Source organism: Kribbella sp. NPDC051620, from assembly GCF_044453825.1.
Taxonomy (GTDB): Bacteria; Actinomycetota; Actinomycetes; order Propionibacteriales; family Kribbellaceae; genus Kribbella.
The window spans coordinates 114,243-229,585 of record NZ_JBITDB010000003.1 but is presented as its reverse complement, the minus strand read 5'-3'; the positions used below and the strand labels follow the sequence as shown (position 1 = coordinate 229,585).

Annotated in this window: 98 protein-coding genes (2 of these 98 cut by a window edge); 64 read left to right on the top strand and 34 right to left on the bottom strand. The window is 67.3% G+C overall.

From position 1 onward, the window contains the following. The 5 genes from ACIA12_RS14075 to ACIA12_RS14055 form a co-directional block, all read left to right on the top strand. Positions 1 to 876, top strand: partial view of a hypothetical protein gene (locus ACIA12_RS14075; protein ID WP_396367364.1) — the end only. 1,461 nt of this gene lie to the left of the window's left edge; only the last 876 of its 2,337 coding nucleotides appear in the window; the start codon falls outside the window, past its left edge; its stop codon occupies positions 874 to 876. Between the two features lie 138 nt (positions 877 to 1,014). Next, on the top strand, positions 1,015 to 1,152 hold the full coding sequence (locus tag ACIA12_RS14070) for a hypothetical protein (RefSeq protein WP_396367363.1): 138 nt from the start codon (positions 1,015 to 1,017) through the stop codon (positions 1,150 to 1,152). Beyond that, positions 1,149 to 1,499, top strand: a complete 351-nt coding sequence (locus ACIA12_RS14065) for a DUF2200 domain-containing protein (RefSeq protein ID WP_396367361.1) — start codon at positions 1,149 to 1,151, stop codon at positions 1,497 to 1,499. The genes ACIA12_RS14070 and ACIA12_RS14065 overlap by 4 nt, the downstream gene beginning before the upstream one ends. A 103-nt stretch (positions 1,500 to 1,602) precedes the next feature. Further along, positions 1,603 to 3,114, top strand: coding sequence for an FAD-dependent oxidoreductase (locus tag ACIA12_RS14060; RefSeq protein WP_396367359.1), 1,512 nt, complete (start codon positions 1,603 to 1,605; stop codon positions 3,112 to 3,114). Next, on the top strand, positions 3,111 to 3,773 hold the full coding sequence (locus tag ACIA12_RS14055) for an SGNH/GDSL hydrolase family protein (RefSeq protein WP_396367358.1): 663 nt from the start codon (positions 3,111 to 3,113) through the stop codon (positions 3,771 to 3,773). The genes ACIA12_RS14060 and ACIA12_RS14055 overlap by 4 nt, the downstream gene beginning before the upstream one ends. Before the next feature lie 11 nt (positions 3,774 to 3,784). Here the strand turns inward: ACIA12_RS14055 and ACIA12_RS14050 are convergent, their stop codons facing one another. Then, entirely contained in the window at positions 3,785 to 6,913 is a 3,129-nt protein-coding gene (locus ACIA12_RS14050; RefSeq protein ID WP_396367357.1) for a BTAD domain-containing putative transcriptional regulator, read from the bottom strand. Between the two features lie 48 nt (positions 6,914 to 6,961). Then, on the bottom strand, positions 6,962 to 9,637 hold the full coding sequence (locus ACIA12_RS14045) for an ATP-binding protein (RefSeq protein ID WP_396367356.1): 2,676 nt from the start codon (positions 9,635 to 9,637) through the stop codon (positions 6,962 to 6,964). Positions 9,638 to 9,807: 170 nt separating this feature from the next. Here ACIA12_RS14045 and ACIA12_RS14040 point away from each other — a divergent pair, with 170 nt between their 5' ends. Then, on the top strand, positions 9,808 to 10,878 hold the full coding sequence (locus ACIA12_RS14040) for a medium chain dehydrogenase/reductase family protein (protein WP_396367355.1): 1,071 nt from the start codon (positions 9,808 to 9,810) through the stop codon (positions 10,876 to 10,878). Positions 10,879 to 10,967: 89 nt separating this feature from the next. After that, positions 10,968 to 11,759 (top strand): class I SAM-dependent methyltransferase, encoded by a 792-nt coding sequence (locus ACIA12_RS14035; protein WP_396367354.1) that lies wholly within the window; start codon positions 10,968 to 10,970, stop codon positions 11,757 to 11,759. Positions 11,760 to 11,768: 9 nt separating this feature from the next. Here the strand turns inward: ACIA12_RS14035 and ACIA12_RS14030 are convergent, their stop codons facing one another. Beyond that, positions 11,769 to 12,230 carry an iron chaperone gene (locus ACIA12_RS14030; protein WP_396367353.1) on the bottom strand — a complete coding sequence of 154 codons (462 nt, stop codon included), beginning with the start codon at positions 12,228 to 12,230 and terminating at the stop codon, positions 11,769 to 11,771. 144 nt (positions 12,231 to 12,374) lie between these two features. On the opposite strand from ACIA12_RS14030, the gene ACIA12_RS14025 reads away from it, so the two are divergent. The 6 genes from ACIA12_RS14025 (at position 12,375) to ACIA12_RS14000 (ending at position 18,656) form a co-directional block, all read left to right on the top strand. Further along, positions 12,375 to 12,818, top strand: coding sequence for an SRPBCC domain-containing protein (locus tag ACIA12_RS14025; protein WP_396367352.1), 444 nt, complete (start codon positions 12,375 to 12,377; stop codon positions 12,816 to 12,818). 68 nt (positions 12,819 to 12,886) lie between these two features. Continuing rightward, the gene (locus tag ACIA12_RS14020; protein WP_396367351.1) at positions 12,887 to 13,393 is read left to right on the top strand and encodes an HAD domain-containing protein; all 507 of its coding nucleotides are present in this window, start codon (positions 12,887 to 12,889) and stop codon (positions 13,391 to 13,393) included. A 28-nt stretch (positions 13,394 to 13,421) separates the two neighbouring features. After that, positions 13,422 to 13,781: a VOC family protein gene (locus tag ACIA12_RS14015; RefSeq protein WP_396367350.1), complete on the top strand. Its 360-nt coding sequence runs from the start codon at positions 13,422 to 13,424 to the stop codon at positions 13,779 to 13,781. A gap of 88 nt (positions 13,782 to 13,869) precedes the next feature. Then, positions 13,870 to 16,359: a LuxR C-terminal-related transcriptional regulator gene (locus tag ACIA12_RS14010; protein ID WP_396367349.1), complete on the top strand. Its 2,490-nt coding sequence runs from the start codon at positions 13,870 to 13,872 to the stop codon at positions 16,357 to 16,359. A gap of 65 nt (positions 16,360 to 16,424) precedes the next feature. Continuing rightward, a complete protein-coding gene (locus ACIA12_RS14005) occupies positions 16,425 to 17,156 on the top strand; it encodes a DUF4386 domain-containing protein (RefSeq protein WP_396367348.1) in 732 nt (243 codons plus the stop codon). A gap of 63 nt (positions 17,157 to 17,219) precedes the next feature. Beyond that, positions 17,220 to 18,656: a GuaB1 family IMP dehydrogenase-related protein gene (locus ACIA12_RS14000; RefSeq protein WP_396367347.1), complete on the top strand. Its 1,437-nt coding sequence runs from the start codon at positions 17,220 to 17,222 to the stop codon at positions 18,654 to 18,656. On the opposite strand, the gene ACIA12_RS13995 is transcribed toward ACIA12_RS14000, so the two are convergent. The 4 genes from ACIA12_RS13995 to ACIA12_RS13980 form a co-directional block, all read right to left on the bottom strand. Next, on the bottom strand, positions 18,620 to 19,276 hold the full coding sequence (locus tag ACIA12_RS13995; protein WP_396367346.1) for a formylglycine-generating enzyme family protein: 657 nt from the start codon (positions 19,274 to 19,276) through the stop codon (positions 18,620 to 18,622). The two genes, ACIA12_RS14000 and ACIA12_RS13995, sit on opposite strands and share 37 nt — an antisense overlap. A 148-nt stretch (positions 19,277 to 19,424) precedes the next feature. After that, positions 19,425 to 21,494 carry a PQQ-dependent sugar dehydrogenase gene (locus ACIA12_RS13990; RefSeq protein ID WP_396367345.1) on the bottom strand — a complete coding sequence of 690 codons (2,070 nt, stop codon included), beginning with the start codon at positions 21,492 to 21,494 and terminating at the stop codon, positions 19,425 to 19,427. A gap of 139 nt (positions 21,495 to 21,633) precedes the next feature. Further along, positions 21,634 to 22,665, bottom strand: coding sequence for an NADPH:quinone reductase (locus ACIA12_RS13985; protein WP_396367344.1), 1,032 nt, complete (start codon positions 22,663 to 22,665; stop codon positions 21,634 to 21,636). Between the two features lie 56 nt (positions 22,666 to 22,721). Further along, positions 22,722 to 22,955 carry a DUF6458 family protein gene (locus tag ACIA12_RS13980; RefSeq protein ID WP_363824466.1) on the bottom strand — a complete coding sequence of 78 codons (234 nt, stop codon included), beginning with the start codon at positions 22,953 to 22,955 and terminating at the stop codon, positions 22,722 to 22,724. A gap of 348 nt (positions 22,956 to 23,303) precedes the next feature. Here ACIA12_RS13980 and ACIA12_RS13975 point away from each other — a divergent pair, with 348 nt between their 5' ends. The 8 genes from ACIA12_RS13975 to ACIA12_RS13940 all read left to right on the top strand — a co-directional run bounded on the left by ACIA12_RS13975 (position 23,304) and on the right by ACIA12_RS13940 (position 33,419). Further along, on the top strand, positions 23,304 to 24,287 hold the full coding sequence (locus tag ACIA12_RS13975; protein ID WP_396367343.1) for a TerC/Alx family metal homeostasis membrane protein: 984 nt from the start codon (positions 23,304 to 23,306) through the stop codon (positions 24,285 to 24,287). 270 nt (positions 24,288 to 24,557) lie between these two features. Further along, the gene (locus tag ACIA12_RS13970; RefSeq protein ID WP_396367342.1) at positions 24,558 to 25,241 is read left to right on the top strand and encodes a phosphotransferase; all 684 of its coding nucleotides are present in this window, start codon (positions 24,558 to 24,560) and stop codon (positions 25,239 to 25,241) included. Positions 25,242 to 25,250: 9 nt separating this feature from the next. Further along, positions 25,251 to 25,829: a GNAT family N-acetyltransferase gene (locus tag ACIA12_RS13965; RefSeq protein ID WP_396367341.1), complete on the top strand. Its 579-nt coding sequence runs from the start codon at positions 25,251 to 25,253 to the stop codon at positions 25,827 to 25,829. A gap of 466 nt (positions 25,830 to 26,295) precedes the next feature. Then, on the top strand, positions 26,296 to 27,297 hold the full coding sequence (locus ACIA12_RS13960) for an ABC transporter permease (RefSeq protein ID WP_396367340.1): 1,002 nt from the start codon (positions 26,296 to 26,298) through the stop codon (positions 27,295 to 27,297). Further along, positions 27,294 to 28,250: a carbohydrate ABC transporter permease gene (locus ACIA12_RS13955; protein WP_396367339.1), complete on the top strand. Its 957-nt coding sequence runs from the start codon at positions 27,294 to 27,296 to the stop codon at positions 28,248 to 28,250. Before ACIA12_RS13960 ends, ACIA12_RS13955 begins: the two co-directional genes overlap by 4 nt. Positions 28,251 to 28,278: 28 nt before the next feature. After that, positions 28,279 to 29,940 carry an ABC transporter substrate-binding protein gene (locus ACIA12_RS13950; protein ID WP_396367338.1) on the top strand — a complete coding sequence of 554 codons (1,662 nt, stop codon included), beginning with the start codon at positions 28,279 to 28,281 and terminating at the stop codon, positions 29,938 to 29,940. 81 nt (positions 29,941 to 30,021) lie between these two features. After that, the gene (locus ACIA12_RS13945) at positions 30,022 to 32,325 is read left to right on the top strand and encodes a glycosyl hydrolase family 95 catalytic domain-containing protein (protein WP_396367337.1); all 2,304 of its coding nucleotides are present in this window, start codon (positions 30,022 to 30,024) and stop codon (positions 32,323 to 32,325) included. A 71-nt stretch (positions 32,326 to 32,396) separates the two neighbouring features. Continuing rightward, the gene (locus ACIA12_RS13940) at positions 32,397 to 33,419 is read left to right on the top strand and encodes an ABC transporter substrate-binding protein (protein WP_396367336.1); all 1,023 of its coding nucleotides are present in this window, start codon (positions 32,397 to 32,399) and stop codon (positions 33,417 to 33,419) included. Here ACIA12_RS13940 and ACIA12_RS13935 read toward each other — a convergent pair. Then, the gene (locus tag ACIA12_RS13935) at positions 33,416 to 34,489 is read right to left on the bottom strand and encodes a carboxymuconolactone decarboxylase family protein (RefSeq protein ID WP_396367335.1); all 1,074 of its coding nucleotides are present in this window, start codon (positions 34,487 to 34,489) and stop codon (positions 33,416 to 33,418) included. The two genes, ACIA12_RS13940 and ACIA12_RS13935, sit on opposite strands and share 4 nt — an antisense overlap. Before the next feature lie 120 nt (positions 34,490 to 34,609). Between ACIA12_RS13935 and ACIA12_RS13930 the strand changes: the two genes are divergently transcribed. Next, the gene (locus ACIA12_RS13930) at positions 34,610 to 34,789 is read left to right on the top strand and encodes a YegP family protein (RefSeq protein WP_363824452.1); all 180 of its coding nucleotides are present in this window, start codon (positions 34,610 to 34,612) and stop codon (positions 34,787 to 34,789) included. Positions 34,790 to 34,946: 157 nt separating this feature from the next. After that, positions 34,947 to 35,972: an endonuclease/exonuclease/phosphatase family protein gene (locus tag ACIA12_RS13925; protein ID WP_396367333.1), complete on the top strand. Its 1,026-nt coding sequence runs from the start codon at positions 34,947 to 34,949 to the stop codon at positions 35,970 to 35,972. Between the two features lie 202 nt (positions 35,973 to 36,174). Here ACIA12_RS13925 and ACIA12_RS13920 read toward each other — a convergent pair whose 3' ends face one another. Both ACIA12_RS13920 and ACIA12_RS13915 read right to left on the bottom strand, forming a co-directional pair. Beyond that, positions 36,175 to 36,819, bottom strand: a complete 645-nt coding sequence (locus ACIA12_RS13920) for a response regulator (protein ID WP_396367332.1) — start codon at positions 36,817 to 36,819, stop codon at positions 36,175 to 36,177. Further along, positions 36,812 to 37,942: a sensor histidine kinase gene (locus ACIA12_RS13915; protein WP_396367331.1), complete on the bottom strand. Its 1,131-nt coding sequence runs from the start codon at positions 37,940 to 37,942 to the stop codon at positions 36,812 to 36,814. The genes ACIA12_RS13920 and ACIA12_RS13915 overlap by 8 nt, the downstream gene beginning before the upstream one ends. 149 nt (positions 37,943 to 38,091) lie before the next feature. Between ACIA12_RS13915 and ACIA12_RS13910 the strand changes: the two genes are divergently transcribed. From ACIA12_RS13910 to ACIA12_RS13855, 12 genes are all read left to right on the top strand, one after another. Then, positions 38,092 to 39,801: a sodium:solute symporter family protein gene (locus ACIA12_RS13910; protein WP_396367330.1), complete on the top strand. Its 1,710-nt coding sequence runs from the start codon at positions 38,092 to 38,094 to the stop codon at positions 39,799 to 39,801. 13 nt (positions 39,802 to 39,814) lie between these two features. Continuing rightward, positions 39,815 to 40,066 (top strand): hypothetical protein, encoded by a 252-nt coding sequence (locus tag ACIA12_RS13905; RefSeq protein WP_396367329.1) that lies wholly within the window; start codon positions 39,815 to 39,817, stop codon positions 40,064 to 40,066. A gap of 102 nt (positions 40,067 to 40,168) precedes the next feature. Then, positions 40,169 to 41,062 carry a hypothetical protein gene (locus ACIA12_RS13900; protein WP_396367328.1) on the top strand — a complete coding sequence of 298 codons (894 nt, stop codon included), beginning with the start codon at positions 40,169 to 40,171 and terminating at the stop codon, positions 41,060 to 41,062. Further along, positions 41,062 to 42,837, top strand: coding sequence for a GMC family oxidoreductase N-terminal domain-containing protein (locus tag ACIA12_RS13895; RefSeq protein ID WP_396367327.1), 1,776 nt, complete (start codon positions 41,062 to 41,064; stop codon positions 42,835 to 42,837). Before ACIA12_RS13900 ends, ACIA12_RS13895 begins: the two co-directional genes overlap by 1 nt. Positions 42,838 to 42,935: 98 nt before the next feature. Then, complete coding sequence (locus ACIA12_RS13890) at positions 42,936 to 43,703, top strand: phytanoyl-CoA dioxygenase family protein (RefSeq protein ID WP_396367326.1); 768 nt, start codon at positions 42,936 to 42,938, stop codon at positions 43,701 to 43,703. A gap of 37 nt (positions 43,704 to 43,740) precedes the next feature. Further along, positions 43,741 to 44,175: a DUF3592 domain-containing protein gene (locus ACIA12_RS13885; protein ID WP_396367325.1), complete on the top strand. Its 435-nt coding sequence runs from the start codon at positions 43,741 to 43,743 to the stop codon at positions 44,173 to 44,175. Continuing rightward, the gene (locus tag ACIA12_RS13880) at positions 44,172 to 45,080 is read left to right on the top strand and encodes a helix-turn-helix domain-containing protein (RefSeq protein ID WP_396367324.1); all 909 of its coding nucleotides are present in this window, start codon (positions 44,172 to 44,174) and stop codon (positions 45,078 to 45,080) included. The genes ACIA12_RS13885 and ACIA12_RS13880 overlap by 4 nt, the downstream gene beginning before the upstream one ends. A gap of 92 nt (positions 45,081 to 45,172) precedes the next feature. After that, entirely contained in the window at positions 45,173 to 46,030 is an 858-nt protein-coding gene (locus ACIA12_RS13875) for a trypsin-like serine protease (protein ID WP_396367323.1), read from the top strand. 183 nt (positions 46,031 to 46,213) lie between these two features. Further along, positions 46,214 to 48,733: a leucine--tRNA ligase gene (gene leuS / locus ACIA12_RS13870; RefSeq protein WP_396367322.1), complete on the top strand. Its 2,520-nt coding sequence runs from the start codon at positions 46,214 to 46,216 to the stop codon at positions 48,731 to 48,733. A 12-nt stretch (positions 48,734 to 48,745) separates the two neighbouring features. Next, complete coding sequence (locus ACIA12_RS13865; RefSeq protein WP_396367321.1) at positions 48,746 to 49,165, top strand: YjbQ family protein; 420 nt, start codon at positions 48,746 to 48,748, stop codon at positions 49,163 to 49,165. A 96-nt stretch (positions 49,166 to 49,261) separates the two neighbouring features. Beyond that, positions 49,262 to 49,468 (top strand): hypothetical protein, encoded by a 207-nt coding sequence (locus ACIA12_RS13860; RefSeq protein ID WP_396367320.1) that lies wholly within the window; start codon positions 49,262 to 49,264, stop codon positions 49,466 to 49,468. Between the two features lie 175 nt (positions 49,469 to 49,643). Then, positions 49,644 to 52,154 (top strand): ATP-binding protein, encoded by a 2,511-nt coding sequence (locus ACIA12_RS13855; protein WP_396367319.1) that lies wholly within the window; start codon positions 49,644 to 49,646, stop codon positions 52,152 to 52,154. A gap of 701 nt (positions 52,155 to 52,855) precedes the next feature. Here ACIA12_RS13855 and ACIA12_RS13850 read toward each other — a convergent pair. After that, positions 52,856 to 53,365: a pyridoxamine 5'-phosphate oxidase family protein gene (locus ACIA12_RS13850; RefSeq protein WP_396367318.1), complete on the bottom strand. Its 510-nt coding sequence runs from the start codon at positions 53,363 to 53,365 to the stop codon at positions 52,856 to 52,858. 52 nt (positions 53,366 to 53,417) lie between these two features. Between ACIA12_RS13850 and ACIA12_RS13845 the strand changes: the two genes are divergently transcribed. The 5 genes from ACIA12_RS13845 (at position 53,418) to holA (ending at position 61,326) form a co-directional block, all read left to right on the top strand. Continuing rightward, a complete protein-coding gene (locus ACIA12_RS13845; RefSeq protein ID WP_396367317.1) occupies positions 53,418 to 54,260 on the top strand; it encodes a DegV family protein in 843 nt (280 codons plus the stop codon). Between the two features lie 650 nt (positions 54,261 to 54,910). Next, positions 54,911 to 56,137 (top strand): VOC family protein, encoded by a 1,227-nt coding sequence (locus ACIA12_RS13840; RefSeq protein ID WP_396367316.1) that lies wholly within the window; start codon positions 54,911 to 54,913, stop codon positions 56,135 to 56,137. 345 nt (positions 56,138 to 56,482) lie between these two features. After that, a complete protein-coding gene (locus ACIA12_RS13835; protein ID WP_396367315.1) occupies positions 56,483 to 57,145 on the top strand; it encodes a helix-hairpin-helix domain-containing protein in 663 nt (220 codons plus the stop codon). 640 nt (positions 57,146 to 57,785) lie between these two features. Continuing rightward, entirely contained in the window at positions 57,786 to 60,257 is a 2,472-nt protein-coding gene (locus tag ACIA12_RS13830) for a ComEC/Rec2 family competence protein (RefSeq protein ID WP_396367314.1), read from the top strand. Between the two features lie 76 nt (positions 60,258 to 60,333). Next, positions 60,334 to 61,326 carry a DNA polymerase III subunit delta gene (gene holA, locus ACIA12_RS13825; protein ID WP_396367313.1) on the top strand — a complete coding sequence of 331 codons (993 nt, stop codon included), beginning with the start codon at positions 60,334 to 60,336 and terminating at the stop codon, positions 61,324 to 61,326. A gap of 86 nt (positions 61,327 to 61,412) precedes the next feature. Here holA and rpsT read toward each other — a convergent pair whose 3' ends face one another. From rpsT to ACIA12_RS13810, 3 genes are all read right to left on the bottom strand, one after another. Then, complete coding sequence (gene rpsT, locus ACIA12_RS13820) at positions 61,413 to 61,673, bottom strand: 30S ribosomal protein S20 (RefSeq protein ID WP_328321396.1); 261 nt, start codon at positions 61,671 to 61,673, stop codon at positions 61,413 to 61,415. Between the two features lie 161 nt (positions 61,674 to 61,834). Beyond that, positions 61,835 to 63,079 carry a hypothetical protein gene (locus ACIA12_RS13815; protein WP_396367312.1) on the bottom strand — a complete coding sequence of 415 codons (1,245 nt, stop codon included), beginning with the start codon at positions 63,077 to 63,079 and terminating at the stop codon, positions 61,835 to 61,837. Then, on the bottom strand, positions 63,076 to 63,615 hold the full coding sequence (locus ACIA12_RS13810; RefSeq protein WP_396367311.1) for a SigE family RNA polymerase sigma factor: 540 nt from the start codon (positions 63,613 to 63,615) through the stop codon (positions 63,076 to 63,078). The genes ACIA12_RS13815 and ACIA12_RS13810 overlap by 4 nt, the downstream gene beginning before the upstream one ends. Before the next feature lie 142 nt (positions 63,616 to 63,757). On the opposite strand from ACIA12_RS13810, the gene lepA reads away from it, so the two are divergent. The 4 genes from lepA to ACIA12_RS13790 are packed head-to-tail and all read left to right on the top strand — an operon-like array spanning position 63,758 to position 68,474. Continuing rightward, complete coding sequence (gene lepA, locus ACIA12_RS13805; protein WP_328321404.1) at positions 63,758 to 65,644, top strand: translation elongation factor 4; 1,887 nt, start codon at positions 63,758 to 63,760, stop codon at positions 65,642 to 65,644. Next, positions 65,644 to 66,555: an aminoglycoside phosphotransferase family protein gene (locus ACIA12_RS13800; protein WP_396367310.1), complete on the top strand. Its 912-nt coding sequence runs from the start codon at positions 65,644 to 65,646 to the stop codon at positions 66,553 to 66,555. The genes lepA and ACIA12_RS13800 overlap by 1 nt, the downstream gene beginning before the upstream one ends. Positions 66,556 to 66,597: 42 nt before the next feature. Then, a complete protein-coding gene (locus tag ACIA12_RS13795) occupies positions 66,598 to 67,257 on the top strand; it encodes an MOSC domain-containing protein (RefSeq protein WP_396367309.1) in 660 nt (219 codons plus the stop codon). Further along, complete coding sequence (locus ACIA12_RS13790; protein ID WP_396367307.1) at positions 67,254 to 68,474, top strand: MFS transporter; 1,221 nt, start codon at positions 67,254 to 67,256, stop codon at positions 68,472 to 68,474. Before ACIA12_RS13795 ends, ACIA12_RS13790 begins: the two co-directional genes overlap by 4 nt. On the opposite strand, the gene ACIA12_RS13785 is transcribed toward ACIA12_RS13790, so the two are convergent. The 4 genes from ACIA12_RS13785 to kduI all read right to left on the bottom strand — a co-directional run bounded on the left by ACIA12_RS13785 (position 68,471) and on the right by kduI (position 74,033). Beyond that, on the bottom strand, positions 68,471 to 71,524 hold the full coding sequence (locus ACIA12_RS13785; protein WP_396367306.1) for a glycosyl hydrolase 2 galactose-binding domain-containing protein: 3,054 nt from the start codon (positions 71,522 to 71,524) through the stop codon (positions 68,471 to 68,473). The two genes, ACIA12_RS13790 and ACIA12_RS13785, sit on opposite strands and share 4 nt — an antisense overlap. A gap of 132 nt (positions 71,525 to 71,656) precedes the next feature. Then, positions 71,657 to 72,412 carry an IclR family transcriptional regulator gene (locus tag ACIA12_RS13780; protein ID WP_396367305.1) on the bottom strand — a complete coding sequence of 252 codons (756 nt, stop codon included), beginning with the start codon at positions 72,410 to 72,412 and terminating at the stop codon, positions 71,657 to 71,659. Positions 72,413 to 72,432: 20 nt separating this feature from the next. Continuing rightward, positions 72,433 to 73,206 carry an SDR family oxidoreductase gene (locus tag ACIA12_RS13775; protein ID WP_396367304.1) on the bottom strand — a complete coding sequence of 258 codons (774 nt, stop codon included), beginning with the start codon at positions 73,204 to 73,206 and terminating at the stop codon, positions 72,433 to 72,435. Then, complete coding sequence (gene kduI, locus ACIA12_RS13770) at positions 73,203 to 74,033, bottom strand: 5-dehydro-4-deoxy-D-glucuronate isomerase (protein ID WP_396367303.1); 831 nt, start codon at positions 74,031 to 74,033, stop codon at positions 73,203 to 73,205. The genes ACIA12_RS13775 and kduI overlap by 4 nt, the downstream gene beginning before the upstream one ends. Before the next feature lie 103 nt (positions 74,034 to 74,136). Here kduI and ACIA12_RS13765 point away from each other — a divergent pair, with 103 nt between their 5' ends. Together ACIA12_RS13765 and ACIA12_RS13760 are read left to right on the top strand one after the other, a co-directional pair. After that, positions 74,137 to 75,651: a sodium:solute symporter family protein gene (locus ACIA12_RS13765; RefSeq protein WP_396367302.1), complete on the top strand. Its 1,515-nt coding sequence runs from the start codon at positions 74,137 to 74,139 to the stop codon at positions 75,649 to 75,651. A 39-nt stretch (positions 75,652 to 75,690) separates the two neighbouring features. Next, a complete protein-coding gene (locus tag ACIA12_RS13760; RefSeq protein WP_396367301.1) occupies positions 75,691 to 75,876 on the top strand; it encodes a tautomerase family protein in 186 nt (61 codons plus the stop codon). A gap of 116 nt (positions 75,877 to 75,992) precedes the next feature. Here ACIA12_RS13760 and add read toward each other — a convergent pair whose 3' ends face one another. Further along, positions 75,993 to 76,961, bottom strand: coding sequence for an adenosine deaminase (gene add / locus ACIA12_RS13755; protein WP_396367300.1), 969 nt, complete (start codon positions 76,959 to 76,961; stop codon positions 75,993 to 75,995). A 65-nt stretch (positions 76,962 to 77,026) separates the two neighbouring features. Between add and ACIA12_RS13750 the strand changes: the two genes are divergently transcribed. Next, positions 77,027 to 78,055, top strand: coding sequence for an aspartate-semialdehyde dehydrogenase (locus ACIA12_RS13750; protein WP_396367299.1), 1,029 nt, complete (start codon positions 77,027 to 77,029; stop codon positions 78,053 to 78,055). A 50-nt stretch (positions 78,056 to 78,105) separates the two neighbouring features. Here the strand turns inward: ACIA12_RS13750 and ACIA12_RS13745 are convergent, their stop codons facing one another. Together ACIA12_RS13745 and ACIA12_RS13740 are read right to left on the bottom strand one after the other, a co-directional pair. Next, positions 78,106 to 78,600 (bottom strand): T6SS immunity protein Tdi1 domain-containing protein, encoded by a 495-nt coding sequence (locus tag ACIA12_RS13745; protein ID WP_396367298.1) that lies wholly within the window; start codon positions 78,598 to 78,600, stop codon positions 78,106 to 78,108. 91 nt (positions 78,601 to 78,691) lie between these two features. Beyond that, positions 78,692 to 80,317 carry a peptide-N4-asparagine amidase gene (locus tag ACIA12_RS13740; RefSeq protein WP_396367297.1) on the bottom strand — a complete coding sequence of 542 codons (1,626 nt, stop codon included), beginning with the start codon at positions 80,315 to 80,317 and terminating at the stop codon, positions 78,692 to 78,694. Between the two features lie 107 nt (positions 80,318 to 80,424). Here ACIA12_RS13740 and ACIA12_RS13735 point away from each other — a divergent pair, with 107 nt between their 5' ends. The 3 genes from ACIA12_RS13735 to ACIA12_RS13725 all read left to right on the top strand — a co-directional run bounded on the left by ACIA12_RS13735 (position 80,425) and on the right by ACIA12_RS13725 (position 83,963). Continuing rightward, positions 80,425 to 82,263, top strand: a complete 1,839-nt coding sequence (locus ACIA12_RS13735; protein WP_396367296.1) for an AMP-dependent synthetase/ligase — start codon at positions 80,425 to 80,427, stop codon at positions 82,261 to 82,263. Between the two features lie 836 nt (positions 82,264 to 83,099). Next, the gene (locus ACIA12_RS13730; RefSeq protein ID WP_396367295.1) at positions 83,100 to 83,453 is read left to right on the top strand and encodes a cupin domain-containing protein; all 354 of its coding nucleotides are present in this window, start codon (positions 83,100 to 83,102) and stop codon (positions 83,451 to 83,453) included. 87 nt (positions 83,454 to 83,540) lie between these two features. Then, positions 83,541 to 83,963, top strand: a complete 423-nt coding sequence (locus tag ACIA12_RS13725; protein WP_396367294.1) for a hypothetical protein — start codon at positions 83,541 to 83,543, stop codon at positions 83,961 to 83,963. A 17-nt stretch (positions 83,964 to 83,980) separates the two neighbouring features. On the opposite strand, the gene ACIA12_RS13720 is transcribed toward ACIA12_RS13725, so the two are convergent. The 5 genes from ACIA12_RS13720 to ACIA12_RS13700 all read right to left on the bottom strand — a co-directional run bounded on the left by ACIA12_RS13720 (position 83,981) and on the right by ACIA12_RS13700 (position 89,470). Further along, positions 83,981 to 84,664 carry a class F sortase gene (locus tag ACIA12_RS13720; RefSeq protein ID WP_396367293.1) on the bottom strand — a complete coding sequence of 228 codons (684 nt, stop codon included), beginning with the start codon at positions 84,662 to 84,664 and terminating at the stop codon, positions 83,981 to 83,983. A gap of 1 nt (position 84,665) precedes the next feature. Then, positions 84,666 to 85,607, bottom strand: a complete 942-nt coding sequence (locus ACIA12_RS13715) for a hypothetical protein (protein WP_396367292.1) — start codon at positions 85,605 to 85,607, stop codon at positions 84,666 to 84,668. A gap of 176 nt (positions 85,608 to 85,783) precedes the next feature. Continuing rightward, positions 85,784 to 86,722, bottom strand: a complete 939-nt coding sequence (locus ACIA12_RS13710) for a zinc metalloprotease (protein ID WP_396367291.1) — start codon at positions 86,720 to 86,722, stop codon at positions 85,784 to 85,786. Positions 86,723 to 86,828: 106 nt separating this feature from the next. Next, on the bottom strand, positions 86,829 to 88,988 hold the full coding sequence (locus ACIA12_RS13705) for a bifunctional polysaccharide deacetylase/glycosyltransferase family 2 protein (RefSeq protein ID WP_396367290.1): 2,160 nt from the start codon (positions 88,986 to 88,988) through the stop codon (positions 86,829 to 86,831). Next, a complete protein-coding gene (locus ACIA12_RS13700) occupies positions 88,985 to 89,470 on the bottom strand; it encodes a hypothetical protein (RefSeq protein WP_396367289.1) in 486 nt (161 codons plus the stop codon). Before ACIA12_RS13700 ends, ACIA12_RS13705 begins: the two co-directional genes overlap by 4 nt. 288 nt (positions 89,471 to 89,758) lie before the next feature. On the opposite strand from ACIA12_RS13700, the gene ACIA12_RS13695 reads away from it, so the two are divergent. The 9 genes from ACIA12_RS13695 (at position 89,759) to ACIA12_RS13655 (ending at position 101,365) form a co-directional block, all read left to right on the top strand. Next, positions 89,759 to 98,362: a DNRLRE domain-containing protein gene (locus ACIA12_RS13695; protein ID WP_396367288.1), complete on the top strand. Its 8,604-nt coding sequence runs from the start codon at positions 89,759 to 89,761 to the stop codon at positions 98,360 to 98,362. Then, positions 98,363 to 98,800: a hypothetical protein gene (locus ACIA12_RS13690; protein WP_396367287.1), complete on the top strand. Its 438-nt coding sequence runs from the start codon at positions 98,363 to 98,365 to the stop codon at positions 98,798 to 98,800. Further along, positions 98,801 to 99,124: a DUF4241 domain-containing protein gene (locus ACIA12_RS13685; RefSeq protein ID WP_396367286.1), complete on the top strand. Its 324-nt coding sequence runs from the start codon at positions 98,801 to 98,803 to the stop codon at positions 99,122 to 99,124. Beyond that, positions 99,094 to 99,282 (top strand): DUF4241 domain-containing protein, encoded by a 189-nt coding sequence (locus tag ACIA12_RS13680; protein ID WP_396367285.1) that lies wholly within the window; start codon positions 99,094 to 99,096, stop codon positions 99,280 to 99,282. Before ACIA12_RS13685 ends, ACIA12_RS13680 begins: the two co-directional genes overlap by 31 nt. Positions 99,283 to 99,330: 48 nt before the next feature. Then, a complete protein-coding gene (locus ACIA12_RS13675) occupies positions 99,331 to 99,681 on the top strand; it encodes a hypothetical protein (RefSeq protein ID WP_396367284.1) in 351 nt (116 codons plus the stop codon). Between the two features lie 552 nt (positions 99,682 to 100,233). Then, a complete protein-coding gene (locus ACIA12_RS13670; protein ID WP_396367283.1) occupies positions 100,234 to 100,584 on the top strand; it encodes a hypothetical protein in 351 nt (116 codons plus the stop codon). Next, positions 100,581 to 100,727, top strand: a complete 147-nt coding sequence (locus ACIA12_RS13665) for a hypothetical protein (RefSeq protein ID WP_396367282.1) — start codon at positions 100,581 to 100,583, stop codon at positions 100,725 to 100,727. The genes ACIA12_RS13670 and ACIA12_RS13665 overlap by 4 nt, the downstream gene beginning before the upstream one ends. Further along, positions 100,711 to 101,028 (top strand): hypothetical protein, encoded by a 318-nt coding sequence (locus tag ACIA12_RS13660; RefSeq protein WP_396367281.1) that lies wholly within the window; start codon positions 100,711 to 100,713, stop codon positions 101,026 to 101,028. Before ACIA12_RS13665 ends, ACIA12_RS13660 begins: the two co-directional genes overlap by 17 nt. Before the next feature lie 10 nt (positions 101,029 to 101,038). Then, the gene (locus ACIA12_RS13655) at positions 101,039 to 101,365 is read left to right on the top strand and encodes a hypothetical protein (protein WP_396367280.1); all 327 of its coding nucleotides are present in this window, start codon (positions 101,039 to 101,041) and stop codon (positions 101,363 to 101,365) included. Positions 101,366 to 101,395: 30 nt separating this feature from the next. Here the strand turns inward: ACIA12_RS13655 and ACIA12_RS13650 are convergent, their stop codons facing one another. Then, positions 101,396 to 101,818, bottom strand: coding sequence for a PPOX class F420-dependent oxidoreductase (locus ACIA12_RS13650; protein ID WP_396367279.1), 423 nt, complete (start codon positions 101,816 to 101,818; stop codon positions 101,396 to 101,398). A 105-nt stretch (positions 101,819 to 101,923) separates the two neighbouring features. Here ACIA12_RS13650 and ACIA12_RS13645 point away from each other — a divergent pair, with 105 nt between their 5' ends. Then, the gene (locus ACIA12_RS13645; RefSeq protein WP_396367278.1) at positions 101,924 to 102,823 is read left to right on the top strand and encodes a LysR family transcriptional regulator; all 900 of its coding nucleotides are present in this window, start codon (positions 101,924 to 101,926) and stop codon (positions 102,821 to 102,823) included. 64 nt (positions 102,824 to 102,887) lie between these two features. Here the strand turns inward: ACIA12_RS13645 and ACIA12_RS13640 are convergent, their stop codons facing one another. Continuing rightward, a complete protein-coding gene (locus tag ACIA12_RS13640) occupies positions 102,888 to 103,319 on the bottom strand; it encodes a MarR family winged helix-turn-helix transcriptional regulator (protein ID WP_396367277.1) in 432 nt (143 codons plus the stop codon). A gap of 92 nt (positions 103,320 to 103,411) precedes the next feature. Between ACIA12_RS13640 and ACIA12_RS13635 the strand changes: the two genes are divergently transcribed. Beyond that, complete coding sequence (locus tag ACIA12_RS13635) at positions 103,412 to 104,296, top strand: LLM class flavin-dependent oxidoreductase (protein WP_396367276.1); 885 nt, start codon at positions 103,412 to 103,414, stop codon at positions 104,294 to 104,296. Between the two features lie 47 nt (positions 104,297 to 104,343). Here ACIA12_RS13635 and ACIA12_RS13630 read toward each other — a convergent pair whose 3' ends face one another. After that, positions 104,344 to 105,693: an NAD-dependent succinate-semialdehyde dehydrogenase gene (locus ACIA12_RS13630; protein WP_396367275.1), complete on the bottom strand. Its 1,350-nt coding sequence runs from the start codon at positions 105,691 to 105,693 to the stop codon at positions 104,344 to 104,346. After that, the gene (gene gabT / locus ACIA12_RS13625) at positions 105,690 to 107,048 is read right to left on the bottom strand and encodes a 4-aminobutyrate--2-oxoglutarate transaminase (RefSeq protein ID WP_396367274.1); all 1,359 of its coding nucleotides are present in this window, start codon (positions 107,046 to 107,048) and stop codon (positions 105,690 to 105,692) included. The genes ACIA12_RS13630 and gabT overlap by 4 nt, the downstream gene beginning before the upstream one ends. An 85-nt stretch (positions 107,049 to 107,133) precedes the next feature. Between gabT and ACIA12_RS13620 the strand changes: the two genes are divergently transcribed. Next, complete coding sequence (locus tag ACIA12_RS13620) at positions 107,134 to 108,591, top strand: PucR family transcriptional regulator (protein ID WP_396367273.1); 1,458 nt, start codon at positions 107,134 to 107,136, stop codon at positions 108,589 to 108,591. On the opposite strand, the gene ACIA12_RS13615 is transcribed toward ACIA12_RS13620, so the two are convergent. Next, a complete protein-coding gene (locus ACIA12_RS13615; RefSeq protein WP_396367272.1) occupies positions 108,573 to 109,592 on the bottom strand; it encodes a hypothetical protein in 1,020 nt (339 codons plus the stop codon). The genes ACIA12_RS13620 and ACIA12_RS13615 overlap by 19 nt on opposite strands. A gap of 136 nt (positions 109,593 to 109,728) precedes the next feature. On the opposite strand from ACIA12_RS13615, the gene ACIA12_RS13610 reads away from it, so the two are divergent. Next, on the top strand, positions 109,729 to 111,444 hold the full coding sequence (locus ACIA12_RS13610; protein ID WP_396367271.1) for a cation:proton antiporter: 1,716 nt from the start codon (positions 109,729 to 109,731) through the stop codon (positions 111,442 to 111,444). 32 nt (positions 111,445 to 111,476) lie between these two features. Here the strand turns inward: ACIA12_RS13610 and ACIA12_RS13605 are convergent, their stop codons facing one another. Continuing rightward, positions 111,477 to 112,340, bottom strand: a complete 864-nt coding sequence (locus ACIA12_RS13605; protein WP_396367270.1) for an ABC transporter substrate-binding protein — start codon at positions 112,338 to 112,340, stop codon at positions 111,477 to 111,479. 32 nt (positions 112,341 to 112,372) lie between these two features. Beyond that, the gene (locus tag ACIA12_RS13600; protein WP_396367269.1) at positions 112,373 to 113,272 is read right to left on the bottom strand and encodes a helix-turn-helix domain-containing protein; all 900 of its coding nucleotides are present in this window, start codon (positions 113,270 to 113,272) and stop codon (positions 112,373 to 112,375) included. Positions 113,273 to 113,388: 116 nt separating this feature from the next. Here ACIA12_RS13600 and ACIA12_RS13595 point away from each other — a divergent pair, with 116 nt between their 5' ends. Continuing rightward, complete coding sequence (locus ACIA12_RS13595) at positions 113,389 to 114,582, top strand: MFS transporter (protein ID WP_396367268.1); 1,194 nt, start codon at positions 113,389 to 113,391, stop codon at positions 114,580 to 114,582. 157 nt (positions 114,583 to 114,739) lie between these two features. Here ACIA12_RS13595 and ACIA12_RS13590 read toward each other — a convergent pair whose 3' ends face one another. Beyond that, on the bottom strand, positions 114,740 to 115,343 hold the end of the coding sequence (locus ACIA12_RS13590; protein ID WP_396367267.1) for a hypothetical protein. The gene runs 737 nt beyond the window's last position; 604 of the gene's 1,341 nt are visible here — the last part of the coding sequence; the start codon falls outside the window, past its right edge — the gene reads right to left on this strand; it ends in the stop codon at positions 114,740 to 114,742.

Below are 115,343 nucleotides of genomic sequence, written 5' to 3'. Positions count from 1 at the left end.
CTCACCGACAGCTTCAAGCGCATTACCCGCGCCAGCCATGTCACGGCGATCCGGGTGTTGGTGGCGAAATCTGGCCCGGTCAGCCTTGACGTCGTGGTCGAGTTCGACAACGGCAAGTCGGCGCTGCCGCAGCAGGCATTCAGTGAGGGGTACAAGGACCTGATCGCGCTGCTCTTCTTCCTGACCGTCACCAAGAAGGCTGCCGAGTTCGGGCAAGCGAAGATTCTGGTGCTGGACGACGCCCTCCAGAGCGTGGACGCCACCATCCGGGTCGGCGTCATGGACTTCATCCTCAACGAGTTCAAGGACTGGCAGCTCATCGTGACCGGCCATGACCGCGCCTGGCTGGCGCAGTTGCGTAGCTTGTTCCAGCGCCGTGGTCGAAGCTTCGCCGAACGCAACATCACCGGCTGGTCCTTCGCGGGCGGCATCGAGGTGGGGGGAGTCAGCCAGACTCGAGCCGCGTCACTGCGTGAAGCCGTTCATCGCGTGGACGAACGGATGGCTGCAGCGGGTACCGGGCTTCTGCTCGAGGAGATCTCCGCGGAACTCAGTTGGCGTCTGATGGCCGGCGTCACGCGTCGCGAAGGCGACCGCTACACACTTGGCGACCTCTGGCCTGGCGTAGCCAAGGCGCTGAAGTCCACAACCCTGAAGGCCACAGTCGACGAGATCAGTCTTCGAGTCGAGATTCGTAATCTGCTCGGCGCCCACTACAACGAGTGGGCGGACGGAATAGCGTGGAGCGACGTTCGTCAGCTTGCCGAGGATGTGCTCGCGGTCTATGACGCGACGTACTGCGCGGTGTGCGCCAACTGGGTGAGAAAGCAAGGTTCACGGATCGCCTGCACGTGCGGAACACTGGATCTCAGCTGACGGCACGTACTGGACTCTTCCTTTCCTGGTGGTACGGGGTTCGGGCGCGGCCATACTGGGTCGGTGAATCTTGAGGGTGTGCAGGTGCTTCATCGGACCGGGCAGTGGTGTGCTGGGGTCCGGACTGGTGACAATGTCGTGGCTTATGACGTGCCGATTCTGCCGGAGTGGCAGGCGGTGGGGCGGCCGGTGGTGGATCGGGTGTTCGTCATTCCACCGGCGACAGTACAGAAACTGGCGGAGCTGCCGCCCTTTGAGAAGGGGGAGCAGTGGTGAAGCCTCGGATCTTCGGTACCAGTTTCGCGGATGTCTATCCGTTGTACGTCGCCAAGGCGGAGCGGAAACAGCGGACGAAGGCGGAGGTCGACGAGATCATCCGCTGGCTGACCGGGTACAACCAGAAGCAGTTCAATGCGCAGTTGGACAAGCAGGTGGACATGGAGACGTTCTTCGCGGAGGCGCCGGAGCCGAACCCGTCGCGCGTACTGGTCAAGGGTGTCGTCTGCGGGGTTCGGGTGGAGGAGATCGAGGATCCGGTGATGCGGGAGATTCGCTACCTGGACAAGCTCGTCGACGAATTGGCGCGTGGCAAGGCTATGGAGAAGATTCTCCGCGGAGGCTGAAGGGTGCTGGCTTCGCTGTGACAGTGGGGTGACAGCGGGGGGAGCGGGTGGTGTCAGGGGGTGTTGTCAGGGTCGTGGTGTGACTCGACGACAGGAGCTTCCGATGTATGACGTGGTGATCGTGGGTGCGGGGCCGGTTGGGCTGTTTCTTGCTTGTGAGGTGGGGCTGGCGGGGTGTTCCGTGCTGGTGCTCGAGCGGGAGGCGGAAGAGGTGTCGCCTTGGCGGGCGATGCCGTTGGGGATGCGGGGGTTGTCGGCGGCCTCCGTTGAGGCGTTCTACCGGCGGGGGATGTTGCAGGAGTTGCTGGCGGCGTCCGGGCGTTCGAAGGATCTCGAGGTAGACGAGCCGCTGGCGCCTCAGCGGGTTGGGCATTTCGCCGGGATGATGCTCGATGAGAGCAAGGTCAACCTCGAAGCGCTGCCTTACCGGTTGCCGACGCCGGCGCCGGGTGGCGCGATGACCAGCCTCGAGGCGGTCGAAGGGGTGCTGGCCGAGCGGGCGGCCAAGCTGGGGGTTGAGATCAGGTATGGCGTGACGGTGGATGAGCTCACGCAGTACGAGGACAAAGTGGTCGTCGGACAGGAGTACGAGGCGCGGTGGGTGGTCGGGTGTGATGGCGGGCGGAGTGCGGTGCGGGGTTTGGCGGGCTTCGAGTTCGCTGGTACGGAGCCGCAGTTCACTGGCTATGTCATGGATGCCACGGTCGCCGATCCTGACAAGCTCAAGCCTTGGTTCAATCCGACGCCGACAGGGATGTACGTCCGGATGCCGATCGAGGGGCATCTCGGGATGATGGACTTCGACGGTGGTGCGTTCGATCGCTCGCAACGCCTCACCCGCGAACACCTCCAGGAAGTACTGCGGCGTGTCTCGGGTACCGACGTGACGTTGAGCGAGGTCCGCCGCGCGTCGAGTTTCACCGATCGGGCGATGCAGGCGACGACGTACCGGCAAGGGCGCGTGCTGCTGGCCGGCGACGCCGCGCACATCCACTCGCCGCTGGGCGGCCAGGGGCTCAATCTCGGCATCGGCGACGCGATGAACCTGGGCTGGAAGCTCGCGGCGACGGTCAAGAACCAAGCACGGGACGCCGGGCGGCGGGAGCAGCCGGGGGACCCCGGTCTGCTCGACAGCTATGCGGCTGAGCGCCAGCCGATCGCGGCGCGGGTGCTCGACTGGTCCCGCGCGCAGGTGGCGACGATGGCGCCGGGATCGGAGGCGCTGCAGGGGTTGATACGCGATCTGCTCGAGACCCGCGACGGTACGACGTACGCGTTCGAAAGGTTGTCGGGGGCATCGATCCGGTACGACCTCGGCAGCGAGCATCCGCTGGTCGGCCGGGTCGCGCCGGAGTTCCGGCTCGAGGACGGCCGCCGGCTCGCCGACCTGATGCGCGACGGCGAAGGCGTTCTCCTCGACTTCAGTCGGCGCCTGCGCAACAAGGCGACGGCGTGGGAGGGAAGGATCCGGTACTCCGCGCAGCCCGCCCGCAACGACCTCGGACTGGCCGCCGCGCTCGTCCGGCCGGACGGCGTCGTCGCCTGGGCGGCAACCACCAACGACAGCGAAGGCTTCGAGCAGGCCGCGACGCGTTGGTTCGGTGACCGCGCATGACGATCACCCTGCGGCCGGGCAGCACCGTGATGTTCACCGGCGACTCGATCACCGACAGCTTCCGGTTCGAAAGCGAGGAGGCACTCGGGTACGGCTACCCGCTACGCGTCGCCGGCGAGTGGGGCTACCGCCATCCCGACCGGCCGATCACCTGGCTCAACACCGGCTATCGCGGCGACAAGGTGATGGACCTCGAAGCCCGCTGGCAAACCGACGTATTGGACGCGCGGCCGGACGTCGTCTCGATCCTTGTCGGCGGCAACGACATGGGCTGGCACACTCTCGATCCGGACGGCCGCGTGATCCCCGCCAGTGAGTACAAAGCCGGGTATGACCGCCTGCTCGCTCCACTGGCCGAGGCCGGCGTCGACCTGATCCTGATCGAGCCGTTCCTGCTCCCGATCAGCACGGCCATCGAACACGACGGCCTGCTCCTCGACGACGCGGTCCGCAAGGAGTGGCGAGCCGACCTCGACCCGAAGATCCACGCCGTCCACGAGCTGGCCCACAAGTACGGCACCCACCTACTCACCGCCGACAAAATGTTCGCCGACCTCACCCAGACGACCGCCCCCGAACACTGGTCCGAAGACGGCGTCCACCCGACCCCAGCCGGCCACGCAGCCCTGGCCGGAGCCTGGCTGAACCTCGTCACCTGACCGACGCCGGCTCAATCAGCTGATATCAGAGGCGAGATCAGGTTGCGCCAGTCTGTTTCTGCGCCTTCGCTTGTCACCTCGGCGAATCGTTGTTCGCCGAGGTGACGTCGGGCGTCGTGCTCGATCCTGGCCGCGTCCAGCTGCGAGAGGCTCGCCAGTCCGCGGACTTCGGTACTTGCCGCCAGCAACCGGGCCGCCTGGTCGTACTCGCCGAGTCGGGCGAACAGGTCCGCGAAGCCGACGAGCAGCGGGCCGACCAGGAAGGCGAATCCCAGTTCGGACGCCGCCTGCCAGGCAGCGATCCGGTGACGGCGGGACTCCTGGAGATCGTCGGCCAGGTAGCCGCGCAGGTCGTGGATCTGGGCCCGAACGCTAGCCTGCTTCGCGGCGTCGCCCAGGAGGGTGGCCGCGAGGTCCAGCTGACGGCGGGCCTCCACCATGTCGCCGGCCAGGCGTGCGAGCCCTGCCTTGGCGAGCGCCAGGGCGACCAGGGCGTACGGCCAGGTGACGCCCTCGGCAAGCCGCTCGGCCTCGGCGATGGCGGCAGCACTGGCGTCGCGATCGCCGATGACCCAGTACAGCATGGCCTGCTGGGTCCGCGTCTCGACGACGTCCTCGACGGCGCCGAGTTCGGTGAGGACGGTGATGGCTTCCTCGTAGTACTCGCAGGCGCCGTCGAACTCGCCGCGGGTGGCGAGCTGGACCGCCAGTTCGCCCAGCGCCAGATAGATCCCGAACCGGTCGCCAAGCGTCCGGAACTCCGCGAGCGCCCGCACCACCTGAGCCTCCGCCTCCGGGCCGCCCTGGCCGAGAAGGGTTCGCATCTTGCCGACCTGCCAGCGGGCCAAAGCGCCCACCCACGGGTCGTCGCTGTCCAGCTGATCCTCGAAGGCGGACAAGGCTTCCTCAGGTGCCTCGAGCAGACGTTCCATCGGGATCACCAGGCCGAGCATCGGGTGGTTGCTGCCGCTGAGCTGGCTGAACCGGTACGCCTTGCGGATCCATTCCTCGCCCAGGTGCTCATCGCCCTGCCCAGACGTCACGTACAACACCACCAGTCCGTAGACCAGGGCGCGGACGTCATCCGGCACCTCGCCGGGGAGCTCGACGGCCGCGAGTGCCAGTTCAAGCCCTTCGGTACGACGTCCGCCCAGCCACCAGTACCAGCCGGTGGCCGCCGCGAGCTGCATCGCCGTCCGCGCGTCACCGGCCGCGATCGCTCCCCGCAGCGCGGCGCTGAGGTTGTCGTGGTCCGCCCTGAGCAGCGCGAGCCATTCCAGTTGCTCAGCCCGACGCAGATGCGGCTCCGCGATCTCGGCGAACTCCGTGAAGTACGCGAGGTGCGCCTGCCGGGTCTGGTCGGCTTCACCGGCCTCCGCAAGCCGATCCGCGGCGTACTCCTTGATCGTGGTGAGCATCCGGTAGCGCGGAGTACCGTCGCCCGCGGTGACCAGCAGCGACTTCTCAGCCAGCGAGGTGAGCAACTCCAGCACCTGATCCGGCTCGACGGCGTCACCGAGGCAGATGCGCTCGGCCGCCTCCAGGCTCGCTCCACCAGAGAACACCGAGAGCTTGCGCAGTACCGTCCGCTCGGCGTCGGTGAGCAGCTCCCAGCTCCAGTCGACCACCGCCCGCAACGTCTTGTGGCGTGGCAACGCGGTACGGCTCCCGCTGGTCAGCAGCCGGAACCGGTCGTCGAGCCGGTTGGCGAGCTGCTCGATGCTCATGGTGCGCAACCGGGCGGCGGCCAGCTCGATCGCCAGCGGCATCCCGTCCAGTGCCAGGCAGATCCGCACCATCAGCGCCCGGGTGTGGTCGTCGGTACCAAGAGCCTTCCGTACTGCGCCCGCCCGGTCCCGCAGCAACCGCAGCGCCGGCGAGCCGTCGTCGACGAGACTGCCGGTCGGGAGGGCCAGCGGCTCGACCTGCCACAGCGCCTCGCCGGTGATCCCGAGCGGCTCCCGGCTGGTCGCCAGGATCCGCAGTCGCCGGCATTCGCCGAGCACTCGTTCGGCCAGCTTCGCCACCGACTCGATCACGTGCTCGCAGTTGTCCAGGATCAGCAGCATCTCCCGGTCGTTGATCGCGGCGATCAACCCCTCGGTGGGGTCCGACGGCGAGGGACCGAGCAGCGCGTCGCGGAGACCGAGGCCAGCCAGCGCCGTCTGCGCCACGTCGCTTCCAGCGCCGATCGGGGCGAACTCGATCAGCCAGATCCCGTCCGCCATCCCGCCGAGCACCGTCCGCGCGGTCTCCGTCGCCAGCCTGGTCTTGCCCGAACCACCTGGCCCGATCAGTGTGGTCAGCCGATGCTCAGCGATCAGCTCGCGGACCGCGGCGACATCGGCGTCCCGGCCGACGAAACTCGTCAGCTCGGCCCGCACGTTGGTCTTGCGGGTCTCCTCCCGCTGGCCCAGCTCACCGCGCAACAGCGCGACATGCAGGGCCGCCAACTCCGGCGAGGGGTCGACGCCCAGGGCACCGGCCAAGGCTTGGCGCGTTCGCTCGTACAAGACCAGCGCCTCGCTGTCGCGACCGGTTGCCACCAGGGCACGCATCAGCGCCGCGACCAGCCGTTCCCGCAGCGGATGCGCAGCCACCGCGTCGGTCAGCTCCGGGAGCACCTCCGCGCCCTGGCCGAGGCTGACCTCTCCCTCGAACCGGTCCTCCATCGCGGTCAGCCGCAGCGCCTCGAGGCGGGTCGCCGCCGCATTGAATGCCGCACTCTCGGGCAGACCGACATCCTGCAACGCCGCCCCACGCCACAAGGCAAGGGCCTCGCGCAACAGTCGTACCTGGCGTGGACCCTTCTCGGTGCGGGCCTGCCCGACGAGGCGTTCGAACCGCAGCGCATCGACAACCTCGGGCTCCACCGTCAACCGGTAGCCGCCCGGCTGCCCCTCGACCGACCCCTCCGGCAACGCCTTCCGCAACCGCGAAACCAAACGCTGCAAGGCATTCGCTGCCTCGGCCGGCGGCTGCTCACCCCAGATCCAGTCGACCAGCGTCGCCTTCGGCACGGTACGACCCGCCTCCAGCGCCAGCGCGATCAGCAACCCCCGCAGGCGGGCACCCGGTACGTCGGCCAGGCGCCCATCGCCCGCCCGAACCTCGAATGACCCCAGTATCCCGATCTGCACCCGACAGATCTTGCCATCCAACCGCCGCACCGCACGCACACGGCGGCTTCAGAGGTCACGTAGTTGGCGGCGGGAGGTGATTTCCAGTTTTCGGTAGATGTTGCGGAGGTGGGCGTCGATCGTGCGGGGACTGAGGAACAGGGTCGCGGCGACTTCCTTGGAGGTCGCGCCCGCGGCGACCTTGGTGGCGATGAGACGTTCCTGTGAGGTGAGCTGGTCGAGCGGGTTGGTGCCGTCGCGGCGCGGGCGCTGGCCGGTGGCGGCGAGTTCGCGAGCGGCTCGTTCGGCGAAGCCGCCGGCGCCCATAGCGGCCAGCACCTCATGCGCGGCCTGGAGTTCGACCCGGGCCTCGGAGCGACGGGATTCGCGACGCAGCCACTCGCCGTACAGAAGCCGCGCCCGGGCGTAGTGAGCCCGTACTCCGGTCTGCGCGAACAGGTCGATCGCTTCCCGGAACCGGCTGTCCGTGCTCGCCGACGCCGGATCGAGCAACGCCTGGGCAAGAAGGTGCGCGGCGACTGCCCACGGAGTCGGGTTGGTCCGGGCCAGAGCGCCGATCCGGTCCAGCGCAAGGGCCGCGTCCTCGGGGCGGCCGGCTCGGGCGGCGGCCTCGACGAGTTCCGCGTCGAGGATCCACACGACGTACGAACCGCGTTGCTGTTGTTGCTGGGCGAGGAGTCCGGTCTTGAGCGCGGCCGGGTAGTCGCCGAGGCCGTTGCGCAGTACGGCCGTCGCGTAGACCTCGGCGACGATCTCGTCCCGGCCGACGCGCTCGCGCAGGCCGGCCAACAGCTCCTGGAACGAGTCCGTCTCGCCGCGCCAGGCCGCGAGGATGAGTTCGGCGAAGGCCAGGTCGACGGTGCCGGCCGCCTCGTCGACCGCGCGCGCCTCCTCCAGCGCAGCAGCCGCCTCGTCGAACCGGCCGAGCATCACCCGCCCGAGGGCGTGGAACTTCAACGCCTGCGGCAGTACTGCGAAAGCCGACTGACGGCGAGCCAGTTCCACCTGCCGGGTGGAGATCTCGTCCATCGCCTCGGCGTCGTACAGGTCGATCGCCATCAGGCAGGCAAGCTCCATCCACCAGGGGCTGGTGAGCTCTGAGGTTCTGAACGCATCCACCGCGACACGCATGCTCGGCACCGCCTTCTCGATCGGCAGCATCGCCTGGTCGAGCAGCGCATCCAGCAGCAGGTCGGCTGGTCGCGGGTTGTCCGGTGGAGGTACCTGCCCACGGATGCGGGTGCCGAGTTGACGCAGGCGTCCCGGCAGCCGGTCGAGGAACATCGCGGAACTGAACGCCTCGATGTAGGTCTCCCGGGCCTCGTCGGGCGGGAGGTCGGGTGCGACGCTGACCAGGGCCGCGGTCGCCTCGGGGCTGCGCTCGAGGTGGAGGTCGATCAGGGCGCGTAGGAGGCGGGCTTCGGCGCGCTGTTCTGGTTCGAGCTGGCGGCGTTCGGCCTGGGTGACCAGCTCGCGGGCCTCGGGGAATGCACCCAACCGCATCCGCAGGCGGGCTGCGGCGAGCAGCCGGCCGGCTTGGCCGGCGGGGTTGGGGGCCAGATGCGCGGCGCGTTCGAGGAACGCTGATGCTGCCGCGAGGTCGCCGCGTTGCTCGGTTCGTTCGGCTGACTCGGTCAGCTCGGTTGCGACGTCCTCGTCGGTGTCAATGACGGCGTGCGCACGGTGCCAGGCCCGACGGTCGGGATCGATGGCGCGGTCCGTCGCCTCGGCAAGCGCGCCGTGCAGGCTGCGGCGCGTCGCGGGGGTGGCCGCCTGGTACGCCGCCGAGCGGACGAGCGGGTGGCGGAAACGCAGCCGTGGACCGAGTACCACCAGCCCGTCGTCCTCGGCGTCGGCGATGGCGGCCGGGTTGAGGTCGAGAAGTTTCGCTGCCCTTCTGAGCAGGCCTACGTCTCCGACCGGCTCGGCGGCCGCGAGGGCGACGAGTGATTGAGTTGCCGGTGGCAACCGTAGTACGCGCCGGGTGAACTGGTCCTGCAGAGCCTCGACGACGCTGCCGCGCTGTGGGCTCGGCAACGCCATCGGGTCGCCGGCGTGCCCGAACTCCAGCAGGGCAAGGGGATTGCCGCGTGCCTCAGCCAGGATCCGGTCGAGTACTTCGCTGTCGACGCCCGCTCGCGTCGAGGACTGCAGGAGAGTCAGCGCGTCGCCTTCGCCGAGGCCGGAGAGTTGCAGCCGGGGGAAGTCGAGGCCGGTGAGGGGACCGTCGTCGCGGGTGGTGAGGATCATCGCGATCTGCTCGGAGGCGATGCGCCGGGCGACGAAGGTGAGCACTTGGCGGGTACCGGCGTCGATCCACTGGACGTCGTCGATCACGCAGCAGACGGGGTGGCGGCGGGTGAGTTCGCAGAGCAGGCCGAGGACGGCGACTCCGACCATGAGCGGGCTCGGTGTCGTGGCGTCGCCGAGGCCGAATACCGATTCGAGGGCTCGCTGCTGCACGGCTGGGAGCTCGGTGCGGTGCTCGATCACGGGCGCGCAGAGCTGGTGCAGTGCGGCGTACGGGAGGTCGCGCTCGAACTCGCTGCCGTCGGCGCGTAGTACCAGCCAGCCGTCGAGTTGCCCGGCCGCCGTGTCGATGAGGGCGGACTTGCCGATCCCGGCCTCGCCGGCGACCACGATCGCGCCGCCTCGGCCGTCCGCGGCACCGCGGGTGACCTCGCCGATGGCCTGCAGCTCAGCCTGCCGGGCCACGAACTGCATCGGCTCTCCTCGGCAATCGATGGAACTCCGCTTCGCCGCCATCGTAGGTGAGGGCCGGGCGACTACGTAGGCAGCGCGATCTACGTAGTTTTCGCCGACGCGCCGCTCGCCTCCGCCACGGCATCGTCGAGCTTGTCAGCACGACACACCGAGAACGAGGCGAGGACGAGATGATCACCGAGGTAGAGCTGCCAGGCATCGTCGAACCGGAGGGACTGCGGCTGCGCCGGCGGGAGATCCCCAAGCTCGAAGCCGGGCAGGCGCTGGTGCGGATGGAGGCGACCGGGGTCTCGTTCGCCGAACAGCAGATGCGCCGCGGCAAGTACTACGACCAGCCGCCCTTCCCGTTCGTACCGGGCTACGACGTCGTCGGCGTGATCGAGTCAATCGGCCCCGACTCCGGCTCGGACTCTGGGGCGGGCACCGACTCCGGGTCGGGCTCCCGACCCCGCTCCGGCACTGGGGTCGTGGTCGGGCAGCGGGTTGCTGCGTTGACCAAGGTCGGTGGCTGGGCGGACCGTTTGGTGCTGAACACCGCGGACCTCGTCCCGGTGCCGAAGGGTGTCGGCGCCGAGGAGGCCGAAGCGTTGATCGTCAACGGCGTGACCGCCTGGCGAATGCTGCGCATCGCAGGAGTCAAGCGCGGCGACACCATCGTCGTACTGGGTGCCAACGGCGGCGTCGGGTCGCTCCTCGTGCAGTTCGCCCGGTACCTCGGCGCGCAGGTCATCGGGACCGCTTCCAAGCGTCATCTCCCGTACCTGCGTGAGCTCGGCGCGATCCCGGTCGATCGGGGCCAGGACACCGTCGCCGCGGTCAAGGCGATCGCCCCGGACGGAGTCGCCGCGGTGTTCGATCACGTCGGTGGTACCGGCATCCGCAACTCGTGGTCGATGCTCGGCCGCGGTGGATACCTCGTGTCGTACGGAACCGCCGCCACCCGCGACCAGCAAGGCAACGCCAAACTCCCGGTACTCGCCCTGATCGGCCGCCTGGTCCTGTGGAACGTCCTCCCCAACGGCAAGTCCGCCACCTTCTTCAACCTCTGGGCCGGCAAGGCCCGTCGCCCCGAGCGCCACCAGGCCGAGCTGCGCGCCGACCTCGAAGCCGTCTTCGCCCTGCTCGCTGCCGGCAAGATCACCGCCCGCATCGCCCGCGCCTTCCCCCTCGCCGACGTCGCCGACGCCGTCCGCTACGCCGAATCCGGCGCTGCCGCCGGAAAAGTCATCCTCGTCCCCTGACCGGCCAGCTTCTGATGGTCTCGATCACAACGGCGGCGTTGTGATCGAGACCATGTCTGCATCGGGCCGGCCGGTCGTAGGTTGAACAGGTGACCGATGACAGCTGGGCCGGGCTGGTGGATTCGTTTGCCGAGGGCGCGTATGCCTCGCCGAAGGGTCTGGTACGGACGTACGTGATGCACCATCAGCTGCTCGAGCACCTGGCCGGGCCGCCGGGTGCGGTGCTCGATGTCGGCGGGGGAGCGGGGCATCAGTCGTTTCCGTTGGCGCAGGCGGGCTACGAGGTGACGCTGCTCGATCCGTCGGCGGCGATGCTGGACAAGGCGCGTGAGCGGCTCGGGCGGTTGCCTGCTGAGGTACAGGCGCGGGTGACGCTGTTGCAAGCGGACGGCTTGGAGGCTGTCGAGGCGGTTGATGGGCGGCTCTTCGATGCGGTGTTGTGCCATGGCGTGCTCGGGTACCTGCCGCAGCCGGACGGTCTGGTCGATCAGCTGTGTCAGTGCGTCGGTGCGGGTGGCCTGGTGTCGATCATGAGCGGGAACGCCAACACGGCGGCGGTGCGGCCGGCGCTGGAGCAGCGCTGGGCGGATGCATTGGCGGGGTTCGACTCCGTTGAAGAGATCGGGGTGCTGGGGGTGCCGACCAGGGGAGACACGGTGGAGCACCTCAGCGGGTTGCTGTCGACGCATGGTGTCGAGCCCTTGCGGTGGTACGGGGTGTGGCTTTTCACCGACTGGCTCGAATTCGCCGGGGTCGAGGTCGACCTCAGCGACCCGGAGCAGGTCGCCGCGATGGCTGCTGTCGAGTTGGAGGCGAGCAAGCGGGATCCCTATCGCCAGCTCAGTCGGCCTTTCCATCTGGTGGGGCGTCGGCTTGCGTAGTACCAGGCCTTAGCTGGCGGCCTTCTTGATCAACGCGGTGACCTTCTTCTCGACGGCCGGGCTCAACTTGGTGAGGGCGAAGGAGGTCGGCCACATGTCGCCGTCGTCGAGGTTGGCCGGGTCGTTGAAGCCGAGCGTGCTGTAGCGGGCCTTGAACTTGTCGGCCGGCTGGAAGAAGCAGACGATCTTCCCGTCCTTTGCGTAGGCAGGCATGCCGTACCAGGTCTTCGGCTCGAGTTCCGGGGCGCTGGTCTTGACGATCGCGTGGATCCGCTCGGCGATCGCCCGCTCGTCCGGGTTGGCGATCTCAGCGATCTTCTCCAGTACGACGGCCTCCGCCTCAGCCTTGCCTGAGGCCGCCTTGAGCTCACGGGCGCGCTCCTTCATCGCCGCCCGCTCGTCCTTCGTGAAGCCGTCGTAGGACTTCGCCGTGGTGGTGGTCTTCTTCGCGGTGCTCTTCGTAGTGGTCATGGCCTCAGCCTACGAAGCCGCCGCGGTGTGCTGCTTCTTGAAAACTGATCAATGTCTCCTATGCAACCAAAGGTTGCGCTTCGAGCGAGGCTGGGCTAGCTTTATGTGCAACAAGACGTTGCATATCAAGGGAGATGGATCGAAATGGCAGACATCCTGCACAGGGTCGGAGTGAAGTCGTCGGTGGCCGAGGTCTATGCGGCCCTGACCACGATCGAGGGCCTGGCCGGCTGGTGGACCACGAACACCACAGGCGAGGCCGGCGAGATCGGCGGCGTCACCAAGTTCACCTTCGGCCCCGGCGGTTTCGATATGAAGGTCCTCGAACTGGACCCCGGCAAACGCGTCCTCTGGGAGGTCGTCGAAGGCCCTGACGAATGGATCGGCACCCACGTCATCTGGGACCTGGACCAGGTCGACGACTGGGCCATCATCCACTTCAAGCACGAAGGCTGGAAGGAGCCCGTCGAGTTCATGTCCCACTGCAGCACCAAGTGGGCCGTCTTCCTCCTGAGCCTAAAATCCCTGATCGAATCCGGCCAAGGCGCCCCCGACCCCAACGACACCCCCATCAGCAACTGGCACTGACCCCTCAGCGCTCCAACCGGTCCGTCCGCCCCGGACTCGCACCACCGACCGTCGCTATCGTGCACTCCGTGGCAGATCCCGTACTACGCCCGCTGCTCTTCCTGGATGTCGACGGACCCCTCATCCCGTTCGGCGAATCGCTCCAGCCCCACCCGACGTTTGAGCCGACCGTCGACGACGCCAACCCGCTTCTGGGCCGTATCGATCCGGCCCAGGGACCCCGGCTGGCGGCGCTGGGCTGCGAGTTGGTGTGGGCGACCACCTGGATGACCGACGCGAACGACAGCATCTCTCCGCGTCTTGGCCTGCCGGAGCTGCCGGTGGTGATCTGGCCGGATCCGACCGAGATCGACGAGCAGTACGAGCGCTCCGGCCTGCACTGGAAGACCCGCCCGCTGGTCGCCTGGGCGGCCGGTCGCCCGTTCGTCTGGGTCGACGACGAACTCACCGATCTCGACCGCGCCTGGGTGGAATCCAGCCATCAAGGTCGAGCCCTCCTGCATGCGGTCGATCCCGGGATCGGGCTCACCGAATCCGACTACCTGGCAATCCGCGGCTGGCTGGAGCTCGGATGACCGCTGAGGCCGGGTTGTAATGGTGGGTATGACTGTTGACTTGTTTGCTGGGGTTGCGGTTCGGGAGATTGGGGCGGCTTCGGGGTGGTACGCGAGGTTCTTCGGTGGGGAGCCGGCGTTTCGGCCCAATGAGGTCGAGGCGGTTTGGGAGGTTGGGGAGCATCAGTACGTGTACATCGAGGAGTCGGTGGAGCGGGCCGGCCATGCGCTGGTGACGTTGTTCGTGGCGGATCTGGACGCGGTGGTGGAGGGGATCAGCGCCTGCGGCATCGAGCCGGTGAAGCGCGAAACCTACGACAACGGCGTCCGCAAGGTCACCTACAACGACCCCGACGGCAACGAACTCGGCTACGGCGGCGGACCTGTCGATGACGCCGGGAACGCGTGAGTGGTTACTGGCCGCGGTCGGATGACGTGACAGTTGGCTCTGGCGTTGCGGCCACCTGATCCTCAGTATGTGTTCAGGGGAGGTGGGGGTGTTGTTGGAGGGGAAGTTTCGGCTGCCTCGGCGGCGGGTGGGGGTGTCGCGGGGGCGGTTGGGGGAGCGGCTGGAGGGGGCGACGAGGCTGGCGGTGGTGTCGGCGCCGGCTGGGTTTGGGAAGACGGCGTTGGTGAGTGAGTGGCTGGGGGCGGCCGGGCGGAGGGGTGCGTGGCTTTCGCTTGATGAGCGGGACAACGACTCGGCGTCGTACTGGTCTTATCTGGTTGCCGCGCTGCGGACCGCAGCTCCCGACGTGGGAGCCGCGGCGCTTTCGTTGTTGCAGGCTTCGGAGCCGCCGGTTGAGGCGGTGCTTTCGACGTTGCTCAACGATCTGGAGGCGGTCGAGTACGACGTCGTGCTGGTGCTGGACGACTATCACGTGATCGAGCGGCCCGAGATCCATGACGGGATGGCGTTCCTGGTGGAGCAGCTGCCGCCGCGGATCCGGCTGGTGATCGCGAGCCGGGTCGACCCGCCGTTTCCGTTGGCGCGGATGCGAGCGCGTGGCGAGCTCGTCGAGATCAGGTCGGCGGAGCTGCGGTTCACGGCCGGCGAAGTCGCGGCGTACCTCAACGGCGTGATGGGGCTGGCGTTGACGGCCCACGACGTCGCAAAACTGGAAGCGCGTACGGAGGGATGGATCGCCGCGCTGCAACTGGCCGCGCTCTCGATGCAGGGGCGCGACGACGTCAGCGGGTTCATCGCCGGCTTCGCGGGGAACGACCGGCACATCGTCGACTACCTGGCTGAGGAGGTCCTACAGCGTCAGCCCGAGGAGGTACAGCACTTTCTGCTCCAGACCTCCATCCTCGATCGGTTGTCCGGCCCCCTCTGCGACGCGGTCACCGGTCAGGGCGGCGGGAAGGACCGGCTCGCCGCGATCGAGCGAGGCAATCTCTTCCTCTTCCCGCTCGACGATCAGCGTCGGTGGTACCGCTATCACCAACTCTTCGCCGACGTGCTCCAAGCGCACCTCCTCGACCAGCAGCCGGACGCAGTCCGAAGCCTGCACCAACGAGCCAGCGCATGGTACGAGGCGAACGGCGAGCGCGCCGAGGCGATCCGACATTCCCTTGCAGCAAAGGATTTCGAGCAAGCGGCGACCCTGATCGAGCTGGCGATCCCGGCTTTGCGCAGGACCAGGCAGGAGGCGGTCGCGCTGACCTGGCTGCAGGCATTGCCCGACGAGGTGCTCAGCGTCCGCCCGGTCCTCAGTGTCTCGTACGCCGGTACGCTCCTGATCACCCATGATCCGGCCGGCGTCGACCGCAGACTCGAAGACGCCCAGCGCCACCTCCAGCCCACCGCCGAAACGATCGTCGTCGACCACAACGAGTACGCCCACCTCCCAGAGGCGATCGAGACCTACCGAGCCGCCCAATCCATTGCCCAGGGCAACCTCTCCGCCACCGTCACCCACGCCCGCCAGGCCCTCGCCATCGCGGCCGACGACAGCCACCTCTGGCGCGCCGCCTCCGCCGGCCTGCTCGGCCTCGCCTACTGGGCCACCGGCGATCTCGAAGCTGCCCACGAAGCCTGGACCGCCTGTACCACCGGACTGCAAGCCTCCGGCTACACCGCGGACGCCCTGGGCTGTGCGATCGCCTTGGCGGACATCCGCAGCGCGCAGGGCCGCCCCACCGACGCGATGCGCACGTTCGAGCAAGCCCTCAATCTCAACCCCACCCCAGGCGATCCCGTACTCCGCGGCTCCGCCGACATGTACGTCGGACTGAGCGAACTCCACCTCGACCGCAACGACCCGCAGACCGCGACCCAGTACCTGGCAAAGGCCCACGACCTGGGCGACCACCTAGGCCTGCCGCAGTACTCCTATCGCCGCCGCGTCGCGATGGCCCGCATCCGTGAAGCAGAAGGCGACTACCAGGCCGCGCTCGAACTGCTCGACGAGGCGGAGACCGTCTACGTCAGCGACTACTTCCCTAACGTGCGCCCGATCCCGGCGGTGCGCGCGAGGGTGTGGCTCGCCGCGGGGAAGCTCGACAAGGCGATTGCCTGGGCGGGCGACCAGGGCCTGACCGTCGACGACGACCTCAGCTATCTCCGCGAGTACGAACACCTCACCCTGGCCCGCGTGCTCACAGCCCAAGGCATCCCGATCGATGCATTCCTCGACCGACTCCAGCAAGCCGCCGAAGACGGCAATCGCGCCAGAAGCGTCAACGAGATTCGCGCCCTGCGAGCCCAGTCGGCGAGGACCGCTCGTGCAACGCCGGGCACAACGGCTCGTGCAACGCCGGGTTCGACGCTCAAGCAGGGCCTTGTCGAACCGCTCAGCGCGCGCGAGTTCGACGTACTGCGTCTGCTCGGCACCGACCTCGACGGCCCCGGCATCGCCCGCGAACTCATCGTCTCGCTGAACACCGTCCGCACCCACACCAAGCACATCTACGCCAAACTCGGCGTCACCAACCGCCGCGCCGCCGTCCGCCGCGCCACCGAGTTGGAGCTCTTCTCGCGCTGAATCACCACCCGAATCACCACATGTGGTGATGCCCGCTCACCAGCTCGCCGCCTAGCTTGCCGAGCATGACCACCATCACCCGCACCACGGCACCACCGCAGACTTCCAGGGATTCGCTGCGCAGGACCGCGCTCGTGGCAGGTATCTGCTACCTGATCACCTTCGTCGCGTCGATCCCGGCGCTCCCGCTCTACTCGAACCTGGTCGGCGACCCGAAGTACATCCTCGGCTCCGGCTCCAGCGCGGGAGTCCTCCTCGGCGGCCTGCTCGAAGTCATCACCGCACTCGCCGGGATCGGTACTGCGGTCGTCCTGTTCCCGGTCGTCAAGCGCCAGAGCGAATGGCTGGCCCTCGGCTTCGTCACCTCACGCGTCATCGAAGGGGCGTACCTCGTCGTCGGCGTGATCGCCATCCTCTCGGTGGTGACACTGCGTGAGAACCCCGTCGCCGGTACGGACCCGGCCGCGCTCATCACCGCCCAGCAGTCCCTGGTCGCGATCCACGACTGGTCCTTCCTCCTCGGCCCCGGCGTCATGCCCGGCGTGAACGCTCTGCTGCTGGGCACTCTCCTCTACCGCTCCGGCCTGGTACCGCGCCTCATCCCCTTGATCGGCCTGGTCGGCGCCCCGTTCTTCCTCGTCTCCGCCGTCGCCCTGATCTTCGGCGCCTACGCCCAACTCTCCCTCCCGTCCGGCATCGCCACCGTCCCCATCTTCATCTGGGAACTCTCCCTGGGCCTCTGGCTCACCTTCAAGGGCTTCAAGCCGTCGCCGATCACCCAGGTACCGAATGAATAGGCTGCGAACGGGACGTGACGTAGTCTCCGAAGGGTCTGACGTCTGGGTAGTGAGGTGAGTGGTTTGCGGTTCATTCGGGGGCAGCAGCCGGAGCAGGATCTGACCTTCAACGACGTGTTCCTGGTACCGAACCGGTCGGCCGTGCAGTCGCGGCTGGACGTGGATCTCGGCACCCGGGACGGGAGTGGGGCGTCGATCCCGATCGTCGCGGCCAACATGACGGCGGTGTCGGGGCGGCGGATGGCCGAGACGATCGCGCGCTGTGGCGGGCTGGCGGTGATCCCGCAGGACATCCCGGTCGAGGTGGTGGCCGACGTCGTCTCCTGGATCAAGCAACGGCACCCGATCTACGACACCCCGTTGGTGATGGCGCCGAGCGGTACCGTCGGCGAGGCGCTCAACCTGCTGCCGAAGCGCGGCCACGGCGCGGTGATCGTGGTCGAGAACGGCCGCGCAGTCGGCGTGGTCACCGAAGCCGACTGCGAAGGCGTCGACCGGTACGCCCAGCTCGCGGGCATCATGTCGCGCGAGCCGCTCAGGCTGCCGGCCGGCATCGCCGCGGAGGAAGCGTTCAACCAGCTGTACGACGGGCACCATCGGCTCGCGCCCGTCACGGACGAGGACGGTCACATCGTCGGCATCCTCACCCGCCAGCGCGCTCTCCGCGCCACCCTGTACGACCCCGCGGTCGATGCCCAGGGCAAGCTTCGGGTGGCGGCCGCGATCGGTATCAACGGCGACGCCGAACAGAAGGCCAAGTCCCTGCTCGACGCCGGTATCGACCTGCTCGTGATCGACACCGCCCACGGTCATCAGGAGCGGATGCTCGACGTACTCCGGACAGTCCGCGCCCTCGACCCCGGGGTGCCGGTCGTCGCGGGCAACGTCGTCACCGCCGAGGGCGTCGAGGACCTGGTCGAGGCGGGTGCCGACATCGTCAAGGTCGGAGTCGGCCCGGGTGCGATGTGCACGACTCGGATGCAGACGGCTGTCGGCCGGCCGCAGTTCTCCGCCGTACTGGAGTGTGCGACCCGAGCCCGTGAGCTGGGCAAACACGTCTGGGCGGACGGCGGCGTACGGCATCCGCGGGATGTCGCGCTCGCCCTCGCCGCCGGCGCGTCGAGCGTGATGATCGGCTCGTGGTTCGCCGGCACGTACGAGTCGCCCGGCGATCCGCATCGCGACAGCGACGGGCGGATCTACAAGGAGAGCTTCGGGATGGCGTCGGCGCGCGCGGTGCGACTCCGTACCGCCGACGACACTCCCTTCGAGCGCGCCCGCAAGAGCTTCTTCGGCGAGGGCATCTCGACCGCCCGGATGTACCTCGATCCCGAGCGCCCGAGCGTCGAGGACCTGCTCGACTCGATCGTCTCGGGCGTTCGCAGCTCGTGCACGTACGTCGGCGCCACCGACCTGGAGGAGTTCCACCAGCGCGCCGTCATCGGCATCCAGAGCACCGCCGGCTACAGCGAGGGCAAACCACTCGACACCAGTTGGTGACCGCTGCGGGCGAGGCGGAAGCCGAGGTCGTCGATGTGGAAGGTCGGGTGGCTCTTCCGGCGGTTGGAGGCGCGGCAGGCACTTGGCGGATCGTAAGCACCGCCGCCACGGAACACCCGGTACGGTCCGTACGCCGCCGAGTGGAGGTCCCAGGTCCACTCCCACACGTTGCCGAGCAGATCGTGGAACCCCCACCGATTGGCCGCCTTGCCACCGACCTCATGAACGCGACCACCCGAGTTACCGCGGTACCAGGCGATCTCGTCCAGCTCGCCATATCGTTGCTCAGGGCCCCCAGTGCGGCAGGCATACTCCCACTCCGCCTCTGACGGCAGCCGATACCCGTCGGCCGCCCAGTCGCAGACGACCTGCTCCCCGTCCCGATCCCCGTCAACGATCGCGTACGCCGGTACCAGGCCCTCGTTCACCGACAACTCATTGCAGAACCGAACCGCATCCAGCCATGACACGTCGGTAGCCGGCAACCTCCCAGATCCGCCCGAGTACTCGGCCTGCGTCACCGCAAAAGCACTCAACCGGAACGGCGCGACCTCCACCACCCAGGAAGCGCCCAGCCCCTCGTCCCGCAACGCGACCTTGCCACCCGGAAGCCCAATCATCAGACCCCGGACGCTACCAGCGCAGCCCATCCACCAACGTCCGAAGAAGTCGAGAGACGTGTACTCAGTTCTTCGGACGCAAGGCTCAGCCGAGGGGGAGTTCCGCGGCGTGGCGGTGCTGCCGGCGACGGCAGCACCGCCAACGGGGCTAGGGAGTGGGGAACTTCAGGCGGACTATGACGTTGTCGATGCCGGTTGGGGTGCCGCCGTTCATGTCGTCGTTGGTGGAGGTGAGCCAGAGGGCGCCGTCGGGGGTTTTGGTGACGCTGCGGAGGCGGCCCCAGCGGCCGGAGAAGACTGCTTGGGGAGTGCCTACGCCGGTGCCGGCGGAGTTGATCTGGGTGACCCAGAGCTGGCGGCCGGTGACGCCGGCGATGTAGATCCAGTCGTTGACGATCTCCACGCCGCTCGGGCCGGCCTGCGAGGTGGACCAGGTGCGCTTCGGGGCGATGTAGCCGCCGCAGTCGCCGATGGTGCCTTCACAGGCGGGCCAGCCGTAGTTGCCGCCCTTCTGGATCAGGTTGAGCTCGTCCTGGCTGTTCTCGCCGAACTCCGCGGCCCACAGCTGCCCGCGCGAGTCCCATGCGAGACCTTGCGGGTTGCGGTGGCCGAGGCTGTACACGTACCGCGCGTTGCCGCCTTCGCTGAAGAACGGGTTGTCGCTCGGCGCCGTGCCGTCCGGGTTGATCCGCAGAATCTTGCCGTTCAGCGAGCCACGGTTCTGCGAGTTGCCACTGTTCTTCGCGTCGCCGACGGTCGCGTACAGCTTGCCGTCCGGCCCGAACCGCAGCCGGCCGCCGTTGTGGTACCGGTTCTTCGCCAGCCCGGTCAGTACCGGCTCCGACGTCGTGGCCAGCACACCGTTCTCGTACTTCATCCGCACGATCCGGTTGTCATTCGCGGCCGTGTGGTAGAAGTACACCCAGTGGTCGGTGCCGAAGTTCGGCGACAACGCCAGCCCCAGCAGGCCGCCCTCACCCGTCGTGGTGACAGCGCCAGGAACCTTGCCCAGCGTCGTTTTCTGCCCGGTCGACGTCACCAGCAGTACTTCGAAACGGTCCCGCTCGGTCACGAGCGCCGAGCCCGATCCGTCCGGCAGGAACGCGACGCTCCACCCCAGGTCGACCTTCGCGATGTCCCGGTCGTACGCCGGAATGCCACCCGTCCCAGTACTGGCCGTCCGCACGCTCACTGCGTTGCTGGCAGCCGAGGCATTGCCGTCAGGGTCACGGGCCTTGACCGTGAACGAGTACTGCGTATTGGGCGTCAGGTTCGTGACGGTGGCGGTCAGTGAGCTCGTCGACGACACCTTCGTCGTGCCCTGGTACACGTCGTACCCGGCGATGCTCCCGCTGTTGTCGGTCGACGCGTTCCACGCCAGGCCGACGCTGTTCGACGTGATCGACGTCGTGCGCAGGTTGCCCGGCGCTGTCGGCGGCTGGGTGTCGCCGCTCGGCGGAGTCGTGAACGCGACCACGTTGCTCTGCTGCGAAGCGTTGCCCGCGGCATCGAACGCGCCCACCGACACGTCGTACGCGGTGTTGGAGGTCAGCGTGTCGACCGTCGCCGACAACGTGTTCGCGTCGACCACCTTGAGCACGTTGCCGCCGCGGTTGATCTCGTACCGGACGACGCCGACGTTGTCGGTGGCGGCCGTCCAGGTGAAGGTGGCCGCGTTCGACTTGATGTTGCTGACGGCAAGGTTCCCGGGCGCCGACGGCGGTGTGACGTCGTCGCTGGTCGGCGTGACGGTCAGCTTGTCCGCGTTCGGACCGCCGTCGGCCGTGGTCGCCCGGGCACGGATCTTGTTCGTCCCCGCGGCCAGCGTCAGCCGGACCGTCTTGGTCTGCCAGTTGGTCCAGTCGCCGGTACCGGGGAAGCTGATGCCGACCGCGCCGGCCACCCCGTTGACGGTGAAGTCCATCGGCCGCTGGGCGGTCGTCCCGTTGGCGTAGCGAAGCGTCACGTCGGCCGGTCCGGCGGGCGCCGTCACCGTCCACTCGACGTAGCTGCCGACGAGGTTGTCGTAGTTGACGAAGCCGGTACCGGTGTAGCCGGCGTGGTTCGACTCGACCACGCCTTGGGAGATGGTGGCGTTCTCGGCCTGGTAGTCGGTCGGGGCCGCGGTCGCGGACTGGGTGAGGGGTGCGAGGGCGAGCGTGACGGCCACGGCCGACAGGCCGCTGAGCAGCGCACGCCGAAAGGATCGACGGGTCATCGAGGTCTCCTGATGTTCCGGGGCGGGAAGGAGCTGCAGGAACCACTATTAATAGTTAGGAAAGTTTCCTTTCCTAACTCGTGGTTTGCATCACACCACTGTCCGTCAAGACCTGTCAATCCTCCGGGAACGCGCTTGCTCAGCGAACCGGTTCAGCTCTCCGCGACCGTGATGAGCACCTCCCGGTCGCCCCCGCCTCGACCGCCTGGTGGGCGGCGGCGGTCTCGGCCAGCGGAAAACGATGGAGCGGCAGGCCCGCTTCGTCGCCGATCGCCAGTACGCCGGCCGCGATCGCCGCGCTGACGTCGTCGCCGGCCGCCCGCAGGATCTCGGTCGGGAGCGGGTACAGGAGAACGAACTGGTACCGGGCGTTCAGCCCCATGTTCGCCCGGATGTCGAGCTCGAACGGCTGGTTCCCGTCGTTGGCGTAGATCGCGATCGTGCCGCGCAGGCGCAGTACCGCGAGGTCGAGAGCGTTGTTGGCGCCGGCCGCGACCTCGACGATCAGGTCGACGCCGTCCGGCGCGAAGGAACGGATCTGCTCGGCGGCGTCGTCCTCGCGATAGTTGACGATGTGATGCGCGCCGGCCGCCTCGGCGAGACCGATCTTGCCCGGACTCACCGTCGTGATGACCGTGGCGCCGGCCCAGCGAGCCAGCTGGATCGCCGCATGTCCGACAGCGCCGGCACCGCCGGCGACCAGGACGATCTTGCCGTCAAGGGCGCCAGGCGACAGCCGCCTCGGCCCGTCCTCGGCAACCGTCAGCGCGCGATGGGCCGTGATCGCCGGGATGCCGACGCTTGCTCCCACCTCGAAGGACGCGTCACCCAGCGGAAAGACGCGCTCAGCAGGCACTGTCGTGTATTCCTGCGCGGTACCACTCGACGGCCGCTGGTACGCGGCGAGCGAGGTCCAGACCCGATCACCGACTGCCAATCCGTCCACGCCTTCGCCGACCGCGTCGACAACTCCCGACCCATCCTGGTTCGGAACCGACTCGACGACCTCACCGCCGTACAGGCCGGTGCGTGCCTTCCAGTCAGTCGGGTTCATCCCCGACACCACGACCCGGATCCGCACTTCCCCCGCTGCTGGCTCAGGAACCTCGCGCTCGACAAGACGAAGAACAGAGTCGGCCGCACCAAGCTGGTCAAAGACAATTGATCTCATACCGGCTACAGCCCCGCAGCCCGCACGCCTATTCCGCGCTCGGCTTGATCGCGGGATCAGATTCGGGGGTCCCGGGGGTCGCGGAGATCGCGGCGTTCTTCTACGACGGTGGTTTGGGAGGCTCGGGTGCGTTGGCCGTTGAGGAGCAGGACCAGGGCGATGCCGAGGGCGCCGGCTCCCATCAGGATGTAGCCGACCATGGTCAGGTCGACGCCGCTGATCCGGTCCGAGACGGCGAACGCGAGCACGCCGCCGACGGCCAGCAAGAAGATTCCTGCGCCGATACCCATCAGATACCTCCAGTTTTCGCGCGCCGTACTGCCCGCGGGCGGCGGGCGGCGCCTTAACCGCGTACCCGGTCCCCAGGATGGGCAAACGGTGGCGGGGGACTGGTACTGGAGTCTGTATGCGGTATACGATGTTGCTCAGGACAGGCCGATTGTGACGTGGTGCACGGCGGGCAGCCGGAGTGCCGGGTAGGATCGGTCTGTTTGTGGAGGGGAGTATTCCTTCGCGGCAGCGTCGTCATCACGGTGAGCCCTTGAGCCCACCCGGTGCTGTCGGTCCGTGACCAGCGGGCGGAAGAGACCTCCGGACCCGCCCTTGTCGACGTCCGGAGGAATGTCATGGTCTCTGCCGTGCCTGCTCACGTGTGGATCCTCACGATCATCGGTCTGCTGGCGATCGTCGCCTTCGACCTGATCGTGATCGCCCGGCGCAACCACACCGTCACCATCAAGGACGCGACCCGCTGGGTGCTCTTCTACGTCGGGCTGGCCGGCCTGTTCGCCGTCTTGCTGTTCGTCTTCAAACCCGGTGACGCCTCCGGCTCGGAGTTCGTCGCGGGCTACATCACGGAGTACAGCCTCAGCGTCGACAACCTGTTCGTCTTCGTCATCATCATGGCCAGGTTCGCGGTGCCGTCGCTGGCCCAGGACAAGGTGCTCTACATCGGCATCGTGGTCTCGATGCTGCTCCGGGCGGTCTTCATCCTGGCCGGCGCCGCCGCGATCGCCGCGGCCAGCTGGGTGTTCTACATCTTCGGCGCGTTCCTGGTCTATACCGCGGTCCGGCTCGCGCTGGAAGGCGAGAACGACGAGACCGACTTCCAGGAGAACGTGGTCATCCGCGGCATGCGCCGGATCCTCCCGCTGCAGCACGACTACGACGACGCCAAGCTGGTCACGAAGAACGCGGCCGGCAAGCGGATGCTCACGCCGCTGGTGATCGTGATCTCCGCGATCGGGATGGCGAACGTGATCTTCGCGCTCGACTCGATCCCGGCGATCTTCGGCCTCACCCAGGACGCGTATGTGGTCCTGACCGCGAACGCCTTCGCCCTGATGGGCCTGCGCCAGCTGTACTTCCTGATCGGCGGCCTGCTCGAGCGGGTCATCTACCTGAACGTCGGCCTGTCGGTGATCCTCGCCTTCATCGGCGTGAAGCTGATCATCGAGGCGCTGCACGGCTCGCACATCGACGACATCGGCGCGATCCACCTGCCGCACATCGGGATCGCCACCTCGCTCGGCTTCATCGCCGGCACCCTGCTCGTGACGACGGTCGCCAGCCTGATCAAGACCGGCTACGACCGCCGCCGCGTGGAGGCCGAGGTCGACTAGCTCAGCCGCTGCTGAATTTCGTTACTCGCGAGCGCCGAATACCCGATTGGGCGGCCTTCGCAGGGGTACCATCAAAGCAGCCCGGCCCGGCCGTTCCCCCGTGATGGTCGGGTCGGGTCCTCGTTGTCCGGATAATGGTCCGATGCTCCCGACTCTTCGCGCGGTGACGTCACGCCTCGGCCTGACCATCGAAAGTTTCGAAGCGACCCGGGCCGCCGATGCGGAATCGATCGGCAACGGGAACTGGCTGGGGTGGACCGCGGCGGGGGAGTGCCTGGTGATCAGGCGCTATCACGTACTGCGGACCGAGGCCGATCTCGACTACGAGAGCACGGTACTGCGCCACCTCACGAGCAAGGGCTGGACGGCACCGGCGCCGGTGGCCGGGCCGATCCGGTACGCCGACCGGCTGTGGGCGGCGACCCGGTTCGTGACCAGCGGCAAGGGTTCTTCCAGGCGTGTGATCTGGAGGCGATGGGCGCCTTCCAGGATTGGGATCGCGGCGTCGTTGCCCTGCGCGCCGAACGCCCGGACCTGGCCGACTGGGCCGAGGCGGCGATGGCCGAGGCCGAGCAGCTTGTTGCTGAGAGCAACTTATCGACATTGCCGCAATCGGTCGTGCACGGCGATTTCGCCGAGTGGAATCTGCACTTCACCGACGACCGGCTGACCGGCATCATCGACTTCGACCTGGTGCATCCCGACAGTCGCGCGTGGGAGTTCGTGATCGCCCGGGTGCACCGTTCACCCGGCCTGCTCACCGGCTATCAGCGAACGGCGACGGAGCTCGGCATCCCGTTGACCGAGCGGGAGCTGGCCGCGATCGACCCCCTGCAACGGGTGTTCCGCGTCAACATGGTGATGGCCGAGCTCTGGTCAGGACCTCGCACCGGGCGTTTCGACGTACCGATGATCGAGCGGCAGCTCGCTCGCACTGGCACCGCCAAGCCGTAGGCTCGCGGCATGCCTCTTCTCGTCGATCCGGCACTGCCCACCGGAATCCTTCGCGACAAAGAGCAGCCTCGGCTGAAGGCCGACGAGCTGGTACTCCGCCCGTGGCGCGCCGCTGACGCGCCGATCGTGAAGGCTGCGTTCGACTGCCCGGACATCCAGCGCTGGCACGTCCGCCGGCTGGACACGCCCGAGGAAGCAGTCGAGTGGACCGGCCAATGGCCGTTGCGCTGGGCTGCCGAAGAAGCCGTCAGCTGGGCCATCGTCGATGACACCGACGAGCCGCTCGGTCAGGCCGGGCTGCGCGGCATCTCGCTGGCCGAAGGCGCGGCCGGCGTCTCGTACTGGGTTCTGCCGGACGCACGCGGACGAGGTCTCGCAGCGCGGGCAGTGGAGGCCATCTGTGGCTGGGCTTTCGGTGAGGTGGGCTTCAACCGGCTGGAAAACCATCACTCGACCCTGAACGAGGCCTCCTGCCGGGTCGCGGGCAAGACCGGTTTCGCGCACGAGGGAACGCTGCGACGCGCGATCAAGCACGCCGACGGCTGGCACGACTGGCACGTCCACGGCCGTCTCAGCACCGACGGCTAGGTCGCGCCGAAGTTCCGGAACCGCGAAACGCCGTGTCACGCGTGCAGAGCCGCCCACCGATGATTGACTATTCAAGTCTTGACATAAGCGCCAGGACGCAGTTGACTGCGATATAGTTCACTAAGGAAATAAAGTCAGGCACCAGGGTCGGGTCGCAGTTCAGAGTGACTCCCACCTGGCGCGCTGACGGCCGCCCAGGTCCCGTGGAATTCCGCGGGGCCTTGTGGCATTTGTTGCTAATGGCAATGAATGTGCGCGGCTTCCGGAGCAGGCCGGAAATCCTTTGTGGGCAAGGCCGGAGCCGTCATGATCAAGGTCCGGTATCGAGAGTGTTTGTTGCTCTTCCACTCATCCGGGTTCTGTGTCATTCTCCCGGTGGAAGCCGACATCCTATCGGATATCGGTTTGGCTCCGAGAAGTCAGTGGATCGTCACAATCAGTGCGGCAACACCGAAGGGACGCAGGTGTGAGCGGAACGATCGAGGTGAAACCGGCGCCGACGGCGCCGGCGCTGGAACAGGCGGTGAGTACGCCACGGAAGATCGCGCGGCCGAGCCACTGGACCGAGGCGCGGCGCAGTTTCCGCCGGCACTGGCAGCTCTACCTGCTGATCGTCGTTCCGCTCGCGTACTTCGTGATCTTCAAGTACATCCCGATCTCGAACGCGGTGATCGCGTTCAAGGACTACAGCCCGATCAAGGGGCCGTGGGGCAGCCCGTGGATCGGCTTCCGGAACTTCGAACTGTTCTTCCAGAACCCGGTGTTCTGGACCCTGGTGAAGAACACGTTCTTCCTGGCCGCCTACACCGTGCTGGCCAGCTTCCCGATCCCGATCGTGCTGGCGATCGCGCTGAACGAGATCCGGGTCGGCGTCTTCAAGAAGACGGTCCAGCTCGTCACCTACGCGCCGTACTTCATCTCGACCGTGGTCGTCGTCTCGATGACGATCCTGGTGCTCTCGCCGCAGCTCGGCTTCGTGAACGACGCGATCGGGCTGTTCGGGATCCCGAAGGTCGACTTCCTGGGCAAGCCGGACTACTTCCGGCACATCTACGTCTGGTCCGACGTCTGGCAGACCACCGGGTACTCCGCGGTGATCTACCTGGCCGCGCTGGCCGGGATCGACCCGGCGCTGCACGAGTCGGCCCGGATCGACGGCGCCAGCCGGCTGCAGCGGATCCGGAACGTGGACCTGCCCGGCATCATGCCGACCGCGGTGATCATCTTGATCCTCGGCGTCGGCAACATCATGTCGATCGGGTTCGAGAAGGCCTACCTGCTGCAGAACCCGCTGAACGCGTCCCAGTCCGAGATCATCGCGACCTATGTCTACAAGACCGGCCTGCTGAACGCCGACTTCTCGATGGCGACCGCGATCGGGCTGTTCAACTCCGTCATCAACCTCGTCCTGCTGGTGATCGTGAACTTCGTCGCCAAGCGGATCACCGGGAACGGACTGTGGTCATGAGCGTCACTCTGGAAGGAATCCGGCGGACCGGCCGGCGGCCGGGCTCCCACGGGTCGCAGCGGACCGCGATCGAGGAGACCCGCACGGACAAGATCTTCCTCGTCGGCGTCAAGATCATGCTCTGGCTGGCGCTGATCGTGGTCGCGGTACCGCTGATCTACATCGTCGCCAACTCGTTCAGCAGCGCGTCGGCGGTCAGCGGCGGCCGGGTGCTGCTCTGGCCGATCGAGCCGAGCATCAAGGCGTACCAGGAAGCCTTCAGCGATCCCCTCATCATGAAGGGCTACCTGAACTCGTTCATCTACGCGATCGGCGGCACGCTGATCAGCGTCACGCTGACGATCGCGATCGCCTATCCGCTGTCGCGCCGGACCTTCTTCGGCCGCAACGTGATCATGAGCGCGCTGATCTTCACCATGCTGTTCTCCGGCGGCCTGATCCCCACCTACCTGGTGGTCCAGGACCTGGGCATGCTGAACACCCGCTGGGCGATGGTGATCCCGAGCGCGATCGGCGTCTGGCAGGTCATCATCGCCCGTACCTTCTTCCGCTCGACGATCCCCGACGAGCTCTACGAGGCGGCCACCATCGACGGGGCCAGCGACCTGCGCTTCCTCTGGTCGATCGTGCTGCCGTTGTCCAAGCCGGTGATCGCCGTGATCGCCTTGATGTACGCGATCTTCCAGTGGAACAGCTACTTCGACGCCCTGATCTACCTGAAGGACCCAGGCCTCTACCCGTTGCAGATCGTGCTGCGCAACGTGCTGATCCTGAACACGCTCTCCGGGTCGACCACTACCACCAACCTGGCCCAGCAGCTCGAACAGCAACAGCTGGCCAACGTTTTGAAGTACGCGCTCATCGTCATCTCGAGCCTGCCCGTACTGGTCATCTATCCCTTCGTCGCCCGCCACTTCACCAAGGGCGTCATGGTCGGCGCAGTCAAGGGCTGAAAAGCCCATCCAGAAAGGAAACACCGCAATGCGCTCATCCGTGCGCACGGCCACCGCGCTCCTCGCGGCCGGCCTGCTCGCCACCCTGGCTGCGTGCAGCTCCGACAAATCCGACGGAGCTGCCAACGAGACGTCGGCCGACGGCAAGACCATCATCGATGTCTTCACGCCGGCCGACCAGACGATGAACCTGGACACCAACTCGGTGACCAAGATCATGAGTGACAAGTTCAAGCTCCAGTTCCGCTGGCAGACCACCACGTTCGACGCCGGTCCGGCCAAGGAGAAGCGGCAGATCTCGCTGGCCAGCGGCGACTACCCGGACCTGTACTTCCTGATCCCCTGGGTCGACGGCTTCAGCAAGGCCGAGGTGCTGAAGCTCGGCCAGCAGGGCGTCGCGGTCCCGCTCGAGCAGCTGATCAAGGACAACGCCCCGAACATCCAGAAGTTCCTGGACGAGAACAAGGCGTACAAGGAGGAGTCGACCACTCCCGACGGGCACATCTACGCGCTGCCGCAGTGGGCCGACTGCTACCACTGCAGCTTCCCGAACAAGCTGTGGATGAACTCGACCTGGCTGAAGAAGCTCGGCCTGCAGCAGCCGAAGACCCCCGAGGAGCTGCGCACGGTCCTCAAGGCCTTCAAGACCCAGGACCCGAACGGCAACGGCAAGGCCGACGAGATCCCGCTGACCGCGGACACCCAGGACGGCACCCTGATCTCGTACCTGATGGGCGCCTACGCCTACCCGCCGGTCGGCGCGAACAACGGCGTCCAGGGACTCATCACCCTGAACGGCGACAAGGTCGTCACCCCGCTGACCAGCCCGGAGTGGAAGGAGGGGCTGAAGTTCATCGCCTCCCTCTACAAGGAAGGCCTGATCGACCAGGGTGCGTTCACCCAGAACGCGGCCGCGCTGCAGGCGCAGGGCAACGACCCGAAGGCGGTCAGGATCGGCTCCGCCTCGATGCTGCACCCGTACATCTTCGTCCAGTCCGACTCCAAGGACGGCCGGGACAAGCAGTACGACGCAGTCCCGCCGCTGACCGGCCCGAACGGGAAGAGCTACTCCGGCGAGCAGTACCTGCCGACGCTCAACTACACCTTCATGCTGACCAACAAGGCCAGCAAGGAGGCCCAGGTCGCGGCGATCAAGATGCTGGACTACATCTTCACCGACGAGGGCCAGATCATCACCAACAACGGTCCTGAGGGCGTCGGCTGGACCAAGCCCGCTCCGGGTGAGGTCGCGCTCGACAAGAACACCAAGCCGCTCTACAAGCCGATCCAGAACCCGCCGAAGAACATCAGCTGGGGCGCACTGGCCCAGTACCACAACGTTCTCGCGTTCCGGAACGCTCAGGTCACGCCGCTGGACATCTACACCGGCGCGGGCTACGAGCGGCGGTTGTTCCAGGCAACGCAGGAGTACGACAAGCACGGTGACCGGGCGCAGGTGTTCCCGCAGGCCGTCGTCTGGCCGGACCCGAGCCTGAGCGGTGAGCTGGCCACGCTGCAGACGAACCTGAACAACTACGTCACCCAGAACCAGCTGGCGTTCATCACCGGTTCGAAGAACCTGGACACCGACTGGGACGCGTACGTGAAGGGTCTGGACAGCACCGGCATGCCGCGCTTCCTGGAGATCAACCAGCAGGCGTACGACAAGTACAAGGCCGGCAGCAAGTAACCGGTCCCCCCTCCGGCCGTACCGGGAGCTCCGTCCAGCTCCCGGTACGGCCGTCCCTCTGTCTTTAAGGATCATTGCTGTATGTCGCACGAACTGTGGTTCCGTACCCCCGCGCCGGACTGGTTCGAGGCGTTGCCGGTCGGCAACGGGCATCTCGGCGCGAAGGTGTTCGGGCGGGTCGCCGACGAGCGGATCGCGCTGAACCTCGACGACGTCTGGTCGGGTGCGGGCGCCCGCAAGCTGGCGGTGACGGACGGGCCGGAGGTGCTGGCCGACATCCGCCGCCTGCTGCTCGAGGAGGGCGACCGGTACGCCGCGTCCGAGCGATCGCGTGCGCTGCAGGGGCCGCTGGTCGAATCCTTCCAACCGCTCGGAGACCTGCTGATCACGGTGCCAGGCGAGGCCGGGACTGCAGGCGACTCGGCCGGCGAGGGGGCGGAGTACCGGCGGTCTCTGGACCTGCGGACTGGGATCGTCGCGGTCGACTACACCCGCGGCGATGTGCGCTTCCACCGCGAGACCTATGTGTCGACGCCGGATCAGGTGATGGTGTGGACGATCGAGGCCGACCAGCCCGGCTCGATCGATGTCGATCTTGCGCTGACGAGTCAGCACCCGATCACCCTCGATGGTTCGGGGGAGACGGCGACGATGGTCGGGCATGCCCCGTCCGACCTCACCATCGAGTACCGGACCAGCCCCGACCCGATCCGTTACGAGGAAGGGCGGGGGATCCGCTTCGGTGTCGCCCTGCGCGCCTTCGCCACCGGCGGAACGGTGACTGCTGGTGAAGCGGGGCTGAGTGTTCGAGGCGCCGACAGCCTGACCGTTCTGTTGTCAGCAGCAAGTACTTTCCAAGGCTGGTCGGCAGCACCAGGCGCAGACCCAGCCGCGGCGTTGCGGAAGGCAACCAATCTGCTCGATGCCGTCGATCTCGGCAAGCTCAAGCAGCGGCATCTCGACGACCACATCACCCTGTACGACAGGGCCGGCCTGACCCTCGGCGAGCCGGTCGACCTGCCCACCGACGAACGCGTCAAAGCGGTCGCTGCCGGCGGTACCGACCCTGGACTGAGCGCGCTCATCTTCAGCTTCGGGCGCTACCTGTTGATGGCATCCTCCCGGCCCGGTACGCAGGCCGCGAACCTGCAGGGCATCTGGAACGAGGACCGCCGCCCGATGTGGGCGAGCGACTGGACCAACAACATCAACACCCAGATGAACTACTGGCCCGCCGACGTCACCGGCCTGCGCGAGTGCTTCGACCCGCTGACCGATCTGCTCACCGGCCTGGCCGAGTCCGGCTCCGAGACCGCCCGCATCCTGTACGACGCACCCGGCTGGGTCTCCCACCACAACTCGGACATCTGGATGGCGAGCTGGCCGGTCGGCGACGGCGGTGACGATCCCGTCTGGTCGATGGCGGCCACTTGTGGCGTCTGGCTCTCCGCGCATCTGATGGAGCACCACCGCTTCCACCCCGACGTCGACTTCCTCCGCGACAAGGCGTATCCGGTGCTGCTCGGTGCGGCGGAGTTCGTCCTCTCGATGCTCGTCGAGGACGGCGAGGGGCGGCTTCAGTTCGTCCCGTCGACCGCGCCCGAGCACCACTTCTACGCGCCGACGGGCGAGAAGGCGTCGGTCGACCTGACCACGACGTACGACAACTGGCTGATCCGCGAGCTGGTCGCCAACGTCGTCGAGGCGGAGGCCGCGCTCGGGTTGTCGAGCGACCTCGCCGCGCGGGGGCAGGCCGCGGTACTGCGGTTGCCGTCGATCGGGATCGCCGATGACGGCCGGCTGATGGAGTGGCAGACCGACTGGCCGCCATCCGAGTTCGACCACCGGCACCAGTCGCACCTCTACGGCCTCTACCCAGGCGCACAAATCGATCCGGCCGGTACGCCGGAGTGGGCGTCGGCCGTTCGCGCTTCACTCGCAGTACGGACGTCAGGCCGCCCTGCCGGCGGGTGGACCAGCGCGTGGCTGATCGCCTTGTGGGGAAGGCTCTTCGAGCCCGAGAAGGCGGCCGCCGTACTGCGTGACTACACGAGCCGGCTCGTCTCGGGCAACCTGCTCCACCGCGACGGCGACATCTTCCAGATCGACGCCAACTTCGGGCTGACGGCGGCCATCGCCGAACTGCTGATCCAGAGCCATACCGACGTGATTCATCTCCTACCTGCGCTGCCGGCTGAGTGGCCGGACGGCTCGTACACCGGGTTGAGGGCTCGCGGCGGGCTCGCTTTCGACGTGACCTGGGCGAGCGAACAGGTACAGAAGGTGGTGGCGACAGCGGAGGTGGCAGGCACCTTCACCGTACGTGTCGCCGACCGGGGCGCCGTTGAGATCTCCATGTCAGCAGGAGAGACCGTCGAGCTCTGATTAGGATTGCCTATCCAAAGTTGTTGTAATCTCAATCAAGCCCCAACTGCTTGAGAGAGATAGGAAAGCCTGTGAGTGGAACGGCTCGGCGCCTGGTCGCCGGCGCGGTGATGTTGACCGTTGTGCTGGCCGGGTGCGGCAGCAACGACAAGAAGTCGGCGGACACCGGCGTCGGTGACACGGACGTGGCGACCGGTGGGCGGCTGTTCTCCACCGCCGACGCGGAGACCGCCAAGCTCGGCTCGGACGCGCAGCCGGGGGTCTTCCCGCGGACGGTCAAGCACGCGCTCGGCGAGACCAGGATCGAGAAGAAGCCCGAGCGGGTCGTCGTGCTGGACAGCGGCGAGCTGGACGACGTGCTCGCGCTGGGCATCACGCCGGTCGGGATGGCGACCAACTCCGGGCAGACCGGCGTACCGAGCTATCTGGCCGACAAGGCGCAGGGCATCAAGACGGTCGGCAACGTCAGCGAGCTGAACCTCGAGGCGATCGCCGCGCTGAAGCCGGACCTGATCCTGGGCAGCAAACTGCGTGCGAACGACCTGTACGGCAAGCTCAGCGCGATCGCGCCGACGGTCTTCAGCATCCGGCCCGGGTTCCCGTGGAAGGAGGACTTCCTGCTGGTCTCCGAGGCGGTCGGCGAGGAGACCAAGGCGGTCCAGGTGCTGAACGACTACCAGAAGCGCGCGACCGAGGTGAAGGGCAAGATCTCCGGCTCGCCGACGATCTCGCTGGTCCGGTTCCGGCCGGGCGAGATCCGGCTGTACGGCAACCTGTCGTTCATCGGCGTGATCCTGAAGGACATCGGGCTGCCGCGGCCGAAGGTGCAGGACGTCCAGGACCTGGCCGTGGAGGTCTCCGAGGAGAACATCGGCAAGGCCGACGGCGACTGGATCTTCTACTCCAGCTTCGGGCCCGCGACCGGTACCAAGGAGAACCAGGTCGTCGGCGGGGCGATCTGGAAGGCACTGCCGGCGGTCAAGGCCGGCAAGGTGGCGCGGGTCAACGACGAGGTCTGGTTCCTCGGCCTCGGCCCGATCGGCGCGATGGCCACGCTGGCCGACCTGGAGAAGCTGCTCGGCGGGCAGAGCTAGCTCGTTTCGCCGCCCACGGGCAGCAGTCCGTGGGCGGCGAACACCTTCTTGGCGGTGAAGATCGCGTTCAGCGCCTTCGGAAAACCGCAGTAGCCGGCCGCGTGGATGAGGGCCTCGACGATCTCGGTCGGGGTCAGGCCGACGTTGAGCGAGGTCCTGACGTGCACCTCCAGTTGCGGCTCGCAGCCGCCGAGAGCGGTCAGGATTCCCAGCGTCACGAGCTGCCGTTGCTTGGGCTCGAGGCCTGCGCGCGCGTACATGTCGCCGAAACCGAAGGCGACGATGTGGTGAGCCAGGTCCGGCGCGATGTCGGCCAGTGCCTCCATCACAGCGGGGGCCGCGCCGCCGTCGACCGCGTTCAGTACGGCGGCGCCACGGTCGTACCGGGCCTTCTCCTGGGGGCTGTCGATGCTCGGAGCGGGCGCGAAGGATTCAGTCATGCTTCGCACGGTAGGCGGTCGAAGGCTTACTCCGGGACGCGGCCGCGGTCGGTGACGGGGATGTGTGGCGCATATCGCTTGACCGCCGCGAGCAGGGCGTCGAAGTCGAGCGGTTTGCCCATGATCGCTTTGGTGCCAGGCCACTGCCGCGACGGGCCAGGACTTCGGACTGCCGGCCTCGGGATGGGTGATGACGACCAGGTACGGGTCCCAGCCTTCGCCGTCTTCGCCATGGTCCCAGTGCCGCTCGACCCGGCAGATGCCGTGGACCTCGCCCCACGGCAGCGTCTGCGGCTGGTCGCCACCGAGGTAGACGCGGTCGTTGTCGAGACACAGCAGGACGTCGTCGGAGTCGGATTCGCGCCGTGACTCGGCGGTGGTGATCGCGCCGACCAGGATGAGGATCGGCAGTCCGATCCCGAAGATCAGCGGCGCTCCGCCCCAGGACAGCCAGATCGCCTCCAGTGGTGTGCGCATCGGCGAGTCGTTGAACACGGCCCACGCGACGGCGCCGACGGTGAGCAGGATCTCGAGGGCGACGAGCAGCGCACCGAAGTACAGGATGGACAACGTCGTGCCGAGCCCGGTACGCCGTACGACGAACGGCTCTGTAGTCGTGTCCTCACGCATAACCCGCATTGTCAGTGCCTGGAGGGTCCCACGCCAGAAGTCGCGGCGATTCGCGGTAACGCCCGGGCGCTGTCGGCGATAGTCAGGCGTAGGACGACCCGTGACCAGAGAGGGTGGATCGTGGCGGCCAAGTTCGAGGTCTACAAGGACGCGCGAGGCGAGTACCGGTTCCGGCTGAAGGCGCCGAACGGGCAGATCATCGCGAGTTCCGAGGGGTACAAGAGCAAGGACTCCGCGCTGAACGGGGTCGCGTCGGTGAAGAAGAACGCCGCCGACGCGGTGGTGGACGACCAGAGCTGACGGTGGTCTCGCGCCCAGACCTGTTGCTTCAGGCAACGGGTCTGGGCCGGTACCTTCGGACGGCGCGCTGGTACCAAGGGATGAAATAGCTCCGCCGTCGGGATGATCGGGGTCGCCCGGGCTTTGGTCCGGGGCGGGCGTGGGCCAGAATCGACCCATGTCCGACCGCCAGACACTGCCCAACCGCCGCAAGCCCGGAACCGGCCGCCGCAAACCGGGCGCCGGCTCTTCGCGTACCGCCGCGCGACGGGAGCGCAAGGGCGGCAAGTGGCGTCGTGGCTGGTTGATCGCGGTACTGGCGATCCTGACCGCGTTGCCGCTGCTGTTGCACCGGCGGATCCCGAACTCGTTCGGCAACCTCGGCAGCCTGGTCGACACCTTCCTGCCCTGGGTGGGGCTGGCGATCCCGGTGCTCGCCATCGCGGCGATCGTCCGTCGCTCGGCCACTGCCGGGGTCGCGCTGCTGGTGCCGACGCTGATCTGGGGAATGATGTTCGGGAACGCGCTGGTTCCGGGCAAGGGCGGTGGCGCGTACGACGTACGGGTGTTGTCGCACAACGTGGACGCGGCGAACAAGGATCCGGAGCAGACGGCGGCTGATCTGCTCACCGCGGATGCGGACATTGTGGCGCTGGAGGAGATCACATCTGCGGATTTGAAGGTCTACAAGGCGGCCTTCGCGAAGACGTATCCGCATGTGGTCGCGCGGGGCACGGTCGCGCTCTGGTCGAAGTTCCCGGTCGAGGAGAGCGAGTCGGTCGACGTCGGCTTCGCCTGGACCCGCGCACTGCGGGCCGAGGTCGCAACTCCTGAAGGCAAGGTCGCCGTGTACGTCGCGCACCTCGCGTCGGTCCGGGTCGGCGCCAGCGGATTCACCTCTGACCAGCGCAACAAGACGATCAAGCAACTCGGCCAGCAGATCGCCCAGGAGAAGGTCGCCGGCGTGATCGTGATGGGCGACTTCAACGGCACCGCCAACGACCGCAGCCTCGCGCCGTTGACCTACGGCCTCCGCTCAGCCCAGGGCGCCGCCGGCTTCGGCTTCGGCTTCACCTGGCCCGCCAACTTCCCGATGGCCAGAATCGACCACATCCTCGTCCGAGGCGTCACCCCCACCAAGGCCTGGGTCATGAACCCCACCGGCAGCGACCACCGCCCAGTCGTCGCCGAACTCCGCATCTGACGGCCGCCCCAGCCGGGCACGTACCCCGCCGGCCCGCTGCCCGTCAGACCTGCCAGCGAATCATCTCGCTTGATCGACACCTCGACGAGGTTTCCGCGGCGGCTGGCAGGTTTTGGTGCCACTGGCATGATGTAGCGCGTTAGCGGCCCGATAACCCGCTAGTGGTGACGGGCACGGACCCTGCCGGTGCTGGTGAGGGGTGTCAGGTTTCGGCTAGGCCGTGGTGGTAGGCGTAGCGGACTGCTTCGGCTCGGTGGCGGGCGCCTATCTTGGCGAAGGTGTTGTTGATGTGGGTTTTGACGGTGGTTTCGCCGATGAAGAGCAGGTTGGCGATCTCGGTGTTGCTGAGGCCGCGGGCTATCAGCTTCAGGACTTCGCTTTCCCGGGCGGTCAGGCCGTCGTTACGAGGGGCCGGCTTGGGGTTCAGGCCTGCGATCAGTTTGCGGGAGACCTCTGGGTCGAACGTCGACTGGCCGGCAGCCGTCGCATGCAGCGCCGCTCCGATCTCCACCCGGCCCGCGTCCTTGGTCAGGTACCCGCGTGCCCCGGCCCGCAGTGCCAGCGCGATCGACTCGTCGTCCGCATAGGTCGTCAACACCAGGACAGCAGCCTCTGGGTACTCCGCGGTGATCCGTGCCGTCGCCTTCACCCCGTCGAGCACCGGCATCCGCAGGTCCATCAGCACCACATCCACGTTGCCCCCAGCAACAAGCTCGATCGCCTGCACCCCGTTGCCGGCCGCGCCTACCACCTCCACCCCATCGATCAGCCCGAGCAGAGCCACCAGCCCCTCACGCACCACCTGCTGATCATCCGCAACCACCACCCGCACCAACTGCTCAGGCATCTGCCACCTCCGCGACGACCAGCCAGCCGTTGCCGTCCGGTCCGGCCTCCAGGCTGCCACCGACCAAGGCCAACCGCTCCTGCATCCCAGCCAACCCGAACCCGTATCCGATAGGTCCGGCACTCGGCTTGCTTTCGGCCATCAGGTTGCGGATGGTCAGTTGGAGGCTGCCGCCGTAGCTGAGTTGGACGTCGATCGGTTGAGCGGGCGCGTGCTTGCCGGCGTTGGTCAGAGCCTCGCGGGCGGCGCCGAGGAGTGCGACGGTGATGCCCGAGGCGATCGGGCGGGGAGTACCGGATGTGGTCATAGCCACCCCTGTCTGGTGGTCCTTTTCGTGTTGTTCGGCCAACGCAGCTAGCGCCTCGGGTAGCGCCGGCGCTTCGTCGGAGCGGAGGGCGGCTACGGCTGAGCGGGCTTCGACCAGGCCCTGGACGGCGAGGCGGCGGGAGCGGCGTACTCGGTGTAAGGCACCGGCCGTGTCGTTGCGGTCGGCCAGGAGGGCTTCGGCTAGTTCTAGTTGGACGGTCAGGGCGCCCAGTGAGTGAGCGAGTACGTCGTGGAGGTCGCGCGCGATTCGCCCCCGTTCGTCCAGGGCCGCGGCTCGGGCGTGCTCCTGTTGCGCTAGCTGGGTCTGCTCGAGCAATTGCGCGGTCTGACGAGCCTGTACTTCGTACTGCCGGCGGTTGAGCCCGAACGCGACCAGGATCGCGATCCACATCAACTGGGTGAGGTACCAGCTGGTCGAGCGATCCCACCACCAGGCGGAGACGGCAACCGCGCCGGCGCAACCGAGGCCGACCGCGATGATCGGCCGATTGCGCCACGGATGCGCCATCACGGCGACATCGGTGAGCGGGACGAGCACCAGGACGAGCGCGTTGGACCCGGAGACGCCGGTGACGAACGCCGAGCTGATCGAGGCGTACGCGAGGAACCCGAGCGCCCAGTACGGCCGCCAGTTCATCAGGAAGGTACCGGCGAGGAAGGCGACCAGCCCAGCTCCGAGCACCACCCAGACCCACCGCTGCTCAGGCCGCGCCGTCGCCAGTACGCCGATCGACACGGCCGACGTCATCGCCCGCCCGAGCCAGCCGGTCTCCCCGAAGATCGCCCTCGTGTTCACCACCCCGACAGTAGGAGACGCGGGCCAGGTTTCGATCCATCCTGGGATGGAGATCGGGATGGAGCAAATGCCCGGCGCGGCCGGTGTTCCAGTGTCGGCTAGGAGAGTAACGTTCCTCACCGGTAGCGTCACCAAGAGTTACAAGCGTCATGACCGACGATGCGGAGGACCGGCTTGTGATTACGCAGGACTCGATTCTGCGGCTGGATGCCACAGCGATCGACTACATCATCATCGCGTTGTACTTCACCTTCGTCCTCGGCATCGGATACCTCGCCAAACGCGCGGTCTCGAACAGCCTCGACTTCTTTCTCTCCGGGCGATCACTGCCCGCCTGGGTGACCGGCCTGGCGTTCATCTCGGCCAACCTGGGCGCGATCGAGATCATGGGCATGTCGGCCAACGGCGCGCAGTACGGGATGCCGACCGTGCACTACTTCTGGATCGGCGCCATCCCGGCGATGCTCTTCCTCGGCGTCGTGATGATGCCGTTCTACTACGGTTCCAAGGTGCGCAGCGTGCCGGAGTTCATGCTGCGCCGGTTCGGCAAACCCGCCCACCTGGTGAACGCGATCAGCTTCGCCCTGGCTCAGGTACTGATCGCGGGCGTGAACCTGTTCCTGCTGGCCACCATCGTCAACGTGCTGCTCGGCTGGCCGATCTGGCTGTCGACGATCCTCGCCGCCGTGATCGTGCTCAGCTACATCACGCTGGGCGGGCTGTCGGCCGCCATCTACAACGAGGTGCTGCAGTTCTTCGTGATCGTGGCCGCGCTGCTGCCGCTGACCATCATCGGCCTGCACAAGGTCGGTGGCTGGCAAGGGCTGGTCGACAAGGTCACCGCGTCGCCGAAGGGCGGCTCCGAGCAGATCCACGCCTGGCCCGGCAATCAGCTGAGCGGCTTCACCTCCGACTGGCTGTCCGTGGTCGGTCTGGTGTTCGGCCTAGGCTTCGTCCTGTCCTTCGGTTACTGGACGACGAACTTCGTCGAGGTCCAGCGGGCGCTGGCCAGCAAGAACATGTCGGCGGCCCGGCGGACGCCGATCATCGGCTCGTTCCCGAAGATGTTCGTCCCGTTCATCGTGATCATCCCCGGCATGATCGCCGCCGTCGCGGTCCCGGAGCTGCAGAAGTTCAAGGCCGACGGCAGCGGTTCGGTGACCTACAACGACGCGTTGCTGCTGCTGATGCGCGACCTGCTGCCCAACGGCATGCTCGGCCTGGCCATCACCGGTCTGCTGGCCTCGTTCATGGCCGGTATGGCGGCGAACCTGAGCTCGTTCAACACGGTCTTCACCTACGACCTGGTCGAGCGGTACATCGTCAAGGACCGCGACGACGCGTTCTACCTGCGGCTCGGCCGCTGGGCGACCGTCGGCGGCACCATCGTCGCGATCGGCACGGCGGCGATCGCCTCCGGCTACAGCAACCTGATGGACTACCTGCAACAGCTGTTCTCGTTCTTCAACGCCCCGCTGTTCGCCACCTTCATCCTCGGCATGTTCTGGAAGCGGATGACGGCGACCGCGGGCTGGGTCGGTCTGGTCAGCGGCACCGCGACGGCGATCGTGGTCTTCGTGCTGTCCGAGAACGGCGTGATCACCCTCCCGGGCCAGGGCGCGAGCTTCGTCGGCGCGGGCGCGGCCTTCGTGGTGGACGTCCTGCTCAGCATCGTGGTCAGCCTGATGACAAGACCGAAGACCGACGAGGAACTCAAGGGGCTGGTGTACTCGCTGACCCCGAAGGAGGACCGGACCGAGGTCGCGCAGGAAGGCGACCACGGCTGGTACCGCAAGCCGACCGTGCTGGCCGGCATATCGCTGGCGATGGTCGTCGTGCTGAACATCGTCTTCGGCTGAGAGGGGCGGACAGATGGCAGAGAAGAAGAAGGCCGGAGCGTTCGACATCCGGGTGGTGATCGCGGCGCTGATCGCGATCTACGGGGTGGTGCTGACGATCCTCGGCATCATCGCGAAGCAGTCCGAGGTGGACAAGGCCGACGGCATCAACATCAACCTGTGGGGCGGCATCGCGATGCTCGTCTTCGCGGCGATCTTCATCGCGTGGGCCCGGCTGCGGCCGATCGTCGTACCGGTCGGGAAGGTGGACGAAACAAGCGAGTGACCCTTCGGCACCACTGGTCGTTGTAGGACCAGTGGTGCCGGTGGTCCTTCCCCCTGACGTGGGATCCCGGCGTGGCCCCCATTTCACTGCGAAGGACCCCGTATGCCTGCTGCAGTTCCTCTTGCCCGAAGGGCCTTCCTGGCCCGGATCGGCGTTCTCGGCGCGGCACTGGGAGGTGGCGGGCTGCTGACACGCAGCCTGCTCAACCCCGCCGACGCCGCGACGAACCCGCTCCTTCCGCCCGCGGTCGACCTCGTCCGCCCTGTCCTCGCGGCGCTCGCCCGCGACACCCTCAACGGTCTGACCGCCTTCTGCCTGCCCGGCCCGGACCAGTACTCCCGGACCCAGCGCGCCTCCAGCAGTACTCCGGGGGCGATGGAGGCCGGTGCGACCGACTTCATGATCGCCGCGCTGGACAACTTCGTCCCGTTTCCCGATGCGCTCGCCCAGCCGATCAGTGCCGCTCTGGTGACGGGACTGGCCGACACGGGCATCAGCCTGCCTGGCCTCGAAGTACTGCCGGCAGAGCTGCGCGATCTCGACCGGGCGTTCGCGGCGATCCTGCAGAGCGACGAAGCGATTCCGCTGTCGTTCCCGATCGCCGGCCTGCTCAACCTGATGGCGACGCAGGTCAACCCGGCCGCCGTCAACGGCCCGCACCTGTCGCCGTTCGCGCGACTCACCTATGCCGAGAAGGCGAAGACGTTCGAGCTGATCGAGAAGACCGACTCGGATCTGGTCGCGTTGCTGGACGTGCAGTTTCCCGAGCCGTTGAAGGAGTCGGTGTCCGGGCTGCTCAAGTTCGTCGGCGGCGCGCTGATCGAGTTCGCCACCTTCGGTGCGTACGGCGAGTTCGCAGTACTGGACCGGGATACCAGGACGTTGCGCAAGCGGCCGGTCGGCTGGACTCTCACCGGCTACCAGCCGCACGGGCCCGTCGAGGGCTGGGACGACTTCATCGGCTACTACCAAGGGCGTAAAGAGGTGCACGACTGATGCGCGACGTGATCATCATCGGAGCCGGCGGTGGTGGGCCGGTGGTCGCCAAGGAGCTGGCCGCGAAGGGGCTCGACGTCCTGCTGCTCGAGGCCGGACCGCGGCACGCGAAGCCGCGGGAGGAGTGGTCGACGTTCGAGGAGGACGCGAACAACCCGCTCACCGGGTACTTCCGCCTCGGCCCGACCGACCGCTCCAAGCCCGCGTGGTACCGGGAATGGCCGCAGAACTCGTTCGTCTGGCAACTGTCCGGTGTCGGCGGCACGACCCAGCACTTCTACGGCAACTACCCGCGTGCGTACCCGGGTGTCTTCAAGGGGTACGACGGCGCCGACCGCAACGAGTACGACGTGAACCACCGGTTCCCGTTCACGTACTCCGAAATGGTCCCGTACTTCGAATGGGTCGAGGCGATCATGCCCGTCCAGACGGCCGCGATGGGACACAAGGAGCAGCTGTTCTTCAAGGGCGCCGAGACCCTCGGCCTCCCGGTCCAGACCACGAAGACCACGCTCAGGCAGTCGTACCGTCCGCAGGAGAATGCGATCCTGCAACCCGGCGGCACGGCCGGCAAGACGTCGGACAAGAACCTCCTCAACTACCCGCAAGCCACCGGCTGCACCTTCTGCGGCTACTGCTTCCAGGGCTGCATGCGGCCGAACGGCGCCCCGCGCAACCAATTCGCGAAGCGCTCGACGGACAACAGCTACGTGCCGATGGCGTTGACCGCCGAGGTCTGGTCGCGGGGCGGCAAGCCGGTGGAGCTGATCGCCGACGCGTATGTGACCAGGGTGCACACGGAGTCGCGGCACGGAGTACTGACTGCCTCTGGTGTGACCTGGCGGGACAACGTGTCGGGTGACGAGCATCGTGAGGACGCCCGGGTCGTGGTGATGTCCGGTGGGTGCACGGAGAATCCGCGGCTGTGGTTCAACAGTGGCCTGCCGAACCCGAACGGCTGGGTCGGGCGGGGGTACACCGATCACTTCTTCGACTGGATGATCGGGTCGTTCGACGACTACACCGGCAACCCCAAGGGCGTCGGGTCGAGCGCGCGGCTCGACTACCCGCCGTACGGGGGACTGGAGAATGTCGGGCTGCCGCCGGCGCTGAACGCGTTCGCCGGCACGCTGTCGGACAGCGGGATCCGCGGCCAGTACAAGAACGGCCGCGGCCAGACCGGGCCGTGGGACGGGCCGGCCGGGCGGCTGATGGGGCCGGAGCTCAAGGAGGTGCTGGCCGGTGGCATCGACAAGCTGCTCACCGTGCTGGTGATCACCGACGACGACGTCGAGGCGCAGAACCGGGTCACCACCTCGGCGCTGCCGGCCGACGAGAACGGGCCGATCCCGAAGGTCACCTTCCAGCAGCGCAAGCGGACCAAGCGGACGCTGAACAACCGCGAGGTGATGGCCCGCAAGGCCGCCGAGCTGCTGCGCGGGGCCGGCGCGAAGAAGGTCTACCGGATCGACTGGGCGCCGCTCATCCTGCACGTCCAGTCGTCGATGCGGATGGGCGAGTCCGAGCAGAACTCGGTGCTCGACTCCCGCGGCGAGACGCGCGCGGTCAAGCGGCTCTTCATCGCCGACAACTCGGCACTGTCGAACGGTCTGGGCGGGCCGAATCCGACCCTGACCAGCCAGGCACTGGCCACCCGAACCGCCGAGAAGATCTTCCAGACGTACTTCGACGGCGACCCTTGGGTGCGTTCGGAGAGCCCGGTCGTCTCCACCGACCCGCGAATCAGCGTGCGGCTGGGTCAGCTCGGGCTGTAACTCATGTCCGTTTGAGAAACATCGGCGTCCGGGCAGATCCTGCTCCCCGGGCGCCGATGTTCTTAGGCTCGGTAGTACCCGATCAGGAGGAAACCGAGATGACGATCACGCAGAGCCGGGCGGATCTGCCGGCCCTGGCCACGCAGTACGCCGAACAAGGCTTCGTACTGGTGAAAGGCCTGCTCAGCAAGGAAGAAGCCGCTGCCTACCGGGAGACCAGCCATGCGCTGCTGGCCCGGCTGAACCGGGACGACGACCCCACCTGGCAGTCGGCGATGGGGATGTCGAACGCGAAGACGCGGCTGCAGCATCTGCACGACGCGCAGTTCTACGACGCGGCCTTCTCGAAGCTGCTGGTGGACCCGCGGTTCACCGACGTGGCCGCCGCGGTGATGGGGGTGGAGGACGTCCAGCTGCACCACACGAAGCTGTTCGTGAAGCCGCCGGAGAACGGCTCGCCGTTCCCGCTGCACCAGGACTATCCGTTCTTCCCGCACAAGTACCACCGGGTCGGCGCCGCGATCTTCCACTTCGACGACGCGCCGGAGGAGAAGGGCTGCGTGCGGGTGATCCCGGGCAGCCACCTCGCCGGGCCGCGCGAGCATGACCCCGAAGGGTCGTACCACCTTCCCGACGTACCGTTCGAGGACGCTGTCCCACAGCCTGCCGAGGCCGGCGACGTGCTGTTCTTCACGTACCTGACCGTGCACGGCTCCGGCGTGAACGTCAGCAGCGAACCGCGGACGACCTGGCTGGTCCAGTACCGCGACCCGTCCGACCCGCCAACCGTGAAGACCCACGATCACTCGCTCGGACAGGGCATGATCCTGCGAGGGATCGACCCCACCGGCCGAGGATCGGTCTGACCGTTGGGTGGACCGGCCGGGATCTAGGCTCCAGCTCATGGAACGCAGGTGGATCCCCGCCGACACCGGCGTACCGGTCTGGATACCGCTGTTGCCCCTGATCGCCGGGATGCTCTTCGTCGGGTACCTCGGTGTCAGTTCGATCCTCGACAACTACCACCTGCAGACCCGCGGCCGGCCCACGGAGGCTTCGGTGTATACGACCCATGGGAGCAAAGGCAGTACGAGAGTCGACGCCTGGTTCGAGACGGCGGACGGGCACCTGGTCAAAGCTCGGTTGAAGCGGTTCGATTTCGAGGATTCGGAGGACGAGATCCGGATCGAGTACGACCCGTTGGACCCGGAGCTCGCTCAGCAGGCGGGCGTCGGCTACAACTACCTCGACGGCGCCTTCAAGCTCTTGCTCTCCGGCCTGAGCCTGTGGGGGATCGGGTTCATCATCGTCGCCAGTTTCACGAGGCGGGCGGAGTGAGTCTGGGAGCCGTCGCGGACGCGGAGCGGTTCGTCGACCTCTGGGGGCTGCTGGAGTCCTGCGAGGTCGGCGAGTTCCGGGCGGACTTCGTGAGTTGGGGGCACTACCGGCCGGAGTACTGGCGCAACTACTGGCACAGCCACTCCTTCTACGAGGTGTGTCTGGCCTATGCCGGGGAGGGGCGGTTCAACTGCGGGCCGGTGGAGTACGACGTGAGTGCAGGCGACCTGTTCCTGGCGCGGCCGGGTGATGTGCACGAGATCGAGTCCAGCCGGTCGTCGCCGCTGGGGATCGCCTTCTGGGGCTTCACCTTCCGCCCGACGTCGGTTGTCTCCGGCACTGGCTGGTGGTCGGGGCTGAATCGGCCTGACGGTCCAGTGATGTCGCGCGAGCTGGGTGGGCTGCCTGCTGTCGTCACTGCGCTCGCCAGCGAGGCAGCGGAGCCGCGGTCCGGGTATGGCGAGGCAGTGGCGGCACTGGGTGCGACGCTCGTGCTGGACACGGCGCGGGCGTTCGCGCTCGACCGGGACCTCTCGGTGGCCCCCGTAGTACGGGAGAGAGGACCGGTGGTGGTCGAGGCGATGCAGCGGCACCTGCTGGACAACCTGGCTCGCCCGGTGACCGTGCGGGAGGTGGCTGCCGCAGTACACCTGTCAGAGCGGCACGCGGAGCGGCTCTTCCGGCAGGTGGTCGGGGCATCAATGATGTCGACCCTGCGGCGGATGCGGCTGGAGCTCGCCGCGCAACTGCTGTTCGACCCCGCCTACACGGTGACCGAGGTGGCACGGGCTTGCGGGTACTCCGACGTCCGGCCGTTCAGCACAGCGTTCCGGAGCCGCTACGGCAAGTCGCCAACGGAGTTCCGAGCCTCCGGGGGCACCCATCACCTCGGCCGCGAAGGATGATCCTCGGCTTGGCGTGAGCTCTGGACGGCCTTCCCCGGCGGTGTTGCAATTCGATTGCGTAAGGCAATCGTGCTACATCCCCTGGAGCTGACATGAGTCGACTAGGACGCACCATCAGCGTTGCCCTGCTCGCCTTCGTCGTCGCGCTGCTGCCGTCGTTGCCGGCCGCCGCGATCACCGGCGGCGAACCGGACGGCAACCGGCATCCCAATGTCGGGCTGATCCTCTTCTACACGCCGGACGGCCGCTTCCGGTGCAGCGCGACGCTCGTCTCGCCGACCGTCGTACTGACCGCGGCGCACTGCACCGACGGCACGCTCGGCAAGACCCTGGTCACCTTCCAGTCGGTGATCGCCCTGCAGCCGCCGTCACCGTTCCCGGTCGCGGCCAACCCGGCAGCCGGGTACACGCAGGCCGAGCTGGAGGCAGCCGGGTACTTGTCCGGTACGGCGTACACGCACCCGGCGTACTCGAACTTCACCGACCTGAGGAACTGGAACGATGTCGGCGTGATCGTGCTCGACCGGCCACTCACGACGATCACCCCGGCCCGGATCGCGCCCGCGAACTACCTGGACGCCTTCGCCCAGCCGACGCTGAACAAGACGCTGTTCACCTCCGTCGGCTACGGCACCGAGGTGCGCAAGCCCGAATCGGGTCCGCAGAAGCCGCAGCCGATGAGCTACCCGCTGCTGCGCCGGTTCGCCGTCGAGCCCGGCCAGAAGCTGACCGACCAGATCCTGCAGGTCAACGGCAACATCAATGACCCGCGCGGGACCGGTGGCACCTGCTTCGGTGACTCCGGTGGGCCGACCTTCCACGGCGGGTACGTGGTCACGGTGACCAGCTACGGCTACACCGCCAACTGCCGGTACCTCGGCGGCCTGCAGCGGGTCGACATCGGGGTCGTGCAGAGCTGGCTGGCGACGTTCGGCGTCACCTTCGGCTGACGGTCTCGCGGCATCCCGGCGCCTGCGAACCAGGCCGGCGCCGGGATGCGCTAATCTGGTGTTATGCGAGTGACCCTGCTTCTTAGTTAGCCGTACTGGGCGCCTCTGAGCGCTGACCAGTACGGCGTCCCCTCCTGTGTGAGGGGCTTTTTTATTTCCAGGCATGTATCTGGCAGGGTTCCCATGACATCTCGAGAACGCAGGAGTACGACGGTGAGCGAGCACGTGGAGCACGAGGCGGACGACGCGATCGACCGCGGCGGCTACGACTTCAACGCCATGCAGGCCAAGTGGCGGCCGGTCTGGGAGAAGCTCGACCCGTTCAAGGCGCGCGACGACGGCTCGGCCGAGCGCCGGTACGCGCTGACGATGTTCTCCTACCCGTCCGGCGACCTGCACATGGGCCACGGCGAGGTGTTCGCGCTGCACGACGTGCTGTCCCGGTTCTGGTTCCAGCAGGGGTACGACGTGCTGAACCCGATCGGCTGGGACTCCTTCGGGCTGCCCGCCGAGAACGCGGCGATCAAGCGCAACGAGCACCCGGCGACGTACACGTACGCCAACATCGAGACCCAGGCGGAGTCGATCCGGCGGTACGCGCTGAGCTTCGACTGGTCGCGCCGGCTGCACACGTCCGACCCGGAGTACTACCGGTGGACCCAGTGGCTGTTCCTGCGGTTCTTCGAGAAGGGGCTGGCGTACCGCAAGGCCTCGTACGTGAACTGGTGCCCGAACGACCAGACCGTGCTGGCCAACGAGCAGGTCGTCCAGGGCCGCTGCGAGCGCTGTGGCTTCGAGGTGACCAAGCGCGAGCTGACCCAGTGGTACTTCAAGACCACCGAGTACGCCCAGCGACTGCTGGACGACATGGACCAGCTGCAGTGGCCCGAAGAGATCCTGCTGCAGCAGCGGAACTGGATCGGGCGCTCCGAGGGCGCCTTCACCGGCTTCCAGGTGGAAGGCCGTGAGGAGCCGATCAAGGTCTTCACCACCCGCCCGGACACGCTGTTCGGGGCCACCTTCCTGGTGGTCGCGCCCGACTCCAAGCTGGCCGCGGACCTGGTCACGCCGGATCAGCAGGAGGCCTTTGACGAGTACCTGAAGGCCGTCAAGGCGTCGACCGAGATCGAGCGGCTGAGCACCGACCGGGAGAAGACCGGCGTCTTCCTGGGCTCCTACGCGACCAACCCGGTGACCGGTGAGCGGATCCCGATCTGGGCCGCCGACTACGTGCTGTCCGACTACGGCACCGGCGCGATCATGGCCGTACCCGGCCAGGACTCGCGTGACTGGGAGTTCGCCGAGAAGTTCGGCCTGCCGATCGTCCGTACCGTGCAGCCGGAAGAGGGTTTCGACGGCAAGGCGTTCACCGGCGACGGCCCGGCGATCAACAGCTCGAACGCCGAGATCAGCCTGGACGGGCTGGGCGTCACCGAGGCCAAGTCGGCGATCATCGACTGGCTGGAGGACAAGGGCCTGGGCGAACGGACGATCAACTACCGGCTGCGCGACTGGCTGCTGAGCCGGCAGCGCTACTGGGGTGCGCCGATCCCGATCATCCACTGCCCGGTCGACGGCGAAGTACCGGTACCTGACGACCAGCTGCCGGTCGAGCTGCCGGACCTGCGCGGTGCGGCTCTCGCTCCCCGGGGTGTCTCGCCCCTGGCGTCGGCCCGCGACTGGGTCGAGGTCAGCTGTCCGAAGTGTGGCGGGCCCGCCGAGCGGGACACCGACACGATGGACACCTTCGTCGACTCGTCCTGGTACTTCCTGCGCTACATCTCGCCGGACTACACCGAGGGGCCGTTCGACCGGGCCGCCGCGGACCGCTGGATGCCGACGTACCAGTACGTCGGTGGCAAGGAGCACGCCGTACTGCACCTGCTGTACGCGCGCTTCTTCGTCAAGGCGCTGCACGACATGGGCATGCTGGACGCCACCGAGCCCTTCACCCGGCTGCTGAACCAGGGCCAGGTGATCAACGAGGGCAAGGCGATGAGCAAGTCGCTGGGCAACGGGGTCAACCTGGGCGACCAGCTGGACGCCTTCGGGGTGGACGCGGTCCGGCTGACGATGGTCTTCGCCGGTCCGCCGGACGACGACATCGACTGGGCCGACATGTCGCCGGGCGGGTCGCTGAAGTTCCTGCAGCGGGCCTGGCGGCTGAGCGGGTCGGTCGAGTCGCCGGTGGGCGTGGACTTCTCGACGGGTGACCTGGCACTGCGCAAGCTGACCCACAAGACGGTGCACGACGCGACCGAGCTGATCGAGTCGTACCGGTTCAACGTGATGGTCGCCCGGGTGATGGAGCTGGTGAACGCCACCCGCAAGGCGATCGACTCCGGTCCGGGAGCGGCCGACCCGGCCGTCCGTGAGGCGGTCGAGACGGTGGCGATCCTGCTGAGCCTGGTCGCGCCGTACACGGCCGAGGACATGTGGGAGAACCTGGGGCACGAACCCACGGTCGCCAAGGCCGGCTGGCCGAAGGTCGACCCGGCACTGCTGGTCGAGGACTCGGTCATCGCCATCGTTCAGATCGCCGGCAAGGTGAAGGACCGGCTGGAGGTGTCACCCGACATCTCTGACGCCGACCTGGAGCAGCTGGCGCTGGCGTCCGAGGCTGTCCAGAAGGCACTGGACGGCCGCGGTACACGCAAGGTCATCGTCCGCGCGCCGAAGCTGGTCAACATCGTCCCTGCCTGAGACAGTGCACGGATGCGTTCAGAGCTGATTGACGTCTCTACCGGTAACCGCGAGGTTGTCTTCGATCTGACCAGCAGGTGTGAGCAGTTCGTCGCCGCTGAGGCCCACCAGGCCCAGGGCGACGGACTGCTGCACTTGTTCGTCCCACACGCGACGGCCGGGATCGCGATCCTGGAGACGGGGGCGGGCAGCGATACGGACCTGCTCGCGGTACTGGAGGAGCTGCTGCCGCGCGATTTCCGCTGGCAGCACCGGCACGGTACGCCGGGGCACGGGCGCGATCACGTGCTGCCCGCGCTGATCCCGCCGCACGCGTCGATCCCGGTGATCGGCGGCCGGCTCATGCTCGGCACTTGGCAGTCGATCTGCCTGGTCGACACCAATGTGGACAATCCCCAACGGCAGGTCCGGCTTTCCTGGTTGCCGAGTTAGCTGCTTTTTCAATTGACTCGCGGATTGTTCGTTACTTATTGCGATGTTGCCGAATGCGTTACGTATGCGAAACACGTCTCCGCTTGAATACTCGGCATGGCGGCCCTGGAGAACCTGCGTGAGCACTGGCTCGTGGTCGGTACCGAGCTCCTGGTCCGGGCGACCAGAGGCATTTGCGACGGCAGTCTGCTGAATGCGGAAACGGGCCGGGCCGACACCCGGGCGCGGCTCGAAGAATGGTCCGGAGTGCTCTCGCTTTATGCCCCCGCCGGTGAAACGGATTCAGTTCGCGTCAGCGCCTGACGCGGCAATCAATCGTTTGGCTGTTCGCCGTCCCGAACTCTGGTCACTGGGTGCATACGGCACCGACGCCCCTGTCACGCTATGTTGTGGGGAGACTGTGAGGCTCTGAATGGGGTGACGGGCTTTGTCGGACGCGGATGGCCGGGCTGAGGGAAGGCGTGGTTTTGCCGATCTCTTGCTTGACCTGAGAGTCCAGGCAGGACTGTCGCAGGAAGAGTTGGCCGACAAGGCCGGGCTCAGCGTGAGGACCATCCGCGAGCTCGAGGCCGGCCGGGTCGCCCGGCCGCGGAAGGACTCTGTACGGCTGCTGGCCGAGGGTCTCGGGCTGCGCGACGGCGACGCGTTGCAGTTCCTGGCCGCTGCCGGTCACGCGACCGTGCGACCGGTGATCGCGGTCGCTGATGCGGCGCCCTCCGGGTTGCGCTGGCGGGGTACCAGGCCGATTCCCGATGGTCTCGTCGGGCGAGATGACGAGCTGGCGGAGATCGAGACGCTGCTCCGGCAGAACCGGCTGGTGACGCTGGTCGGGCCGGGTGGCGTCGGCAAGACGGAGCTCGCGCTGGCCGCCGCCGATCGGGTCTCCTCGGTGGACACGGCCGTGGTGGTCGTCGACCTCACGACGGTACAGCGCGATGCCGCGGTACCGTCCGCGATCCTTGATGCTTTCGGGACGGCGCCTGGTACTTCGGATCTCGATGACGTGCTGTCCGGGCGCAAACCGGGTGACCTGGTGATCGTCGAGGACAACGCCGAGCACGTGCTCGACGGCGTCGCGACGGTGGCGAACCGGATGGTGCGCAGCTTCCCGGGGATCGGCGTACTGGTGACTTCGCGGATTCCGCTCGGGTTGCCGGACGAGGTGGTCCGCCGGGTGCAGGTGCTCGGCGTACCGGCCAATGACAAGGATTTTGACGAGATCGCGGCGTCGCCCGCGGTGGAGATGTTCTGCCGGCGAGCGGCTCGGGTGCGGCCTGATTTTGCGCTGACTGCTGATAACGCGGCCACAGTGGCTCGGCTTTGCCAGCGGCTCGATGGGCTGCCGTTGGCGTTGGAGCTGGCAGCCGCGCGGGCTGGGTCGTTGTCGGTGGAGACGATTCTGGCGGCGCTGGACGACCGGTTCCGGTTGTTGTCGGGGCCGCGGCGTTTCGGGGCGCCGCACCAGCGGACGCTGGCGGACACGATCGCGTGGAGCGTCGACGCGCTGTCGGATCCGGCGCGGCAGTTGCTGTATCGCGCGTCGATGCTGGGATCGCCGTTCACCTTGGACGCCGTGGTGGGGGTGTGCACCGGGGATCCGATCGATGTCCTGGACGTGCCGATGCTGCTCGCCGAGCTGGTGGACAAGTCGCTGCTGCAGCCGGTACATGAGTTCGAGGCGTTGTACGGCGCTCGCTACAAGATGCTCGAGACGATCCGCGAGCACGCGTATGCGGGGTTGTCGTCGCAGGGGTCCGACCTGGTCGAGTTCAAGGATCGGACGGTCACGTGGTGCTCGACGTACGTCGAGGGGCTGGACGGCGCCTGGTCGAGTCCGGACCGCGACCGGCGCTACCGGGCGGCCAACGCGAACTCGGCGACCTTCGAGGTCGCGCTGGAGCGTGCTTCGGCGCTGGGGGACTGGGACACGGCGGCTGCGATCGTGCTCGGGTTCCGGATTGCCTGGCAGTACCAGGCGAGTGTGGCCGAGAGCGGGATCCAGTGGGCGAGCTTGTGCGCTGAGAACGTCCACGACAAGGAGGTCAGCGGCCGGCTGCTCGCCATCGCGGGGCGACTGTCCAACCTGACCGGTGACGTCCGCGCTGCCCGCCGGTACTACGGGGAGGCGCGGACCCTCATCTCGCCGTCCTCGGAGATGGGGCTGATGGCTCGTGGCGGGTGGGTGTCCTCCGGGTCGCTACTGCTCGACACACAGAGCCTCGCCGAGATCCCTGCGCTGGTTACTGACGCTTTGAAGCATGGCGATGTGCAGCGGTCCGCGACCGTGCAGGCGATCTGTGGGCTGGCACTGGCTCGGTGGGGGCGGCTGCCCGAGGCTAAGGAGCTGCTGCTCGCCTGGGAGGCCGCGCTGGTCAATCCGGGGGTGTATCCGGATGAGATCGCGTACATGGCTCTAAGCCGGGTCGAGCTGGAGCTGGGCAACCTGTCGGAGGCCAGGCGGTGGGCTGAGCTGGCGCGTGACAGCCAGGCGTCCGACGACCCGGAGCGGACCAAGGTGGCCGGGTGCCTGGCGATGGTGGAGTTCCAGGCCGGGCGGTTCGAGTTGGCCCACGCGCTGATCGATGAGGCGGACGCGGACATCCGGGGGCACCGGGGGTACTTCGACTACCTGGTGATGCTCTACCGGAGCCGGCTGGCCCGGCGTACCGGGGATCTGGAGCAGGCCAGGTCGTCCATCCGCGACGCAGTCAACCGCTTGCTGCTCGAGGGCAGGGTTGTGTACCTGCTGGACGTCATGCCTGAGGCAGTGGCCGTGCTGCACGCATTGGGCCAGCACGAGCAGGCCGATGCCCTCTGCGGCCAGCTACTGGCCTGGCAGCGGACGATGGACCCGCCCATGCTGCCTACGGCGTGGGCAGTACTGCAGGAGTCCTGCGAGAGCGCTCCGGTGGCGCAGGGCTGGCCGCTGCCTGACCCGGCCGAAGCAGCGCGGCACATGGCCGACGAGCTGCTCGCTGCACTCTCCTAACCCAGCTCGCTGCGCTCCTCCCGACCCTGCGGCAGCCGCGTACGTAGTACCGGCTGCCTCTTGCCGTGCGCTGGCGCCTGACGAGCCTCGCTGCGTTTCGTGACGCCGATCGGTGGAAGCTGCCGGGGAACTGCCGGTGCTTCTGCCTCGTCCGGACATGCTCGCCGGAACCAGAATTACAGCCGTAGGACAGGTTCCACGAGACAGAGATCCGAGACCGGGTTCGAGCGATACGGGAGAGAGGCGATGACCATGAAGAGGCAATCACGGCGCGCCGGACTGCCGGGCAGCTCTTCGAAACCGGAGCAGGCGACGCGGAGGACATCCGGCAGTCGGACGGTGGGGGCGCCGAACAACTGCCGAGATCTCCGGAGTGCTGGTTCGTGCGGAGCTGTCCTACCTCACACCGGGGGCCGTGCACCGTCAGGGCACGTGACCCGGGGCGGGGTCCCAGCAGCGACCAGGCACACGACACAGGGGACGAGTGCCGGTCCGGTCGACACGGGAAAGCCGGCGGGTTTGGTCACCTGCCGGTGGGTCGGCCGCTGGGGCTCCCCGGGGGGATTGCGGTGAGACGCACAGGGGACGGCTCGCCGCACAGCCGGTACCACGCCAAGTGAGCTGACACCGAGGGGGAGTCAGCTCAATCGCGAGGTGGAGGGCCACACAGGGGATGGCCTCTCCACCTCGCCATGGCGTCGTCAGCTGTCGAGCACTGCCGCCTTGTCGAAGGCGTAGCCGACCATCCAGTGGGGTTGGAGGCGGCAGTAGGCGATCTCGTCGCCCCAGGTGGAGGGGGAGTTGCCGTAGTGGGCCACCAGGTGCGCCTCGATCTCGGCGAATTCGGGATGGTCGGTGGTGAGGAACTCGACTTGGCCGTGGCTGAAGACGCCGAGTCGCTCTCCGTCGACGTACGAGATGCTGGCGGCCGGTCTGGCCTTCAGGTGGCGTGCCTTGGCCGCCTGCATCGAGGTCGTGAACACCCAGCGGGCGTGCAGGAAGTGCCCGTCGACGGCGCTGATCCTCGGCTCGCCCTTCGCCGTCACGGTGGCCAGGTTGAGCGTGCACATGCCTTGCAGGACCTGGACCAGCTCTTCGGCGGTCAGGCGTCGCTCGTCGTTGATGATGTCGCGCAGATGCTCTGTGGAGCGCTCGTACGCCGCCTCGATCAGCCGTTGCAGTTCCGCGACTTCCTCGCTCGTCTCCTTCATTGACCGAGTCTGACACCAGGCGCCGACGAAAACTGTCCGGTAACCTCGCTGCATGTCAGCCCGCGTCCACGTCGTCACCGACTCCACTGCGGGTCTGTCGGCGCACGAGGTGCTCCGGCTCCCGCTGACCGTCGTACCGCTGCAGGTGGTGATCGGCGGGACGGCGTACGACGACGGCGCGACCAGCTCGGATGCGGTCGCGGAGGCGCTCAAGACGTTCACGCCGGTGTCGACGAGCCGGCCGGCGCCACAGTCGTTCGCGGACACGTACGCCGAATGCGCCGCGGCCGGTGCCGAGTCGATCGTGTCGATTCACCTGTCGGGCGATATGTCGGGGACGTTCGAGGCGGCCATGATCGGGGCCAAGGAGTCGCCGATCCCGGTCCGGGTGGTCGACTCGCGGTCGCTGGGGATGGGGTTGGGGTTCCCGGTACTCGCCGCGGCGGCCGCGGCTGCTGATGGTGCTGATCAGGCGGGGGTCGAGGCGGCTGCTCGCGCTCGGATGGCGGCGGTTTCGTCGTACTTCTATGTCGACACCCTTGAGTACCTGCGCCGCGGCGGGCGGATCGGGGCGGCGCAGGCGCTGCTCGGTACTGCGCTCGCGGTCAAGCCGTTGCTGACCATCAGCGGCGGGCGGATCGTTCCGTTGGAGAAGGTCCGTACGTCGAGTCGCGCGATCGCCCGACTGGCTGACATCGCCGTCCAGCGGGCCGGCGATGGGCCGGTTCAGGTTGCTGTGCACCACCTCGCCAATCTTGACAAGGCACATACCCTCGCCGACGGCCTCGCCGAGCGGCTCCCGCAAGCGGAGGAGATTGTTCTCCGCGAGGTGGGAGCGGTGATTGGCGCCCATGTGGGGCCTGGCATGCTCGCGGTCGTAATCGCTCCACGCTGAGCCGCCAGGGGCCTGTGCGGTCGCATGGTTACCTGCGGGATCTTCGGCACGGTCCGGCACCTGCGGCACGGCACCTGCACCTGCGGTCCCTGCGGCAACCTGTCGGCGCGGAACCAGCGGCACCTGTACCAGCGGCACCAGCGGCACCTGTACCTGCGACACCGCTGGCGCCTGCACCTGCGGCACCCGCGGCACCTGAGGCACCTGCGGTCCCTGCGGGTGCGGCACCCACGGCACCTGCACCTGCGGCACCTGCGGTCCCTGCGGCAACCCGTCGGCGTGGCACCTGCGGCACCCACGGGCACCCACGGCACCTGAGGCACCTGCGGTCCCTGCGGGTGCGGCACCCACGGCACCTGCACCCGCGGCACCTGCACCCGCGGCACCTGCACCTGCGGCACCTGCGGTCCCTGCGGTACCTGCGGCAACCCGTCGTCGCGGCACCTGCGGCACCAGCGGCACGGCACCTGCGGGCGCGGGCACCTGCGGCACCTGCGCCTGCGTCACCCGCGGCATCGTCATCGCGGCACCGCTGGCGCCTGCGGGCGGGGCACTTTCGGCGCGGTGATTGGGAGGGCGTCGCTCGCCGTCGTGATCGGGTCCGGGTGATTCCGGACGGGGATCGTCCGCTGACGGTCCTACGCTGAGGCATGGCTGAGACGGATGGTGTCGACGGGTGGCGGGTTCTTGATGGTGGCTTGAGTGCTTGGTTCGATGCGCCGTCGCTGCGGGTGGGGGCGGCGTTGGCTGGGCGCGTTGTTGAGTTGGTAGGCGAGCGGGAGTTGCCCGACTTCGATCTGCGGGACAGTGGGGTTCGGGTGCGCATCGGCGTACCGGGAAGTGAGCCGGGTCAGGCGGACGTGGTGCTGGCTGGTGGGATCTCGGCGGCGGCTCTGGAGCTTGGGATGGTTGCGGATCCGGCGGGGTTGCAGGTCATGCGGGTGGCGGTTTGGTCGGGTGAGTTGCCTCCGGTGGTGTCGTTCTGGAGCTCTGCGTTCGGGTACGGGTCGGTCGGGGATGAGCGCTTCGGCGATCCGTTGCGGCGGGATCCGGCGATCTCGTTCCATCGGCTGGAGGAGCCGCGGCCGTTGCGCAATCGGATTCATGTCGATGTGAGCCGGCCTTCGGATGCGGTGGAGGCATTCCGGGCGGCCGTCGGCCAGGAGGCGTTCGGCCCGTGGGGTGTCGCGCTCGCCGACCCCGACGGGAACGAGATCGACCTCGTACCGGGCGGCGAGCTCACGGATGAGACCAAGGGCACCGATGAGGCGGCGACGGCTGACTGGCGAGTGCTCTTCGGCGCGATGACCTTCTATCCGACGACTTCCTCTGCAGTAGCGGGTCGGCTGGCTGCGGCTGTCGCGGGTCTTGCTGACGAGGCGGGGCGGTCCTTGCTGGTCGATCTGCGGCCAGACGGCGTCACGATCGACAGTGGGAAAGATCAGTGGGAGAACGACGTCGCGGGGTTCGTGAGGCTGGCGGCCCGGATCCAGTCAGCGGCGCGGGAGCTCGGGCTGTCGGCGGAGCCGGCGCGGCTGCGTTTCGTACAGTTCGGCATCGATGCGGTCGACGTAGCGGCCGTGAAGGACTTCTGGACGACCGTACTCGGCTATCGGGAAGACCCCCGTGGATGGGATCTGTACGACCCGCGCCGACTCAACCCGACCTTCATCTTCCAGCAGATGGATGCCGGGGAGTCGGAACGCCGCAGTCAGCGCAACCGCACCCAGTTGGAACTCCTCGTACCGGCCGACCTTCTGGAGTCTCGCCTCGACACGGCCGTCGCCGCCGGCGGGAAGATCCTGCCGGCCGAGCGTCCGGGCACCCGCGCCGTCGCCGATCCAGAAGGCAACGAACTCATCTTCCTCACCTCCTGACCCGATCGCGACTGCGACCACATAGCGTGTCCGGTCTATGCCTACCGCTTTTTGGAGCCATCTGGACGCTTGCGGATTCGTCTTCCGCGTCGATCACCTCGGAACTCATCGAGTCGACGACGGCGACTGAGGTGGTTGTCCCCAGGCTGAGAAGTCCCTCCACCGGATGCCGGAAAGGCTCGTACTTTCCCTGGTGTGAAGCTCTCCCGCCAACCCCCACCGCCAGACCCGGAGCCCCGCCGACCACCCCTCGCCCGCCTCCACACCACCGGCCACCAACGCAGCACCACGGCCTCGCGTGAAAGGCCCGACCCAGAGGAAGTCAGAGGCGGCTGGACCCCACCGGTGCCGCTACCCGACCGTCTGAAAGGACCGCTATGGACCCTGTCGCCTCGCCACGTCGTCGTTCTCGCCCTGATCCTGCTCGCCGGCCTGCTCTGGGCAGCCTTCGCACTGTTCCGCACCAACCCTGAGCCGATCCCGAACCCACCGGGCAGCTTCACCTCCGGTACGCCGGTCGCCACACCGTCTTCAGCCCCGCAGCCTTCGAGCACGCCGAAGTCGCCTGTCACGGTCGTGGTCGACGTCGCGGGCAAGGTACGCCGTCCCGGACTGGTCCACGCGCCGGCAGGCTCACGCGTCGCCGACGTTCTAGCGGCGGCAGGCGGAGCCCTGCCCGGAGTAGACCTCACCACCCTCAACCTCGCCCGCCAAGTCACCGACGGCGAACAGATCATCGTCGGAGCCCCCGCAACCGGCCCCGCCGGCCCACCCACCCCAGCCCACCCAGCCGGTACTGCGGCAACCCCCGCCAACACCCCGATCGACCTCAACACAGCAACCCTTGCCCAGCTCGATTCCCTGCCAGGAGTAGGCCCAGTCCTAGCCCAACGCATCCTCGACTGGCGCAACGAACACGGCCGCTTCACCACCACCGACGAACTCCAGGAGATCCCAGGAGTAGGCCCCAAGAAATACGAATCCCTAAAACCCCATGTCCGAACCTGACCCCCACCCCACACCCGCGCTCGACCCCACACGCGCGCCCGTACCCAACCCCACGCCAACACCCGACCCCGACTCCACGCACGTACTTAAGCCGACACCCGCCTCCGAGCCCGCACCTGCGCCGGAGCCCGCGCAAATACCCGACCCCGAGCGCGTACGCGAGCTGGCGCCTGTGCCCACGCCGCTGCCCGGGCCCACGCCAAAGCATGAGCAGGCGCCCGCGTCCGAGCCCGGACCTTCGCCGATGCCCGAGCCCACGCCAGTACCTGAGCGTGCGCCCGCGTCCGAGGCCGTACCTGCGCCCGCGTCCGAGGCCGTACCTGCGCCCGCGCCCGAGCCCGAGCCCGAGCTCGAGCCGGAGCCGGAGCGTGTGCCCGAGCCGTCGCCCGGGTCCGTGTCCGCACCTACGCCTGTGCCCGCGCTGATGCCCGAGCCCGCGCCGATGCCCGAGCCCACGTCAAAGCCTGAGCAGGCGCGCGCGTCCGAGCCCGCACCTGCGCCGACGCCCGAGCACGCGCCTGGATTGGCTGCCGAGCCGATGTCCGGGTCCATGCATGCGTCCGGGCCCACGAGTGACTCCGAGCCCACGGGTGACTTCGAGCCCGCGCCTGAGCCGGAATCAACGCGTGAGCCCAAGCGCATGCCCAAGCTCGAGCGCGAGTCCGTCGCCCAGTCCGAGTCCGAATCCGAGTCCGGGCCTGACGTGGAGGCGGAGGCGGAGGGGCCTGGTGTTGATTTGCGGTTGCTGGTGCCGGCTGGTGTCGGTTGGTTGACGGCCGTGCTGCTACTGGGCGCGGGCACCTCAACCGCCTACTGGACGGCTGCGGGAGCTGCGGTGGCAACTGTGCTCTTAATCGCGGGCGGTCTGCTGTGGAGGCGATCACGGACGTGGGCTGGGCAGCCGTCGGGTAGTGAGCAGCTGCGGCGGGTGGTGCCTACCGCAGCCGGAGTAGGGGCGGTCGTGGTGGGGATGGCTTTGGCGGCAGGGCTGCAGGTGGAGCGGTTGCAGGCAGGGCCGGTGATGGAGTTGGCGCAGTCGGGGGCCGCCGCGACGGTTCGGCTCAAGGTGGTCGGGGATCCGGCGCTTCGGAGTACCCCGGGGAGCAGGCGGCCGCCGTACGTGGTGGTTCGGGCGACGATCGAGGAGGTGAGAGGCAGGGGATCGGCGACACGCGTTCATACGCCGGTGGTGGTGATCGGGTCTGTGCAGTGGAAGGAGGTGAGGTTCGGGCAACATGTCGAGGCGACCGGGCGGCTCGAGTCGGTCGACAAGGGCGGTGAGGTGGCGGCGATGCTGTCGTTACGGACCGCACCGCGGGTGCTTGATGAGCCCGCATGGTGGTTGCGCGCTGCCGAGCGAGTACGTGCCGGGCTGAGGCAGGCGGTAGCCGGTGAGCCAGAGAAAGTGCGCGGTCTAGTACCGGCGCTGGTGATGGGTGACGAGTCAGGCCTCCCGGCCGAGCTGGCCGAGGACTTCAAGACGACTGGGCTGACGCACTTGTCGGCTGTCTCCGGTACGAACCTCACGCTCCTGTTGGCCTTTGTGCTCCCACTCGCTCGCCTCCTCGGCGTACGGGCTCGCGGCTTGACCGTCGTCGGGATCGTCATGGTCGTGGTGTTCGTCGTGCTTGCCCGACCGCAACCAAGCGTTCTCAGGGCAGCCGTGATGGGCCTCGTCGCCTTGGCCGCGATGGCCGGCAGCGGCGGAACCAGACGTGCAGCGCGGAGCCTTTCGGTAGCAGTCGTCGCGCTGCTACTGATCGACACGTCGCTCGCCAGGTCCGCCGGGTTCGCCCTGTCGGTACTGGCGACCGCAGGCATCGTCCTGCTTGGACCAAGCTGGCGCGACGCCCTCGCCCGCTGGATGCCAGTGCGCTTCGCCGAGGCAGTAGCCTGCCCGCTCGCTGCACAGCTCGCCTGTACGCCGGTAGTCGCCTGGCTCTCTGGCCAGGTGTCAATGGTCGCCGTCGGAGCCAACCTGCTAGCGGGACCGGCAGTCGGACCAGCAACGATCCTCGGCTTCGGAGCAGCCGGAATCGCCTTGCTGAGTGCCGATCTGGCTCGCCTGCTCGGCTGGCTGGCGGGCTGGCCGGCGCGATGGATCATTCTCATCGCGGAGAACGGCGCCGACCTGCCCGGCGCGTCCAGCAACTGGCCCGCGACGGTCGTCGGCATTGCCGTACTGACCGCGCTCTGTCTCGCCCTGGTGATCGGCCTGCACCGAATACTCGCGCGCCCGATCGCGATGCTGCTCGCCCTTGTCCTGCTCGCCGTCATCATCCTGCGACCGATCCGCTCCCTGGGCTGGCCGCCCGCGGGCTGGCTCATGGTCGCCTGCGATGTCGGCCAAGGCGACGGGCTCGTGCTGCACGGGGGGCGTAGGACTGCGGTAGTCGTGGACACCGGACCCGACCCGGCTGCCATCGATCGATGCCTGAGGCAGCTCGACGTGAAGTACGTGCCCGTCGTCGTGCTCACTCACTTCCATGCAGATCATGCGGGTGGCCTGGCGGGCGTACTGCGGGGGAGGACAGTCGGCGAGATCGAGGTGACGCCGTACTTCTCACCACCCGCTGAGTACAAGCGCGTCCTGCAGTTGGCCGCCCAGCACGGGATCCCCATCCGTACGGTCACCTACCAGGAGAAACGCACAGTCGGCCCAGTCAGTTGGACCTCCCTGTGGCCGGCTCGAGTCCCAGCACTCACCGGCAAATCCTCCGCGACCTCAACCGACGAAGGCTCACCCGAGAACAACGCCAGTATCGCCCTGATGACCGAGGTGGCCGGCCTCCGTCTGCTCCTCACCGGCGACCTCGAACCCGAATCCCAACGCGCCGTCGTCGCCACCGGCGCCGACCTCCGAGCCGATGTCCTCAAGGTCCCCCACCACGGCTCCGCCCAGCAGGACCCCACCTTCATCGCCGCAACGAAGGCCAGACTCGCGATCATCTCGTCCGGACTCAACAACGACTACGGCCACCCCGCGCCCCGGACTCTCGACCTCTTAACCCATCAAGGCATGAAGGTCGCCCGCACCGACACCTCCGGCTCAATCGCCGTACTAGCCCCCAACCACCAACTCTCCATCACCACAAGCCAAACCACTCCGTGAGCCTTCGGGGCTAGTCCAGGGGGTTAGGGGAGTGTGGGTGAGGGTTGTCGGTGGGCCGTGGGATGCTTGCGGGGTTATGGCTGCTCGACGGAGTTCCGCGCCCAAGCTTGGGGATGTCCTGCTCGTTACCGGTCCGGAGGCGTTTCTAGCTGACCGGGCTGTTCGGTCTGCGATCGCTGCCGTGTCCAAGGGCGGGGCCGAGATCGAGGTCACCGAGCTCGGTGGGGCGGACCTTGATGTCGGGGTGTTCGCCGAGCTGACTGGGCCGTCGTTGTTCGCGGCTGAGCGGGTGATGGTGCTCCGGACCTTGGAGAACCTGCCGGCTGAGATGGTGCCGCACCTGCTCGAGTACGCCGGAGCGCCGTCCGAAGACGTGCTGGTCGTGCTGGTCCACTCGGGTGGGCAGAAGGGCAAGGCCGTTCTCGACAAGCTGCGGAAGGCCTCGGTGAACGAGGTCGTCGCGACAGCGCCGAAGACCTGGGAGTTGCCGCAGTTCGTGCTGGGCGAGATCCGCCTGCTCGGCGGGAGCATCGACGAACGGGCAGCTACCGCCTTGGTCGACGCGGTCGGGCATGACTTGCGGGCGCTGGCGGGGGCTTGTTCCCAGCTCGTTTCGGACTCGGGCGGTCAGGCGGTCAGTACTGAGCTCATCAGCCAGTACTTCGGCGGTCGCGCCGAGGTCACGAGTTTCGCAGTCGCGGACGCGGCGATCGCTGGGCGGACCGAGCCGGCGCTCGAGCAGTTGCGGTGGGCGCTGGACTGTGGGGTCGCTGCCGTGCTGGTGACGAGCGCGATGGCCGGCGGGCTGCGCGGGCTGGCGAAGTACACGAGTGCGCCGAGTGGTCTGCGCGAGGCGGATCTGGCGCGTGAGGTCGGCGTACCGCCGTGGAAGCTGAAGACGCTGAAGCAACAGGCGCGGGGCTGGACCGCCGGTGGTCTTGCGGCGGCGATCAAGGCGGTCGCTCAGGCCGACGCGGACGTCAAAGGCGCGTCCGGTGACGCCGGTTACGCGCTGGAGCGGATGGTCATCACCGTCAGCCGAGCCCACGGCCGCCGCCAACCCGCCTGAGCCCCCGCCGGCCCCGCCAGCTTCCGGGCGCGCAAAAACGATCGGCCTCGTTCCAAGCGGAGGAGAGGCCGATCGTCAGGCGTCGATCAGAGGGAAGCGGCCTTCTTGAAGATGGACGACTTCCGGTTGGCGGCCTGGTTGGCGTGGATGACGCCCTTGCTGGCTGCCTTGTCGAGCAGGCGGGCGGCAACGCGGGCCTGCTCCTGCGCCTTCGCGGTGTCGCCGGTGTCAGCAGCCTCGCGGAAGCGGCGAACAGCCGTCTTCAGGGTCGACTTCACCGACTTGTTGCGAAGCCGCGCCGCCTCGTTCTGGCGGTTGCGCTTGATCTGGGACTTGATGTTCGCCACGGATGCAGAGCCTCGATCAGTGTTTGGGATCAGTACAGGAAAAGTTTGGTGCCGTGCACGGGTGAGTACCAACGCACACGCGCGAATGAACAGATTACCAACAAGCCCCCGTCAGCACCAAACCGAGCGATCACGCCTCAGGCCACGGACTCCAGGCTCGCCTAGGGGTAGCCGAGCTCAGGACCCACCGGTACGTCCTTCTGCGGCCCGTCCTGGATTCTCTCGCAAGCCCCGCTGATCACGTCACACCGCAGCGTCATCTGCCGATCCGTACCCAGCCCGGCCGAGTTCAGCAGGTGCGTCGCGTCCTCCCAGATCGCCTCATGGTCCGCGGTGACGAGCATCGACGAGACCCGGAAGCTGGTCTTCGAGCCATCATCGACCAGATAGCCCTGGACGCCGCCTGTGTTGTCAGCCACCAGCACCCGGCCGTCGGGGGACAAGGTCGCTCCAGCGCCTCCACACACCTGCAGGGTCGTGCTCAGCTTGTTCGCCGGCCCCAGAGTGGCCACCCGCACGCACAGATCCGCGGTGGTACTGCTGCCAGCCGGCTGTGACTGGTCACTGAGCAGCATCCGGTCGGTTCCCCGGTACGCCGTGAGCAGCCGCCCGTCTGTGTCGACTGTGACCGGCGTCCCACCCGGCTCCCACACCTGGGTCACCGACTTCTCCCGGTCGCGCATGAACCAGACCCCGTGACTGTTCCAGCCGACGACCTCCGCGTTGCTGGTCGCCGGCGTCGCAGCCAGCCGCTTGCCGCTGGCAACCGACACGGTGACGACTGACGCTGTGCCCTTGCCAGTTGGAGCGACATAGGCCAGCTCACTGCCGTCCTGCGACAACGACGCCCCATCCCCGGTGACCGGCCCGAACGACCGGTACTTCCCATCAGTACTCAGTACCCCGACCTCAGCCGCGTCGCCACTCACCCCCGACTGCCGATAGACCACCCATCCACAAGAGACCCGCCCGATGCTGAACACCTCCCGCCCGTCCTGCAGCGGCACCCGCACCCCCCGGTCCTCCAGATAGCCACCGTGCAGACCGACATCGCGAGCCATCGTGAACGGCACCGACGGCGGTGGCCCGAACGGCAACTTGTCCAGATCCGGATAGTCCGACCCCGTGTACTGCCGCTGCGAGAACTTCAGCCCCTCAACAGCAGGCGACGCCGGGCACAGACTCCCGGCAGGTGGAGCAGAGTGCTCACGGGAGATCGCCAGCGGTACAGCCACCACAGCGATCACCGCGGCCATCGCCAGCCCGCCCACCAGTACCGGCACCCAGCGCCGCTCGGATGACGGCTCCTCGCCCGGGAACAGCTCCGGCGGTACTGCGTTGTCCGGCACTGTCCGGGCAGCGGCGTCGAGGGCCTCGGACAACCGTTCTTCTAGATGCTTGGTCATCGGTCCTCCTTCAGCTTGTGGCCCAGACTCTTCAACGCGCGGGACGCGGTCGATCGCACGGAGACCTCGCTGATGCCGAGGGTCTGGGCGATGTCCGCGTCGGACAGATGCAGATAGAACCGCATCACCAGTACTTCGCGCCGCCGGGCGGGCAGCGTCGCGAGTGCCGCGAGCACCTCCCGGCGATCCTCGCCGATCATTGCCGCGCTCTCGGCGGACCAAACCGCCGGCTCGGGCTGGCCGCGGTGCAGCAGCGCGAGCTTGCGGCGCCGGAGTACGGACCGGCTGGTGTTCAGCACCGCGGACCGCAGGTAGGCCTCGACCCGGGTGCCGTCCTTGATGCTGTCCCAGCGCCGGTACATCGCCGCGAAGGACTCCTGGACGGCATCCTCGGCCGACGGCCGGTCTCCGAGCATCAGCAGCGAGAGCCGAACCATCCCGGCCCACTGCTCCCGGTACAGGCGCGTGATCGCCGTCTCACGATCAGCCGGAGCCCCCGGCGGCGCCTCCGGCCCGCGTCCCCGGCCAAGCATCATGTCGCTCACAGTAAAGAGACACCGGCTCAGCGCATTTGTTGCACGCTCGGCCGCCGCCGCAACGCCTGGTCGGAAATGGTTGGCCTGTCATGGGATGATTGGGCCGTTGCCCGACTCCTCAGACGACGAACTGGAATTCTCCGTGCCCGCTGGCCCCACGTCCGTTCCGCAGCCCGGTCGCACCGACCCGACGCTGATCCGGAACTTCTGCATCATCGCCCACATCGACCACGGCAAGTCGACGCTGGCCGACCGGATGCTGCAGATCACCGGTGTCGTCGACGGCCGGGCGATGCGCGCGCAGTACCTGGACCGGATGGACATCGAGCGCGAGCGCGGCATCACGATCAAGTCGCAGGCCGTGCGGCTGCCGTACGCGCCGCAGCCGGACTCCCCGGGCGGACTGCTCGCCCCGGACGGCACGACGTACATCCTGAACATGATCGACACCCCCGGCCACGTGGACTTCACCTACGAGGTGTCCCGGTCGCTGGAGGCGTGCGAGGGCGCGGTGCTGCTGGTCGACGCGGCGCAGGGCATCGAGGCGCAGACACTGGCCAACCTGTACCTCGCGCTGAACGCGGACTTGCACATCATCCCGGTCCTCAACAAGATCGACCTGCCGGGCGCCCAGCCGGAGAAGTACGCCGCCGAGCTGGCGCACATCATCGGCTGCAAGGAGTCCGACGTACTGCGGGTCTCGGCGAAGACCGGCGAGGGCGTCGAGGCGTTGCTGAGCGAGATCGTCGCCCAGGTCGAGCCGCCGAAGGGTGTGAAGGACGCGCCGCCGCGGGCGCTGATCTTCGACTCGGTCTACGACACCTACCGCGGCGTGGTCACCTACGTCCGGGTCGTCGACGGCGAGCTCACCCACCGCGACAAGATCAAGATGATGTCGTCCGGCGCCGTGCACGAGATGCTCGAGGTCGGCGTCATCTCCCCGGAGCCGATGAAGTCGCCGAGCATCGGCGTCGGCGAGGTCGGCTACCTGATCACCGGCGTGAAGGACGTCCGCCAGTCCCGGGTCGGTGACACCGTCACCGCGGCCATCCGTGGCGCTACCGAGGCACTCGGCGGGTACAAGCACCCGCAGCCGATGGTGTACTCCGGCCTGTTCCCGATCGACGGCGACGACTACCCGACCCTGCGCGACGCGCTGGAGCGGCTGCAGCTGAACGACGCGGCCCTGCAGTACGAGCCGGAGAGCTCGGGCGCGCTCGGGTTCGGGTTCCGCTGCGGCTTCCTCGGCCTGCTGCACATGGAGATCGTCCGCGAGCGGCTCGAGCGCGAGTTCGACCTGGACCTGATCTCGACCGCGCCGAACGTGGTCTACCGGGTCACGATGGAGGACGGCAAGGAGCACGTCGTCACCAACCCGAGCGAGTTCCCCGACGGCAAGATCGACGAGATCTACGAGCCGGTGGTCCGGGCCACGATCCTCAGCCCGAAGGACTTCATCGGCGTCATCATGGAGCTGTGCCAGACCAAGCGGGGCAACCTGCTCGGGATGGAGTACCTGTCCGAGGACCGGGTCGAGCTGCGGTACACGCTGCCGCTGGCCGAGATCGTCTTCGACTTCTTCGACCAGTTGAAGTCGAAGACCAAGGGCTACGCGTCGCTGGACTACGAGCCGACCGGCGAGCAGGCGGCCAACCTGGTCAAGGTCGACATCCTGCTGCAGGGCGAGACGGTGGACGCGTTCTCCGCGATCGTGCACCGCGACAACGCGTACGGGTACGGCGTGGCGCTGGCCGGCAAGCTCAAGGAGCTGATCCCGCGGCAGCAGTTCGAGGTGCCGATCCAGGCCGCGATCGGGTCCCGGATCATCGCCCGCGAGTCGATCCGGGCGATCCGCAAGGACGTGCTGGCCAAGTGCTACGGCGGTGACATCACCCGGAAGCGCAAGCTGCTCGAGAAGCAGAAGGAGGGCAAGAAGCGGATGAAGATGGTGGGCCGGGTCGAGGTCCCGCAGGAAGCCTTCATCGCCGCCCTCAAGACCAACGAGCCGTCGGAGAAGGCCAAGAAGTAGTGCCGGTCGAGATCCCCGCGGAGTTCCTGCAGGTCGGTTCGCGCGGTCCCGAGTGGGCCGATTGGCTCGACCGGCTGCCGAAGCTGGTCGGCGAGTTGCTCGGGCAGTGGGAGTTGCGGGTCGACGGCGGTTCGGCGTACGGGGAATGTGCGCTGGTGGTGCCCGTCCTGGCCAAGGACGGCACAGCCGCGGTACTGAAGGTGCAGTTCCCGCATTGGGAGGCGGAGACCGAGCATCTGGCCCTGCGTGCCTGGGACGGAAACGGCGCGGTCAAGCTGCTCCGGGCCGACCCGCGCCGCTTCGCCTTGCTGCTGGAGCGTTTGCACCCACGTGACCTGACCACGGTCGATGATCTCGAGGCTTGCGAGATCGTTGCCTCCAGCTACAAACGGCTCCATGTCGCCGCCGGGCCGCAGTACCGGACGCTGTCCGGAGAGCTGCGGCGCTGGATCGAAGGCTTCCGGCAGCTCCCCGCCTCGGCACCGGTACCGCACCGGTACGTCGAACAGGCGATCTCGCTGGCCACCGACTTCGCCTCCGACCCGGCCTGCGACGGCAAGCTGATCCACACCGACCTGCACTACGAGAACGTGCTGGCGGCGGACCGCGAGCCGTGGCTGGTAATCGACCCCAAGCCCCTGTCCGGCGACCCGTACTTCGAAGTCGCGCCGCTGATCTGGAACCGCTGGGACGAGGTCCTCGCCACCGGCGATCTCCGCTTCCGGGTCCGACAGCGCTTCTACACCGTCATCGACACCGCCGAACTCGACGAAGACCGCGCCCGCGACTGGATCATCGTCCGCCAGCTGATCAACATCCTCAACGTCCTCCGAGCCGCCACCCCCGACGCCTTCCTCCCGCAGGACTGGCTGACCCGCAACATCGCCATCGTCAAGGCCATCCAGGACTAAACCAGTAGCAACTGCTCCCCTGCGCGGGAGACGATGGCTGCCATGCGCGTGCTGACGGTGAATGTGGTCGAAGAGTTGATTCCTGGGCCCAAGGAGACGGGGTTCACCGCGATCGACAAGCGGCCGCAGAGCCGGCGGGTGCCGGTGGGGTTGCTGGGGCTGGAGGGGGACCGGGTCTGCGACGTGCAGAACCATGGGGGACCGGACCAGGCGGTCTATGCGTACGCGGAGGAGGACGCGCGCTGGTGGAGTGAGCAGCTCGGGCGGGAGATTCCGACCGGGTTGTTCGGGGAGAATCTGCGGACCGAGGGGGTGGACATCACCAACGCCCTGATCGGTGAGGTGTGGCGGATCGGTGACGAGGTCGAGGTGATGGTGCGGGCGCCGCGCGTCCCGTGCATCACCTTCCAGCACCGGATGCAGCTCAAGGGATGGGTCAAGCGGTTCCACCAGGCGGGCTGCCCGGGCGCCTACCTGAAGGTGCTCAAGACGGGGACGATCGGGGCGGGTGACGCGATCAGCATCGTCTCCAGACCGGACCACGAGGTCACCGTCGCGGTCATGTTCGCGGCGCAGGACAGCGCGAAGATGCAAGGCATGCTCGACTCCGGCGCGGATGTGATGGACGAGCTTCGGGAGACCGCCCAACGGGTGGCCAACCGCCACTCGGTCGGCCTCGGCGCGGAGTACCGGGAGCTGTGAAGGGCCTGATTCCAGAGCCAGGGCCGCTGCGGCCACTGGCTCTCGCGACGCTGCTCAGCCGGGTCGGCAACGGCCTGCTGATGACGGTCAGCGTTCTCTACTTCAACCGCATCGTCGGGTTGAGCATCGCGCAGATCGGCCTCGGCCTGACCATCGCGGGCCTCTTCGGTCTGCTGGCCGGCATTCCGCTCGGGCACCTCGCCGATCGGCGAGGACCGCGGACGCTGTTCGTGATCCTCGGCGGTTCGGTGGCGGTGCTGTCGCTGAGCTACCTGCTGGTGCAGACCTTCTGGCAGTTCCTCGGCGTCGCCATCGTGCTGACGATTCTCGATCGCGGCGCCGGGGCGGTACGGGCGGCGCTGATCGGCGCGGTCACGACGGGCGCCGGCCGGGTTGCTGCCCGCGCCTATCTGCGGGCAGTCACCAACATCGGCATCATGGCCGGAGCCGGTGTCGGCGCGCTCGCGCTGCACTTCGACACCGCCCTGGCGTACCGGTTGATGTTCGGGCTCGACTCGGTCCTCACGCTGGCTTCGGCCTTCGTCATCCTGGCCATCCCGCGGGTACCGCCGCAGCCGAAGGCCGAGGACGGGCCGGTCTGGATCGCGCTGCGCGATCGGGGGTACCTCGCCGTCGCGGCGCTGAACGCCGGGATGTCGATCCACTACGCAGTACTGGACGTCGCGATCCCGCTCTGGGTGGTCGACCACACCGACGCGCCGCGCTGGACGATCGCCTTGCTGCTGGTGATCAACACCGTGGTGGTCTCCCTCTTCCAGGTCAGATCGAGTCGCGGCATCGCCGACCCGGCGAGCGCTGCCAAGGCCACCCGGACGGCAGGATGGTTGCTGCTGGCATCGATGGCGCTGTTTGCCGGTGCCTCGGGTGGCGGAGTCGTCGTCGCGGTCGCCCTGCTGGCCTTGGGTGCGTTCGTGCAGGTGCTGGGCGAATTGCTGCAGTCGTCGGGCTCGTTCCTGCTCAGCTACGACCTCGCTCCTGACCAGGCTCAGGGGCAGTACCAGGGAGTCTGGGGGACCAGCATGTCGATCAGCACGATGATCGCGCCGACCGTGCTCGCGCTGCTGCCGCTCGGGCTCGGCGTACCGGGGTGGATCATCCTCGGCGTCTGGTTCGCCGTGATCGGTGTGTTGTTCGTGCCGGTGGTGCGGTGGGCCGCCACCCGCCAGGCTCGGCAGGTGACGGCCCAGCCCGTCTAGGAGACGGTCAGTTTATCCGCGTTCGGTCCGCCGTTGGCGGTCGTCGCGACGGCCTTGATCTTGTTGCTTCCGGCCACCAGATTCACGGTGATCGTCTTGTCCTGCCAGGTGTCCCAGTTGCCGGCACCAGCGAACGCCAGCCCGGCCGACACAACTGTCCCGTTGACCGACACATTCATCGGACGATTGGTCGTCGTGCCGTTCGCGTACCGGAGTACGACGGTCGCAGGCCCCGCAGCAGCGGCGTTGACCGTCCACTCGACCGCGCTGCCGACCGCGTTGTCGTAGTTCACGAACCCGCGACCGGAGAAGCCCGCGTGGTTCGACTCGACCAGGCCGGACGTGATCGTCGCGTCCTCGGCCTCGTAGACCACCGGCTGCGGATCGGTAGGCCCACCGCCGTTGCCCGGGACCGTCTGCGTCGCCGTGTTCCACCCGGACACCCGCACTGACGGCGCCGCGCCATGAAGGTCAGCAGTCCGGTACGACGCCCGCAGGACGACCGTCTCGCCCGGCCAGAGTGAGACCGCGTTGTCGTTCCACTGCACCGGAAGTACAGGCTTGCCACTGGCCCCGACGATGTGCGCGTCGAGGTAGAACGCCGGAGTCTTCGCCGTCGACGTGTTCTTCAGCGTCACCGTGGTCGTCGTGGTGTCGCCACTGGCCGAGGTCGTTGCATTGGCCGAGACAGGCGTCTGGGCCAGGCTCGACAGACCGGTCAGGTCGGCGTAGCTGGTGGTCGGCGTGTAGTACCAGTCGGTGTTGTTCCAGTCCAGCGTGTCCGACTTGGTGGACAGCCAGTAGACGTTGCGGCTGACCTCGACCCCGGACGAGTTCGTCAGGACCAGCTTCGCCAGGTACGTCGTCGACAACCCACTCACAGCAGGGATCGTGAGCGCCGTCGTCTTCCCACCGTCACCCGGCACCGACACCGATGCGGACTGGGAGAACTTCTCCGTGCCGTCGACGTTGTACAGCTTCACCGAAGCCGTCAGCCCGGACGCGGCCGCGTGGTTCTGGTTGATCACGGCAACGGACCTGTTGTCGTAGGAGTACTGGATGTGCAGCGGTTCGTTCGCCTTCTTGGCGCCGTAGTACGCGCCGTTCTGGTCGAGGTAGGTGTCGAACAGCTGCCAGTGCAGCGACGTCCAGCCGCTGTTGAGCATCCAGTAGATCAGCCCCGTCGACGGATTCGACGAGTCGGTGAAGTTGCGGTTGTGCGACTCGAACTCGGACCGCACGTTCTCGTACGCCGCCAACTGTGCCTTCTTCACGTAGTCGGCCAGGCCGGAAGGAGCGCCGTACCGGCCGGACAGCGCGTCGCCGAACAGCTTCAGGTTGCCGAAGGTCGACGACGAGGACCGGTGGTACTGCGTGGCCGCCGGGTTCTTCCAGAGCACCTCGAGCTCGGCGGGCGTCAGCATCCGCTGCAGCGTGTCCATCGTCGGGATGTCCGGCCCGGCCGAGGTCTCCGAGTTGAAGCCCCACGCGCCGCCCGAGTCGGTGTGCGCCTTGTCGTACCAGTAGTTCGGCGGGATCCAGTCGTAGGGCCCGTTCATCTTCATCCCGGAGCTGCCGAGCTGCGGCGACGACTTCGCCGACGCGGCCGGGATCACCGGGGTCTTCCAGTCCGCCGCATTCAGCGCGTCCAGGTAGTTCTTCTCGATCGTCGCGTTCGGCGCGAAGTCGCTGCCGATCAGGAAGGTCAGCACGCTCGGGTGGTTGCGCAGCCGCTCGGCCTCGGCCGTCATCGACGCCTTGGCGGTCACGTAGTCCTCGGCGGTCCAGGTGTTGCCCTGCTCGCCGCCGTTGACCTGGCCTTCCCACTTGTCACAGCACTCCCAGCCGGGCATCGTGAGGACGCCCAGCTGGTCGGCCATCTCGAAGAACTCGTCGGGCTCGATATGTCCTTCGAGCCGGACCGTGTTGAGGCCCAGATCCTTGACGTACTTGAGCTTGTCCGCCGCATACGTCGCATCCCATCGCAGGAACAGGTCCGGCGACCAGCCGCCACCCCTCACCAGCAACGGCCGGCCATTGATCGAGTACGCCCGGCCGCCACTGCTGTTGAGCGGCGCCTTCACGTCCCGTACTCCGAACTTCTCCGACGCCGTGTCAGACGTCGTACCGGAGACCGAGGCCGTCACGTCGAAGGAGTACAGCGGCTGCCCGCCCATCCCGGCCGGCCACCACACGTTCGGGTTGTCCAGCCCGACGTCGGCGAACGTGACGGTCTTCTTCTCCTTGGCCGCAAGGGAAACCGACTGACTGACCGGTACGCCGGCCACGGTACCGCTGACCGTCGTCGTCACGGCCGCTGCCGAGTCGTTGCGGACATCGACCTTCGGCGTGAGGTCCACGTGGTTGAGCGCGGGCACGGCCAACTTGGTGACCACATGAGCGCCGCGCAGCGCGACCGGACCGCTGTGCCGGACGACGACGTCGCGGACGATCCCCATGTTCTGGTCCGGTGGGGTCTGGGCCCAGTCGATCCAGCCCATCGTGAGGTCGTTGTTGGGGTCGTTGGGGTAGACCTTGAACGCGATCACATTGCTGCCGGCGTGTACCTGCGCGGTGATGTCGAGGTCGTGCCGGGTGTAGGCGCCGGCCGTCTGGGTCTTGTCGGCGACCCGGACACCGTTGACCCATACGTCGGTACGGGACAGCACGCCGCTGAAGTCGAGGTACGTGCGCTGGCTGGTGTCGGTGACCTGGATCTCCGAGCGGTACCACCAGGGCACGGTGAACTGGGCCTTGTCGACGTTCTTCATGTTGGTCGACACGAACGGGTCCGGGTACTTGTTGTTCTGCAGCAGCCCGGCGAACACGGTCGAGCGCGACGACACCGGCAGCCAGCCGCTGGTCGGGAAGCCCGGCTTGGTGACGGCGGAGTCGTCGGAGACCTGGGCAGAGGTCTGCAGCAGGAAGCTCGGGATGGCAGCGGCAGACGGCGCTGCCTCTGCTCTGGGCAAGGCGCCGGCGGCGGGGATCGCCGTACAGACGCCGGCGACCAGGGCGGTCGCCAGTAACCAATGGGGTAGACGTTTCATGAGGTGGGCCTCCTGGGGCGGGAGTGGGCCGCTGATCGTTAAGAAAGTTTCCTAATAATCAAAGCCGATGCTAACGCCGTGAGGACCCGGTGACAACGGACCGCGCAGGATTGACTCCGCCCTGTCAGGGGGTCAGTGTGTGGGTTCCATGTAGCCGAGCGCCGCCGAGATCTTCCGGGCCGCCTCGATCGCGGCCGGCGCCATCAGGGCGACCTGGGCGATCGACTGCTCCAGCGACAGCGTCGAGATGCTGACCGCGGCGATCGCCGTACCGGTGTGGTCGTGGATGACGGCCGCGACGCAGCGGATGCCGGGCTCGTTCTCCTCGTCGTCCAGCGCATACCCGCGGGCCCGGACCTGGTTGAGATCCGCCTTCAGTGAGGCGGCGGTCGTGTGGGTCAGGGGAGTACGGGCCGGCAGACCGGTACGGGTGACGAGCGCGTCGAGCTCCTCGTCGTCCTTCTCGGCGAGCAGCGCCTTGCCGATACCGGTGCAGTGCAGCCAGAACGCCTTGCCCACGCGCGACGGCATCCGGTACGGCTTGGGGCCGTCCAGCCGGGCGACGTAGATCGCCTCGTCGCCGTTGAGCAAGCCGACGTGAACCGTGCAGCGGGTCTGGGCGACCAGGTCGGCCAGTACCGGCCGGGCGACCGTGGCCAGGTCGACGTTGGTCAGTGCGTGGCCGGCCAGCCGCAGCGCCTTCGGGCCCGGATGGTATGAACCGTCTTCCGCCTGGGCGACGAAGTCGTGTTCGACGAGCGAGGCCATGATCCGGTGCACGGTCGATTTGGCCAGGCCGGTGGCCGTCACCACGTCGGTGAACCGGGAGTGCTCGAGGACGGCATCGAGCACCATCAGCGTCTTGTCGATGGCCGAGGGCGAACTCATGTCGCTCATCCTGTCACCTCTTATCTGGCTAGCCAGCCACCGTCGACGGCCAGCACGTGTCCGTTGACGTAGTCGGATGCCGTCGAGGCCAGGAAGACGGCGGCGCCGACCAGGTCCTCGGGCCGGCCCCAGCGACCGGCCGGGATGCGGTCGCGGATGGCCGCTTCCCGCTCCACGTCGGCCCGCAGGTCGGTCGTGTTGTCGGTACTGATGTAGCCCGGCGCGATCGCGTTCACCTGGACGCCGGCCGCGCCCCACTCGTTGGCCAGCGCCTTCGTGAGCCCGGCGACCGCATGCTTGCTCGCCGTGTACGCCGGAACGTTGATCCCACCCTGAAAGCTCAGCAGGGAAGCGATCGTGATGATCTTGCCACTGCCGCGCGCGACCATCGCGGCGCCGATCGGACGGGTCACCGCCCAGGTGGAGTTGAGGTTCACGTCGATCACGTGCTGCCAGTCGGCCGCCCCCGTGGCTGCCGCCGGCGCACGCCGGATGGTGCCGGCGTTGTTGACCAGGATGTCGATCTGGCGGCCCGCCGCGGCAGCTCCCTTCACCGCCGCGATCGCCGCCTGCTCGACCGCTGCCGGGTCGGCGAAGTCGGCCGTCACGATGCTCGCCTCGCCACCGCCGTTCTCCTTGATCGCTTCGAGCGTGTCTTCCAGCGCGGCGTCGCGGGCCATCAGGATCAGGTCGGCGCCGGCCGCTGCCAGCCCGGCCGCGATGGCGGCGCCGATGCCCCGGCGCGCACCCGTGACGAGCGCTGTTTTCCCCGTGAGCGAGAAGGGCTGCGTCACCGCAGGTCCTTCACGTCGACGCCGTCCATGTCGGTGAAGGCCTGGTTCTCGCCGGCCATCGCCCAAACGAAGCTGTACGCCGCGGTGCCGACGCCGGAGTGCAGCGACCAACTCGGCGAGATGACGGCCTCGCGATCGGCGACGATCAGGTGCCGGGTCTCCTCGGGCTCGCCCAGCAGGTGCACGATCCGGTCCGACTCGGGCAGCCCGAAGTACAGGTAGCACTCGGTCCGCCGGTCGTGGGTGTGCGCGGGCATCGTGTTCCAGGTGGAGCCCGCGTGGAGGGTCGTCACGCCGAGCACGATCTGGCAGCTCTGCACGCCGTCGGCATGGATGTACTGGTCGATCGTGCGGCGGTTCGCGGTCTGCTGGTCGCCGAGCTCGAGCCGGTTGCCCTCGCCCGGCTGGACGAGTGTGGTCGGGAAGTCGGTGTGTGCTGCCGCGGAGAAGAGGTAGAACGCGGCGTCGGTCCCTTCGAAGACGACCTCGCGCGCGCCGCGGCCGGCGTACAGGCAGGCGCCGGTGACGAGCTCGAACTTGGTGCCGTCGACCGTCACGGTGCCGGGGCCGCCGACGTTGACGATGCCGGCCTCGCGGCGCTCGAGGAAGTACTCGCTGCGCAGCTCCGGCCAGGTGCCCAGGGTGAGCGGGCCGCTGATCGGGCGGGCGCCGGCCAGCACGATCCGATCGTGGTGGGTCAGCACCGCGGTGATCGTGTCCGGGGTGAACAGGTCGTCGACCAGGTAGTGCTCGCGGAGCGCGGCGGTGTCGAACCCGGGGACCTGTGCGGGGTGGGTCGCGTGCCGGACCTGAAGAGGCGAATTCATGGAACCAAGTTCTACTAGACAGAACTGCAAGTCAAGAGTACAAATGCTTTCCTAACAGAAGTTCCGTCTCGTGATACCAAGTTCCGCCCTCTTGGAGGTTCACATGACAGCGCTCGACTGGACGGTGCTGGCCGGTTATTTCGTGCTGATGGTGCTGATCGGCCTCTGGTCGCGCACCAAGATCAAGACGGTGGTGGACTACTTCACCACCGGCGGCCGGATTCCCTGGTGGCTGTCCGGCATCTCGCACCACATGTCCGGCTACAGCGCGGTCATGTTCGTCGCCTTCGCGGCGGTCGCCTACACCTACGGCATCACCGTGTACGTCTGGTGGGCCGTGTCGATCGGCGTCGGGGTCGGTATCGGCGCGTTCATCTTCGCCGCCCGCTGGAACCGGCTCCGCGCCAAACATGGCGTCGTCTCGCCGCTGGAGTACCTCGCCAAGCGGTACAACCTGCCGACTCAGCAGGTGCTCGCGTACTCCGGTGCCGCGCTCAAGGTGGTCGACATCGCCGCCAAGTGGGTCGCGATCGCCGTCTTGCTGAACGGCTTCACCGGCGTACCGATGCGCTGGGGCATCCTGCTCACCGGCGTGGTGACGATGCTCTACGCGACGCTGGGCGGACTGTGGGCCGACGTGCTCACCGACTTCGGCCAGTTCATCATCCAGGCCGCGGCCGGGATCGCGATGTTCGTCGGCGTGCTCTCGCAGCTGGACGGCATCCCGACGCTGTGGAAGATGTGGGGGCAGCTCCCTGAAGGCCATGGCAGCGCGCTGAACGGACCGTACACGCCGGTCTTCCTGATCGCGTTCCTGTTCATCAAGACCTTCGAGTACAACGGCGGGATGTGGAACCTGGCGCAGCGGTACATGGCCGCGCCGTCCGGTTCCGAGGCGAAGCGGTCGGCGCTGCTCTCGTCGATCCTCTGGCTGGTCTGGCCGCTGGTGCTGTTCATCCCGATGTGCGCCGCGCCGCTGCTCGTCCCCGATCTGGCCAAGCCGGAGCAGTCGTATGTCCAGCTGGCGCAGTTGTTGCTGCCGAGCGGGCTGATCGGGCTGGTGCTGGCCGGGTTCTTCTCGCACACGATGGCCATGGTCGCCTCGGATGCGAACGTGATCTCGTCGGTGATCACCCGCGACATCGGCCCGGTGCTGGTACCGAAGCTGCGCAAGCTCTCCGACGTCGCGACGCTGAAGTTCGCCCGGATCACCACCTTCACCTTCGTCACGGTGAGCATGCTGATCGCGATCATCACCAACGGTCAGGGCGTGGTACTGAAGATCGTCGTCGACCTGGTGGCCGCGACGATGGGGCCGATCTCGATCCCGCTGATGCTCGGGCTGCTGCCGTGGTTCCGCCGGTCGGGGTCACGGGCGGCGATCGCCTCCTGGGCGGCCGGCCTGATCGTCTGGGCAATCGTCAAGTGGGGCGTCGGCTCCACCGACACGACGCTGGTGGTCGCGTTGCCGCTGGCAACTTCCTTGGTCGTGTACGTCGGCCTCGGCCTGCTCCTCCCGGAACGCCGCGACTCCGTCGACGCGCTACTCGACTCCCTGAACTCCGACCCCGCCGAAACCGACGAAGTACTCGCCAGACGAGCAGCCGCCGTCAGCTAGCCATCACCAACCAATCACTGATCTCCAAGGAGCCTCCCTATGCCGAACATCACCGTCGAACTGCTCTCCGGCCGCACCCTCGACCAGCGCCGCGAGTTCGTCGCCGCCGTCACCGACTCCGCAATCGCCATCCTCGGCGCCAAACGCGAAGCAGTCCGCATCGTCTTCCAGGAAATCGAGAAGTCCGACGTAGCCAACGGCGGCATCCTCGTCTCCGACAGCTAACCCCTCCAGTGCGCCCACCAGGCGCACGCCGCCGGCCCGGTCACCCTTCCGCCCCTAGGGGAAGACCGGGCCGGCTCGGGTTCAGCTACCCGGGTCGCCCCCCGCCGCGCTCGCCTTCAGTGCTCGTTGCCGAGCGCGCCCACATCGCCGAAGGCGGCTGCCGCTGACTGACTTGCGACCAGCGCTAGCTGATCGGCAGTCAGGCCGACCTCGCACACCGCCATGTGGTGCTCTTGTGAGAGCTTGACGTCGCTTACGCGTGGGTTGTCGGTGTTCAGCGTTACCGGCACCCCGGCGGCGAGGAGTTTGTGGATCTGGTGTTCGGCGTAGCTCGGAGCCGCACCAGTCTGCGTGTTACTGGTAAGCGACACCTCCAGCGTGACGCCGTGTGCGGCCAGCCACTCCATCAACTTCGGATCCTCTGCAGCCCGTACGCCGTGCCCGATGCGCTCAGCTCCTAGGTGCTTGACCGCATCCCACACGCTCTGCGGTCCGGCCGCCTCGCCCGCGTGGATCGTGACGTGCAACCCAGCATCCCGCGCCTGCGCGAAGGCATCCGCGAACAGCTCCGCCGGAAAGTTCGCTTCGTCGCCGGCCAGATCCACCGCGCAGAAGCTCTCCCGCCGTGACAGCAACGTCGCCATCTGCCGCTCAGCTGAATCGGCCCCGAGATGCCGGACCACAATCCCGATCAACCCAACCGGCAACCCCCACTTACCCGACCGCTCCGCCACGGCACCCGACACCGCATCGATCACCGCTTCGGGCGCCAAACCAGTGTCATGCGCAATGATCCCCGGGCAGTAACGCAGTTCGAGATAGTCCAACCCATCGTCAAACGCATCATCGACCGCCTCCGCCGCCGCGCGACTCCAGTCATCCAGCCCGACCAGTACGCCGATCGCGACATCGACCTTGGCCAGGTACGGGAGCAGCCCACCCTCGGAACCATCGGCCACGAGCGCAGTACGCGGCTTCGCCCGCCCGGCCAGCTCGTGGCCCGTCCGTGCGGCGATTTCCAGCACTGTGCTAGTCCGGATCGCCCCTTCGAGGTGCCGGTGCAGATCGACGAGCGGTAAGCGCATGGCTGATCTTCTCACTCTGTAAGCCAGCGGCCTGCCGGGCCGAGGTCTCACCTAGGCTGGTCCGTATGCGAGTAGGAGTGTTCGGTGCAACCGGTCAGGTCGGCGGCGTGATGCGGCAACTGCTGGTGGAGCGGAAGTTCCCGGTCGACGAGATCCGGTACTTCGCGTCCGCCCGCTCGGCCGGCAGCCGGCTGGCGTTCGGCGACGAGAAGATCACCGTCGAGGACTCGGCGACGGCCGACTTCAGCGGACTCGACCTGGCGCTGTTCTCCAACGGGAAGACGGCGTCCAAGGAGTTCGCGCCGAAGGTCGCCGCGGCGGGCGCCGTCGTCGTCGACAACTCGTCCGGCTGGCGGATGGATCCCGAAGTACCGCTGGTTGTTGCCGAGGTCAACCCTGGCGACCTCGACCACCTGCCCAAGGGCATCGTCGCCAACCCCAACTGCACCACGATGGCCGCGATGCCGGTGCTCGCGCCGCTGCATCGTGAAGCGCGGCTCACCCGCTTGATCGTCTCGACGTACCAGGCAGTGTCGGGGTCGGGCGGCGTCGGCGTACGGGAGCTCGAGGAGCAGACGCAGGCGCTGGCCTCCGGGGCCGGTCGTCTCGCGCTCGGCACCGACGGCGTCGTACTCCCTGAGCCTTCTGTATATGCCGGGCCGATCGCGTTCAACGTGCTGCCGCTGGCCGGCTCGATCGTTGCCGACGGCACCGGCGAGACCGACGAGGAACAGAAGCTCCGCAACGAGAGCCGCAAGATCCTGCACATCCCGGACCTGCTGGTCGCCGGTACCTGCGTCCGCGTCCCGGTCTTCACCGGCCACTCGCTGAGCATCCACGCCGAGTTCGCCGACCCGATCACCCCGGAGCGCGCCACCGAACTGCTCGCCAACGCACCCGGCGTCGAACTCTCCGACCTCCCCACGCCCTTGCAGGCCGCCGGCAACGACCCGTCCTACGTAGGCCGAATCCGCCAGGACCAGTCAGTCCCCGGCAACCGAGGCCTGGTCCTCTTCATCTCCAACGACAACCTCCGCAAGGGCGCCGCCCTCAACGCAGTCCAAATAGCCGAACTACTCCAGCAACGCGCCTGACGCTCACCTCCAGCCCGCGGCCGTCGCTCAGCGTCGGCCGCGCCTGACCCTCAGCCATTGCGGCGCCCGAAGAACCCTCGCCGCTTAGGCTCGTCCGGAACGGCGACGGTCACCGGCGTACCAGCGGCCAGCCCTGTGGTCTGCGCATGGATCTGCCCGGCCAGGTTGACCGCAACCACGAAGTCCATCACCTGAAGATTCGCCGGCTCGATCACCCCACCGAGAACCGGCGGCGTAACGAAATCGACGATCTGATCCGCCCCTGGCACCAGCCCACGCTGCAACGCAGCATCAGCAAGATCGATCAGAAGCTCGTCCTTGACCTCCGGCCGATCGAGGTCGGTCTGCAGGTGCTCCTGATCGCTCCAGCGATGCGTCAGCGTGCCGGCGATCGGGTCGAGCAACCAGAAGCCGTCGTCGGCGGCCAGGAAGACGTGACCGAACATCGTCGCCAGGATCGGCTGCTTGCCGGCCAGGTCCAGCCATGCCCATGCCTCCAGCGCACCGGCGTACTGCTCGTCGGTGAAGCTCTTGATGAAGTCCATGGGCGAAGGCTAGGGCTGGCCCGGGGTCAGCAGCGGCAGGCCTCCGCAACAGCCGTAAAGTCCTCTTCAACAGCTGTAGAAGCCCTCTTCCTCAGCAGCCGTAGAAGTCCTTGGTGTAGATGCCGTTGACCGCCGACAACGTGTGGTCGTAGCAGCCGTCGGTGCCGGTGATGCGGTAGCGGACCGTCTGGGTGCCGGTGGCGTGGCGTTGGTCGCGGGGGACGTTGTAGATCCAGGCAGCCCGACCGTCGTAAGTCTCCTCGGTACGCCGATCCGCCAGCGTCAGCGGGCCGAGCCGGCTCGTGGTGTGACTGCGGTCGGCGAGGTCGAGGTCGGTGATGACGTCGTAGCCGCCGGGAATGGTTGCATTGGGCAAGAAGCTGATGTACCCGTTCTTGCTGTACGTCAGATCGGTGCGGTCGACCCTCGCGCCGGTCGTCACGGTCGACACATCACGCCAGGACGCGTCGAGGGTGTCGCGGGATTCGCCGGCCGCCCAGACGTGCAGGCTGTCGTTGGTGATCGAGCGCTCTACGGTTGTGCGGACACGGCCGGCTGACGTATCGACGTACCCGCTGATCTTGAGTGATCGGGAGGCCTTCATGTCGACGGATCCGGCCGCGTTCGGCTCGCCGGTGACGTTGTCCGTCTTGGCCAGCGGCGATACGGCGTACGAGGTGAGCTTGCCGGTTGTCTGCTTCGAGTGTGCGTCGGTCCAGACATGCAGGTTGGGCACCGTGAACCAGCCGCTCTGTCCAGCCGGTACGCCGATCACGTGCACGCGGAACTCGTGCGGCTTGCCGTCGCTGACCAGGCCGGCGAAGGGCGTCAGATCGTACGTCAGCGGCCTGATGTCGAACGCGCGCGGCGCGGGGGAGGGGCGCCAGGCGTACGGGTTCGACCAGCCGCCCGTGTAGATGTACGGGTAGGGCAGGGCGATGCCGGCCGTCTTGCCGTCGATCTGCACCTCGACCTCACGGTACGGCGACCCGTCAGGGCACGAGTAGCCCGTCTCGACCGGCGCGGAGGTGTCCCAGAACTCCTCGCAGCCACCGCCGGAGCCGGTGACGTAGACCTCACCTAGCAGGCGAGATGTGTTGCGCGGGAGCGTCGCAGTACCGACGAGGTCGGAGTCTTCGCGGCGCTGGTCCTGCAGGGGGAGGACGGCGTTCGCAGTACGGGCTGCTGGGGCGCCGTGGCCGGTTGTGTAGAAGTCAAGGGTGACGACGATGTCGAGGACGCCGGTGTAGGTCTGGTCGACGACGTTGCCGAGCTCCATCACGACCGGTTGGGTGCTTCGCAACAGCGGACTGTACGACGTGACGTCCTTCTCGACCTGCCAGCTGATCCCGTCGGTGCTCGGCTCCGGGGTCGAGGTGCGGAACACGCCCACGCCGCCGATCGTGATGTGGCCGAGGCGGTCGTACTGGACGCCCTTGACCGAGCCCTGCATCCGCAGAACCACCTTCGACCACGCCCCGCGGCAGGCGGTCGGGGGTGTGTAGGTGGAGGTGTACGGGTCGAAGTTCTTGAAGCCGTTCCGGACGATCTCCACCGAGCAGTGCCGGGTGTGCGGCACCGCGACGGGCGGGGCCGGGGTCCGGGGATCGGAATAGTCGCTGCCGAACTCGGGCGGCGGTGGGGCCGCCGTCGCCGGGGTCAGGATTCCGAGGAACAGGACGGACAGTGAGACGAGTGCCACAGACCGTGCGCGCATGTTGCGGAAACGTAATCGAGATGGTGCGCCCGGGCAAGCGATCAGCATGGCCAGCGCTGCGCTGGCCTATTACTGTTCGGTTACTTGACCCCCCGTGGAGGCCAGACATGAAGCCCGTTGCCGACGGTCCCCAGCTCGCGTTGCTCAGCAACCGCAAGGAACACCTCGCGCAGATGTTCCTCGATCGCGTCGCCGCGACGCCTGGCCGGGAGGCGTTCCGCGCCCCCACCGGCGACGGCGGCTGGCGCTCCGTCACCTGGCAGGAGACCGAAACCCTGGTATGCCGGCGCGCGGCCGGCCTGGTCGCGCTGGGCGTCGAGCCCGAGCAGCGGGTCGGCATCGCGGCCAGCACCCGGCTCGAGTGGGTCCAGTGCTACCTCGCGTCGGTACTCGCGGCCGCCGCGACCACGACGATCTACCCGACGACGATGGCCGCCGACGTGGCGTACATCGTGGCGGACGCCGAAGTACAGGTCGTCTTCGCCGAGGACGCCAGCCAGGTCGACAAGCTGCGCGCGCATCGGTCCGACACGCCATCGCTGCGCAAGATCGTGCTGCTCGACGGTGAACCCGACGAGCGCGACGGCGACTGGGTGATCACGCTGGCTGCGCTTGATGCCTTGGGCGCGAAGCAGTTGGAGGCCTCGGCGTCAGCGGTTGACGAGCGGATCGCGCAGGTACGGCCGGAGCATCTGTGCACCTTGGTCTACACGTCGGGTACGACAGGCCGGCCGAAGGGTGTGCGGCTGCCGCACTCGGTCTGGACGTACGAAGGTGCTGCGGTGGAGGGGATCCGGGTGCTGAGCCCGGACGACCTGCAGTTGCTGTGGTTGCCGTTGTCGCACGTCTTCGGGCAGGTGCTGCTGGCGGTGCAGTTCCAGATCGGCTTCGCGACGGCGATCGACGGCCGGGTGGACAAGATCGTCGAGAACGCGGCCGCCGTGCAGCCGACGTTCATGGCCGCCGCGCCGCGCGTCTTCGAGAAGGCGCATGGCCGGATCGTGACGATGATGGAGTCCGAGGGCGGGATCAAGGCCAAGCTGTTCCACTGGGCCTTCGGGGTCGGGGCGCAGGTGTCTGCTCTGCGCCAGCAGGGTCGCGAGCCTGGCGGCGTACTGGCTGCTCAGTACGCCCTTGCGGACAAGCTCGTCCTGTCGAAGATCCGGGCGCGGTTCGGTGGGCGGATCCGGTTCTTCGTCTCCGGCTCGGCTGCTCTGGACAAGAAACTGGCCGAGTGGTTCCACGCTGCCGGCCTGCTGATCCTCGAGGGTTACGGCCTGTCGGAGACCGCCGCCGGCTCGACTCTGAATCGGCCTGATCAGTACCGGCTCGGCAGCGTCGGGCCGGTCTTCCCGGCCGCCGAGTTCAAGATCGCCGAGGACGGCGAGATCCTGATCAAGGGCCCGGGCGTGATGAGCGGCTACCACAACCTGCCGGAGCAGACGGCCGAGGTCATCGACGCCGACGGCTGGTTCCATACCGGCGACATCGGGCACTTCGAGGACGAGTTCCTCTTCATCACCGACCGGAAGAAGGACCTCTTCAAGACCTCCGGCGGCAAGTACGTCGCCCCGCAGGTGATCGAGGGCCGCTTCAAGATGATCTGCCCGTACGCCAGCCAGTTCCTTGTCCACGGCAACCAGCGCAACTTCGTCAGCGCCCTGGTGACCCTCGACCCCGAAGCCATCCAGCCCTGGGCCGACGCCAACGGCCTGGCCGGCAAGACGTACGCCGAAATCGTCACCTCCGACGCCGCCCAGAAACTCGTCCAGGGCTACGTCGACGAACTGAACGCCGGCCTCAACCGCTGGGAAACCATCAAGAAATTCACCATCCTCGACCGCGACCTGACGGTAGAAGGCGGCGAAATGACCCCCAGCCTCAAACTCAAGCGCAAACACGTGGAAACCACCTACGGCGACCTACTCGACAAAATGTACGACTAAGAAAACTCCCCACGCCTGCTCCGCCGTCCGCTCCTCCGTCGCGTCCGCGTTCGCTAGTCGACGGAGGCCGGTCGCGTGCGGACTCGATGGACTGCTGAGGAGACTCGATCGGGCCTCAGTGGTCCAATGGGTGGGCTGGGGGTTTCGGGGTGGTGGGGGTGGGTGTCAGGATGCGAGGGTTGATATACCAGGAGGCGCTGTCAGACCGATGAGCCTTGCAAGTTATCCGGCAGTGATGGTTACTGCGGTCGCCATGTCGCAGGAGCGGGATGACTTGCGCGGGATTGCTCGCGTTCAGTGGTCGAGCCCTCACGGTGAGTTGGAAGACAGCTCGATCGAAGATGTCATCCGCTGGCTTGATCACAGCGCCGGTATCGCCTACGTCGCCGAGCCGGATGGGAGTCGTGGGCCGCGGATCCGTGCGGTCGGCGGGAGCCTGGAGCGGTACATCCGGAGCAACCCGGACGACGAGACCGCCGACGCACTGCTGGAATTGCCACGGCTCGACCAAGTCACCCTTCCCGATCGAAGATCCAGGTCCCGCAGGGCCGCCCGCCAGCCAGTATGGCGCTGGTCTCCCGGAAGACGAGCCAGACCGGCCATGTAGCCGGCCCCGGTGCGCCGATAGCCACCGCCGTCCTCACCTCCGGGCTGTTCGTCAGCGGCTCGTAAGGCCCCACCATCAAGGACTCCTTGACATGCTGGCGCTCTCGGCGTCCTATTCGAAATAGAGCCGGGATGGGGAGACGGCGGTGCTGGGGGTACTGACGGGCTTGGATGCCAAGGGCAAAGACCTCACCGGCTGACTGAGCAGCGCAACGGGAGAGGGAGACACCATGTCCGACAAGCAGAACATCGACAGCCCGCACGAGCGACGCCCCTTCAAGGATCATGGGCACGTGGATGTTGTCACCCTGGGCGGCTTCACTCTCGGCCGTGGGGTGTTCGAGCCGGGCTGGCGCTGGTCCGAGGATGTCAGGCCGATCGCCGGTACCGACTCCTGCCAGGTCCACCACACCGGCATGGTCCTCTCGGGGCAGATGACCGTCCGGTTCGACGACGGCCACGAGCTCAGCGTCGGCCCAGGCGATGTCGTGGACCTCGATCCCGGACACGACGCCTGGACTGTTGGCGACGAGGCGTGCGTTGTGCTGGACACCGGTATCGCGGCCTACGCCAAGCCCGCGTGATCGCGAGCACCGGTCGTGGATGGGTGAGGATCTGGATCGCTTCGCGCCGGTGAGAGCTGCGTAGATCCGGTTTGAGAAGGTTTGCGCATGAGACTTCCGTTGCGCGTCGTGCTGTGGATCTACGTCGCGTTCAACCTGCTGCAGGCCTTGGTTCTCACCTTCGATCCCGAACTCACCGACCGGGCGTATCTCGGTGGCGACATGACCCCGACGAGACACTTTCAGTGGTACTCCGTTGCCGGGTATCACGTGCTGATCATCGCCGTCACGATCATCGCGATGACGTTGTCCCGAGCCGTCGACCGGCGCAAGCTCGTCATCGTGAACGCGCTGATGTACCTGCTCTGGGACGCGACCTCCCAGCTCGTGTACTGGGGCCACGAGATCGGCATGGCGACCTCAGACCTCGTCACCAACGCCGGCGTCAGCATCGTCACCGCCGTGATCCTCTTCGCCGTCGCTTACTTCGACCGCGACCCCGTGACCTCCGAGACGTCCGCAGCACGCTGACTGCCCGCCGGGCGGGGTCAGGTGACTCGTTGGGCGGTGATTACCGCGTTGCTCAGGTAGACCTTGCCGGTCCAGTCTTCGCAGGTGATGAGGACCAGGCGGCCGGGGACGGTCTGGTCGAAGACGCGGGATGCGTTCTTGGCGAGGGTTTGTTTGCGGTACGTCGTGACGCTGGTGACCCGGTAGCCGAGTTGTCCCCGGGTCGTGGTCACCTTGATGAGGTCGCCGGGCTGCAGCTGGTCGAGATTGTCGAACGCGCCGCCGCCGGTGTGCACGGTGTGGCCGGTGATGATGGCTGAGCCCAGGCGGGCTCCCGGTTGGGCTCCGCCGGTCCACCAGCCGAGCGTCTGGGGGTTGGAGGGTGGGATCAATTCGCCTTGCTCGGCGGAGATGCCGACGACGGGTGCGGTGACCTGCAGTTGGGGGATGGACAGCTGCAGGGGTTTACCTGGCCTGGCGGCCGGTACCCGCGGTGGCGTGGTCGTCTTGGGCCGGGTAGCAGTGGGCGGGGTGGATCGGTGCGGAATCGCTGGCGTGGACCGGTGGGGAATCGCGGGCGTCGATGCCTCAGGTGGTACGGCGCCCGCCCGGTCATCGAGTTGTAGGTAGGCGCCGACCAGCGCGAGGCCGATCCCGGCGAGAGCGAGCGACCCGCCCCACCGAAGTGGGGCGGGTCGACCGCGTCGCCGGGCGTTGGTCACGTCAGCTACTGTGCCTGCCCCGGCGCCTGAGTACGAGCGCGGCGCCTGCTGCCAGCATCAACCCACCGGCCGCGAGCAACCCTCCGCCGAGTGCGTTGAGCGGACCGCCGCGCGACGTGTCGCCACCTGTACTCCCGGCGAGACCCGCGTCGACCGCTGTCGGCAGACCGGAGGTCGGCGAGTCGGAGTGCGTCGTGACCGGCGCACTGGTCGTGCCGGTCGGCGATGTGGCCGGAGAGCTCGGTACGTGCGTAGGCACCGTGGTCGGCGGCGTCGTCAAGGGCGAAGTGGGCAGCGTCGTCGGAGGCGTGGTGGGTGGCGTCGTCGGGGGAGTGGTCGGCGGTGTCGTGGGAGGTGTGGTCGGCGGAGTAGTAGGAGGTGTGGTCGGCGGGGTGGTGGGCGGAGTAGTGGGAGGTGTGGTCGGGGGAGTGGTCGGAGGGGTGCAGCCCTCGACCCAGAAGACCTTGTGCTTGGTGTCCGCGCCGATCGAGCCCTGGGCATGCACGGTGATCTTCACGTGGTACCCCTGCTGCGGATGCGGCTGACCGGTGAACGAAAGGGTGTAGGTCTCCTTCGCGTCCAGGTCGTTGCCGCCGCCGGCCGGATCTTCGCCGATGAACGGTGTCAGATCGCCGGACTCCACCTGCAGGCCGCCGTTCGCGGTCGGCGCCTGGTCCTGGAAGAGCACGGTCGCGTTCAGGTTGCCCTGGTCGTAGTTGTAGAACTCGACCACGAAGGTGCAGCCCTGGTGCGGATTGTTGTCCGGCGGCCCGCTCTGGATGTCGGTGCCTTCGATCTTGATCGTGCCGTTGTTCCCGGGCGGATCGGCCTGCGGGCCCGCGGCAACGACTGCTGAGTCGCCCGGGTGGATCAGCGGTGCGGCCAGCGCGGTCGCGCCGGACAACAGCGAAAAAACCCCGGCGATGGCGACGATTCCGCCCACGCGGGAGTGGCTACCTGGCTGTGGCATCGCGACCGGCCTCGATTCAGGAAGGGAATTCTCCTCTGCAGTATGCGCCTTTCGTTGCCTCGGTCAACTAGTCGCGGCATTCCAGAAACCTCTTGCTAAATGCAACAACCGCCCCGGTGTGCACCGGGGCGGTTGCCGTGGCCGTGCGATCAGGCGCGGTAGGCCGTCCACATGTTGCTGATCCGGGTGCTCTGCCCCGGCGTGAACTGGTTGTAGCAGGAGTCGTAGGAGTAGTCCATGTAGTTGTGGATCGGGTCGAGACCCGGCAGCGAGCAGGAGTCACGGCCTTCGGGGCAGCCGTTGGTCGAGCTGCTCTGCGCGGGCGTGTCGGAGACCTCGTCGTTCGTGCTCGTGCAACCGCCCTGGAAGGTGTGGTACAGCCCGAACCAGTGGCCGGCCTCGTGGGTCGCCGTCTCGCCGAGGTTGTAGTTGGTCGCCGAGCCGCCGGGCAGCGAGGTGTACTGCACGCGGATCCCGTCGATACCGGGGTTGCGGGAGTAGTCCCACGGGAAGGTGGCGATCCCGAGGTACGAGAAGTCGACCAGCCAGATGTTGAGCGCGTTCTTGCCGCCCTTGCGGGTCTGCTTGCGGTAGGTGGAGCTCTGCTTGTCGTGGTGCCAGTTGGTGTTGTTGTAGCGGAACGTACCGGCCAGCGTGAAGGTGAAGCCGGTGTTCGCCGCCGCGGACGACTCCTGGCCGCCGAACGTCTTGTTGAGAACGGCGATCTGCTGGGAGATCTGCGTGTCGGTGACGTCACCGTTGCCGGCCGCGTCGCGCATCACGTTGATGTAGACGGGTACGGTCGCCGCCGCCAGCGCACCCTGCGGTACGCCGACGCCACGCGCGGCCTTGGCCTTCAGCAGTTGAGCCGTCCGGGCCTCGATCGCCTTCTGCTCGGCGACACTCATGTCGCGGGTGTCAGCACCTCGGCCACCCTTGGCGGCTGAGCCGGCCGGTGGGACGAAGCAGTCGGCCTTCTCGGCGGCCGGTGCCTTGGCGGTCGCCTGACCGCCGACCGGGCTGAAGACGAGCGCAGCGCCGGCCAGGGTGACGGCGAGTACGCGCAGACTGGGGGTGAAAGATCGCATCGGGAGCGCCTCTCCGGATCGGGCCGCTTGGGCGGGCGGCCGGTTGCCGGAATAATGCGAGCCAATTGCCTGATTCGGAAGCGATTGGGCGGAAGAATCGGGAAACTCAGGGAAATCCTTCGGTCGGCGAGGCGGCTGACGAGGCGGTCTGCGAGGCGGTCGGCGGTACGCCGAGGCTGCCGTAGCGCTCCATCCGCTGCCAGCGGAGCCGAGACCCGGCCAGGGCCGTGAAGACCGACTGGATCACGACCAGGTACATCAGCTGGCGATACACGAACTGCTGCAACGGAAGACTCCACAGCGGACCGGCCTTCTCGCCGTCCAGCCGGAACGCATACAGCCCCATGCCGAATTGCAACGCCATGAAACCGGCCCAGACCAGTCCGACCCGCCACGGGTTCAGGAAGACGAGCCCATAGAGCGCGAACACGTCCACTACCGGCGCGAGCAGCGGCAGTAGTACCTGGAAGAGAAGTAGATAGGTCAGTCCCCGTCGGCCGAGCTTGCCGGCCTGACCCCGCTGCACCCAGGCGCCACGGTGTTTCCACATCGCCTGGAGAGTGCCGTAGCACCAGCGGTAGCGCTGTCGCCACAGCGCGCCCAGGCTGGCCGGTGCCTCGGTCCAGGCGCGGGCGCGTTCCTCGTACACGACCCGCCAGCCGTCCCGGCACAGCGCCATGGTCAGGTCGGTGTCCTCCGCCAGTGTCACGTCGCTCAGTCCACCGATGCGGTCCAGCGCGCCACGCCGGAACCCGCCGACCGCGCCAGGAACAGTGGGCATGCACTCGGCGAGGTCGAACAGCCTGCGGTCCAGGTTGAAGCCGACGACGTACTCGATGTGCTGCCAGCGCCCCAGCAACCCACCACGGTTGCCGACCTTCGCGTTGCCGGACACGGCTCCGACCGCCGGGTCGGCGAACGGCTGCACCAGCATCCGGACCGCGTCGGGCTCGAAGACGGTGTCCCCGTCGACCATCACGACCAGCTCGTACGACGCTGCGCGCAGCCCGGTGTTCAGCGCGGCCGGCTTGCCCGCGTTCGCCTGCCGGATCACCCGGACGCCCGGGAGTCCCAGCGACTCGACCAGGTCGGCGGTGCCGTCGGTGGAGCCGTCGTCGACGACGATCACCTCGACCGGGTGGTCGGACGCGACCAGCGATCTGACCGCCGCCTCGATCCCGGCGGATTCGTTGTATGCCGGCACGATCACGGACACCGGCTCGGTGACGGGGTCGCCCCAGGACCAGTACCGCTCCCGCGCGTGCCGCCTGGCCGCGATGACGGTGGTGATGGCGCGCAAGACGCTCAGCGCGCCGGCGGCGTACAGGAGCCAAGTGATCACGTTGAGGGCTCCATCGCTCAACTGCATCGCACCGATGGCGGCCTCCCCACGGGCGCGCTCCAGCACACTCGCTTGGTGAACAGGCTGGGGGAGGCCGACTGCCTCGCTCACGGTGGCGAACTGGAAGTGCCGTGCCTTCAGTACCGGAATCAGCCGTTGCAGGGCGGCCAGGGTCTGGCTCCGGTCGCCGCCCGCATCGTGCATCAGCAGGACCTGGCCGGCCGCCGTCTTCGGCATCGAGTTCGCGATCACCTGGGTAGTGCCCGGGCGGCGCCAGTCCTCGCTGTCCTGGGTGGTCAGTACGGTCAGATAGCCGGCCGCCCGGGCTTGCTTGATCGCGGACCAGTCGGCGTCGGTGAGCGCGTCGGGCTCGGACGAGTACGGCGGGCGCAGGAGCGGCGTGCTGACTCCGGTCGCGCCGGCCAGGATCAGCTGGCTCTGCCGCAGCTCGAGGGACCGCCGCCAGCCCGCCGCGGTGCTCAGATTCGTGTGGGTGAAGGTGTGCACACCGATTTGGTGGCCTTCAGCAACAATTCGGCGAGCCAGTTCGGGATGGGCGGCGACCTCGGTGCCGACGACGAAGAACGTCGCCTTGATCTTCTGGGCCCGGAGCAGGTCGAGCACCTTCGGGGTCCAGGTCGGGTCAGGCCCGTCGTCGAAGGTGATCGCGATCGTCTTCGGCTTCGGCCGCAACGACCGGGGTGCGGAAGTCGTCGCGTCGATGAGGGGACCGCCGGTGGACACAGCCGCCGGTACCGCGTCGTGCGGCCCGGTCGCGACGACCGCGCCGTCCGGCTCGCTGCCGAACAGGTGATGCGTGTACCCGTTCAGCAGCAAGGAACCGGACAGGCAGACGAGCAGGATCGTCAGAACGACCCAGTGCGTCCGCAGCGGAACCTGGCGAGCTCGGCGTGCGCGGGTCACGGCTTGTTCGGGGTTTTGGTACGTCCGGGAGGCGCGGTGGGCTTCCCGTGTCCCGGCGTCTTGGTCGGCGGCCCCGGGGTGACAGATGGCGTGGTACCAGGCGTGGTGGGGGTAGTAGTCGGGCTGGTGGTGGTCGGTACGACCGGGGGAGCCGACGGTGTCGTGCTGGGCACCGGCGTGGACGCGTGCTCACCCGTTGCCGGAGTCGCCGTGCTCGTCGTCTCGGCAACAGGCCGCATCGTGTTCTGGCCGGTCTTCTGCGGCTCGCCGGGCTTCGGGGTCTCGGTACTCCGCTCCGGCGACGGCGTCACCCGATGCGCCGGCTGCTGCCGCCCAGCCTCCGGCAAGGGGATCAGCGGCGTGTCCACCCGCGGCCCACCGAGCACGCTGCTCACCAGCAGCAACACATAGCCCACCACCGGTACGGCGACCAGTGCCCCGACCCAGCGGATCCTGCGATGACGATGCCCGGACGAATCCACGAATACCGGACTCCGGGCGGGGAGCGGCTTCACAATCGCCGGATCCTACTCGCCTCCAGCGCCAATCGACACTCCGCAAGCAGATTGTCGATCTGAGTCACGACCGCAACACTCCCCGTCGCCTGCCGAGCCCGAAATCACTCGCGCGCGATCGGAAAAACCCAGCAAAACGTTACAGCTTCCGCAGGTTGTGACATGACTGTGCGGTAGCCCTGGGCACAGCCACCCTGCATCAGGCAACCTCCTCCGGCCCGGCACTTCCGGGCTCAACCGACTGGAGATCCGCCCATGTCTCGCGTCAGCCGCGTGCTGCTGCCTGTGTCCGTTGCCACCGCCTTGCTGTTGTCCGGCCTGCAAGTGCAAGCCTTCGCCGATCCGGCCAGGTCGTCGGCGCCGTCGGCCGCGGCCGACCTGCAGGGCTGGCGCAGCCAATCAGGTCAGCCGAATCCGGAGCTGAACAACGTGCTGCCCGCCGGAGTCTCCGGCAACGAGAAGATTCCGGCGCCGGTCAAGCGGGATGGCCGGCGGGTGAAGGAGCTCCCGGCCCGGCGGACGAAGACCAGCAAGATCTTCCAGTTGGCGGACGGGCGGACCGAGGCCGAGCTGTCCAGCGAGCCGATCAACTTCCAGGCTCCGGACGGCACGCTGGAGCCGATCGACACCACGGTGAAGGCGAGCCGGGCGGCCGGTTTCAGCCTCGCCAACGAGACCAACAGCTTCCGCAGCTTCTTCGGCACCAAGGCCGACGGCCTGGTCCGGTTCGATCTCGGCGGCCGCGGGTTGACCCTCGGCGCCGCGACCACCAAGGCGCTGACGCCGACCGCGACCGGTGACACGGTCACCTACCCGGACGTGTTCGGCGACGCGGATCTGGTCTACCAGGTCGGACCGGACCAGCTGAAGGAGAGCATCGTCCTGGAGTCGGCGCCGGCCGATCCGACGTACCACTTCAGCCTGAAGCTCGCCGGCGTGAAGGCGGTACCGCAGGCCGACGGCTCGATCGCCTTCCATCCGCTGAGCGGGGTCGGCGGGCCGGTGTTCACGATGCCGCGGCCGTTCATGACCGATGCGCGCGACGACGCGAGATCGCCGTACGGGAAGGCCTTCAGCGACGCGGTGACGCAGACCGTCACCCAGCGCGGCGCGAACATCGACATCACTGTGCGTGCGGATGCTGCCTGGCTGGCTGCGGCCGACCGGCAGTTCCCGGTTGTGATCGATCCGACGATCGCCATCGAGCACGCGCCGGACCAGGCGCAGGACGCGATGGTCGACTCCGGGGCGCCGACCACGAACTACGGCGGCATCACCGGCCTGTACGCCGGTACGACCGCCACGGCCAAGCGGCGGAGCCTGCTCAAATTCGACCTCTCGGCCATCCCGGCCGGTACCACCGTCGACTCCGCCCAGTTGAAGCTCTACTTCGACCAGTCCTTCGAGACCAACGACAACGCCGTCCAGTTGGAGGCCCGGCAAGTGGCCTCGGCCTGGACCGAGTCGACGGTGAACTGGAACTCGACCGCGAACACCACGCTGGGCAGCCTCGCGTACAACATGTCCTACGTCGACGACAGCTACACGTCCAAGACCTCGATGGTCGGCGCCTGGACGCAGCAGGCGTTTCTTCCTGCCGACGGCGGCGGTTACAAGTACCAGAACGACGCTGCCACCGGGTCGTCCTTCAGCTGGTACCCGGACATCACCGAGACCGGCAACTACGAGGTCTCAGCGGGTTACATCCCCGGCAGCAACCGCGCCACGAACACGCCGTACTCGGTGGTCCACGGTGGCGGCACGACCGCGTACCTGCTCGACCAGACGGTGGGCACCGACAATGTCGTGAAGGCGCTCGCCACCCTGCCGTTCACCGCGGGCGGCAGCTATCGGGCCTCGGTGGGCGACGTCGCGAACAAGGTGACGACCGCGGACACGATGCGGTTCATCAAGCGGGCGTACGACACCAAGGACGCGGGGGAGACCAGCGTCTGGCACACCTTCAGCGTCCGGTCGATGCTGCAGAGCTGGCTCGGCGGCTCGCCGAACAACGGCATGATCGTCAAGGCGACCAACGAGACGCTCGGCCAGGGCGGTCCGGTCTACCAGGCGAGCGAGTATGCGTACAACGGCTCGGACGTGCACCGGCACGCCAACCGCCCGAAGCTGATCGTCACCTTCGGCCGGCCCGGCGTCACCGTCAGCACGCCGACCACGATCGCGGCCACCGGCGCCTCGCTGAACTGGAGCGCGTACGTCGATCCGAGCACCAGCACCGCCGACGACATCGTCGAGTACCAGGTCCACCGCAGCATCTTCCAGAACTTCACGCCCACCGCTGACACCCTGGTCGCGCCGGTGGCGGTCGGTACGACGGCGTTCACCGACACCAGCGCGGAGCCCACACCGGCCGACGACACCTCCGACGAGGGCGACGGTTACTACTACATGGTCGCGGTCAAGACCAAGGACGGTGGCCTGACGCCGTCGGCGACCCAGCTCGCCCGGCTGCCGAAGGCCGGTCAGGTGGTGAAGTACTTCCAGAACTCGGCCGACTCGACGCTGTCGAGCGTCCAGTTCGCCACCAACCTCGACAAGGTCGAGGGCAACGCCTGGCTCGAGGTCGGCAACAACACCACCTACGGCAAGACCCGGGCGGTAGTGAACTTCGGCAACGTCACGTCGTCCATCCCGGCCGGCTCGACGATCCTCGACGCCAAGCTGGGACTGTGGAAGGCGCACTACGAAGGGACTGAAGCACAGCTCAACGCTCACGCCCTGACCCGCACCTTCACCGAGGCGTCGACGACCTGGCAGAAGGCCAACTCGACCACGGCGTGGACGACGGCAGGCGGCGACTTCGGTGCCGCCCTGGACTTCGTACCGGCCGGCAATGTCGGCGTACCGGATCCGACCTGGCATTGGTGGCAGGCCAAGACGGCTGTCCAGAGCTGGGTGAACACACCTGGGACCGAGCAGGGCTTCCTGCTCAAGCAAGCGATCGAGGCGACGACCGGACATGCGTTGTTCCTCAGCGCCGAGGCTGCCGAACCGCTGCTTCGCCCGCTGTTGAAGGTCACCTATCTGACGAAGACACCGGAGTCCGCGTACCACGCGCCGCAGACCCCGCAACGGCAGACGCCCGCGGCGCAGTACCCGGTCGACGTGACGATCACCAACACGCAGGCCTTCGCGCTGAAGTCCTCGGACTACGCCCTCTCGTACCACTGGGCGCTGCCGGACGGTACCGAGGTCACCTCGGCGGCGAACCGGCTGGACACCGCATTGCCGGCCGATCTGGCGCCGGGAGCCGCGGTGAAGGTGAGCGCGCAGGTGAAGAGCCCGGTCGCCGGTGACCCGAGCAACCGGCGGGAGGACTTCGTCCTCAAATGGGACCTGCGCAACAAGGTGACAGGCGGCTGGCTCTCGACCACCAGCGGCGGCGTCGGGACGCTCGACCAGAACGCTGCCGTGGAAGATCCGACCTCGGATCAGCTCGGGCTGGAGAAGTTCTACCAGTACGCGGGCAAGAACACCGGATCCGGCTCGTCGGCGATGGTCAACCTCGCCACCGGGAACGTTGCCTTCGGCTACAACGCGCTGACCAACCCGAGCCGAGGCGCCTCCACCTTCGTCCGGATGACCTACAACAGCCTGGACACCTCCGCGTCGTCGATGGGCTACGGGTGGTCGTTGTCGACCTCCACGCTGAACCGGCTCGGCTCGGCGCTGGACTTCCACCCGCGCGGCCAGAAGTGGCCGACAGACATCACGCTGACCGACGGCGACGGCACCAGCCACACGTTCGCGCTGAACAAGCACGGCACGACCGACGAGACGCAGTGGGACTACGACCACCCGAAGGGCGTGCACCTCTACCTGCAGAAGCTCGCCGACCCGCCGGACAAGAAGACCTCGGTGAACCGGGCCTGGGTGCTGACGCGGCCGGACCGGACCCAGTTCTTCTTCGACGACCAGGGGTTCCAGTCGGTCCTGCGGGACAAGAACGGCAACGAGATGCTGTTCACCTACTCCGAGCGCAAGAGCGCCAACAAGCCGGTCAAGTTCCTGGACTACATCACCGACGCGGCCGGCCGTCGGACGCTCACCCTGGACTACTTCGAGAAGGGCCAGGCGTACAGCTACATCAACGACGCCGGTGTGAAGACGGCCGCGACGAACCTGACCAACCCGAAGATCATCGACCAGGTCGAGTCCGTCACCGACATCTCCGGCCGGAAGGTGACGTTCACCTACTCGGACAAGGGCCTGATGGCCGAACTGGTGGACGGCGCGGGCGCCGCCGCGGCGAAGACGTTCAAGTTCGTCTACGACGCGACCAACACCAACAAGAACACCAAGCTGGTCCGGATCACCGACCCGCGGGGCAAGTCGACGAACCTGTCGTACTTCGCGGCGACCACCGATCCCAAGGACAAGTGGAAGCTCGAGAAGCTGACCGACCGGCTGGGCAAGACGACGACGTTCGGGTACGTCCCGGGGACGGGGTCGGTGGAGACCACCGTCACGGATGCGACGCCGCGGGCGACGAAGTACGTGACGGACAGCTTCGGCCGGCCGGTCCAGACGACCAACGCGAAGAACGAGACCACCAAGCTGACCTGGGACACCGACCACAACGTCACCCAGCTGGAGGAGGCCAACGGGGCGCGCAGTACCTGGACGTACGACCCGAAGACCGGCTTCCCGCTGACCGTCAAGGACGCCGAGGCCAACGCCAACGGCACGCCTGGCACCGTGCTGAGCTACAACGTCGGCGGCAACGGCTTCTACGGTGAACTGATCCGCAAGGTCAGTCCGGAGGGGCGGACCTGGACCTTCGGGTACGACCCGCTCGGCAACCTCACCTCGGTGACCGACCCGAAGGGCAACGCGACCCCGACGGCCGGCGACTACACCACGAAGTACTCGTACGACACGCTCGGTCAGCTCAAGACGTCGACGGACGCGAACGGCAACACGACGACGTACTCCGGCTACGACCCGACGGGCTATCCGCAGACGATCACCGACGCACTGACAAAGGCGACGAATTTCGCCTATGACGTCCGCGGCAACGTGCTGACCGTCACCGACGCGAAGGCGAAGATCAGCACCTACACCTATGACCTGTTCGGTCGCCCGCTGACGTCGAAGATCCCCAAGGACCAGGCGGCCGGCCTGTTCGTCACCACACCGGCGCCGGTGTACGACGCGAACGACAACGTCACCCAGGCAACGGCGCCGAACGGCGCCATCAGCACGAACACATACGACGACGCGGACCAGCTGATCTCCGCGAAGGCACCCAAGGACGTCTCGACCGACCCGGACCGGGAGACGAAGTACGAGTACGACGTGGTCGGCAACCTGCTCCGGCAGACCGAGCCGAAGGGTTCCCTCACACCGGACCCGGCGGACTTCGTGACGTCGTACGAGTACGACCCGGTCTACCAGTTGCTGTCGGTCACGAACGCGCAGAACGACAAGATCAGCTACGAGTACGACAACGTCGGCAACGTCGTCACGGTGATCGATCCGCGCAAGTCCAAGTCGACCGACCCGGCCGACTTCACCTCGAAGTCGACCTATGACAAGGCACACCGGCCGAAGACGGCGACCGATGCCCTGGGCAAGAGCACCTCTACCGAATACGACCGCGACAGCAATGTGATCAGCACAACTGATGCTGACGGCAACAAGACGCTGGTCACCTTGGACGAGCGCGGCAAGACCGTCCAGGTGAAGGTGCCGCACAGCAAGGACGCCGGCGGGGTGGTGACGTACCGGACCACGCAGGTGGAGTACGACCAGGTCGGCAACCAGACCAAGGTGATCAGCCCGCGGGGTGTCGAGACCACCGACGACCCGGACGACTTCGCCCAGGTGACCGTGTACGACGCGCTGAACCGGCCGAAGGAGAAGGTGTCGCCCTACGACAAGGACGACGCGCGGTACAACACGCCGGACAAGACGGTCATGACGTACGACGAGATCGGCAACGTGACCAAGGTCAGCGCGCCGGCCTCCGAAGGGCAGACGGTTCGCAACGACACGTCGTACAGCTACTTCGACAACGGCTGGGTGAAGTCCTCGACGGATCCGTGGGACATCGTCGCGGCGTACGGGTACAACGATCTGGGTCAGCAGACGGCACGGACGCTGACGAGTGCGGGTGGCTCGTCGTCTCGCACGATGGCGTGGAACTTCTACCCTGATGGGAAGCTCAAGTCCCGCAGCGACGACGGCGTACCGGTCGGGCTGGATGTCTCGCTGGTCGACAACTCCGACACCGGTGACGTGGATGTCGCCGGCACGTGGGCGTTGTCGTCGACAGGTACTGGTTTCCAGGGCACGAACTACCGGACTCACGCCGCGGCGACCGGCAGCACCGACAAGCACACCTGGAAGCTGAACGTTCCTGCTGACGGCAAGTACACGGTGTATGTCCGGTACCCGTCGGTGACGGGCGCGTCGACGGCAGCGCCGTACGCGGTCAGCACTGGAGCAGCCGGATCGACGCCGGTGAGCAAGCCGGTCAACCAGACGACCGGTGCCGGTACCTGGGTGAGCCTTGGCCAGTTCACCTTCGCGGAGGCGACTACCGGCTCGGTGTCCCTGGTCCCGGCCACTACCGGCACGGTGGTCGCCGACGCGGTGAAGGTGGTTCGCGACAACACCGGTGAGATCGACGCGGAGAAGAAGGACTTCGCCTACACCTACGACACCAACGGCAACCTGCTGCAGATCACCGACACGCAGCCGGGCGCGAAGGTCAGCGACTATGTAGTCGGCTACAACGGGCTGAACCAGGTGGCGAAGGTCGAGGAGAAGAAGGGCACGGCGCTCCTCAAGACCACGACGTATACCTACAACGAGAACGGCGCACCCGTCACGCGGGTGTTCGACGACGCGGCCGACAAGGACGACCAGTTCTCGTCGTACACCTACGACGCCCGCGACCTGGTCAACCAGGTGAAGAACGGCAAGTCCGCCACGGACGCGGCGCCGAAGATCTCCGGCTACACCTACACGTCCCGCGGTGAGACCGACGTAGAGACCAAAGCCAACGGCAACACGGTCGACTCCGACTACTACCTTGACGGCCTGGTCGCCTCCCAGCTCGAGAAGAAGTCGAACGGCACGCTGGTCTCGCAGCACGCGATGGAGTACTCGCCGAACGGCGACCGGATCAAGGACACCGCGAAGGTACAGAACGCCGACGACCACTCGGCGTACCTGGACAACGTCTTCGCCTACACCTTCGACCCCCTGGACCGAATCGCCAAGGTAGAAAAGAAAGACGCCACCGGCTCAACCGTCCAGTCCACCGAGTCCTACACCCACGACCCAGCCGGCAACGTCGTAGCCCAAACGGTCAAGGACGTCTCGACCAACTACACCTACGACCGCAACCGCCTGCTCACCTCGACGACGGCCGGCACGACAGCGTCGTACACCTACGACCCCTTCGGCCGCCTCTCCCAGGTCTCGTCCGCCGGCACCGTGATCGAACGCAACACCTACGACGGCTACGACCACATCATCAAACACCGCCAACTCCAGCAGGACGGCACCACCAAGACCACTCAGACCACCTTCGACGCCCTGGACCGCACCAGCTCCAAGGTCGAAGGCACGAAAACCACCAACTACTCGTACCTGGGCCTGTCCGGCGAAGTCCTCTCCGAAGAGGTAGCCGGCCAACTCACCGCCTCCTACCAGTACTCCCCGTGGGGTTCCCGCCTCTCCCAGGTCAAATTCAAAGCAGACGGCACCTCGGAAGACTCGTACTACGGCTACAACCCGCACTCCGACGTGGAGACGCTAACCACCGAGGGCGGCGACACCCGCTCCACCTACGGCTACACCGCCTACGGCAAAAACGACGACGACCGCTTCACCGGTGCAGACAAACCAGAAGCCCAAAACCCAGGCAAAGACCCCTACAACGTCTACCGCTTCAACGCAAAACGCTGGGACCAGTCGTCGGAGTCCTACGACATGGGCTTCCGCAACTACTCACCCGGCCTCAACCGATTCCTCACCCGGGACGCCTACAACGGCGCCCTGTCTGACCTCAACCTGACCACCGACCCCTGGAACGCAAACCGCTACGCCTTCGGCGGCGGCAACCCCATCAGCCGCATCGAGATCGACGGTCACCTCAACCGCGAGGAATCCTACGGCGGCGGCAAGTACGGAGCAGTCCTCGAGCTCTGCCCGGACTGCCAGATCAAGCTGAACCCCAACGGCGGAGATCCGATCGTCGTCGGCACACCTCCCAAGGACCCAACCGGCAAGATCGCAAAGGATCTCGGACACATCGGCCTCGACGTCATCGGGCTTGCTCCTGGTGCCGGCGAGTACGCCGACGGCGCGAACTGCGCGTGGTACGGCGCGGAGGGCGACACCTTCAATGCTGCGGCGAGCTGCCTCGGGGCAGTGCCGTTCGGTGGTTGGGGCGCGACGTTCGCGAAGTGGGGACGGGCGTTCAAGGGTGGCGAGGAGACCGAAAGCGTATGGAAGCTGCACTTCAAGGAGCGCGGACTCAAGATCGAGGACCAGCTTGGCGGAAACCTGCCCCCCAACTTCCCGACCATCGACAAGTTCGTCGACGGTGTGGCGACAAGTATCAAGAGCATTGACACGACGGCGGCGACGTACCAGAAGCCGAGCGCCCTCCGGTCGAAGCTCAAGGGGTATGTCAACTCGGTCGCGAACTTCCAGGGGGCGACCCACGGGGGCTTCCCGATCGAGCCGCAGGACATCGTCGACCGCCAACTCGACCTTGCCGTACCGGCCGGTGGTCTCAGTGACCAGCAGCTCGATATCATCCAAGAGGTTATGGGCTACGGCATGTCAAAGGGTGTAACCGTCAACCTTTGGAGTATCTGAATGCAGCGACAGATGGCGGCGGTGTACGAGAGCGAAGGCCGCTTCCTCGTCCATACGTACATGCGAGTTCCAGCTGGGATGTGGGTAAGCCGGGGGCCCTACGAGGTACTTCAAGGCGCTGAGGCGGGGGTGGAGAAGCTGGGCGACGTAGTCAGATCGGCGCTCGACCGGAGCGGCCCTCTGAACGAAGCTGTCGACACCAGGAAGGCACAGGACGGCGAGCTGATCCGGGCCGCTGGCTTCAAGTCACGGAAACAGTTCGTTGCTGCCACGGCGATGTGCAGCGTGCGGTGTGATGACGGGTCGACCGTGATTGTTCGAGGGTCCACCAAGGCGGTCAAGGGATCGAGCTGGATTCCCGATCCTGACGCGATTGAGGTGAAGCTCACGAACACGACGGAATTGGCCGAGGTCATCAGGGCACTCTTGCTCAGGTAGATGCCTGCTTCCGGCAACCAGCGGCGCTTGCTATCCATGGGGGAATCGGATGCTGTAGCGGCGAATGTACCGCCCGGCAGCTACCCGGTTTCTCTCCTGGTGTCGGTCTGGCGTCAGCCGCCCGCTTCCGGTGTTCTTCCGCGGAGCAACGTATGCGCCTCCAAAGGTCGTATCTCGAATGATCCGGTGATTCAATGGAGGCCCGCTTTTCCGTCGGAATCCGGTCAAAGCGCGGCACTTGGCTTCGCGGTGGACAGTGGAACGGCGAGCTTCTTCGACTTTTCCGCGAAAGATTGGCTTACCGCTGCGCGAGCTTTATCATAATCGAAGATCAAGCCACCGGGACCAATGCCATCATCTACGAATGCGGCATGGGCGACGGAGCCTATGAAGTCTGGCTCGGGCTGAATGCCGATGGGCAGGTCGCGGAGATTTTCGTCGATTTGGAGCTGCTGTCCCGCAGTACCGGCACCGTGTCCTGAGATTCATGGCCGAACGGTTCGCCCTGGAACCGGATGTGGAGGTAGCTGATGGCCGGCTTGCTGACCTCGGTTGACCTGCCCGACGGCTTCGAGTATCCCCCGCAGTTCATTCGGGTCGTGGAGCTTGGGCTGACTGACCTGGAGCCGTGGCGTATCGTCCAAGGCGAAGAACTTGCCCTGCTGCTTGACGGTCTGGGCAAGCGTTACCCGACCCGGACGCTGGTCCCGTTCGCTCGCCGGATCGACGACGACGACGTCGCGTGCTGGGACGTCGATCGATCCGGCCGGGTGTCGATCATCCACGACTTCGCGTCACCGGGCTGGGAACAGCAGGCACAGTTCGACGACTTCTACGCGTGGCTCCGTCAGGCGGTGGAGGATTTGATTGAGTACGACTGACGCTGCTCTGAGCCGGCTGGATGCTCAGGTGAGAGTGTGCTGCCGGTGATTACGTTCGATCGACTGCCGGCGCTTCTGGTCGAGTGGTTTCCGGCTGCGGAGGAGCGGGTTGGCACTCTCATTCGGGAGCGACCGGGTGAAGGTGCGGTGTTGACCTTCGGAATTGTCTCGGAATGCTTTTGGTGGGATATCTTCGAGCCAGCGCTTCGTGTGCGCAGAGTACCTGTGATTAGGCGATGCCTGCAGCTCACTGAACTTCTCCTCGAGGAAGGCGACTCGGTAATCCAGGACGCAGTGGGGATAAGGGTCCTGGATTACCTGTTCGATCCGTCCTGGCAAGAAGTGGTCCGCCAATATTCCGGCCCCAGAGTGCGAAGAATCCTCAGCGCCCCAAACGCCTCGTGAGCTCCACGGTGGCGTCGCTGGGTGTGCCGCGGGCTACAGGGCCTACGGCAAGAATGACGACCGCTTCAGCGGTCCTTTCGTTGTGTCGTTCAAATAGGCACGGTCGCGGGATGTGCCACAGCTGATGATTAAGGCAGGAGGAACCGCATGCAAGGTGTTCGTCTCGGCACTCAGGTGAGGGCCGCCGCCAGCGCCCGTGGTGTGCTGGGTGGTGGCGCTGTTGTGGGGGCTGTGCTGGCGCTTGCGGTGGGGTTCTTGATGCCCTTGGAGAAGTACTCCTGGATGGGGTCTTCCGAGCTTGCGGGGATCGTGGATCCGGATGCGTTGCTGGTGGCCACTTTGTTGTCGGTGGTCGGTATGGTTCTGGCCGTGGTTGCGATCAGACTGTCGCAGCGAGGCCGGCTCCTTCCCGGCGTGGTGTTTGCCCTGTCTCTACTGCTGTTCGGCCGACTGATGTATGTATATGTCTTCACTCCGGAATTGATCTGGCACCAGTGACAGAGCTGAGAAGTGCGGAGGAGCTGCCGGGGTATCTGGTGCAGCTGCTGCCGGAGTCGGCGGCGGCTGTCGAGGAGGTTCGGCGCAACTACCAGGATGATCCGGCGATCCGAGGTGCTGGAGGCGATGCTCTCGTGTCCTGAGCAGGACGTCCGGGACGCTGCGTCCATCCGGGTCACGCCGTACCTGCTCACCTCCCGCTGGTGGTCGTGGGTCTGCCGGTACGCCGGTCCCGCGACGCGCGCCGATCTGCGGGAGGCGATTGAGTCCGCGGACGACGAGATGCTCTGGCGTTGGTACCGGTCGATGGAGGAGATCCTGGCGAGCCCGGATGACGAGCTGAGAGACGCGGTACTGCACGTGATCCCCCAGGGCTGCGTGGGATACGGCAGCGGATGCGAAGGCGAGCCAGTCGAGGGCGGGCTGCTCCAGCTCGCCCGATGAGATCGGCGCGGTGGTCGCGGGAGCCTTCGCGGAGTTGGCTCGGGACACGTCAGCGGTGACGCACCAGCTGGACGAGTTCCTGGAGTTCGTGGGCGGGGTGGACTGGCGGACGCTCTATACCGGGTCCGTCATCGTGGTGCTGGAAATGATGCTGGTCGACGGCTCCGTCCACGTTCACGCCCACAGAGGTGAGCAGCGCGGGGATGTATTCGTCAGGCAGCCGATCGAGCCGTGGACCACGGCGTACCTGGATTCGCCGGCCGATCTCGGCGCCACGGTACTGGCGGCCCTGCACCGCTCATCCACAACCGGCTGGAGCGGCCCGTACCCGGATTGAGGTGCTCGCCCGCGGGGTGTCCTGCAACGACTAGCCGAGATTGGACTCGGCTATCACCTTGTTGATGGTGATGTGGACCGCGGTGAAGCCTTGTTCTGTGAAGGTTTCGGCGAGGGCGTCCGCGGGGTGGGTGGGGTAGTAGCGGTCGGCGATGCCGGTGGCGACAGACTTGATCTGGGCGGGGTCGGTGGAGATTCGTGCGTGGCCTTCGAGGGTGACGAAGCTGTAGGGCTGCTGGTCGTCGCTGATGCAGGCGGCGATCCGGGAGTCGCGGTCGAGGAGTTGGCCTTTGACGCTGCCGGGGGAGAGGGCGAAGGCGAGTTCGTCGCCGTCGAGGACGAAGCAGATCGGGGTGACGTGCGGGCGGCCGTCGGGGCGGGCCAGGGCTACGTGGGCGAGCTTGGTGCCGGCGGTGACGAAGGATCGCCATTCGGTCTCGGTCATTGTGGTCATCGGTGTGCTCCTTTGCGCTGAGTCTCTTGGGGACGACGCTAGGGGAGCTCGGTGATCGTGAAAAGCGATGATTGATGATCAAAATGATCGTCTTCAGTTATGGTAATGAGGGTGATCGACGTCGAGTTGCGGCACCTGCGGGCGATGGCTGCCATCGCCGAGGAAGGGACGTTCGGGCGGGCGGCCGTCCGGCTCGGGTATACCCAGTCGTCGGTGAGTCAGCAGATCGCGGCGCTGGAGCGGGCGCTGGGTGGAGCTGTTTTCGATCGGCCGGGTGGGCCGCGGGCGGTGCGGTTGACTCCGCTCGGCGAGGTGGTGCTGAGTCACGGGCGCGAGTTGCTGACGAGGTCGGAGGCGCTGGCTGATGCGGTCGATCGGTTCCGGGCGGGGAGCGGGCGGATCGACATCGGCACCTTTCAGAGCGTGTCGAATCTGATCCTGCCGGCGGTGGTGCGTCAGTTGCTGGATGAGCATCCGGGCTGCGACATCAGGCTGTCCGAGGTCGAGCCCGAGGGTCCGAAGATCGGGGATCTTGATCTGCTGTTCCACGACGGCCGGATCGAGGGCGACGTCGAGCACGTGAAGCTGCTCGACGAGCCGTACCTGCTGGTGGCCGGGCGCGGTCAGTTTCCCGATGGTCCGGTACGGGTGGAACTGCTCGACGGAGCGCCGATGGTCGGGTGGCCGCGCACCTTTCATCAGCGCTGGTTGGAGCGGACGCTCGCGGAGTACGGCGCGCGGCCGCGGATCGTGTTCCGTACCGGCGGCCACGAAACCATCTTGTCGATGGTCCGTGCGGGGATCGGCTCAGCGGTACTCCCGTGGCTGGCCCTGCATGGATCCGACGCGGCATCCGATGATCGGCTCAGCATCCACCAGTTGGAGCCCGCGCCATCCCGCGAGATGTTCCTGCACTGGCCCGCCGAACGCACCCACTCGCCCCTCGCGACCCGAGCCATCGAAATCGCCGTCGAAGCAGCCGGCGACCTCGCCGCCCAGATCTGACCTCAGGGACTGGCTCACCTGATCCGGCAGCTGGGAAACGAGCCGTAGGAGGGAGTGGGTGCACTCAGCTCAGTTCGGGTGCCGTGATGTGGGTGACCGCCGCGGTGAGGGTTTCGCGGGTTTTGGCGGAGAGGCCGGTGGTGAGGGCTTCTACCCGCTCGGTGAAGGCGGTGTGGGCCTCGGCCGCGAGGGCGTGGCCGCCGGGGGTGAGGGCGATCTGGCTGGCGCGACGGTCGGTGGGGTGCGGGTTGCGGGCCAGCAGCGAGCGGCGCTCGAGGCGGTCGACCATGCTGGTCAGGCTGGAGCGCTCGATGGACATGATGCGGCTCAGGTCGGTCATGCCCTGCGGGCCCGCGAGCAGCACGCACAGTAGGTGGGCTTGCTGAGGGGTGAGGCCCAGTGGGCGGCTCGTTTCGGCGTACAGGTCCTGGAGGACGTGCATCAGCTGCACCAGGGAGCCGACCAGCTCCGTGTGCCTCGTTGTCGTCGTCGCCACCCCACCACTGTAGTCCGACCTGCGGACAGTTTGGGGTTCCGATAGTTAGGAGGGCTAGTATTTAGGTGTTCGAACTACTTTGGAGGCAGTTGATGAACGTGCGCTTCGGCTACGGATCTCCCGACCACATCCGCGAGTTCCCGGAGATCCTCCGGCTGGCCGAGCAGGCGGACCGGGATGGGCTCGACCTCTTCTCGCTCTCGGACCACCCCTACCTGCCCAATCTGCTCGACCCGTACGCGACGCTCGCCTTCGTACTCGGCCGGACGACCCGCATCGCCGGGCTTGCCAACGTCACCAACCTGCCGCTCCGCCCGGCGCCGGTGCTCGCGCGCACGGCATCCTCGCTGACCGCCATCTCCGGCGGCCGGTTCGTTCTCGGCCTGGGCGCGGGCGGCGCGTGGGACAAGATCGCGACGATGGGCGTGCCCAAGGTCCGCCCGGCCGAGGCGGTGGAGGCGTTCGAGCAGGCGATGATCCTGGTCCGCAAGCTCTCCGGCGGCGGTCCTGCCGTCACCGACCCGTACTACGGCGTGACCGCACTCGCCCCCTCCCAGGTACCGGCGCCGCCGATCTGGACCGGCTCCAACGGACCCAAGTCGCTGGCTGCGACCGGCCGCCAAGCGGACGGCTGGATCCCCGGCCACGCGGCCGATTGGCTCAGTGAGGCCTACCGCCAGGCCCGCCCGATCATCGACGAGGCGGCCCTGTCGGTCGGCCGCAAACCCTCCGACGTGGCCACCATCTACAACTTCCCCGGCCGGATCACGGCCCAGCCGCTCGACCGCGTCCGCGACGAGGACGGCCGCTGGATCGGAGGCTCGCCGGCTCAATGGGTGGAGGAGCTGACCTCGGCCGTACTGGAGCACGGCGCGGCCGGCTTCGTCCTCTTCCCGCGAGGCTCCGACCCCTTCGAAACCACCCTCAGCCGCTGGTCCCAAGAGGTCGCCCCGGCAGTCCGAGCAGCCATCGGCTAGGCGGCATACCAGCACTGTCAGCCTCGGGGGCGACCCCTTGAGGTGGTTCAGGTCCAGTCGACGGAGAAGAACTGGGTTTCCTGGAATTCGTGGAGGCCGTCTCGGGCTCCTTCGCGGCCCAGGCCGCTTTGTTTGAGGCCGCCGAAGGGGGCGGCCGGGTCGGAGACGACGCCGCGGTTGACGCCGACCATGCCGGCCTCGATCGACTCGGCGATTCGCAGCGCGTCCTGGAGCCGGCCGGCGTAGACGTAGCCGGCCAGGCCGTACTCGGAATCGTTGACCTGGGCAAGCATCTCCTGCTCGCCGCGCCAGCTGATGACCGGCGCGACCGGGCCGAAGATCTCCTCGCGGACGATCCGGGAGCCGGGCTCGACGTCGACGAGCAGGGTCGCGGGGTAGTACCAGCCCTCGGCCGGTACCGGGCCGGTGTTGGTGATCCGCGCACCGTTGGCGACGGCCTCGTCGACGAGTCCGCTGACACCGGTGACGGCCTTCGCGCTGATCAGCGGGGCGATCTCGAGCTTGTCGATCGCCGCGCCGAACCGCGCCACGAAGTCGTCGAGGACGTCCGCGTGGACGAAGAAGCGGTTCGCCGCCGTGCAGGCCTGGCCGCCGTTGCGGAACTTCGCGATCATCGCGCCCGCGACGGCGGCGTCGAGGTCCGCGTCGGCGGTGACGACGAAGGGCGCGTTGCCGCCGAGTTCCATGCTGGTGTTGAGAACGCGGTCGGCTGCCTGCCTGAGCAGGGTGTGGCCGACCCGGGTCGAGCCGGTGAAGGAGAGCTTGCGGACGCGGTCGTCCTCCAGCCAAGTGGTGACGACTTCGGCGGGGGAGTCGGTCGTCACGACGTTCACCACACCTTCGGGTACGCCGGCCGCGGTCAGCAGGTCGGCGATCGCCAGGGCGGTCAGCGGGGTCTCGGAGGCAGGCTTCAGGACGACCGTGCAGCCGGCGGCGAGGGCGGGAGCGATCTTGCGGGTTGCCATCGCCGCCGGAAAGTTCCAGGGCGTGACGAGTGCCGCGATGCCGACCGGCCGGTGGGTCACGATCGTACGGGTGCCACCGGCGGGGGAGGAGCCGTAGCTGCCGTCGGTGCGGACGGCCTCCTCGGAGAACCAGCGGAAGAACTCGGCGGAGTAGGCGACCTCGGCTCTGGCGTCCGCTTCGGATTTGCCGTTCTCGGCTGTGATCAGGGATGCCAGGCGGTCGGTGTCAGCGATGATGAGTTCGTAGGCTTTTCGGAGTACCTCGGCTCTGACCCTCGGCGCGGTGGCGGCCCAGTCCGGGAAGGCCTTCGCGGCGGCGTCGACGGCTGCGGTCGCGTCGGCGGCGGTACCGTTCGGCACCTCGGCGATGATTGCCTCGGTGGTGGGGTTGTAGACGGCAAAGGACGTCACCGGGATTCCTCCAGAACTGTGTCGAGCAGGTCGAGGCCTTCGACGAGCAGGTGGTCAGGGATCGACAGTGGCGGCAGGAAGCGCAGTACGTTGCCGAACGTCCCGCAGGTCAGCACGATGAGCCCCTGCGCATGAGCGGCCGCCGCGACCCGGCGCGTCAGGTCGGCATCGGGTGCGGTTGTTCCCGGTACTACGAGTTCGACCGCGAGCATCGCGCCTCGGCCGCGTACGTCGCCGATCCGGTCGTCGCCTGCCTGGGTCTTCCTGAGGTGTTCGGTCATCAGGTCGCCGATGGCGCGGGCTCGTGCCACCAGTCCATCGGTCTCGATCAACTCGATCACCGCGAGCGCGGCAGCGCAGGCGAGCGGGTTGCCGCCGTAGGTCCCGCCGAGGCCACCGACGTGAGGAGCGTCCATGATCTCGGCGCGACCGGTCACGGCCGACAACGGCAGCCCGCCCGCGATGCCCTTCGCGGTCACGATCAGGTCGGGTACGACCCCCTCGTGCTCACACGCGAACAGGTCGCCGGTCCGGGCGAACCCGGTCTGCACCTCGTCAGCGACGAACACCACGTCGTGGTCCCGGCACCACGCCGCCAGCGCCGGAAGGAAACCAGGTGCCGGTACGACGAAGCCGCCCTCGCCCTGGATCGGTTCGATCACCACGGCCGCGAGGTTCTCGCTGCCGACCTGCTTCTCGATCACCTCGATCGCCCGCCGCGCCGCTGCCGGCCCATCGGTGCCGCGGTCGGTGCCCTGATCGCGGAAGGGGTACGACATGGGTGCGCGGTACACCTCGCCGGCGAAGGGGCCGAAGCCGCTCTTGTACGGCTGGTTCTTCGCGGTCATCGCCATCGTCAGGTTGGTCCGGCCGTGGTAGGCGTGGTCGAAGGCGACCACGGCCTGCTTGCCGGTGTACGCGCGGGCGATCTTCACCGCGTTCTCGACTGCTTCCGCGCCTGAGTTGAAGAGAGCTGTTCGCTTGGCGTGGTCACCGGGGGTGATCCGGTTGAGTGCCTCTGCGACGCGGATGTAGCCGTCGTACGGGGTGACCATGAAGCAGGTGTGGGTGAAGGCGGCCAGTTGGTCCTGGACCGCGGTGACCAGGGCAGGCGCGCTGTTGCCGACGGTGGTGACGGCGATGCCGGAGCCGAAGTCGATCAGCGAGTTGCCGTCCACGTCGACCACCACGCCGCCACCCGCTGCGGCGGCGTAGACGGGCATGATCGTCCCGATGCCCTGGGGCACGGCGGCCGTCTTCCGGCTCTGCAGGTCGCGGGAGCGCGGACCTGGGATGGCCGTGAGTAGGCGACGTTCCTGGGGGAGCGATGGGCCCCCGGTGGGTGGGTTCGGCATGGTCACCACGGTGCGGCCTGGGATGGGTAGGAAGCGACGGCTTATCTGCACAATCTGGCGCAGCCTCTTGTGCAAAACTGTCAGCATGATCCCGCTGAACGCCGTACTGGCTGAGCCTGGGCTGGACCTGAAGGTGGTCCACGTTCCGCGGCCGGAGGCGCCGGTGCGATGGGTGGCGACCAGTGAGCTGGTCGATCCCACCCCGTTCCTGGAGGGCGGGGAGCTGCTGCTGACGACGGGGTTGGCCACGGCTGGTTGGCGGCGTGAGTGGACTGGGTATGTCACCCGGCTCCGGGACGCGGGGATCGCCGGCCTCGGGATCGGGACCGGGCTGACTCATCGGGCACCGCCCCGGGGGTTGGTACGGGCGTGCGAGGAGCTCGGGCTGAACCTTGTCGAGGTGCCTCGGCTGACGGCGTTCGTGGCGATCAGCCGGCGTACGGCTGGTTTGCTCGAGCAAGCGGAAGAGCGCGCGGCGCGGACCGCGCTCGAGTTGCAGCGTCGACTGACGGCCGCGGCTGCGGGCCCTGACCCCTCGTCGGCGATCCTGCGGCAGCTGGCCAAGGCAACCACCGGCGTCGCCTGCCTCTTCACCCCGGCCGGCCAGCTGGTAGCCGGCTCACCCGGCGAGCTCGACCTGAGCGAGATTCGCGAGCAACTGAAGGCGATCCGGTCCCGAGGGATGCTCGCGGCGCTGACCCTCAGCAAGCCCGGACAAGTGCTCACCATCCAGCCGATCGGCCTGAACCAGCGCCCCGACAGCTACTTGGTCACCGCCACTACCACCCGCCCGACCGAACCTGAGCGCCGAGCTGTCGGTACCGCGGCCGCGCTGCTCGCGTTGGTCTCGGAGCAACAGCGCGAAAAACTCGAAGACCGCCGTCGCGTCGCTGCGCGAGCCTTCGCCCTACTGATGACAGGCGACCACCGCACAGCCCAACTAGTACTGGACCGCGAAGCCTTCCCCACCAAACTCCAGGTCCTAGCCGCCCGCGGACCGGCGGAGGCAGTCGATGACGCACTAAGTTTGGCTGAGACCACCAACCAAGTTGCTGTTCTAGTAGAGGGCGACCTCTTCGTGGTCGCCTCCGCTGCGGCGGCGAACGGCATCGCCTCCGAGCTGGCCGACTTGGGTTTGCTTGTTGGAGTTGGCGACAGCGCGGCTCCCGACAAGCTTGCCGGGAGCCGCAGTACGGCAGTACAGGCTCTTGCTCGGACCTCCGCGGCGCGACCTGTCGTTCGGTGGAACCGGATCGTCCATGAAGGCCTCACCGCACTTGTCGACCAGTCCACGGCGGCGGCCTTCGCCGCCTCCTACCTGGGCACCCTGACCGCAGAGCAGCTCGAAACCCTGCGGTCCTACCTCCGCCACCACGGCTCCCACCTGAAAACGGCGGAAGAGCTGGGCATCCATCGCAACACGGTCGGGAACCGCCTGGCCCAGATCGAGCACCAGCTAGGCGACTCGCTGGCCGACCCCGACGTCAGAATGACCGCCTGGTTCGCCCTGCAGGCAGTACGCGATCAGCTGCCGCACTTGTAGAGGACCGCCGCCTGCCACCCCGAGGTGTTCTCGTAGCCGCCCGCGCTCCACGGGGCCCCGCGGTCGAAGCTGTGCATCAGCAAGGTGCCCTCGGGGAAGGTGAAGCGGGTGCCATCGCTTCTGACCAGGACCGAGGAGTAGTGGTCGATGAATTCGTCCCCCGCGGTGACAGCGTCACCGGAGCTGTTGACGTCGGCCACGGCGTCCTCGAGCTGTGCGACCAGAGTGCCGCGAGTGTTCCAGATCAACCCGGTGGAGTAGATCCCCTGGCCCACCTGCCCGCCGATCCAGGTGCCCTCGATGTCCCCGACAGAGGCGCTTTCGTGCTGGGGTCCCGTGAGCCGGATCGGCCGGCTGTGCCAGGAGTTCCAGACGTAACTCGCGAAGTCCGACGTGTCCGGGCTGCCCGCCGACCCGATGATCCGGCCCTCGTCGGAGATGCCCTCGACAGAGAACGCCTGCATGCCCTTCGGCGTGCGGAGAAGCCGCGGTTCACCGCCGGCCGGCCAGACGAAGGGGTGAACGTGTTCCTTGCTCTCGTCGTCCCAGGCCAGACCGACGATGTCCTGCCGGGCGTTCATCCCGGTGAGCACCGAGATGTCCAAGCCGGCGGGCACCTTCAAGATCCGGTACGAGTCGGTCTTGACCGAGTAGACCCAGAAGTCGGTACTGGCCTGGTTGCCGGTCGTACCGAGGACAAGACCGCCCTTGACCACCTTGTAGCCGTACGACCAGCTGTCAGGCTGCGACGCGAGCCAGCGCGGTACGCCGTCCACCCAGAGGACTGCCTGGGACGCCCCCAGTCGCTGGGCATCGCCGAGCACGTACCGGCCGGACGGATCCGCGTCGATGACCTTGCTCGAGCCGGCCTCGGAGTCGGCCGGCAGCGGAAGCAGGGTCTTGGTACAGGCTTCCGGCCCGGCAGCGATGGACTGTGTGGCCGGAAGTGCTGTGGCGAGAAATGCGGTGGTGGCGCAGAGCGCGGCCAACTGTCGGATCATGTGAGCCCCCCAGACGAAATGACAAACGACGCCAGAGGATCCCATCCAGCCGGGGCTAGCTGCCAGAGCCCGGGCGAAGGTTGCAGCTTGCTGCAATGCGACGTTTCCCAACGACCGGGACCTAGACTCCCGTCGCGTGGACCATCAGTTTCTGCTTGTCGCCGGTGCTGGGCTGGCGATCATGATCACGGCGTCAGTGTTCGCGCGGCGTACGGGCGTCGCGGCGCCGTTGCTGCTGGTGGGGCTCGGGATCGGGGCGAGCTATCTGCCCGGTACTCCGGTCATCCACGTCGAGCCAGAACTCATCCTGGCCGGAGTGCTGCCACCATTGCTGTACTCGTCGGCCGTGCAGTTGCCGGTGCTCGACGTACGGCGGAACGTAGCGCTGATCGCCTGGCAGTCGGTGGTGATGGTGATCGTGTCGGCGCTGGCCATCGGCGCGCTGGTGCATGCCTTGTTCCCCGAGATCTCCTTCGCCCTGGCCACCGCGCTGGGGGCGGTCGTGAGTCCGACCGACGCGGTCGCCGCGACGGCGATCGGGCACCGGATCGGGCTGCCGCCGCGGCTGATGACGGTGCTCGAGGGGGAGAGCCTGGTCAACGACGCGTCCGCTCTCGTCGTACTCCGGACAGCCATCGCCGCGATCGCCGCGTCCTCCGGTTTCAGCTTCGGGCATACGGTCCTCGACTTCGGCTGGGCGGTTCTCGGAGCCGTGCTGATCGGGCTGCTGGTCGGCTGGCTGACGGCATTGCTGCGGCAGCGCCTCGACGATCCGGTGCTCAACACGACGATCTCCTTCGCGGTCCCCTTCCTCGCATACTTCCCGGCCGAGGAGGTCCACGCTTCCGGCGTACTGGCCGTGGTGATGGCAGGGCTGCTGACCGGCGCTCTGGGCAGCAAGCGGTTCAGTGCCCGCGACCGGCAGACCCAGGCGACCACCTGGACGACGATCAGCTTCATCCTCGAGAGCGCCGTCTTCCTTGCCATGGGCTACCAACTTCCCGAACTCCTGGACGCAGCCCGGGCCGAGACCACCACTGCTGAGATCACCGGTCTTGTACTGCTTGTAGTCGGGCTGTTGATCGTCATCAGGTTCGCCGGGCTGGCCTGGCCGGCGTGGCGGGAGCGGTTCGGCCGGAAGGACCGCAATGAGCAGAACCGGGCGAAGCTCGGTCAGTTCGAGGAGCGGTTGGACTCGCTGACTCCGGCGGGCCAGCGGGAGGAGAACCGGCTGGCTTGGGCTCGCCGCCGGCTCGCGCGTGGTCGGGCGGATGTGGAGTTCGAGGAGCGGGAGCCGATCACCGGGCGCGGGTATGTCGTTGTCGGCTGGGCCGGGATGCGGGGTGTCGTGACGGTCGCTGCCGTTCAGACGATCCCAGGCGGTACTCCGCACGTCGACACCGTTGTCCTGGCGGCGTTTCTGGTCGCGCTCATCACGCTGGTGCTGTTCGGGCTGACGTTGCCGATGGTGATCGGGCGGATGAACTTCGCCGCCGAGAGCGCCGAGGACAAGCGCGACTCCGTCCAGTCGCTGCTGCGGCGGGTCGGCGAAGATGCGATCGACACGCTCGGTCCGCTGGAGGAGCAGACCATCGGTGGTGAGCGGCTCGATCCGGAGCTGGTCACGACGATGAAGGACCGGATCGTTCCGGGGCTTGTCTCCGGGAGCAGCCAGCTCCGGAACGCCAAGCCAGACTCGTTCGAGCAGATGATGATCGTCCAGCGCCGCTACCTCGACGCGATGCGCGACGCCCTCGGCGTCGAACGCAGCATCGGCGCCTACAGCTCCGCCACCTACCGCCAGGTCGAGGCCCTGCTCGACGCCATAGAACAACGCCTCGGCACCCGCTAGCCGCCTCGAACCGCCTTCTGCCTCGGCGCCCGCTAGCGGTTGGCGGTGATCGCTGCGGTCAGGGTATCGATGGACGCGGCGGTCGCCTCGAAGGTTAAGGGCGGCTCTGGGTTCCACGGCAGGACCTGACCGCCGCGCACGGCCGGGTGCTCCGACCACGCCGGGATCTCCGCCAGCTGATCAGCACCGAGTGAGTTGGGCCGTTGGTCGTACAGCAGGATGTCCGCGGGATGACTGCCGGCAAGGTCGTTCCACTTCACGACTTCCCAGCCGCCCTTCGCCGGAGTCGGCGTGAACGGCAGCCCGGCATCCGCCAGCAGCCGGAGCCCCGGCCAGTACGCCGGATTGGCCACATACGCGTCCGTCGGAGTACCACCGGACAGAGCAGTCACCCGTACGCCGGGCCGCCCGCCCACGGCAGCACTCAACCGCGCGAGCGCCTCAGTCAGTACCGCCTCGTCGTCGGCAAGATCCGACCCATCCGTCAACGCCTCAGCCAGCTGATGAAAGCGCCCGATGATCGTCTCGAGTCCCGGCTCGCCGGCGATCCGGATCAGCAGGATCGGCGCGAGCTCACCCAGCTTGGCCGCGACATCTTCGGAGAGCCCGTACACCTCGCCCGCATAGCTGACCCCGACCACGAGATCAGCCCGCAACGTCGCGATCAGCTCGTCATCAACAGCATCACCCGAGCCGATACTCGGCACATCCAGGCCGACCGCCGGCTGCGCCCCTGCATCAGCGTGATGCTGCGACCCGAAGTACCCGACAACCGGTACTCCCAGCCCGGCCAGCGTCTGCGCGGCCTGCGCGTAGGCCAGCACCCGCGTCGGACGACTCGCCACCTCGATCTGATCGCCGCGATCATCCTCGAACAACCAGCTGTCGGACGCCATGCCGTCCCCCTTCTAGGTGTGCCGAACACCCATCATGCCCGCAGTCCACCGCCGCCGCCGTGCCACGCCGACGCCCCCCGATCCTGGCTGGCGTCCACCCCCCAGCTGGCCAGCAGGCGTAACGCCTCTTCCGAGGCAGAACCGGGCTCGGTGTGGTAGATCGACAGTGCCTGCTCCTGGTCGTCGGGGAGGGCGAAGGTCTCGTAGTGGACCGTCAGCTCGCCGACCAGCGGATGGGCGATCCGCATGCTGGCATGGGTCTTGCGCTTGACGTCATGGCTGGCCCACAGAGTGCGGAAGTCCTCGCTCTTCATCGACAGTTCGCCGACCAGTTCGGCGAGCAGCGGATCGTCGGGGTGCCGGCCGGCGTCGAACCGCAGCTGTCCGACCACGTCGGTGGCCTTGGCTTTCCAGTTCGGGAACAGCCGCCGGGCGTCGGGATCGAGGAAGACGATGCGCGCCCAGTTGCGGTCCCGCGGTTCGCGAGCCGCCCAGTCGCCGAACAGCGCGGACGCCGTCCGGTTCCAGGCCAGTACCTCGGTACGCCGCCCCCACACGTACGCCGGTACGCCGTCGATCGCATCCAGCATCGTCAGCAGGGCGGGTCGTACCCGTTGGGGAGATGACGTAGTAGCGCCTCGCTGTCGCGTGGGCTTGGCGAGGTGGAGCAAATGGGAATGCTCAGTCTCGGAGAGCCTGAGCGCGTCGGAGATCGCGTTGAGCACCTCGAGCGAGACGTTGCGGCCGTTGCCCTGCTCCAGACGCGTGTAGTAGGCGACGGAGACCCCAGCGACCTGGGCCAGCTCCTCGCGGCGCAGACCCGGTACGCGACGCTGCCGCCCGTACTCCGGCAGGCCGACGTCGGCGGGCTTCAACCGGGCCCGCCGGGAGCGCAGGAACTCGCTCAGCTCGGCGTTCTCGTTGCTGCTCACGTACCCAGTATCACTCCGGAAACCTGGTTCAGCCTGACCCTGCCAGTAGTAGGCACGGCAGGCGTACGCCAACCAGGGGTCTGGGTGAAGCGCTGCGGGCGACGCAACCTGAACAGGTGACAACTACAACAACTTCCCCCGCCGCCGTCCATGGGCGGGAACGTCTTCCTGGCAAGGCCTTGTTCGGTCTGTTCCTCGCAGGGTTCATCGGCATTCTCACCGAGTGCCTGCCGGCCGGTCTGCTCCCCGAGATCAGCCGCAGCCTGCATACCAGCGTCGCCGCCACCGGTCAGATCGTCACGATCTACGCCTTCGCGACAGCGCTGGCAGCGATCCCGTTGTCGCGTCTGACGGCGCGATGGCCGCGCAAGTACGTGCTGTATGTCGCGCTGGCGGTCGTCATCGTCACCAACGCACTCACCGCGGTGTCCGGCAACTACGCGCTGACCATGGTGATTCGGTTCGCGGCCGGAGTGGGCACGGCGATGATCTGGCCGCTCCTCGCTGGGTATGCCGCACGTCTCGCACCGCAAGGCCAGCAGGGCCGTGCCATCGCGATCGCCTTGGCCGGTACGCCGTTGTCGCTCGCCCTGGGCGTGCCGATCGGCACCTGGCTCAGCCAGTTCGGCGGGTGGCAGATCGCCTTCTACGCGTCAGCCGCACTGGCCCTGCTCAACCTGGCGTGGATCCTGGCGACCTTGCCGAACCTGCCCGGTGAATCGGAGCACGAGCGGTTCACGGTCTCGCGGGTGCTGGTGATGCCGGGGTTGCGCGTCATCCTGTTCGCCCTGACGGCGTACATGGTCGCGCACAACATCCTCTACACCTACATCACTGACTTCCTCGAGTACGCCGGGATGGCGAACCAGGCCGGCTGGGTCCTCTTCGCGTTCGGGGTGACGTCTGTCCTGAGTGTCGTCGTGGTCGGTACCCACATCGATCACCACCTCCGCAAACTCGTTGTCGCAAGCACCATCTTTTTCGCGATCAGCGTCCTGGTACTGGCGGTGTTCGCCGGCCTCCCGGTGCTGATCTACCTTGCGGTCGCGGCGTGGGGCTTCGCCTTCGGCAGCTCGCCGAGCCTCTTCATCGCCGCCGCGATCGACGCCACCGGCCAAGCCGCCCACGTAGCCCAATCCATCACCATCACCGTTTTCTCCGCCTCCATCGCCCTGGGCGGCCTCGCCGGCGGCCTCCTGATCGCAGGCCTCGGCACCGCCTCGATCGCCTGGACATCCCTGGCCCTCCTGCTTGCCGCCACCGTCGCAGTCATCGCCGGCAAGTCTCACGCCTTCCCGAGAAACGCATGACCGACAAGCGAACCGGACACTGCCTGTGCGGCGCGATCAGCTGTTCTGCGGTGACTGCGGCACGCCGATCTTCACGCTCATGCACCCGCCCACGCTTCGAAGGCGACCTGAAGGTCCCTGCCGCGAACGAGTCAGCGCCCGAGGTAGGCCAGGAGGGTCAGGAGTCCCAGATCGGGCCTAGGGCTGGGATTCCCAGGCGCTCCATTCCGTGCACGACCTGCCAGGTCGCCTTTTTGTTGGAGACGCAGATGACGGCTTCGGCACCAGAGGACCTGTACTCCGAATACGCCAGCCTCACCATGTCCGGCTTGCCGTAGGCGTCGGTGTCCCAGATGAGCGTGTCCGGCTGGGCCGTGAGGATCTCGTCAACCAGCGCCTGCCCGTACGTCTTGACCGGATCACGCGTCACCCACACCAGCTTGTGGGGAACCCGGGCCGCCAGGACATGCGCCAGCACCGGACCGATCCCGCTCCCCGTCACGACGTACACGACTCGCCGGAAAACCGTGCCGTAGTTGGCCATCCCGGCCGTGGCGACGCCGCGGACCCAGACGTGCGACGGGGGATTGTCGATGAAGTCTCCCGTCCAGTCGCCGGCCCGGGACACCGCCATCCGGAATCCCGGCGCACCCGGCGTCGGGATCACCGCGAAGCTGTGCCACTGCCGCAGCGGATGCCGCGAGATCGATCGCGTCGAGCCGGCCATCGGGCGACTGTGTCCCGCGCTGACCAGCGCGACATGCGACGACGGCCGGACGACG

What these genes read in the sequence shown, in the direction of transcription:
- ACIA12_RS14060 (WP_396367359.1), top strand. Translation starts at nt 1,603, where the DNA reads ATGTATGACGTGGTGATCGTGGGTGCGGGGCCGGTTGGGCTGTTTCTT.
- ACIA12_RS14055 (WP_396367358.1), top strand. Translation starts at nt 3,111, where the DNA reads ATGACGATCACCCTGCGGCCGGGCAGCACCGTGATGTTCACCGGCGAC.
- ACIA12_RS14045 (WP_396367356.1), bottom strand. Translation starts at nt 9,637, where the DNA reads ATGCAGTTCGTGGCCCGGCAGGCTGAGCTGCAGGCCATCGGCGAGGTC.
- ACIA12_RS14040 (WP_396367355.1), top strand. Translation starts at nt 9,808, where the DNA reads ATGATCACCGAGGTAGAGCTGCCAGGCATCGTCGAACCGGAGGGACTG.
- ACIA12_RS14030 (WP_396367353.1), bottom strand. Translation starts at nt 12,230, where the DNA reads ATGACCACTACGAAGAGCACCGCGAAGAAGACCACCACCACGGCGAAG.
- ACIA12_RS14025 (WP_396367352.1), top strand. Translation starts at nt 12,375, where the DNA reads ATGGCAGACATCCTGCACAGGGTCGGAGTGAAGTCGTCGGTGGCCGAG.
- ACIA12_RS14015 (WP_396367350.1), top strand. Translation starts at nt 13,422, where the DNA reads ATGACTGTTGACTTGTTTGCTGGGGTTGCGGTTCGGGAGATTGGGGCG.
- ACIA12_RS14005 (WP_396367348.1), top strand. Translation starts at nt 16,425, where the DNA reads ATGACCACCATCACCCGCACCACGGCACCACCGCAGACTTCCAGGGAT.
- ACIA12_RS13995 (WP_396367346.1), bottom strand. Translation starts at nt 19,276, where the DNA reads ATGATTGGGCTTCCGGGTGGCAAGGTCGCGTTGCGGGACGAGGGGCTG.
- ACIA12_RS13990 (WP_396367345.1), bottom strand. Translation starts at nt 21,494, where the DNA reads ATGACCCGTCGATCCTTTCGGCGTGCGCTGCTCAGCGGCCTGTCGGCC.
- ACIA12_RS13985 (WP_396367344.1), bottom strand. Translation starts at nt 22,665, where the DNA reads ATGAGATCAATTGTCTTTGACCAGCTTGGTGCGGCCGACTCTGTTCTT.
- ACIA12_RS13980 (WP_363824466.1), bottom strand. Translation starts at nt 22,955, where the DNA reads ATGGGTATCGGCGCAGGAATCTTCTTGCTGGCCGTCGGCGGCGTGCTC.
- ACIA12_RS13965 (WP_396367341.1), top strand. Translation starts at nt 25,251, where the DNA reads ATGCCTCTTCTCGTCGATCCGGCACTGCCCACCGGAATCCTTCGCGAC.
- ACIA12_RS13955 (WP_396367339.1), top strand. Translation starts at nt 27,294, where the DNA reads ATGAGCGTCACTCTGGAAGGAATCCGGCGGACCGGCCGGCGGCCGGGC.
- ACIA12_RS13950 (WP_396367338.1), top strand. Translation starts at nt 28,279, where the DNA reads ATGCGCTCATCCGTGCGCACGGCCACCGCGCTCCTCGCGGCCGGCCTG.
- ACIA12_RS13945 (WP_396367337.1), top strand. Translation starts at nt 30,022, where the DNA reads ATGTCGCACGAACTGTGGTTCCGTACCCCCGCGCCGGACTGGTTCGAG.
- ACIA12_RS13935 (WP_396367335.1), bottom strand. Translation starts at nt 34,489, where the DNA reads ATGCGTGAGGACACGACTACAGAGCCGTTCGTCGTACGGCGTACCGGG.
- ACIA12_RS13925 (WP_396367333.1), top strand. Translation starts at nt 34,947, where the DNA reads ATGTCCGACCGCCAGACACTGCCCAACCGCCGCAAGCCCGGAACCGGC.
- ACIA12_RS13920 (WP_396367332.1), bottom strand. Translation starts at nt 36,819, where the DNA reads ATGCCTGAGCAGTTGGTGCGGGTGGTGGTTGCGGATGATCAGCAGGTG.
- ACIA12_RS13910 (WP_396367330.1), top strand. Translation starts at nt 38,092, where the DNA reads ATGACCGACGATGCGGAGGACCGGCTTGTGATTACGCAGGACTCGATT.
- ACIA12_RS13905 (WP_396367329.1), top strand. Translation starts at nt 39,815, where the DNA reads ATGGCAGAGAAGAAGAAGGCCGGAGCGTTCGACATCCGGGTGGTGATC.
- ACIA12_RS13900 (WP_396367328.1), top strand. Translation starts at nt 40,169, where the DNA reads ATGCCTGCTGCAGTTCCTCTTGCCCGAAGGGCCTTCCTGGCCCGGATC.
- ACIA12_RS13895 (WP_396367327.1), top strand. Translation starts at nt 41,062, where the DNA reads ATGCGCGACGTGATCATCATCGGAGCCGGCGGTGGTGGGCCGGTGGTC.
- ACIA12_RS13890 (WP_396367326.1), top strand. Translation starts at nt 42,936, where the DNA reads ATGACGATCACGCAGAGCCGGGCGGATCTGCCGGCCCTGGCCACGCAG.
- ACIA12_RS13885 (WP_396367325.1), top strand. Translation starts at nt 43,741, where the DNA reads ATGGAACGCAGGTGGATCCCCGCCGACACCGGCGTACCGGTCTGGATA.
- ACIA12_RS13875 (WP_396367323.1), top strand. Translation starts at nt 45,173, where the DNA reads ATGAGTCGACTAGGACGCACCATCAGCGTTGCCCTGCTCGCCTTCGTC.
- leuS (WP_396367322.1), top strand. Translation starts at nt 46,214, where the DNA reads ATGACATCTCGAGAACGCAGGAGTACGACGGTGAGCGAGCACGTGGAG.
- ACIA12_RS13865 (WP_396367321.1), top strand. Translation starts at nt 48,746, where the DNA reads ATGCGTTCAGAGCTGATTGACGTCTCTACCGGTAACCGCGAGGTTGTC.
- ACIA12_RS13860 (WP_396367320.1), top strand. Translation starts at nt 49,262, where the DNA reads ATGGCGGCCCTGGAGAACCTGCGTGAGCACTGGCTCGTGGTCGGTACC.
- ACIA12_RS13850 (WP_396367318.1), bottom strand. Translation starts at nt 53,365, where the DNA reads ATGAAGGAGACGAGCGAGGAAGTCGCGGAACTGCAACGGCTGATCGAG.
- ACIA12_RS13845 (WP_396367317.1), top strand. Translation starts at nt 53,418, where the DNA reads ATGTCAGCCCGCGTCCACGTCGTCACCGACTCCACTGCGGGTCTGTCG.
- ACIA12_RS13840 (WP_396367316.1), top strand. Translation starts at nt 54,911, where the DNA reads ATGGCTGAGACGGATGGTGTCGACGGGTGGCGGGTTCTTGATGGTGGC.
- ACIA12_RS13830 (WP_396367314.1), top strand. Translation starts at nt 57,786, where the DNA reads ATGCCCAAGCTCGAGCGCGAGTCCGTCGCCCAGTCCGAGTCCGAATCC.
- holA (WP_396367313.1), top strand. Translation starts at nt 60,334, where the DNA reads ATGGCTGCTCGACGGAGTTCCGCGCCCAAGCTTGGGGATGTCCTGCTC.
- ACIA12_RS13815 (WP_396367312.1), bottom strand. Translation starts at nt 63,079, where the DNA reads ATGACCAAGCATCTAGAAGAACGGTTGTCCGAGGCCCTCGACGCCGCT.
- ACIA12_RS13810 (WP_396367311.1), bottom strand. Translation starts at nt 63,615, where the DNA reads ATGATGCTTGGCCGGGGACGCGGGCCGGAGGCGCCGCCGGGGGCTCCG.
- ACIA12_RS13795 (WP_396367309.1), top strand. Translation starts at nt 66,598, where the DNA reads ATGCGCGTGCTGACGGTGAATGTGGTCGAAGAGTTGATTCCTGGGCCC.
- ACIA12_RS13785 (WP_396367306.1), bottom strand. Translation starts at nt 71,524, where the DNA reads ATGAAACGTCTACCCCATTGGTTACTGGCGACCGCCCTGGTCGCCGGC.
- ACIA12_RS13780 (WP_396367305.1), bottom strand. Translation starts at nt 72,412, where the DNA reads ATGAGTTCGCCCTCGGCCATCGACAAGACGCTGATGGTGCTCGATGCC.
- kduI (WP_396367303.1), bottom strand. Translation starts at nt 74,033, where the DNA reads ATGAATTCGCCTCTTCAGGTCCGGCACGCGACCCACCCCGCACAGGTC.
- ACIA12_RS13765 (WP_396367302.1), top strand. Translation starts at nt 74,137, where the DNA reads ATGACAGCGCTCGACTGGACGGTGCTGGCCGGTTATTTCGTGCTGATG.
- ACIA12_RS13760 (WP_396367301.1), top strand. Translation starts at nt 75,691, where the DNA reads ATGCCGAACATCACCGTCGAACTGCTCTCCGGCCGCACCCTCGACCAG.
- add (WP_396367300.1), bottom strand. Translation starts at nt 76,961, where the DNA reads ATGCGCTTACCGCTCGTCGATCTGCACCGGCACCTCGAAGGGGCGATC.
- ACIA12_RS13750 (WP_396367299.1), top strand. Translation starts at nt 77,027, where the DNA reads ATGCGAGTAGGAGTGTTCGGTGCAACCGGTCAGGTCGGCGGCGTGATG.
- ACIA12_RS13745 (WP_396367298.1), bottom strand. Translation starts at nt 78,600, where the DNA reads ATGGACTTCATCAAGAGCTTCACCGACGAGCAGTACGCCGGTGCGCTG.
- ACIA12_RS13740 (WP_396367297.1), bottom strand. Translation starts at nt 80,317, where the DNA reads ATGCGCGCACGGTCTGTGGCACTCGTCTCACTGTCCGTCCTGTTCCTC.
- ACIA12_RS13735 (WP_396367296.1), top strand. Translation starts at nt 80,425, where the DNA reads ATGAAGCCCGTTGCCGACGGTCCCCAGCTCGCGTTGCTCAGCAACCGC.
- ACIA12_RS13730 (WP_396367295.1), top strand. Translation starts at nt 83,100, where the DNA reads ATGTCCGACAAGCAGAACATCGACAGCCCGCACGAGCGACGCCCCTTC.
- ACIA12_RS13725 (WP_396367294.1), top strand. Translation starts at nt 83,541, where the DNA reads ATGAGACTTCCGTTGCGCGTCGTGCTGTGGATCTACGTCGCGTTCAAC.
- ACIA12_RS13710 (WP_396367291.1), bottom strand. Translation starts at nt 86,722, where the DNA reads ATGCGATCTTTCACCCCCAGTCTGCGCGTACTCGCCGTCACCCTGGCC.
- ACIA12_RS13695 (WP_396367288.1), top strand. Translation starts at nt 89,759, where the DNA reads ATGTCTCGCGTCAGCCGCGTGCTGCTGCCTGTGTCCGTTGCCACCGCC.
- ACIA12_RS13690 (WP_396367287.1), top strand. Translation starts at nt 98,363, where the DNA reads ATGCAGCGACAGATGGCGGCGGTGTACGAGAGCGAAGGCCGCTTCCTC.
- ACIA12_RS13685 (WP_396367286.1), top strand. Translation starts at nt 98,801, where the DNA reads ATGCCTGCTTCCGGCAACCAGCGGCGCTTGCTATCCATGGGGGAATCG.
- ACIA12_RS13675 (WP_396367284.1), top strand. Translation starts at nt 99,331, where the DNA reads ATGGCCGGCTTGCTGACCTCGGTTGACCTGCCCGACGGCTTCGAGTAT.
- ACIA12_RS13670 (WP_396367283.1), top strand. Translation starts at nt 100,234, where the DNA reads ATGCAAGGTGTTCGTCTCGGCACTCAGGTGAGGGCCGCCGCCAGCGCC.
- ACIA12_RS13660 (WP_396367281.1), top strand. Translation starts at nt 100,711, where the DNA reads ATGCTCTCGTGTCCTGAGCAGGACGTCCGGGACGCTGCGTCCATCCGG.
- ACIA12_RS13650 (WP_396367279.1), bottom strand. Translation starts at nt 101,818, where the DNA reads ATGACCACAATGACCGAGACCGAATGGCGATCCTTCGTCACCGCCGGC.
- ACIA12_RS13645 (WP_396367278.1), top strand. Translation starts at nt 101,924, where the DNA reads ATGAGGGTGATCGACGTCGAGTTGCGGCACCTGCGGGCGATGGCTGCC.
- ACIA12_RS13635 (WP_396367276.1), top strand. Translation starts at nt 103,412, where the DNA reads ATGAACGTGCGCTTCGGCTACGGATCTCCCGACCACATCCGCGAGTTC.
- gabT (WP_396367274.1), bottom strand. Translation starts at nt 107,048, where the DNA reads ATGCCGAACCCACCCACCGGGGGCCCATCGCTCCCCCAGGAACGTCGC.
- ACIA12_RS13620 (WP_396367273.1), top strand. Translation starts at nt 107,134, where the DNA reads ATGATCCCGCTGAACGCCGTACTGGCTGAGCCTGGGCTGGACCTGAAG.
- ACIA12_RS13615 (WP_396367272.1), bottom strand. Translation starts at nt 109,592, where the DNA reads ATGATCCGACAGTTGGCCGCGCTCTGCGCCACCACCGCATTTCTCGCC.
- ACIA12_RS13605 (WP_396367270.1), bottom strand. Translation starts at nt 112,340, where the DNA reads ATGGCGTCCGACAGCTGGTTGTTCGAGGATGATCGCGGCGATCAGATC.